The organism is Klebsiella michiganensis (assembly GCF_002925905.1).
Classification (GTDB): Bacteria; Pseudomonadota; Gammaproteobacteria; order Enterobacterales; family Enterobacteriaceae; genus Klebsiella; species Klebsiella michiganensis.
This window is the reverse complement of sequence record NZ_PRDB01000013.1, coordinates 113,567-206,849: the sequence shown is the minus strand read 5'-3', so window position 1 is coordinate 206,849 and position 93,283 is coordinate 113,567. Positions and strand designations below refer to the sequence as shown.

109 protein-coding genes and 2 pseudogenes (1 of these 111 only partly in view) are annotated in these 93,283 nt (G+C 52.4%); 20 read left to right on the top strand and 91 right to left on the bottom strand.

What is annotated here, in order from left to right; translation table 11 throughout:
* From CDA56_RS23185 to CDA56_RS23165, 5 genes are all read right to left on the bottom strand, one after another.
* On the bottom strand, nt 1-493 hold a 493-nt coding region (locus CDA56_RS23185; protein WP_139536106.1), incomplete at its 3' end, for an extracellular solute-binding protein.
* 348 nt (nt 494-841) lie between these two features.
* Nucleotides 842-1,321, bottom strand: coding sequence for a type III secretion system chaperone family protein (locus CDA56_RS23180; RefSeq protein ID WP_004849367.1), 480 nt, complete (start codon nt 1,319-1,321; stop codon nt 842-844).
* 89 nt (nt 1,322-1,410) lie between these two features.
* The gene (gene rimK / locus CDA56_RS23175; protein WP_009653278.1) at nt 1,411-2,313 is read right to left on the bottom strand and encodes a 30S ribosomal protein S6--L-glutamate ligase; all 903 of its coding nucleotides are present in this window, start codon (nt 2,311-2,313) and stop codon (nt 1,411-1,413) included.
* Nucleotides 2,314-2,416: 103 nt separating this feature from the next.
* Entirely contained in the window at nt 2,417-3,139 is a 723-nt protein-coding gene (gene nfsA / locus CDA56_RS23170) for a nitroreductase NfsA (RefSeq protein ID WP_102803350.1), read from the bottom strand.
* Nucleotides 3,123-3,413 (bottom strand): YbjC family protein, encoded by a 291-nt coding sequence (locus CDA56_RS23165; protein ID WP_009653259.1) that lies wholly within the window; start codon nt 3,411-3,413, stop codon nt 3,123-3,125. The genes nfsA and CDA56_RS23165 overlap by 17 nt, the downstream gene beginning before the upstream one ends.
* 204 nt (nt 3,414-3,617) lie before the next feature.
* On the opposite strand from CDA56_RS23165, the gene CDA56_RS23160 reads away from it, so the two are divergent.
* Nucleotides 3,618-3,881: a GrxA family glutaredoxin gene (locus CDA56_RS23160; RefSeq protein WP_004100567.1), complete on the top strand. Its 264-nt coding sequence runs from the start codon at nt 3,618-3,620 to the stop codon at nt 3,879-3,881.
* 6 nt (nt 3,882-3,887) lie between these two features.
* Here CDA56_RS23160 and ybjM read toward each other — a convergent pair whose 3' ends face one another.
* Nucleotides 3,888-4,271 (bottom strand): inner membrane protein YbjM, encoded by a 384-nt coding sequence (gene ybjM / locus CDA56_RS23155; protein ID WP_004849358.1) that lies wholly within the window; start codon nt 4,269-4,271, stop codon nt 3,888-3,890.
* Between the two features lie 267 nt (nt 4,272-4,538).
* On the opposite strand from ybjM, the gene CDA56_RS23150 reads away from it, so the two are divergent.
* Nucleotides 4,539-6,224 carry an aspartate:alanine antiporter gene (locus tag CDA56_RS23150; protein ID WP_004849356.1) on the top strand — a complete coding sequence of 562 codons (1,686 nt, stop codon included), beginning with the start codon at nt 4,539-4,541 and terminating at the stop codon, nt 6,222-6,224.
* A 265-nt stretch (nt 6,225-6,489) separates the two neighbouring features.
* Here CDA56_RS23150 and CDA56_RS23145 read toward each other — a convergent pair whose 3' ends face one another.
* The 27 genes from CDA56_RS23145 to CDA56_RS23010 form a co-directional block, all read right to left on the bottom strand.
* Nucleotides 6,490-7,263 (bottom strand): reverse transcriptase domain-containing protein, encoded by a 774-nt coding sequence (locus CDA56_RS23145; RefSeq protein WP_103814718.1) that lies wholly within the window; start codon nt 7,261-7,263, stop codon nt 6,490-6,492.
* A gap of 447 nt (nt 7,264-7,710) precedes the next feature.
* On the bottom strand, nt 7,711-7,926 hold the full coding sequence (locus CDA56_RS23135) for an ogr/Delta-like zinc finger family protein (RefSeq protein WP_004134616.1): 216 nt from the start codon (nt 7,924-7,926) through the stop codon (nt 7,711-7,713).
* Between the two features lie 76 nt (nt 7,927-8,002).
* Nucleotides 8,003-9,082, bottom strand: a complete 1,080-nt coding sequence (locus tag CDA56_RS23130) for a phage late control D family protein (protein WP_227633037.1) — start codon at nt 9,080-9,082, stop codon at nt 8,003-8,005.
* 5 nt (nt 9,083-9,087) lie between these two features.
* Nucleotides 9,088-9,573 (bottom strand): phage tail protein, encoded by a 486-nt coding sequence (locus CDA56_RS23125; RefSeq protein ID WP_103814712.1) that lies wholly within the window; start codon nt 9,571-9,573, stop codon nt 9,088-9,090.
* On the bottom strand, nt 9,570-12,197 hold the full coding sequence (locus tag CDA56_RS23120; protein ID WP_103814710.1) for a phage tail tape measure protein: 2,628 nt from the start codon (nt 12,195-12,197) through the stop codon (nt 9,570-9,572). The genes CDA56_RS23125 and CDA56_RS23120 overlap by 4 nt, the downstream gene beginning before the upstream one ends.
* Nucleotides 12,190-12,309 (bottom strand): GpE family phage tail protein, encoded by a 120-nt coding sequence (locus CDA56_RS23115; RefSeq protein WP_002896220.1) that lies wholly within the window; start codon nt 12,307-12,309, stop codon nt 12,190-12,192. The genes CDA56_RS23120 and CDA56_RS23115 overlap by 8 nt, the downstream gene beginning before the upstream one ends.
* Nucleotides 12,310-12,323: 14 nt before the next feature.
* Nucleotides 12,324-12,623 (bottom strand): phage tail assembly protein, encoded by a 300-nt coding sequence (locus CDA56_RS23110; RefSeq protein ID WP_103814708.1) that lies wholly within the window; start codon nt 12,621-12,623, stop codon nt 12,324-12,326.
* Nucleotides 12,624-12,675: 52 nt separating this feature from the next.
* Nucleotides 12,676-13,191 carry a phage major tail tube protein gene (locus CDA56_RS23105; protein ID WP_103814706.1) on the bottom strand — a complete coding sequence of 172 codons (516 nt, stop codon included), beginning with the start codon at nt 13,189-13,191 and terminating at the stop codon, nt 12,676-12,678.
* A 9-nt stretch (nt 13,192-13,200) separates the two neighbouring features.
* Nucleotides 13,201-14,373, bottom strand: a complete 1,173-nt coding sequence (locus tag CDA56_RS23100) for a phage tail sheath protein (protein ID WP_064149458.1) — start codon at nt 14,371-14,373, stop codon at nt 13,201-13,203.
* A 149-nt stretch (nt 14,374-14,522) separates the two neighbouring features.
* On the bottom strand, nt 14,523-15,686 hold the full coding sequence (locus CDA56_RS23095; protein WP_103814768.1) for a phage tail protein: 1,164 nt from the start codon (nt 15,684-15,686) through the stop codon (nt 14,523-14,525).
* 31 nt (nt 15,687-15,717) lie between these two features.
* Nucleotides 15,718-17,994, bottom strand: coding sequence for a tail fiber/spike domain-containing protein (locus tag CDA56_RS23090; protein WP_103814704.1), 2,277 nt, complete (start codon nt 17,992-17,994; stop codon nt 15,718-15,720).
* Nucleotides 17,987-18,598: a phage tail protein I gene (locus tag CDA56_RS23085; protein WP_103814702.1), complete on the bottom strand. Its 612-nt coding sequence runs from the start codon at nt 18,596-18,598 to the stop codon at nt 17,987-17,989. The genes CDA56_RS23090 and CDA56_RS23085 overlap by 8 nt, the downstream gene beginning before the upstream one ends.
* Nucleotides 18,591-19,499, bottom strand: a complete 909-nt coding sequence (locus CDA56_RS23080; RefSeq protein WP_103814700.1) for a baseplate assembly protein — start codon at nt 19,497-19,499, stop codon at nt 18,591-18,593. Before CDA56_RS23080 ends, CDA56_RS23085 begins: the two co-directional genes overlap by 8 nt.
* Nucleotides 19,486-19,848 carry a GPW/gp25 family protein gene (locus tag CDA56_RS23075; RefSeq protein WP_004134631.1) on the bottom strand — a complete coding sequence of 121 codons (363 nt, stop codon included), beginning with the start codon at nt 19,846-19,848 and terminating at the stop codon, nt 19,486-19,488. Before CDA56_RS23075 ends, CDA56_RS23080 begins: the two co-directional genes overlap by 14 nt.
* On the bottom strand, nt 19,845-20,417 hold the full coding sequence (locus CDA56_RS23070) for a phage baseplate assembly protein V (RefSeq protein ID WP_004134632.1): 573 nt from the start codon (nt 20,415-20,417) through the stop codon (nt 19,845-19,847). The genes CDA56_RS23075 and CDA56_RS23070 overlap by 4 nt, the downstream gene beginning before the upstream one ends.
* Nucleotides 20,418-20,485: 68 nt before the next feature.
* Complete coding sequence (locus CDA56_RS23065; protein WP_103814698.1) at nt 20,486-20,932, bottom strand: phage virion morphogenesis protein; 447 nt, start codon at nt 20,930-20,932, stop codon at nt 20,486-20,488.
* On the bottom strand, nt 20,925-21,356 hold the full coding sequence (locus tag CDA56_RS23060; protein ID WP_103814696.1) for a phage tail protein: 432 nt from the start codon (nt 21,354-21,356) through the stop codon (nt 20,925-20,927). Before CDA56_RS23060 ends, CDA56_RS23065 begins: the two co-directional genes overlap by 8 nt.
* Nucleotides 21,319-21,564, bottom strand: coding sequence for an Rz1-like lysis system protein LysC (gene lysC, locus CDA56_RS31340; protein ID WP_227633066.1), 246 nt, complete (start codon nt 21,562-21,564; stop codon nt 21,319-21,321). Before lysC ends, CDA56_RS23060 begins: the two co-directional genes overlap by 38 nt.
* Nucleotides 21,452-21,880 carry an Rz-like lysis system protein LysB gene (gene lysB / locus CDA56_RS23050; protein WP_103814693.1) on the bottom strand — a complete coding sequence of 143 codons (429 nt, stop codon included), beginning with the start codon at nt 21,878-21,880 and terminating at the stop codon, nt 21,452-21,454. The genes lysC and lysB overlap by 113 nt, the downstream gene beginning before the upstream one ends.
* Entirely contained in the window at nt 21,877-22,260 is a 384-nt protein-coding gene (locus CDA56_RS23045) for a DNZ54_00345 family protein (protein ID WP_103814691.1), read from the bottom strand. The genes lysB and CDA56_RS23045 overlap by 4 nt, the downstream gene beginning before the upstream one ends.
* 4 nt (nt 22,261-22,264) lie before the next feature.
* A complete protein-coding gene (locus tag CDA56_RS23040) occupies nt 22,265-22,774 on the bottom strand; it encodes a lysozyme (protein WP_103814689.1) in 510 nt (169 codons plus the stop codon).
* A complete protein-coding gene (locus CDA56_RS23035; RefSeq protein WP_004134639.1) occupies nt 22,755-22,970 on the bottom strand; it encodes an HP1 family phage holin in 216 nt (71 codons plus the stop codon). The genes CDA56_RS23040 and CDA56_RS23035 overlap by 20 nt, the downstream gene beginning before the upstream one ends.
* 3 nt (nt 22,971-22,973) lie before the next feature.
* The gene (locus tag CDA56_RS23030) at nt 22,974-23,177 is read right to left on the bottom strand and encodes a tail protein X (protein ID WP_004151001.1); all 204 of its coding nucleotides are present in this window, start codon (nt 23,175-23,177) and stop codon (nt 22,974-22,976) included.
* Nucleotides 23,177-23,641 carry a head completion/stabilization protein gene (locus CDA56_RS23025; protein WP_103814687.1) on the bottom strand — a complete coding sequence of 155 codons (465 nt, stop codon included), beginning with the start codon at nt 23,639-23,641 and terminating at the stop codon, nt 23,177-23,179. Before CDA56_RS23025 ends, CDA56_RS23030 begins: the two co-directional genes overlap by 1 nt.
* Before the next feature lie 95 nt (nt 23,642-23,736).
* Nucleotides 23,737-24,390, bottom strand: coding sequence for a phage terminase small subunit (gene gpM / locus CDA56_RS23020; protein WP_004134644.1), 654 nt, complete (start codon nt 24,388-24,390; stop codon nt 23,737-23,739).
* Nucleotides 24,391-24,393: 3 nt separating this feature from the next.
* Nucleotides 24,394-25,446, bottom strand: coding sequence for a phage major capsid protein, P2 family (locus tag CDA56_RS23015; RefSeq protein ID WP_103814685.1), 1,053 nt, complete (start codon nt 25,444-25,446; stop codon nt 24,394-24,396).
* A 16-nt stretch (nt 25,447-25,462) separates the two neighbouring features.
* The gene (locus CDA56_RS23010) at nt 25,463-26,296 is read right to left on the bottom strand and encodes a GPO family capsid scaffolding protein (RefSeq protein WP_103814682.1); all 834 of its coding nucleotides are present in this window, start codon (nt 26,294-26,296) and stop codon (nt 25,463-25,465) included.
* Between the two features lie 140 nt (nt 26,297-26,436).
* Between CDA56_RS23010 and CDA56_RS23005 the strand changes: the two genes are divergently transcribed.
* Nucleotides 26,437-28,203, top strand: a complete 1,767-nt coding sequence (locus tag CDA56_RS23005; RefSeq protein ID WP_103814679.1) for a terminase ATPase subunit family protein — start codon at nt 26,437-26,439, stop codon at nt 28,201-28,203.
* Nucleotides 28,203-29,243, top strand: coding sequence for a phage portal protein (locus CDA56_RS23000; RefSeq protein ID WP_103814677.1), 1,041 nt, complete (start codon nt 28,203-28,205; stop codon nt 29,241-29,243). Before CDA56_RS23005 ends, CDA56_RS23000 begins: the two co-directional genes overlap by 1 nt.
* Nucleotides 29,244-29,278: 35 nt before the next feature.
* On the opposite strand, the gene CDA56_RS22995 is transcribed toward CDA56_RS23000, so the two are convergent.
* The 9 genes from CDA56_RS22995 to CDA56_RS22935 form a co-directional block, all read right to left on the bottom strand.
* Entirely contained in the window at nt 29,279-30,712 is a 1,434-nt protein-coding gene (locus tag CDA56_RS22995) for an SEFIR domain-containing protein (RefSeq protein WP_103814674.1), read from the bottom strand.
* Between the two features lie 541 nt (nt 30,713-31,253).
* Entirely contained in the window at nt 31,254-32,741 is a 1,488-nt protein-coding gene (gene ltrA, locus CDA56_RS22975; RefSeq protein WP_161952885.1) for a group II intron reverse transcriptase/maturase, read from the bottom strand.
* A gap of 461 nt (nt 32,742-33,202) precedes the next feature.
* Nucleotides 33,203-35,584, bottom strand: coding sequence for a replication endonuclease (locus CDA56_RS22965; RefSeq protein ID WP_103815394.1), 2,382 nt, complete (start codon nt 35,582-35,584; stop codon nt 33,203-33,205).
* 19 nt (nt 35,585-35,603) lie between these two features.
* Nucleotides 35,604-35,831, bottom strand: coding sequence for a TraR/DksA family transcriptional regulator (locus tag CDA56_RS22960; protein ID WP_103815392.1), 228 nt, complete (start codon nt 35,829-35,831; stop codon nt 35,604-35,606).
* Nucleotides 35,831-36,067 (bottom strand): DUF2732 family protein, encoded by a 237-nt coding sequence (locus CDA56_RS22955; protein WP_103815398.1) that lies wholly within the window; start codon nt 36,065-36,067, stop codon nt 35,831-35,833. The genes CDA56_RS22960 and CDA56_RS22955 overlap by 1 nt, the downstream gene beginning before the upstream one ends.
* Before the next feature lie 67 nt (nt 36,068-36,134).
* Nucleotides 36,135-36,476 (bottom strand): DUF5347 domain-containing protein, encoded by a 342-nt coding sequence (locus CDA56_RS22950; protein ID WP_103815390.1) that lies wholly within the window; start codon nt 36,474-36,476, stop codon nt 36,135-36,137.
* Nucleotides 36,440-36,640: a phage filamentation protein Fil family protein gene (locus tag CDA56_RS22945; protein WP_103815388.1), complete on the bottom strand. Its 201-nt coding sequence runs from the start codon at nt 36,638-36,640 to the stop codon at nt 36,440-36,442. The genes CDA56_RS22950 and CDA56_RS22945 overlap by 37 nt, the downstream gene beginning before the upstream one ends.
* Nucleotides 36,641-36,647: 7 nt before the next feature.
* Nucleotides 36,648-37,157 carry a phage regulatory CII family protein gene (locus CDA56_RS22940; protein ID WP_103815386.1) on the bottom strand — a complete coding sequence of 170 codons (510 nt, stop codon included), beginning with the start codon at nt 37,155-37,157 and terminating at the stop codon, nt 36,648-36,650.
* A gap of 32 nt (nt 37,158-37,189) precedes the next feature.
* Nucleotides 37,190-37,411: a MerR family transcriptional regulator gene (locus CDA56_RS22935; protein WP_012016743.1), complete on the bottom strand. Its 222-nt coding sequence runs from the start codon at nt 37,409-37,411 to the stop codon at nt 37,190-37,192.
* A 95-nt stretch (nt 37,412-37,506) separates the two neighbouring features.
* Here CDA56_RS22935 and CDA56_RS22930 point away from each other — a divergent pair, with 95 nt between their 5' ends.
* The 4 genes from CDA56_RS22930 to CDA56_RS22915 all read left to right on the top strand — a co-directional run bounded on the left by CDA56_RS22930 (nt 37,507) and on the right by CDA56_RS22915 (nt 41,893).
* On the top strand, nt 37,507-38,103 hold the full coding sequence (locus CDA56_RS22930; protein ID WP_103815384.1) for a phage repressor protein CI: 597 nt from the start codon (nt 37,507-37,509) through the stop codon (nt 38,101-38,103).
* Nucleotides 38,104-38,123: 20 nt separating this feature from the next.
* Nucleotides 38,124-39,800 (top strand): SNIPE associated domain-containing protein, encoded by a 1,677-nt coding sequence (locus tag CDA56_RS22925; protein ID WP_103815382.1) that lies wholly within the window; start codon nt 38,124-38,126, stop codon nt 39,798-39,800.
* 82 nt (nt 39,801-39,882) lie between these two features.
* Nucleotides 39,883-40,917, top strand: a complete 1,035-nt coding sequence (locus tag CDA56_RS22920) for a phage integrase (protein ID WP_103815380.1) — start codon at nt 39,883-39,885, stop codon at nt 40,915-40,917.
* 115 nt (nt 40,918-41,032) lie between these two features.
* On the top strand, nt 41,033-41,893 hold the full coding sequence (locus CDA56_RS22915) for a pentapeptide repeat-containing protein (RefSeq protein ID WP_103815378.1): 861 nt from the start codon (nt 41,033-41,035) through the stop codon (nt 41,891-41,893).
* 320 nt (nt 41,894-42,213) lie between these two features.
* Here CDA56_RS22915 and CDA56_RS22910 read toward each other — a convergent pair whose 3' ends face one another.
* Complete coding sequence (locus CDA56_RS22910; RefSeq protein WP_048261089.1) at nt 42,214-42,756, bottom strand: TetR/AcrR family transcriptional regulator; 543 nt, start codon at nt 42,754-42,756, stop codon at nt 42,214-42,216.
* Between the two features lie 182 nt (nt 42,757-42,938).
* Here CDA56_RS22910 and CDA56_RS22905 point away from each other — a divergent pair, with 182 nt between their 5' ends.
* Nucleotides 42,939-44,141, top strand: a complete 1,203-nt coding sequence (locus CDA56_RS22905) for an MFS transporter (RefSeq protein WP_025108032.1) — start codon at nt 42,939-42,941, stop codon at nt 44,139-44,141.
* Nucleotides 44,141-44,956 carry a Cof-type HAD-IIB family hydrolase gene (locus tag CDA56_RS22900; protein ID WP_104011431.1) on the top strand — a complete coding sequence of 272 codons (816 nt, stop codon included), beginning with the start codon at nt 44,141-44,143 and terminating at the stop codon, nt 44,954-44,956. The genes CDA56_RS22905 and CDA56_RS22900 overlap by 1 nt, the downstream gene beginning before the upstream one ends.
* A gap of 47 nt (nt 44,957-45,003) precedes the next feature.
* On the opposite strand, the gene CDA56_RS22895 is transcribed toward CDA56_RS22900, so the two are convergent.
* On the bottom strand, nt 45,004-46,239 hold the full coding sequence (locus tag CDA56_RS22895; protein ID WP_032748874.1) for an MFS transporter: 1,236 nt from the start codon (nt 46,237-46,239) through the stop codon (nt 45,004-45,006).
* A gap of 318 nt (nt 46,240-46,557) precedes the next feature.
* On the opposite strand from CDA56_RS22895, the gene ybjG reads away from it, so the two are divergent.
* Both ybjG and deoR read left to right on the top strand, forming a co-directional pair.
* On the top strand, nt 46,558-47,151 hold the full coding sequence (ybjG, locus tag CDA56_RS22890; protein ID WP_103815376.1) for an undecaprenyl-diphosphate phosphatase: 594 nt from the start codon (nt 46,558-46,560) through the stop codon (nt 47,149-47,151).
* A gap of 125 nt (nt 47,152-47,276) precedes the next feature.
* A complete protein-coding gene (gene deoR / locus CDA56_RS22885) occupies nt 47,277-48,035 on the top strand; it encodes a DNA-binding transcriptional repressor DeoR (protein ID WP_004849345.1) in 759 nt (252 codons plus the stop codon).
* Between the two features lie 28 nt (nt 48,036-48,063).
* Here the strand turns inward: deoR and dacC are convergent, their stop codons facing one another.
* A complete protein-coding gene (dacC, locus tag CDA56_RS22880; protein WP_103815374.1) occupies nt 48,064-49,266 on the bottom strand; it encodes a serine-type D-Ala-D-Ala carboxypeptidase in 1,203 nt (400 codons plus the stop codon).
* Nucleotides 49,267-49,947: 681 nt separating this feature from the next.
* On the opposite strand from dacC, the gene CDA56_RS22875 reads away from it, so the two are divergent.
* Complete coding sequence (locus tag CDA56_RS22875) at nt 49,948-50,970, top strand: SDH family Clp fold serine proteinase (protein ID WP_306011284.1); 1,023 nt, start codon at nt 49,948-49,950, stop codon at nt 50,968-50,970.
* A gap of 337 nt (nt 50,971-51,307) precedes the next feature.
* On the opposite strand, the gene CDA56_RS31330 is transcribed toward CDA56_RS22875, so the two are convergent.
* Together CDA56_RS31330 and CDA56_RS22865 are read right to left on the bottom strand one after the other, a co-directional pair.
* Nucleotides 51,308-51,547 carry a hypothetical protein gene (locus CDA56_RS31330; RefSeq protein ID WP_103815396.1) on the bottom strand — a complete coding sequence of 80 codons (240 nt, stop codon included), beginning with the start codon at nt 51,545-51,547 and terminating at the stop codon, nt 51,308-51,310.
* A gap of 86 nt (nt 51,548-51,633) precedes the next feature.
* A pseudogene (locus tag CDA56_RS22865) lies at nt 51,634-51,825 on the bottom strand (helix-turn-helix domain-containing protein); the annotation flags it as partial.
* Nucleotides 51,826-51,906: 81 nt separating this feature from the next.
* Between CDA56_RS22865 and CDA56_RS22860 the strand changes: the two are divergent.
* On the top strand, nt 51,907-52,749 hold the full coding sequence (locus CDA56_RS22860) for a DUF6236 family protein (protein WP_103815368.1): 843 nt from the start codon (nt 51,907-51,909) through the stop codon (nt 52,747-52,749).
* A 287-nt stretch (nt 52,750-53,036) separates the two neighbouring features.
* Here the strand turns inward: CDA56_RS22860 and CDA56_RS30755 are convergent, their stop codons facing one another.
* From CDA56_RS30755 to CDA56_RS22750, 23 genes are all read right to left on the bottom strand, one after another.
* A complete protein-coding gene (locus tag CDA56_RS30755; RefSeq protein WP_139536105.1) occupies nt 53,037-53,225 on the bottom strand; it encodes a hypothetical protein in 189 nt (62 codons plus the stop codon).
* 7 nt (nt 53,226-53,232) lie between these two features.
* A complete protein-coding gene (locus CDA56_RS31325; protein WP_227633050.1) occupies nt 53,233-55,431 on the bottom strand; it encodes a hypothetical protein in 2,199 nt (732 codons plus the stop codon).
* Nucleotides 55,432-55,495: 64 nt separating this feature from the next.
* Entirely contained in the window at nt 55,496-58,579 is a 3,084-nt protein-coding gene (locus CDA56_RS22850; RefSeq protein ID WP_103815367.1) for a host specificity factor TipJ family phage tail protein, read from the bottom strand.
* Nucleotides 58,576-58,956, bottom strand: a complete 381-nt coding sequence (locus CDA56_RS22845) for a hypothetical protein (RefSeq protein ID WP_032750767.1) — start codon at nt 58,954-58,956, stop codon at nt 58,576-58,578. Before CDA56_RS22845 ends, CDA56_RS22850 begins: the two co-directional genes overlap by 4 nt.
* A gap of 9 nt (nt 58,957-58,965) precedes the next feature.
* Nucleotides 58,966-59,451, bottom strand: a complete 486-nt coding sequence (locus CDA56_RS22840; RefSeq protein ID WP_014838151.1) for a DUF1833 family protein — start codon at nt 59,449-59,451, stop codon at nt 58,966-58,968.
* Nucleotides 59,438-59,911 carry a hypothetical protein gene (locus CDA56_RS22835; protein WP_049069906.1) on the bottom strand — a complete coding sequence of 158 codons (474 nt, stop codon included), beginning with the start codon at nt 59,909-59,911 and terminating at the stop codon, nt 59,438-59,440. The genes CDA56_RS22840 and CDA56_RS22835 overlap by 14 nt, the downstream gene beginning before the upstream one ends.
* A 20-nt stretch (nt 59,912-59,931) precedes the next feature.
* The gene (locus CDA56_RS22830) at nt 59,932-63,339 is read right to left on the bottom strand and encodes a phage tail tape measure protein (protein ID WP_103815365.1); all 3,408 of its coding nucleotides are present in this window, start codon (nt 63,337-63,339) and stop codon (nt 59,932-59,934) included.
* 69 nt (nt 63,340-63,408) lie between these two features.
* A complete protein-coding gene (locus CDA56_RS22825) occupies nt 63,409-63,792 on the bottom strand; it encodes a hypothetical protein (RefSeq protein WP_015370209.1) in 384 nt (127 codons plus the stop codon).
* Nucleotides 63,793-63,867: 75 nt separating this feature from the next.
* Entirely contained in the window at nt 63,868-64,173 is a 306-nt protein-coding gene (locus CDA56_RS22820; protein ID WP_103815363.1) for a phage tail assembly protein T, read from the bottom strand.
* 2 nt (nt 64,174-64,175) lie between these two features.
* A complete protein-coding gene (locus CDA56_RS22815) occupies nt 64,176-64,580 on the bottom strand; it encodes a phage tail assembly chaperone (protein ID WP_064411109.1) in 405 nt (134 codons plus the stop codon).
* A 30-nt stretch (nt 64,581-64,610) separates the two neighbouring features.
* Entirely contained in the window at nt 64,611-65,315 is a 705-nt protein-coding gene (locus CDA56_RS22810) for an immunoglobulin domain-containing protein (RefSeq protein ID WP_103815361.1), read from the bottom strand.
* Between the two features lie 56 nt (nt 65,316-65,371).
* The gene (locus CDA56_RS22805; protein ID WP_049105834.1) at nt 65,372-65,719 is read right to left on the bottom strand and encodes a gp17 family tail completion protein; all 348 of its coding nucleotides are present in this window, start codon (nt 65,717-65,719) and stop codon (nt 65,372-65,374) included.
* On the bottom strand, nt 65,716-66,165 hold the full coding sequence (locus CDA56_RS22800; protein WP_103815359.1) for an HK97-gp10 family putative phage morphogenesis protein: 450 nt from the start codon (nt 66,163-66,165) through the stop codon (nt 65,716-65,718). Before CDA56_RS22800 ends, CDA56_RS22805 begins: the two co-directional genes overlap by 4 nt.
* The gene (locus CDA56_RS22795) at nt 66,162-66,500 is read right to left on the bottom strand and encodes a phage head closure protein (RefSeq protein ID WP_103815357.1); all 339 of its coding nucleotides are present in this window, start codon (nt 66,498-66,500) and stop codon (nt 66,162-66,164) included. Before CDA56_RS22795 ends, CDA56_RS22800 begins: the two co-directional genes overlap by 4 nt.
* Before the next feature lie 8 nt (nt 66,501-66,508).
* A complete protein-coding gene (locus CDA56_RS22790; RefSeq protein ID WP_103815355.1) occupies nt 66,509-66,829 on the bottom strand; it encodes a head-tail connector protein in 321 nt (106 codons plus the stop codon).
* Complete coding sequence (locus CDA56_RS22785; RefSeq protein WP_103815353.1) at nt 66,826-67,029, bottom strand: hypothetical protein; 204 nt, start codon at nt 67,027-67,029, stop codon at nt 66,826-66,828. Before CDA56_RS22785 ends, CDA56_RS22790 begins: the two co-directional genes overlap by 4 nt.
* A 38-nt stretch (nt 67,030-67,067) precedes the next feature.
* Nucleotides 67,068-68,276, bottom strand: a complete 1,209-nt coding sequence (locus CDA56_RS22780; protein WP_103815351.1) for a phage major capsid protein — start codon at nt 68,274-68,276, stop codon at nt 67,068-67,070.
* A 14-nt stretch (nt 68,277-68,290) separates the two neighbouring features.
* On the bottom strand, nt 68,291-68,944 hold the full coding sequence (locus CDA56_RS22775; RefSeq protein ID WP_103815349.1) for an HK97 family phage prohead protease: 654 nt from the start codon (nt 68,942-68,944) through the stop codon (nt 68,291-68,293).
* Entirely contained in the window at nt 68,931-70,160 is a 1,230-nt protein-coding gene (locus CDA56_RS22770) for a phage portal protein (RefSeq protein WP_049088851.1), read from the bottom strand. Before CDA56_RS22770 ends, CDA56_RS22775 begins: the two co-directional genes overlap by 14 nt.
* Nucleotides 70,160-70,345, bottom strand: a complete 186-nt coding sequence (locus CDA56_RS22765; protein ID WP_032408651.1) for a hypothetical protein — start codon at nt 70,343-70,345, stop codon at nt 70,160-70,162. Before CDA56_RS22765 ends, CDA56_RS22770 begins: the two co-directional genes overlap by 1 nt.
* Before the next feature lie 10 nt (nt 70,346-70,355).
* Nucleotides 70,356-72,113 carry a terminase large subunit gene (locus CDA56_RS22760; RefSeq protein ID WP_064351954.1) on the bottom strand — a complete coding sequence of 586 codons (1,758 nt, stop codon included), beginning with the start codon at nt 72,111-72,113 and terminating at the stop codon, nt 70,356-70,358.
* Nucleotides 72,113-72,610 (bottom strand): phage terminase small subunit P27 family, encoded by a 498-nt coding sequence (locus tag CDA56_RS22755; RefSeq protein ID WP_032750791.1) that lies wholly within the window; start codon nt 72,608-72,610, stop codon nt 72,113-72,115. The genes CDA56_RS22760 and CDA56_RS22755 overlap by 1 nt, the downstream gene beginning before the upstream one ends.
* Before the next feature lie 156 nt (nt 72,611-72,766).
* Nucleotides 72,767-73,117 (bottom strand): HNH endonuclease, encoded by a 351-nt coding sequence (locus CDA56_RS22750; RefSeq protein WP_025108057.1) that lies wholly within the window; start codon nt 73,115-73,117, stop codon nt 72,767-72,769.
* A gap of 140 nt (nt 73,118-73,257) precedes the next feature.
* On the opposite strand from CDA56_RS22750, the gene CDA56_RS22745 reads away from it, so the two are divergent.
* Nucleotides 73,258-73,542 carry a hypothetical protein gene (locus CDA56_RS22745; RefSeq protein WP_009653814.1) on the top strand — a complete coding sequence of 95 codons (285 nt, stop codon included), beginning with the start codon at nt 73,258-73,260 and terminating at the stop codon, nt 73,540-73,542.
* A 90-nt stretch (nt 73,543-73,632) separates the two neighbouring features.
* Here CDA56_RS22745 and CDA56_RS31320 read toward each other — a convergent pair whose 3' ends face one another.
* The 5 genes from CDA56_RS31320 to CDA56_RS22720 are packed head-to-tail and all read right to left on the bottom strand — an operon-like array spanning nt 73,633 to nt 75,353.
* A complete protein-coding gene (locus CDA56_RS31320) occupies nt 73,633-73,827 on the bottom strand; it encodes a hypothetical protein (RefSeq protein ID WP_103815347.1) in 195 nt (64 codons plus the stop codon).
* A complete protein-coding gene (locus CDA56_RS22735) occupies nt 73,778-74,053 on the bottom strand; it encodes a hypothetical protein (RefSeq protein WP_071199616.1) in 276 nt (91 codons plus the stop codon). The genes CDA56_RS31320 and CDA56_RS22735 overlap by 50 nt, the downstream gene beginning before the upstream one ends.
* 7 nt (nt 74,054-74,060) lie before the next feature.
* A complete protein-coding gene (locus CDA56_RS22730; protein WP_103815345.1) occupies nt 74,061-74,690 on the bottom strand; it encodes a glycoside hydrolase family 19 protein in 630 nt (209 codons plus the stop codon).
* Nucleotides 74,690-74,971 (bottom strand): phage holin family protein, encoded by a 282-nt coding sequence (locus tag CDA56_RS22725; protein WP_017145564.1) that lies wholly within the window; start codon nt 74,969-74,971, stop codon nt 74,690-74,692. The genes CDA56_RS22730 and CDA56_RS22725 overlap by 1 nt, the downstream gene beginning before the upstream one ends.
* Nucleotides 74,958-75,353: a phage holin family protein gene (locus CDA56_RS22720; protein ID WP_004121584.1), complete on the bottom strand. Its 396-nt coding sequence runs from the start codon at nt 75,351-75,353 to the stop codon at nt 74,958-74,960. The genes CDA56_RS22725 and CDA56_RS22720 overlap by 14 nt, the downstream gene beginning before the upstream one ends.
* A gap of 242 nt (nt 75,354-75,595) precedes the next feature.
* Here CDA56_RS22720 and CDA56_RS22715 point away from each other — a divergent pair, with 242 nt between their 5' ends.
* Nucleotides 75,596-76,006 carry a hypothetical protein gene (locus CDA56_RS22715; RefSeq protein WP_042928127.1) on the top strand — a complete coding sequence of 137 codons (411 nt, stop codon included), beginning with the start codon at nt 75,596-75,598 and terminating at the stop codon, nt 76,004-76,006.
* Between the two features lie 657 nt (nt 76,007-76,663).
* Here CDA56_RS22715 and CDA56_RS22710 read toward each other — a convergent pair.
* The 9 genes and pseudogenes from CDA56_RS22710 to CDA56_RS22675 form a co-directional block, all read right to left on the bottom strand.
* Nucleotides 76,664-77,263, bottom strand: coding sequence for a hypothetical protein (locus CDA56_RS22710; RefSeq protein WP_103815343.1), 600 nt, complete (start codon nt 77,261-77,263; stop codon nt 76,664-76,666).
* The gene (locus CDA56_RS22705) at nt 77,260-77,400 is read right to left on the bottom strand and encodes a YlcG family protein (protein ID WP_009653799.1); all 141 of its coding nucleotides are present in this window, start codon (nt 77,398-77,400) and stop codon (nt 77,260-77,262) included. Before CDA56_RS22705 ends, CDA56_RS22710 begins: the two co-directional genes overlap by 4 nt.
* Nucleotides 77,400-78,041 (bottom strand): annotated as a pseudogene (locus CDA56_RS22700) (phage N-6-adenine-methyltransferase); the annotation flags it as partial. The gene CDA56_RS22705 and the pseudogene CDA56_RS22700, both read right to left, overlap by 1 nt.
* The gene (locus CDA56_RS22695; RefSeq protein WP_103815339.1) at nt 78,038-78,631 is read right to left on the bottom strand and encodes a recombination protein NinG; all 594 of its coding nucleotides are present in this window, start codon (nt 78,629-78,631) and stop codon (nt 78,038-78,040) included. The pseudogene CDA56_RS22700 and the gene CDA56_RS22695, both read right to left, overlap by 4 nt.
* A 145-nt stretch (nt 78,632-78,776) precedes the next feature.
* Complete coding sequence (locus CDA56_RS30970) at nt 78,777-78,944, bottom strand: hypothetical protein (RefSeq protein ID WP_155774241.1); 168 nt, start codon at nt 78,942-78,944, stop codon at nt 78,777-78,779.
* Nucleotides 78,945-79,800: 856 nt separating this feature from the next.
* A complete protein-coding gene (locus CDA56_RS22690) occupies nt 79,801-80,058 on the bottom strand; it encodes a DNA polymerase III subunit theta (protein ID WP_103815337.1) in 258 nt (85 codons plus the stop codon).
* A 227-nt stretch (nt 80,059-80,285) separates the two neighbouring features.
* Nucleotides 80,286-80,852, bottom strand: coding sequence for a hypothetical protein (locus CDA56_RS22685; protein WP_103815335.1), 567 nt, complete (start codon nt 80,850-80,852; stop codon nt 80,286-80,288).
* A gap of 24 nt (nt 80,853-80,876) precedes the next feature.
* Nucleotides 80,877-81,125, bottom strand: coding sequence for a hypothetical protein (locus tag CDA56_RS31570; RefSeq protein WP_306821302.1), 249 nt, complete (start codon nt 81,123-81,125; stop codon nt 80,877-80,879).
* A complete protein-coding gene (locus CDA56_RS22675) occupies nt 81,107-82,087 on the bottom strand; it encodes an IS5-like element ISKpn26 family transposase (protein ID WP_000019441.1) in 981 nt (326 codons plus the stop codon). Before CDA56_RS22675 ends, CDA56_RS31570 begins: the two co-directional genes overlap by 19 nt.
* Before the next feature lie 161 nt (nt 82,088-82,248).
* On the opposite strand from CDA56_RS22675, the gene CDA56_RS22670 reads away from it, so the two are divergent.
* Nucleotides 82,249-83,535, top strand: coding sequence for a site-specific integrase (locus tag CDA56_RS22670; RefSeq protein ID WP_103815511.1), 1,287 nt, complete (start codon nt 82,249-82,251; stop codon nt 83,533-83,535).
* A 98-nt stretch (nt 83,536-83,633) separates the two neighbouring features.
* Nucleotides 83,634-84,260, top strand: a complete 627-nt coding sequence (locus CDA56_RS22665) for a glutathione S-transferase family protein (protein WP_032748870.1) — start codon at nt 83,634-83,636, stop codon at nt 84,258-84,260.
* A 2-nt stretch (nt 84,261-84,262) separates the two neighbouring features.
* On the opposite strand, the gene CDA56_RS22660 is transcribed toward CDA56_RS22665, so the two are convergent.
* Together CDA56_RS22660 and bssR are read right to left on the bottom strand one after the other, a co-directional pair.
* Nucleotides 84,263-85,378, bottom strand: a complete 1,116-nt coding sequence (locus tag CDA56_RS22660) for a PQQ-dependent sugar dehydrogenase (protein WP_025108076.1) — start codon at nt 85,376-85,378, stop codon at nt 84,263-84,265.
* A gap of 103 nt (nt 85,379-85,481) precedes the next feature.
* Entirely contained in the window at nt 85,482-85,865 is a 384-nt protein-coding gene (bssR, locus tag CDA56_RS22655; RefSeq protein ID WP_004849210.1) for a biofilm formation regulator BssR, read from the bottom strand.
* Between the two features lie 379 nt (nt 85,866-86,244).
* Between bssR and CDA56_RS22650 the strand changes: the two genes are divergently transcribed.
* Nucleotides 86,245-87,486, top strand: coding sequence for an oligosaccharide MFS transporter (locus tag CDA56_RS22650; protein ID WP_103815519.1), 1,242 nt, complete (start codon nt 86,245-86,247; stop codon nt 87,484-87,486).
* A 33-nt stretch (nt 87,487-87,519) separates the two neighbouring features.
* Here the strand turns inward: CDA56_RS22650 and CDA56_RS22645 are convergent, their stop codons facing one another.
* Complete coding sequence (locus CDA56_RS22645; RefSeq protein ID WP_046877865.1) at nt 87,520-87,999, bottom strand: hypothetical protein; 480 nt, start codon at nt 87,997-87,999, stop codon at nt 87,520-87,522.
* Between the two features lie 296 nt (nt 88,000-88,295).
* On the opposite strand from CDA56_RS22645, the gene rimO reads away from it, so the two are divergent.
* Nucleotides 88,296-89,621 (top strand): 30S ribosomal protein S12 methylthiotransferase RimO, encoded by a 1,326-nt coding sequence (gene rimO / locus CDA56_RS22640; RefSeq protein ID WP_103815513.1) that lies wholly within the window; start codon nt 88,296-88,298, stop codon nt 89,619-89,621.
* A gap of 125 nt (nt 89,622-89,746) precedes the next feature.
* On the opposite strand, the gene gsiD is transcribed toward rimO, so the two are convergent.
* The 4 genes in view from gsiD to gsiA are tightly spaced (at most 52 nt apart) and all read right to left on the bottom strand, a layout consistent with a single transcriptional unit that may run on beyond the window.
* Nucleotides 89,747-90,658: a glutathione ABC transporter permease GsiD gene (gsiD, locus tag CDA56_RS22635; RefSeq protein ID WP_009653837.1), complete on the bottom strand. Its 912-nt coding sequence runs from the start codon at nt 90,656-90,658 to the stop codon at nt 89,747-89,749.
* Nucleotide 90,659: 1 nt separating this feature from the next.
* Nucleotides 90,660-91,580, bottom strand: a complete 921-nt coding sequence (gene gsiC, locus CDA56_RS22630) for a glutathione ABC transporter permease GsiC (protein WP_009653824.1) — start codon at nt 91,578-91,580, stop codon at nt 90,660-90,662.
* Nucleotides 91,581-91,632: 52 nt separating this feature from the next.
* Nucleotides 91,633-93,171 (bottom strand): glutathione ABC transporter substrate-binding protein GsiB, encoded by a 1,539-nt coding sequence (gsiB, locus tag CDA56_RS22625; RefSeq protein WP_004849160.1) that lies wholly within the window; start codon nt 93,169-93,171, stop codon nt 91,633-91,635.
* A gap of 37 nt (nt 93,172-93,208) precedes the next feature.
* Nucleotides 93,209-93,283, bottom strand: the 3' portion of a protein-coding gene (gsiA, locus tag CDA56_RS22620; RefSeq protein ID WP_103815515.1) for a glutathione ABC transporter ATP-binding protein GsiA. The gene runs 1,779 nt beyond the window's last position; the window shows 75 of its 1,854 coding nt (coding positions 1,780-1,854); its start codon lies off the right edge, out of view; the stop codon is at nt 93,209-93,211.

The window sequence follows — 93,283 nt, the reverse complement described above, 5'->3', positions numbered from 1 at the left end:
TCATCACCAGATCCCAGCTGTCCAGCGGCGCATCTTTGCCCAGCACGGCTTTCACTTTATCGATGTTATAGCCTATGCCGGTTGTCGCCCACAGGTACGGGATCGCGTATTTATTGTCGGGGTCGTGCTTCGCGACCAGCTTCAATACTTCCGGGTCGAGATTTTTCCAGTTGGGAAGCTTACTTTTATCCAGCGGCTGGAATACCCCGGCCGCCAGCTGGCGCTCAAGGAAGCTCGCCGACGGCACCACCAGGTCAAAACCGGTGCTGCCCGCCATGAGCTTACCCTCCAGCACTTCGTTGGAGTCAAAGACGTCATACACCACTTTAATACCGGTCTCTTTTTCAAAATTCGCCACCGTATCCGGCGCAATATAATCAGACCAGTTATAAACATGCAGGTTTTTTTGTTCGGCTGCGAGCGAACCGGCAGAAACGGCCATCAGCGCACCCGTAACCAGACCTGTTAACCATTTTTTACCAAAGGCGGTCATATCTCTTATTCCTTCTCAATGCCCGTTAACAAGCGGGCTGAATATACGCACTTGTTCGCATGCAATAATCATGCATATTTTTTCATTGCCTAAGAAAAGGAGAGAGGACCTCTCCCGGAATGGTTGCCCGCAACTGGAAGCAGCGTCAGAATAACTGTAGCCAGAATAAGAGGCTATAGCCCAGGTAAAAAAACGGCTTTTATCAATTTTTTATGCAATAAGGGTCTATGTGATAAGCCGAAAGCGGCGGAATGGCGGTGAAAAATTCTTTTCCGGAAGGTTAATAGCAGAATAAAAGCATGTAATACGCAGCCGCTATGGCAGTGGCTGCGCTATTTTTCGACAGGCTTAGTGAAGAAAATGGTACTGAATATTCTCAGCCACCGGCTCTTCTTCCTCAGACTTATACAGCACCTGATTGGCGCTGGCTTCGAGGATGACCATCGATATCTGTTCTTCGCTCTGGCGGAAAAACCACGCGAACTGATCGATCGTCACGCCGACGCCGACGGTCAAGGCCTGGCACACCACCAGCTTCGGCAGATTATCATCCTGAATATCGAGGAAAGCTTTCACCGTCAACGAACTGGCGTTAATCGCAGAAAGATCGGCGGAGAGCGGCAGCAGCGCGGAGGGTTTCACCTCTGCCAGCGCGGAGAAAAGCACCACGTTATCCACCAGGTCAAGTTTGGCATCAAAAATGCCTTCGAAATTTTGCATATGCGGCAGGTGCAGTGCCTGGCAGGAATCACACTCAAAAAAGCTGATGCCCAATTCGTCGAGCCATTGACGTAACGTATCAAGACCCGGAACGACCAGTGAATCCATATGACCTGTGACCTCTTACTGTGAAAAATGCGACGCCATAGCTTACGCAAAAAAAGCGTCCTGTTCCATGACGGTGTCGTGAAAGGGAATTATCCGCCCATTTTCAGACAAAATCCGGGCGTGGCTTGTCGTTCGATCCAGGCGATCATTTTGCCGGCAATATCGACGCCGGTGGTGGTTTCAATTCCTTCCAGCCCAGGAGAAGCATTGACCTCCATCACCAGAGGACCGCGCGCGGCGCGCAGGATATCAACGCCGGCCACGTCCAGCCCGAGCGTTTGCGCGGCCTTGATGGCCATTTCACGCTCCTGCTCGCTGATATACGCCACCGACGCCACGCCGCCGCGATGCAGGTTAGAGCGAAAATCCCCCTCCTTCGCCCGCCGTTCAATTGCCGCCACCACTTCATTACCCACCACGAGGCAGCGCACGTCCCGCCCCTTCGCCTCGGCGATATACTCCTGCACCAGAATATGCGCATTCAGGCCGCGAAAAGCGTCGATGACGCTCTCTGCCGCCTGGCGCGTTTCGGCCAGCACGACGCCGATGCCCTGGGTACCCTCCACCAGCTTTACCACCAGCGGCGCGCCGCCAACCATGGCAATCAGGTCGCTGGTATCGTCTGGCGAATGGGCAATACCGGTGAGCGGCAGATCGATCCCCTGACGGGCCAGCAGCTGGAGCGAGCGCAGCTTGTCGCGGGCGCGGGTAATCGCCACCGATTCATTCAGCGGATAGCTGCCCAGCAGCTCAAACTGACGCAGCGCCGCGGTACCATAGTAGGTGATTGCCGTGCCAATGCGCGGGATCACGGCGTCAAAATGCGGGAGCTGGCGACCTTTATAGTGAATCGACGAGGCCACCGGGCTGACGTTCATATAACAGGAAAGCGGATCGAGGATTTCCACCTGGTGTCCGCGTTTTTGCGCGGCTTCGCGCAGGCGTCGACATGAATAAAGCGTTCCATCCCGTGATAATATGGCAATTTTCACCCTGCACCTCTGCGAAAAGACCCGCTCTGGCGGGCCTCTGGTAGTCAATTAGCGCTGACCTGCGGAATTTCCTTGCGTCAGACCGAGGGCAGTTTACACGCAATCAGCGCGTAGCCCATCCCTGCTTATGCAGATATTGCAGAATAAACGGACGGCTCTCTTTAACAATAGTCCGACGGATATGGTCGCTCCAGGTATCGCGACGCGTATTGCTGCCGCGAGAGAGATAATACTGCGCTATCTGCTCGTCATATTCCGCAAGCACCGCGTCGTCCACCGACTGATAGTGATTTTCATGCACCAGCATCGCCGACGGCATGCGCGGTTTCACCTCCGGGTTATCGTCCGGCCAGCCAAGGCACAGGCCAAACAGCGGCAGTACGTGCTGCGGGAGCTTCAGCAGCTCGGTCACCGCATCGATATTGTTGCGCAGGCCGCCAATATAGACGCCGCCGAGGCCAAGGGATTCCGCCGCCACCAGCGCATTCTGCGCCAGAATCGCGGTATCGACGCAGCCCAGCAGCAGCTGTTCAGCGAGGCCCAGCTGAGCGTCCGGGCAGATTTGCAGATTGCGATTGAAATCAGCGCAGAATACCCAAAATTCAGCGGCCTGCGCTACGTGCTGCTGGCCGCCGCTCAGCGGGACCAGCTGTTGGCGTATTTCCGGGTCGGTAACGCGAATAATTGAGGAGCATTGTAAAAAACTGGAGCTGGAAGCGCCCTGCGCGCTGGCAATAATCGCGGCGCGCTGTTCGTCGCTTATCGGCGCGTCGGTAAAATGGCGAATAGAACGGTGGCTACGCAGCAGCTCAATGGTCGGCGTCATCTCGTTTTTCTCTGTCAGGCAATGAAGAAGGTGGGGTTTTCGTTTGCGTCAACTGCGGGGCAATCACTTTCGCCACTCGCCACATTAACGCCACGGCGGCCGGAAGCATCAGCAGGATCCCCGCGAAGATCATCAGCAGCGCCGCCGTTGGGCTGGAAAACGGCGCGGGCAGGCTGACGTACTGGTTGAGCGAGAGCCAGGCCAGGGTCAACAGCACCATGCCGATAATCTCGACTACCAGAATGCTTTTTGGTAATGCAGCGGGCGATCGCATAACGCTCCTTCGGTCAAAATCATGCACGCTCCCGGGCAAAAACCGGTCGCGTATCAGGGGAGTATAGCGGTTTCATCAGCAGAATATTTACCAAACATAGCCTTAAGCCATCGAAGCAAAAGGCAGAACCTTCTTTCCCTCCTCGACATAACGCGGCATGATACGCGGCATTCGCCATCCGGCTGAGGTTTAAGGAGAAGGACTATGTTTACGGTAATTTTTGGTCGTCCAGGCTGCCCCTATTGCGTTCGCGCCAAAGAGCTGGCGGAAAAACTGAGCAACGAGCGTGATGATTTTAACTATCGCTATATTGATATTCACGCAGAAGGCATCAGCAAAGCCGACCTGGAAAAAACCGTGGGTAAACCGGTTGAAACCGTACCGCAGATTTTTGTCGATCAGAAGCACATTGGCGGCTGTACTGACTTTGAAGCCTGGGCGAAAGAGAATCTCGGCCTGTTCGCCTGAGACGGCTCACTCCTCTGACGAGTGCCTGCGTCTGGTATCAAGCCAGGCGCAAATAAACAAAAAGCACAGCGCGCCCAGCGCGCACCAGAACACCGCGCTAAACAGCCACGCCAGTTCCTGCCAGAAAGAACGCTCGGTCACAAAGAAAAGCCGCATAACCACCAGACAGACAGGTGCAGCCAGCATCGCGCCGATAAGCGGACGCAGTACCCGCTGCCCGGGAGAGAGGCAGCTTGCCGCCGCACCGGGGAGCAAAAAGAACAGCAGCCCGAGCTCAGGGTGACCGGTAGCCCGAAAGGCGCCTTTCATATGTAACAGTAGTGATAAACAAACCACGATAAATAGAAAGAACCCACAGATAATACCGGCCCAAGCACGCTCAGATTTCACGACATCCTCCTGATTTTGCCTCTAACCAACTTCCACTTCGCCCAGTCAGATAAAGATTCTGGCAATCCATGCCAATAAAAGATCCCGTCAATGTAAACACGATTGTTACTAGCCGCAGCCTCCAGGAAAGATTAAACTGTCGACTATATTTTGCTGGTTATAACGGGATGCCAGAATAGCGTTCGGGACAACGCGAACACTGGACCAACCTTAGACCAAATAACCATTTCCTTCAACAACTTACTAGTAAATGAGAAGTTGGCTTTCGTGAATATAAACGTCGCAGATTTGTTAAACGGGAATTACATCCTGTTATTGTTCGTTGTGCTTGCATTAGGACTCTGCCTCGGGAAACTGCGTCTCGGGTCGGTACAACTTGGTAATTCCATTGGCGTTTTAGTGGTTTCCCTATTATTAGGGCAACAGCATTTCAGTATTAACACTGATGCCCTCAATCTCGGCTTTATGCTGTTTATTTTCTGCGTCGGCGTGGAAGCGGGGCCCAACTTTTTTTCTATTTTTTTTCGCGACGGCAAAAATTACCTGATGCTCGCGCTGGTGATGGTCGGCAGCGCGATGCTGATCGCCATGGGGCTGGGTAAGCTCTTCGGCTGGGATATCGGCCTGACGGCCGGGATGCTCGCCGGCGCCATGACCTCCACGCCCGTGCTGGTGGGCGCCGGGGATACGCTACGGCACTTCGGCATGCCCAGCGACCAGCTCGCCCTCTCGCTCGATCATCTGAGCCTCGGCTATGCGCTGACCTACCTGATTGGCCTGGTCAGCCTGATCGTCGGCGCCCGCTATATGCCGAAGCTGCAGCATCAGGATTTGCAGACCAGCGCCCAGCAAATCGCCCGCGAGCGCGGCCTCGATACCGACTCCCGGCGCAAGGTCTATCTGCCGGTGATCCGCGCCTACCGCGTCGGCCCGGAGCTGGTGGCGTGGGCTGATGGTAAAAACCTGCGCGAGCTGGGCATTTACCGCCAGACCGGCTGCTACATTGAGCGCATCCGCCGCAACGGCATTCTCGCGAACCCGGACGGCGATGCGGTGCTGCAGATGGGCGATGATATCGCCCTGGTGGGTTACCCGGATGCCCATGCCCGCCTCGACCCAAGCTTCCGTAACGGCAAAGAGGTCTTCGACCGCGATCTGCTCGATATGCGCATCGTCACCGAAGAGATCGTGGTCAAAAACCACAATGCCGTCGGCCGTCGCCTGGCGCAGCTGAAGCTGACCGATCACGGCTGCTTCTTAAACCGCGTTATCCGCAGCCAGATCGAAATGCCTATCGACGATAACGTGGTGCTCAACAAGGGCGATGTGCTGCAGGTCAGCGGCGACGCGCGTCGCGTTAAAACCGTCGCGGATCGTATCGGCTTTATCTCCATCCACAGCCAGGTGACCGACCTGCTCGCCTTCTGCGCCTTCTTTATCGTTGGCCTGATGATCGGCATGATCACCTTCCAGTTCAGCTCGTTCAGCTTCGGCATCGGTAACGCCGCCGGTCTGCTGTTTGCCGGCATTATGCTCGGTTTCCTGCGCGCCAACCATCCGACGTTTGGCTACATTCCGCAGGGGGCGCTGAATATGGTGAAGGAGTTCGGCCTGATGGTGTTTATGGCAGGCGTGGGGCTCAGCGCGGGCGCCGGCATAAATAACGGCCTCGGCGCCGTCGGCGGTCAGATGCTGGCGGCGGGCCTCATCGTCAGCCTGGTGCCGGTGGTTATCTGCTTCCTGTTCGGCGCGTACGTGCTGCGCATGAACCGGGCGATGCTCTTCGGCGCCATGATGGGGGCCCGTACCTGCGCGCCGGCGATGGAAATCATCAGCGATACCGCGCGCAGCAATATTCCTGCGCTGGGATACGCGGGGACTTACGCCATCGCTAACGTGTTGTTAACCCTGGCAGGTACGCTGATTGTCATCATCTGGCCGGGGCTACAGTGAATTTTTTAAGAAAAAAAACGCGCATACGCAGAACTTTTTTTGCTGGCATCAGTCATAAGTAGTGCCACTGCTTTTCTTTGATGTCCCCATTTTGTGGAGCCCATCAACCCCGCCACTTAGGTTCAAGGTTGATGGGTTTTTTGTTGCCTGAATTTTACCACCCATAAAATCAATCACTTACATCAGCACTTTTCCATGCATGGCGGCAAAGAGGCGACAGCGATTTCAGTTCTGCTCTTGACCTTCCTGATAGAGAGCAAAACTGTTACAACTTCAACAGTTTCGCTTGTGCAGGATTTACAGTTTCGACGTAGTTTTTGACACCTATTTTATGTGGCTCATAATCACTCGCGTAGAAATCAATGATGAAGTCACTCATTTTCTGTGGGGAAACTTTCATCGTTCCTCTACCCAAACTCAAGTTGAACACGTTAATAAGTACTGATGGTTCCTGAGTTTTAACAAGATTGGGTTGATAGCCCGATTTATCCATTGCAACTAAAATTTCGTCGTAAGCAGTTTGCAGCTGAACCAAATCATTTGAAGATATGATCACATCATCCATGTACACACTGAGCTTCACATTGGGATGTTTGTTCAAGCGCCGCAATAGACTACCTAAATAACTCCTATCCAAACAAAGGGTAGCAAGCATAGGTGATTGGACAAAACCAAAAGGAAGGACGTGCTTATGGGGGCTATGAGACAGGTTTCTCACAGTTGAAAATTTTGAAATTTCTCTCGACTGAGAATAGGTAAAGTAGGCTTTTAAATCACGGGTAACTCGGCTACGGCTAGTAGACTGAAAAAAATTTTTAATATCAACAACAGCAAGAAAATCACTTTTAAGATGTAATCTAGCTGCTTTAAGATGGCCGCCGGTTCTTAAATGATAAAAATAGAGTGGTGGAATCCACTTGTTCCTGATTGCTTGAATTATCCGTTCCCCAAGTTCACTTGCCTCAGCACTTGGGACATAGACCCAAACCCCTGGTCTTATCTCAAATTTGTGATCCCATCTTTGAACTTCTATTTCCATGATTTAAACAGTCGTAGTTGAAGGCCATGTTAAGAACGCTGTAAACCGTACCGACTAACACTACAAATGCAGTTGCGCATTTGAGCATAGCGGTAACAAGTTCCACACGCGCCTTAACTAAGCCAAGTTCGTTGATATCCATAACTTGTTACTCCGTAGAATCCTGACGTCTCTTAGCGCAAGCGCATGGCCTAACTAAATAATAAAACTTCGACAATTTGTAAGCCCAGTAAGCCCAGCAAATCGGCGTCCGGGATGCACAGCACATCGGCATACGGCACGCTAGTCGCAAAGCGACAAACTCCACTTCTACGGATGGGGGACATTTCCCCGCTAACGTCAGGCCGCTATAACTTAACTCTAATCCCCTAAAATGAATAGTTTTTTATAATTCCAGAGGCCAAATCAGCAGAATAGTTTTTTAATTATCTTCATGACCACTTTTTATCAAAAAAAGGATGTCTGCCCAGATTCTGAGGGATGAGGTGGCGCGGAGCTGATTTTCTGCGGGCGGCACACCGAACGAACAAATGTTTCATGCGTAACGAAGGTATGCCCACATTCAAGGTTAGTGCACTGGTTGTATCGCTCCTTCGTCTCATTGGAAACTTGAAAGCTACTGCGAGTATGCGCAGCCTGCCCGCACATTGGACAATTCATCATTTCATTCAGCCCTCACTCTAAATAAGTTCGCAATAATGATACATCCATGTTCTCAATTTGGAACCAACTATTCAATTTAGAACTCATCAATTTTCACCTCAAGGTCTAGGCTAGTCGTAAATCCGCTATCCGGGTTGACAGTGTGTGTTAACGTGGTGATGGTCCAGCTGGCATCATCAATGGGCTGTTTAAAGCCGGTGACCTTCACGGGCATTTCTGTATAGAGATCCGCGCGGCCTTCTGCCAGCTGCAGAGAAAATGACGCCACACCGCGCTGCAGTCGCTCCCAGTTCATTTTTGCAGCCCGTTCAGCATTAGCGCGGTTGGCATAGGTCCGGTTCAGAACCAGTACGTTCTCATCTGTCCCGACCAGGTAATCCCCCTGCTTTGCTTCAGGCTCTTTTGGTTTTGTCGCCTTCCGTCGGCGCTTCACTTTGGTGGTTTCTTTTTTCTCCGGCTCGCGCGTATGCAACCAGTGAGCAATCACCCCGGTATACGCTCCCCTGTCCGCCAGGCTGAACCGATGACTGTCACCGTCCTGGCGGGTAATAGTGATGACCGGCAGCGGTTTACCACTTGCCGTTTTCCCCTGCCCCTGCCGGATAAACAGCAGATTACTGTCCTTCACTGAGGCAATCGCACCGTACTGCCGCGCTAGCTTCATCAAAAAGCTGGCGTCGCTTTCGTTGGTCTGGTCCAGGTGATCCAGTATCTGCGCCGCAATGTCTTTGCCAATGGCAACCTTTAGGCTGTGCCGTGTGGCCATCTCCTTCACCACCTCGCCCACCGTTGTTTTGTGCCAGGACTTTTCACGGCGGACATTCAGCGTCTCCCTGAAATCCGCGCTACGGGCACGGATTGTCAGCCTGTCCGGGCTGCCGCTATGCTCTATCTCGTCAACGGTAAACTTTCCTTTTGAAAACAGCGGCTCGCCTTTCCATCCCAGCGCCAGAGAAATCACCGCGCCACGACGCGGCATCATCACCAGGCCGTCCGCGTCGTCCAGCTCCAGATCGAGCTGGTCAGCTTCAAATCCGCGGTTGTCGGTCAGCGTCATACCCAGCAGGCGCTTATCCAGCGTCTGCGTTGCATCCTTACCCTCAATCACGATGCGAAAGGCCGGTGTCTTACTTCCCAGGTTGAGTAAATCAGTCATCTCACTCACTGCAGTAATCCTCCCACCGTGGTTCTGATATTCCCCACCGCTGCCGCCGCAGAGTCCTGCAGACTGCTAAGCTGGTCATTCAGGCTGCCGAACATCTCGGAGAGTGACTCATCCACCCGTTTAAGCCCCAGCGAAAACTCAATTTTTCTCGCTTCTCCACTGGAGAAAAATTCCGATTTCGTCTGGTTCAGGCTTTCAATCACATACATACCGTAGATAGTCCCGCCGCCCTCGATCAGCGGCCAGGCTTTTCCCTGCTCCGCCATCAGCTCCAGCGCCAGCAGCGACAACCTGCCGCCGGTCACTTCCGGCATGAGGACGCCGGAGAGAGTCAGCTGATCGTTATCTGGCCCCAAAAATTGCGTTGTCGGACGGTGATTGACGCGGTTGTTGGTCACATGTCGCCAGTTCCGCTGATACTGCAGTTGCTGATAGGGAACCGTGCGCAGCTGAAAGACAAACAATCCCAGAACCATCATCATGAATCGTATCCCCCCTGATCGCTGTAGTTGCTACGGGCCTTAGCCCTTATACGGCGCTCGCGCTCATCGAGTTGTCGCGCGACCTCCCGCGCAATATCCTGCGGACTCTGCCCCGGCTGCGCCTGGATAATAATTTGTGCCTGGGTTTCAAACTGGAATACCGGTTGAGTGCCTGCCGTTTTCTCTGCTGCAGGTCGATATGAGGCTGCTGGCAGGCTCATTGGATGAAGCGGAGCGGCTTCTGCAGGCATAGCTCCCCCCATCATTCCGGCGACAACAGACGCCAGCGCTGCCGTCCTCCGGCGGCTGGTCACATAGGCCGGGCCGTTAATCAGCTCCGGGCCATTTTCGCCAGCGATACCTACCTGCCCGCGCGGTACATAGCCGCCACTGTCATACATCCCCGCAAAAAATCCGCCGCTGCTATTTTGCCGGGTGGGGCCAGCCGATTTATCGCCGCCGGTCATCCAGTCAGGAAGGTAGTTCTTCACCGATGCCAGCTTGCTCTTGAGCATCTCCCACTTCTCATTGATACCATTCAGGATACCGTCAATAATCGCCCCGCCCACCGCTTTAAACTTCGCGGGCAGCGCGGCAACATCACTCAGAATTTCATCCCATTTGCTGCTGATGTTCTGCTTTATCACAGCCCATGCCCCTGATACCCCGGATGAGATGGCATTCCACATTGCTTTAAACTTTGGCCCCAGCGTTTCCCAGTTCTGCCAGATGTAGATGGCCCCCATCGCGATAAGGCCAATTATCGCCAGGATGGGGTTAGCCATCATCAACCGGCCCAGCCACAGGATCGCCTGACCTGCCCCGGCAATCACCTGCTTTATCAGGCCAAAAGCACCGGCAAACTTAATCCCAAGGATACCGGCGCTCACCCGTACTACCGCCATCGGCCCCAGAATAGATGCCAGCGCCAGCGACAAAACACCCGCAGCGGTGGCAACGATGGCAAACACTGCCGCAACCTTGAACAGCGCCGCAGTTAATTGAGGATGCCGCTTAACAAAACCATCTAACGCGGACGCCAGATTACCCAGCCAGTCCGCAATATTTTTCAGTACCGGCGCGACGGTTTCACCGATGCTCGCCATTGCATTAGTAAAGGAGCCGCCAGCGGCCTCCCATTTGTTACCCAGGGTATTAAGGGACGCCTCGACGCGCTCACGCAGGGTTGCCTGGTTCTCCAGTTTTGCCACGGTTTCGCGGTAGCCCTCGATACCTTTTGTAGTCATGATGCTCAGCGCTTTTAGCACTTCGTTATCATTACCAAACAGGGCTTTCATCGTCGCAAGCTTTGTTTCTGGATTAAGTTTTTCAAGCTTATCTAACTGTGCGTACATCTTTTCCAGGCCGCCAAATCCGCCTTTCCCGTCGGAAAAATCAAACTTGAAACCTTTCCCTTTAAGGTCATCATTTACGGACTTTATTTTTTTTGCATCCAGCGTGGCCTGAAAAATTTTACGGTAGGCATTACCCGCTGATTCTCCGGCCATCCCCGCCTGATCAGCCATGACCAAAAGAGGGCTGAAGGTTTTCGCAGCATCCAGCCCCCTCTGCTTGATAATCTCCATTGCGCTGCTGATATTTGCAAAACCCTGCAGCATATTACCGGGGTCAACGCCCGCGTAATAACCCCGCTGGATCACATCCATCAGGCTCATCATGTCTTTTTCAGTGGTCTGCGTGGCGTCCTGCAGTTTCGCGGCAAACTCTGCCGCATCCGTCGGGGCCATCTGCAGTTGCACACCGAGGTACGCCGCCGACTCACCCAGCCCGCCCAGGATGACCTGCGCCGACATGCCCTGACGGCGTAACATGGTCATCATATTTTGAAAGTCTGCCGTGGTGCCGGGCAGCCGGTCACCCAGGGCGATCGCCAGCTTGTTCAGCTTCGCAAACCCCGGCGCAACCTTTCCGCCCGGCCCCATCATGGAGCCTGCCAGCTGGTTAGCAGCGTTCTCTGATTCCGAGTAGGCGCGAATGGGGGCCAGCAGCGTTGCGCCCGTTGCCACCCCGGCCGCTATCATCCCGGCACCATTCCCCGCCAGGCTGTTACGCACGTCGCGCATCTTGTCAGCTTTGGCCCTGACTGCATTCAGCTTACGCTGGCGCTCGCCCACGTCCCGCAGCCGTCGTTCCTGCTCTGCCAGCTGCTTGTTATAGCGGTCCGTTTCGCGGGTAATGCGGGCTGTTTCACGGGCACCGCCGCCCGCAGATATGCCGAGGCGGTACAGCTCCGCCCTGGCCGCCGCCATCTGCCGCGTTTCCTGCCCCTGCTTTTGCTCCAGACGTGACACGGCGCGCCATTGCGTTTCAAGCGCCGCCGTCTGCTTTTTCGTGGGGGATTCAAGGGCTGACATTTCGCGGGTCATCATCTGGGCACGCAGCCGCGCCTGGTCCAGTTCGTAACTGGTCCGGCTCAGGCTCTGCGACAGCTGATCGAATGATTTTAACTGGCCCCCCGCATCGTTCAGCCGTTTCAGCTGTTCGCGGGTCTGCCGGACAGCGGAGGCCAGCTCCTTAGAACCAGCCTGCGCAACTTTTAAAGGGCGGGTGAGCTTATCAACCGCATTCAGAACCACCTGCAGACGCAGGTTTTTATCACTCATCGCTGGCCCCGCTTCGCATTATCGCTCTGTGCCGCCACTCCAGCACTTCTGTAAGCGGCATAACGTCAGTGACGGACGGCGGCCAGTGAAAGATCGTGGCGATATCCGCCACCAGGTCATCTACCGTCAGGCTGTCGGCAAATCGGCAAACGCCGACTTCGGCAACAAAAAAAGGACCACCTCGATCGACATCGCGGCCAGGTCTGCCGGGTCGAGGTCCGCCATTTCCTGCGGGGTCAGCGTCGGCGTGGAGATGCGGGGGATCACGGTCATCATAGAGGCCACGTCCATCTCCATTACCGCCTGCAGGCGCGTACCACGCAGTGCGCCGGATTGCGGCTTACGCAGCACAATTTCCGTAATCGTGTTATCACCGCGCGTGATCGGGCTATCCAGCTTCACCGTTGCTTCTGTTTTCTCACTCATGTTCTTTTCCTGTTATGGGGTGGCTGGCGCGGCATCCCGCGCCAGTGCTGCATTAAAGACCGATTGCGTTGCGGTGCTCTTCCATCAGATCAACGCCGTCAACAATTTCAATCATGTTGATCACATCGACCTCATAGAGCACCTCGCCGTTAATGGTCAGCTTCGCGTAACTGTTAACGCTGCTGACTTTGGTGGTATTGCTCTCGCCGGTTTTCCACTCGCCGGAATCCACCTCTTTGTGGCGTCCGCGCACAACCAGCTCAACGGCCTGCACCTCGCCGGTGTCATCGCGCTGGATAGAGCCGGTGAATCGCATCTGCACCCCGTCCACCGTGGCCTTGCCCATCTGTTTGAACAGAAGCGCCTCAGTTCCGCCGATGGTCATTTCCGTATCCAGTGCCCCATCATCCAGCCCCAGATCGATACCGACTGAACCGGGCATACCGCCCCCGCGATAGTTCTCAAGCTTGCGGGTAAATTTCGGTAAGGTGACGGATTCAGCAATGCCCATCCAGCTGTTACCGGCGTTGAAGATGTTCAGGTGTTTTAATTTGCGTGGTAAGGCCATTTGCCCCCCTTATGCGCTTACGCGGGTGGTGAAATCCACCAGGTAACGGTCAGTGATGCGCTGGCGCAGCATCAGGTTTTCCAGCGGCGGCACTGGCGTATAGTCGTAGTCGATCCAGAGCTTCCCGGCCTTCAGGGTGTCTTTGTCGTTAACGCTGTCATCAATCCAGCAATCGCCGCCGATGAGGTAGCCCTGATTCACCAGGCTGCGCATTTTGGCGCGGATGCCTTCGATAATGTCGCGGGCCAGCGACGGGTTAAGCGGCATATCCACCGCCCACATATGGCCCTCCGCCATGGTGTCAGCCAGCACCTGCGCGGTGCGGGTGTAGTTTTCAAACTGGAACAGCGGATCATCACTGAGGCAGCGGGAACCCCAGAAGCGGAAACCATCCTTGCGGATCAACGTGGTGACGTCGTTCTGGTTCAGCAGTCCGGCATCGGTTGCCGGGTCCTGCAGGTCCCAGAAAACATCCGCGGACAAGCCGGTTACGCCATTGACGCCCACGTTAGAAAGGGTTTTGTGCCAGCCGGTCTGCTCGTCGATTTTGGCGCGCAGCCCCAGGGCGCGGGCGGTAGCGTAAGCGGTCGCATCTGCCTGCAGTACCGTGTCAAAGTTGATGAAGTCAGGCCAGATAATCATTCCTTCACGTTGGCTGAAGTTGTCGCGGTAAGTGATCGCCTCTGCCACGGTTTTACAGCCGTAAGCTGACATATACGCAAAGGCCCGCAGGCTCTGCGCCACACTCAGCAGCTCAGTGGACACGGCCTGCGTATCATGCCCCGGTACGCCGAGAATGCGCGGCTTCACGCCCAGCTGCGACTGCGCCGAAAGTAACGCCTTCATGCCGGTTTTCTTACCCTCAGCGGTCACGCCGCCGATGATGTTAGCTGTGGTTTCCGCTTCGGTTTCGCCCTGGGCAACGCGCACCACTACGGTGACGGGTTTTGCCTGGTCTGCGATAGCGTCCAGTGAGCGGGCCAGTGTGCCGGATTCGCCCGCTTTACCGCTGGCGGTCAGCACGTCGGTAAGCAGTACCGGCTTATTGAGCGGGAACATGGAGGCATCGGCATCATCGCCGGTGCACACCATGCCCACGATCGCCGTGCTCACCGTCGTGATAGAGCGGGTGCCGTCGTTAACTTCTACAACGCGCACGCCGTGGTGGTAGTCTTGCGCCATGGAATGAATCTCCTGTTTAGGGGTTCACCCATGGTAGGGAAATCATCCACTGCAAGCCGTTGATGCCCGTTGTACTGTGGTTGATACAACCGCAGGCAGAAAAAAAGCCCCGTTACGGGGCTGATTTGGTCAGTGGTTTTACTGGCGATTCAGGCGACGCGGCTCCAGCACATCAGCAGGGTGTGGGCTTCCACAATATTTAATGTCTGTCCTTCGCCAAGATTGCCCGTTTTACCGCTGAAGGAGTGCGTCTGCGGCGGTATCACCATTTCATGATAGTGATCGTCCACTTCATCTGTTTCGCCGAGATTCGCCGGGTTAAAGCGCTGGCTGATATCACCGCCAATTTCCCACGGATTATCACGGCTGGGAACGCCACCATGTTTGTGCTTTCCGGCCCCTTTGGTTTGCAATTTCTGTTCAGGGTGATCGCCGACGCTGCCCGTGACGTTTATCTGCACGGCAGGCAAATGCCCCTGCTGAAGCGTCACGGTATCACTTCCGCCGGTTTTCCCGACATTTGAGCCATCGGATTTCGCCACGCGAATGGTTTTGTTTTCGCCCGTGTACACCCAGGTTGTCCACGGCCAGCGTATATTCGGATTCAGGGTATTGCTGAAAAATCGAGTGGTGCCGACAGGATTATCCAGCTCCCAGGCGCTCCGGATGGCAACCTGTATCGCCTTGCGTACGGCGGCAGGCGTGGCGGCCATATTCTCACTGTCGCTGTCAGTGGCGTTACTGAGTTGCGTAAAGCCCTTACCCGTAAGGCTTGCATCAGGATGATTCACGGATTTCTCATGGTCGGTAAGCTGGTCGTCCGTGTAGTCCATCGCGGTGTTTTTGGCTTCCAGCACCGACTCTTCAGTCGCAATAATAATCCCCGGGTCGTTTATCAGCGTGACATCCGCCGCGCTGGTGACGGAGACCCATACCCTGATAACACTGAATTTTCCGGCACCGTCATCCAGCTTCGGCTTGTACGTCTCCGGCAGGGAGGCCACGGCCAGACACATTCCCTCTTCATCAAAAAGCGCGGCTTCACGTATCGTATATCCGCCGTTCTCCGGGGGAATTATCATTTCCGCGATGATGATATTTTCATCAGATTCCGCAATTTTGACGCTGTTCAGCCGGGAGCGATAAGTTTCATTCACCAGACCGGTCTGGTTGATATCCGGCACCGGCACCACGCCGTTTCCGTCACCAATGGACATATACGCGAACCCGACCGAAGTGTCATCCAGTGAGGCGGCGGCAAATTTATCCATGCCCTTTTGTGTCAGCAGCGAAAAGTATTTTTTCTGTGCCATCATTACATTCTCTCTGGTTCTTCAGGCAGGGTTAAAGTGAGCCGCCGGAAAGCAGTTGCGTCAGTCGGTCCATCCGCCGCCGCATGCAGGCGGCCTCCAGTACCAGACACTCTTCATAGCGCAGGCTGTAGCATGAGCCTGCCGCAAAAGCCGGCCTGACCAGCGCCGCCGGACGGGCCGGAATATACACGGCGTCCTGATGGTGTGCAGGGGTGACGTACGCCTCCTTGATGACGTTTCCTTCTTCATCTGTGACCGCATCCACATGCCGCTCCGGCATGTCGATTTCCGGCTGATTGACTTCAGGGACCGCCTCGCTGTACACCGCGTCCTGTGCCTCCCATTCGTCATAGCCAATAATGCCGTAATCCATCGCATCCAGACCGGCGGCCTCAAACGCGTCCTGAACACGCTGCGCAATGATACCAAAGTGCCAGCGGGCACCGGACCAGCCCTTATCCGCCACGGCATCGCGCATCTTGTACATCGCAAAGTTGACGGTCTCCCATGCATCCAGCACTGCATCCGGGATATCGACTGACGATACGCTGCCATCTTCGCTGCCGGTTTTGGCGACTTCATCCGAGGTGACTATCGGGGCATTAGCCAGATACGCGTTACGGAAACGACCATTCCCGGCAAAGCCGAGGTCATCCGCAGCATCGGCGTGAGGATAAACGTTCCGGGTGATAACCGCAGCGGCCACCAGGTTCATCGTTGCCAGGGTGGTTGCGTCGCCGCCACTCACCGTAATGGAAGCGTCGGCGGTGCCGGTTCCTTTGCCGCTGGTACGAAATGCAATGGTCTGCGTGCTGGCCGTATTTGCCTTGCCGAACGTCTGGGTGTTCTTCCCGAACGTCATCTGGACGTCGTTATTATCCACGCCGATAAAGTAGGCATTGCTGACGGTGTTGATATTAATGGCCGTTTCCACATTCGAAATCTGCGCACCATAGAGCGCCCCGGCCGCATTGCCCCTGAGATTTATCAGCGTCCCTAATTTAAACGACCCGAGATTAATAAAATCGGCCACCCAGCAGTTAACGTTATATCCCTTGTTATTCACCACACTGTACTCTGCCGCGACGCAGTAATCGGCAAAGCTGTTCGGGTCAAGCTGGGCGTTAATATTCTGCCCCCAGCCTTTGGTATAGGCATTCAGAACCGCCGTGAGCCCCCCCGGAGGCGTCGAGGTTCCCCCGCCGCCGTTGTACAGATACCACCCGGTGACGGTGATAGTTTTGAAATCCGTGCTCCAGCCCGTGACTACACCGGAATACCGGGTTCCGGCGGTATCGATAATCATCCCCCGACGGATAAGCCTTCGCTGGGCTGTGCTGAGGGTTGTCGCAAACGAAATACTGGTTGCGGTGAACGTGGTCCCGGTCAGGGTGGCGAGCGCCGGGGGCATCTTCGCTTCCGCATAAAAAGCAGCGATATCGCGGTCGGGATACGTTGCCAGCCTGGCCGGGGTAGTGATGCCGAGGATTTCCGGGCCATCGGTGCTGTCTTCCCCTACTTTTTGCAGGCGCACGGAGAATCCGCAGGCATTCCCCGCAGAGCCGTGCGGGTACAGGTTATTCTGCCGCCCCGGACGGTATAGCCGCCCGTTCAGATATTTAGGGTTAATGATTTCCGCGCCGTGACTCGCCACCCACGTTACATCCCGGTTGCCGACATCAATATAATCAGACAGTAAATACGTCCCGTCGTTGATATAGACGATGGTCGATTCCGGGCGCGGAATGTTCTCTGATTTTCCCACCCCGGCAATATTTGATGCCGGAGAGGTCAGCGCGGCTTCGGAAAAGGCGGCATCCTCAACCGTCACGCCGTCACCCTTCGCGCCGCACTGTCTGACGGTCATAAAATGCAGTGCCTGCTGAATATTGCCCGACCGCTCATCCGCCGAGATGGAGGCCCCCCGACGCCCGAGGTCGGCACGAATGCCTGCGTCAGAGGTGTACGCCCAGGCACCCGGCCCGACGCCGCCAGTGTTCTCCGGGGTGGATTCTGGCGGTACGGTTTTGGGGAAATCCCCCGTCCAGACCAGGCGCAGATTACCGTAGACAATCTCTTCCCTGGACGATGACAGCTCACCGCCCCGGATAAAATCGGTCTTCGCTTTGATGCTTTCCTGCGCCTCACTGCCCAGGCTGTCCAGCTGGCCTTTCAGAAAGGCCGTGCGGCTGGCAAGCTGGCTGGCCTGAATATTAATTTTACCGTCTTTGCCGCCTTCCACCTTATCGCGGCGGGCAATCAAATCTATTTCATCCACCCATTCAGGGGATTCGTTAATTTTAGTCATCGTCGTCACCTGAAAAGTGATAATTACCGTCGAAATGCGTGATACCCAAATACCGCAAATTTTCCGCCGCGCTGTGCGCTTGCGGGTAAACCGTCACAATATCGCCGGGCAGTAATGCCGCGCCCAGATAAAAGGGACCGTCTGTACGGGTGGAGATCGTGAAAGAGGAAATATGGCGGCTGACGGGTTTAGTCCCCTCCACCACGCGCTCCAGCTCCGTCAGTACTTTGCCCGTCAGCCCGGTTTCGTTAACGTCCACCTCCAGGCGAAACGTGCCGCGCGGGTCGCCGGTATCAAACCACTCCGCCACCTCTGCGGTAAAACCGTGATAACCCACCGCCCGGTGCACTGCCGCAATCGTCCCCTTACGCTGATGCAGCCAGAAGGCGTCTCGAACCACGCGGCGCTTGTCCTGCTCGCTCCAGTCTTCATCCCAGCCATCCACTGAAAACGCCCAGGCCAGATAGGGCAGAAAGGCTGCCGGGCACCGGTCAGGGTCCCATAAGTCCCGCAGTGATACAGGTAATCCCCCTGCGGCGGCGCATACCAGGCTAACGCGATGCTCAAGCGATGATGATCCAGACGGCAGCAGCGGGTTATTCATCCGTTCCCCCGATCACTACCATGACTCCCGTGCAGTTTGCGGCCTGCGTTTTATCCAGTACCACATCTGCGGCCGGTTGAATCAGTTCGACACGCTGCACACCGTTCACATGCAATGCGGCATAAATAGCTGACCGGCGGATATCACGCCCGAGGCGACGCTGCTCGTTGATATATGAAGTCAGCTGTACCTTTGCCGCCGCAAGCACCGGCTCTGTTGCTGGGCCGGGATAAACATAGAGAACCGCTTCCACGGCGTAATCCATAATACGGGCTGACTGTACAGTTACCCTGTCGCCCACCGGCCGCACGTTCTCATCATTGAGGGCATCGCTTACAGTGCGGAGCAAATCCTCATCCGCGATGCCGCTCCCTTCCCTTGACAGAATGGAGATCGTCACCTCTGCCGGAAGAGGGCTAATCGCCGACGCATCAGCCACGCGCCCATCGGCGCTCATGGCATGAAACTCATAAGCCCCCGTTGGCCCGGCAACGCTCATCCCTTCGAATGCTGCGGGAATACGCTGGCGTAAATCGCTGTCGGATTCCATTTCTGCGGCAACAGGCGGGATTTGCGTATCGTCTGCGGGGGTAACAGTCAGGCGCTCGACGTTATTGTTTGCCGCGAGCTGGTCAAGGTCGCCACTGATGGCGTACGCCACCATCACTGCTTGTGCGGCTTCATTAATACGCTGGCGTAGCAACAATTCACGGTACACATTTTCCTGCAGTATTTTCACCACTGGCTCCGATTCAAACATTAAGGTACGGGCCACAGCTTCCTGTTCTTCTGTCGGATAGAGCGCGACAAACTCCGCCTTACGCTCTGTCAGCAGGGTTTCAAAATCCGGCTCATCCACGATCTGCGGCGGCGGCAGCTGGGAAAGATCAATAACGGCCATTGTCTGCTCCTGTCGATACGGAAAGGGATACCGGCACGCCGTCATTGCGCTGGCCTGCCAGCTCAATCACCATTGCGCCATCCATGCTGCTGCTGTTAATCGTGATGGTGTCGAGCTGTAGCCGCGGCTCCCACCGCTGCAACGCGACGTACACCGCCGCCATGATCTGCAGGCGCAGCGCCGGGTTTTGCGGCTGGTCAATCAGCGCTGACAGCAGAGAACCGTATTCCCGGCGGGCAAGGCGGCTGCCCTGCGGCGTCAGCAAAATATCCCGCACGGACTGGCGCAGGTGGTCCGTTTCCGTTATTGCCTTTCCGGTATCGCGATTCATCCCGATATAGAGCGTCAAATTGGATCTCCCGTCGTTCCGCCGCTGTCGCCAGGGTGTTTATGCTTATCGGCTACAATGCCGTTTGACGTCATCGCTCCACCACCGTGGGTCACATCGCCATTCAGGATCACGTTGCTGTTAATGCGGGTCGTGTCGGCCTCGATCACAAACTCCCCTGTTTTGCAGGAAACCAGCTGCGACGACTCAATCAGCACGGCTTTAACGCCCCGGATAATCCAGCGCCCGGTGGCCGGGTCGTATTCGAACCAGCCGCCATCCTCGTATTCGGTCACGTCCGCGTTTTCAGAGTCTGACGGCGGCGGGCACGCGTCGGAGTAGATGGCCGGAAGCGCAAACGCTGTTTCCAGATTGCCGCCCAGGCTGAACAGCACCACCTGTTCCCCCGGCGACGGGCACCACCAGGTGCGAGATTTACCGGCGCGGTAGGTCAGCCAGTTAATCCAGTTGGTTTCTAGGTCGCCTGTTTTCACCCGGCACAGCCAGCCGTCCCGGTCCACCTCGGTCACAATGCCGGTGCGGATCAGATTGGTGATAAGGCGCATGATTTCGGTTAATTGGGTATTCATGAGGGCAAGATTGCCACGCGCGGAGTGAGCGAGGCAGCGCGACGGATTGTGTCGTCCCTGACACAAAATCAGTCAGACAGCCAGCGCAAAAAGGTATCGCGCGTAATGTCCTCCACTTCATCATTGATGCCGAGTAACCGGCGCTGTGAATACTGCACCTCCGGCCCTCTGCGGCTGACACGGTCACGCAGACCGTAATGATGAACGCGGGCAATACGCTGCACCCTGCCCTCAAATTCGACACTGGCAGAGTCCGGGCTGGCAACGGCTTTCAGGTATTTTGCGGTGCGGAGTTTGGCAAACATTTGCCGACGTATGCGGCCAGTTTTCGTGCGTGCCGTTACCCGTCGTGGTTCGTATTCCGTGCCGTCCGGGTTACGCTGCATCCTGATATTTTTCTGCTGGCTGCGGCGCAGCTGCTGCGCCAGCTCCCGCATCATGCGCTTACGCTCGGCAGGCTCAAGACCAGCCAGCAGCGCATCTAACCAGGCGTCAACCTCCTGCAGCTCAGCCACGGTGCACCGCCCACATCTCGTCCGGTTCGTCCGGTTCCGGCACCGCTTCAACGCGGGACAAGTTACCGTCAGCACTGACGATCACGCGCTCTGTCAGCTGCAGGTTCAGGCTGATATCACAGATATCATTGCGCAAGATATCGACCTCAAACGTAAACAGCTTTTCACGGTGTTCCGGGTTATGGATAGCATCAGGCTGATTCTCCATCAGCCAGGCCAGCACAGGAGCCATCAGCAATCCCTGATCGCCGCTGAAATCCACGACCACCACGTTAAGGGTATAGCGATACTCCCAGGACAACGACGCTGCGCCGGTCGCCACCACCGATCCGTTATCCACGAATAAATGCAGTTTGTCCGGGTTGTCCCGGACATACGCCACGGCTTTATTCAGGGCGAGGCGTAGGGACTGAGGTTTGTTCACTGTTTCGCTCCTGGCAGGAAATTATCGTGTCCACCTTGTCAGCACAGACTGACCAGGCCGCCTCAGCGTCATCCAGCGCAGCCAGCAAATCGCCGTTAGTGCTGGCCGCTGACTTTTCCAGGCGGCACTGCGTCACCCTGGGACAACCATTCACGGTAAGCTGCACCTCCGGCGAGGGCCGGTCTTTCGCGCATCCTGATAATGTCAGGAGGCAAAGGAGTACCAGCCCAGCGGCGCAAATCCTCGTTTTCACGTTTTAGCTCCTCAATCCGGCGCTGGCGGCTTCGCAGCAGTGCGTTTGTGCTTTCTGCCGCCGCGTAAAGCCGCGCCTGTTCCCGGTTGTTGGTTTCTGACAGGATGGACAGGGCGATCAGCTGGCTGTTCGTTTTTGCCAGTTTGTCGCCCTTCACTTTCAGGTCGTTGCCTTGCTTATCGATGGTGCGACTGGCCTCATTCAGTCGCCATGACTGCCAGCCCAGCGCCGCCAGTACGAGCGCAAGAATTACCGCCAGCGCGCGCGTCATGCCGTCACCGGCTGCGCATCAACAACCTGTGCACGCAGAACCTTAAGCGCGACCAGCGTCAGCAGATAAAATACCAGGGTGACAACGTGGCCCGTAAAGGCGAGAAAAATCACAAGCAGTGAACGCCTGGCCCATCTGATCACCTGGTTTCCTGGCGTACTGAAAAAGCGGGTCAGAGCCTGCGTTGCCTCTTCCCGATGAATGCCACCCGCATACCACCCAGCCAGGCAAAGCAGCACCGCCACCCAGACCAACAAACAAGCTACCCAGGTCAATCCAGTGACCAGCGCCGAGGCCATGCCGTTTGGGACAAAGAGACTTAAAATCATCAGCGCTGCGTACAGCACCGAAAGCAACCCACTGATAGATTTCTTTTTCATTTCGTTATGCTCCTTTTAAGCACCAGGCCAGCTCACGCCCGCGGCGGTTATCCAGCCCCTGATTAAATATGCCTTTGACATATACCCAACGCGGCAGCTGATAGCAGGCATCGCGCCAGCGCTTCTGATTGATAAACTTCACCATGGTTGAGCTGCAGGCGTTGCCCGTGCCGACGTTGAACGCCAGCGACACCAGGGCGTCATAAACGTACTGCGGCACGTTCACCAGGACACACCGCGCCAGCGCGGTTTCTACCCGTAATACGTTGGTGATGAAGTTCCCCGCCGCCTGCCGCTCTGTGATGGTCTTCCCCGGCACCACACCGGACGTGTTACCGATGCCGTCGGTCCACACGCCAGCGTCGCACTGGTACGGCTGCAGGCGGCATCCCTCGTAATCAGCAATCAGCTTCAGCCCCTCCACTGAGGTGTGGAGCTGCTGGAAATTGGGCAGCGTGGCAGCGATGGCCAGCACTGCACCCACCAGGCAGCGCTTAACGATTGAAGGATTCATATTCCCCCTGAGTTATCTTCCCGCCGCGCAGCAGCTGATAGGTTTTGTGTTTGTAGTACCAGTTGATCGCCAGCATCAGCAGACCAATCAGCACACCGCCCACCGTAGATGCGTCCTTAAGCGATAAATCGCCCATCCACGCCAGCAGTACAGCGATGCAGTACGTAATAAAGGCGCTGATCCGTTCAAGCGTCATAATTCAGTCCCATAACTGGACGGTCTGCACCGTGGTAGTGGTTGCAATATCCGGCAGTTCCACCTGCAGCCCGTGAGGTAAAAAAGGGCCATGCTCAGCCAGCCCCGGATTTGCCTGCAGTACCTGCTCTGTGACGCCCTGCGTGCGCCCGTAATGACGCCAGCAAAGCGCATCCACCGTGTCACCCTGGTACGCACGCACTTTCATCAGATCAGCTCCACAGTACAGTGGGGTGCATCCTGCACCCTACTGATTGCCCAGCGGGCATCACGCCACAGATCGCCGCTGGCTTCCGCCAGCTCATCGCCCCGTTTGACGCCGGATGCCGTGGCGTCATAGTCCTGGTAACGTTCATTCACCTGGGCACGCGCCCAGCAATACACAGCGTTATGGTAGTGGTGGATGCGCTCGCTTTTGCCGTCCAGCACCTCCGCCGGTACGTCTGCCAGGGTCTGGAATCCCAGCAACTGCTGGCGCTTGCGGAATTCGTACAGCTCCGCGTTGACCTCCGACATAGCAGACCGGATAAGCTGCCCGAGACGCGGCGACGTCACCGTGCCATCCGTTCGCATCACGCTGCGAAAATCCGACAAATCCACATCGGGCCAGAATGGGGTGTTTTTGATGACCTCCGCCTGTTCCGGCGCCTGTTCTGGCGCAACAAATCTCATGCGGGTTTTCTCCTGAAAAGGTGGGCGGTGAACGGGATTTTGATAAGGCGCTGCCTGTCGCCATCCCGTGCCGCCCGTGCGCGGGGCACGTTCCGTTAGTGGCTGTTACGCAAATGACGCTCCAGCCGCTCTTTGTCTTTTTTCACACCGCAGCGGGGATCGAGCTGCAGCGCAAACGTGTAGTGGTTCAGGGCTGCGGCGGGGCGGGACTCGCTGATCACGGCGGCGATAGCTTTATGCAGCCGGGCGCGGGACTGGTCCGGCATGTCCAGCGCATCCGTCAGCGAAAGCGCCTGCAGCAGCACGTCAGCAGGGAATTCAGCTTTCATGCGCTGCGCGGCCTCCGCCTGATCTGCCAGCTCCTCAGCAACAACGGTCTGCACGTTGCGGCGGCCCAGCGCCTGCGGCATCACCCACCCATGCTTAAGCGCGTGCGCGGCAATCTGCAGGCCACCGGCAAAATCACCGGCATCGATACGCCAGACCATCAGAAACATCAGCACGTCATCCTGCTGCGCTCCACCGGCTGCCAGTACGCCATCCGCCCAGGCGGTATATTTGGGTAACAGCTCCACCTTGATTTGTGCCTTTTTCACTGTGGACTGCACCCCCTTGAGGCGACGACGGTCTTCTGCCAGCTGCAGTAGCATCAGGTCATACCCCGACGCATGGCGAACACTGCCGCCCTGACGGGCGGCCTGTTCAGCCTGAACGCGCAGGCGGTGCTGCCGTGCGGGACTCAGGCTCATGCGTTACTCCCCTGCTCCGGCACTGAAGTCACCGATGGTGATGTTTTCCACCAGTGCCACGCAGCGGTAATCCTCCACCACATACGCCTCATTGACGGATTCGAAGTTTTCGATGCGATCGCGTTTCGGGTTATCAATGACCGAACGGCGGCGGGTATCTTCCTGCCAGTAGATGGACAGGTTATCCAGACGGGTGATCAGCACGGCATTAGCCGGGAATGACGGGGCGCGGACAGCCTGCAGGCCACCCATGCGTTTCTGGCTGATAATCAGATCAGCGGCCAGTTTTTCGCTGTTTTCCTGCTCCTTATTGACCAGCGGGAAATACTTGTCAGACAGCAGCTCACGACCACAGATCACGACCAGATCAGCATCATCCTGGAAAATCGGGTCAATCAGCTCATTGACGGCATCCATCACCAGCGCATCCAGGTTGGCATATTTACCGCCCTTGCCTACCTTCACCGGGTCTGCGGTGGTGGTGCCATCTTCTGCCGTGGTGCTACCCATAACGCAATCTGCCGCATCTTCGCGGACTTTCTGCAGCCAGCCTTTATTAACGTCCTGCAGCAGCGGGTTATCGACACGGTTTGAGGTTTTGGCACGCTTCACACCGTTGAACCCGATCATGATGCGGTCCAGCGCCTGGCGCTTGACGATGGCGTTACGGATGCGCACCTGGAAATCCTGGAATTTCGCCCACAGGTCAAGTTTTGCGTAGGTCAGCACCGTATCAAAGTTGGTCTGCTCGCACTTGTACTCAACATCAACCATGACCGTCGGATCGGTTGGTTCGCGTTCCTTCGTGGTCGTGTCAGTGGTCCCGGCAATGGTGCTGCCGACGCCCAGACCCAGCAACTGGCCTGACTGCTCAGTCACCCCAATGAGGTTAATCATGGTCAGGAATGCGGCGGACTGCTGGATCTGGTCTTCAAGCGTCTGCTGCACCGATGGCTCCACGGTGAACTTGCTGGACAGTTCTTCAACTTCTACGCCATTCAGGCGCGCCAGCTGCTGCAGGTAGGCGTTAAAGGCAAAACGTGTTTTCTTTTTCATTGGTTCTTATGCTCCATCAGCAATTGGTCAGGGTGCCTGCCGGTGCGTTATCGCCCGGCGCGCGCTGGCGATAATCTTTGCGGCTGTCTTCCTGTTGCAGCTGCTGTTCCAGTTCCGCAAAGGCGGTCTGCTGCTCCTGAAGGGAGGTTTCCAGCGCAGCAAGGCGCTTATCCTGCGCGGACAGGGATTGATCGGTGCGTTCGCTCAGGCGCTGCTGCTCGGTGGCGACCAGCTCAACAGCACGATGCACATCAGAAAAACGCGCATCATCGGTTTGCTCTTTTTTGGTAAACATCGCGGTAACGCGGGCAAAGAGGGAGGGTTTTTCGCCCTGGACCTCTTCCCACTCGATCAGCGTGTCTTCTGCGGCGGTAAAGAGGTTTTCCGGGCTTTGTTTGCGCCCTGCCAGCGGGTTGCTTTTGGCGCTGGCGCTAAACTGCAACATTTCTGTACCCAGGCTTGCCGGGTCGTCAGTCGCTGCCAGGCCAACCAGGTACGCTTTGCCGGTATCAGCAAAACTGGTATTGACCTCCATCGAGGTGAACAGCTTTTGCAGCTTGCGGGTATACGCCACCAGATCATCTGACGGGGTGATCCACGCATACAGGGCCATTTTCCCCTTCAGCGGGCCATCCGCAATTTCTTCGGCCTCCAGCTTATCCACGGTCCCGAAGCGGCGGAATGGACTGTCCGGGGTGTAGCCCTTGATATGTTCCAGATTAATCAGCGCCGTATAGACCTGCGGGTTATAACTGGCCGCCATCTGCTCCAGCCAGGCACGCTCAATGGTGCGCCCGTCGGTTGTTGCCCCTTCCACACCAATGCGGAAGCGTTTTGCTTTAACTGCCATTTGAGCGACTCCATCAAATAACTCAGTGAGGCCTTATGGTTGCTGTGATGGAGGGGGTGAAACAACGCGCAGACCTTGTGCGGTAAACCACACAAAAGCCAGCCGGGGAAAGGCTCCTGTCAAGGCCGTAGTCTTGTGCCATGAACACAACATTGACTCCCGCAGACCTCGATCCCCGTCGGCAGGCACTACTGCTGTATTTTCAGGGATACCGCATAGCCCGCATTGCAGAAATGCTGGGCGAGAAAGCCGCAACCGTTCACAGCTGGAAAAAGCGCGACAAATGGGGCAGCTATGGTCCGCTTGACCAGATGCAGCTCACCACCGCCGCACGGTACTGCCAGCTGATCATGAAGGAGCAAAAAGAAGGGAAGGATTTTAAGGAAATTGACCTGCTGGCGCGCCAGTCCGAGCGCCACGCCCGCATCGGGAAATTTAACAACGGCGGCAACGAGGCCGATTTAAACCCGAACGTGGAAAACCGCAACCGCGGCCCCCGCAAACCCCCTGAAAAAAACCTGTTCAGCGACGAACAGATCGAAAAGCTGGAAGAGATTTTCCGCGCTGGCCTGTTCGAATATCAGCGCCACTGGTGGGAAGCAGGGATAAAGCATCGTATCCGCAACGTGCTGAAGTCCCGCCAAATCGGGGCAACGTATTATTTTGCGCGTGAGGCGCTGATCGATGCCCTGGTGACTGGTCGAAACCAAATTTTCCTGTCGGCCAGTAAAGCCCAGGCGCATGTCTTTAAAGGCTACATCATTGAGTTCGCCAAAGAGGTAGACGTTGAGCTGAAAGGCGATCCGATGGTCCTGCCGAACGGTGCCACGCTGTATTTTCTGGGGACCAATGCCCGCACCGCGCAGAGCTACCACGGCAACCTGTACCTGGATGAATATTTCTGGATACCGAAATTCCAGGAGCTGCGCAAAGTCGCCTCCGGTATGGCGCTGCACAAAAAGTGGCGGCAAACCTATTTTTCTACCCCGTCCAGCCTGATGCACAGCGCCTATCCTTTCTGGTCTGGCGCGCTGTATAACCGTGGTCGCTCAAAAACGGACCGTGTGGATATCGACCTGACCCACTCGGCGCTGGCGGCTGGCCTGCTTTGTGCTGATGGTCAGTTCCGGCAGATTGTGACGGTGGAAGATGCCGTGCGCGGGGGCTGTAACCTGTTCGACCTCGACCAGCTGCGACTGGAATACAGCCCGGACGAATACCAGAACCTGCTGATGTGTGAATTTATTGACGATCTCGCGTCCGTGTTCCCGCTTTCCGACCTGCAGGCCTGCATGGTGGACAGCTGGGAGGTCTGGGAAGATTTTCATGCACTGGCTCTGCGTCCGTTTGGCTGGGGCGAGGTGTGGATCGGATATGACCCGGCGAAAGGCACCCAGAACGGTGACAGCGCCGGGTGCGTCGTTATCGCCCCGCCATCCGTTCCCGGCGGCAAGTTCCGCATACTGGAGCGCCACCAGTGGCGCGGAATGGACTTCCGCGCCCAGGCAGAAGCTATCCGCCAGCTCACTCTGCAGTACAACGTAACCTATATCGGCATTGACTCCACCGGCGTCGGTCACGGCGTCTATGAGAACGTTAAAGGCTTTTTCCCTGCCGTCCGGGAGTTTGTCTATAACCCCAACGTCAAAAACGCCCTGGTGCTCAAGGCATACGACATCATCAGTCACCGCCGCATTGAGTTTGACGCCGGTCATACCGATATCGCGCAGTCATTCATGGCTATCCGACGGGCCACTACCGCCAGCGGAAACCGCCCCACCTACGAAGCCAGCCGCAGCGAAGAAGCCAGCCACGCAGATTTGGCCTGGGCAACGATGCATGCACTATTTAACGAACCGCTGCAGGGCGAAGCCGCCAATACCAGCAACATCGTGGAGATTTTTTGATGGGAAAACGTAAGAACCGCCGCACATCGGCTGCTCACACTGTTCAGCACAGCGGCGGCGGCGCAGCAGCTGAAGCATTCAGCTTCGGCGATCCTATTCCGGTTCTGGACCGCCGCGAACTCCTGGATTATGTGGAATGCGTACAGATGGATCGCTGGTACGAACCGCCGGTAAGCTTTGACGGACTGGCACGCACCTACCGCGCCGCCGTGCATCACAGCTCACCGATTGCCGTTAAGCGTGACATTCTCAGCAGCACATACATCCCGCACCGCCTGCTAAGCCAGCAAGTTTTTACCCGTTTTGTGCAGGATTACCTGGTATTTGGTAATGCTTACCTGGAAAAGCGCACTAACCGGCTCGGTGGCGTGCTGTCACTGGAGCCGACCCTGGCGAAATACACGCGGCGCGGCGTTGATCTCGACACCTACTGGTTCGTGCAATACGGCATGACCTCCCAGCCCTATGAATTTACGCCGGGAAGCATTTTTCATCTGCTGGAGCCGGACATTAACCAGGAAATTTACGGGCTGCCAGGCTATCTTTCGGCCATCCCGTCAACCCTGCTGAATGAGTCCGCAACGCTGTTCCGCCGGAAGTATTATCTGAACGGCAGCCACGCAGGATTTATTATGTACATGACCGACGCGGCACAGAACCAGGAGGACGTGAACAACATCCGCCATGCGATGAAAAGCGCCAAGGGACCGGGCAACTTCCGCAACCTGTTTATGTACTCACCCAACGGAAAAAAGGACGGCATCCAGATCATCCCACTGTCAGAAGTAGCGGCAAAGGATGAGTTTCTGAATATCAAAAATGTGAGCCGTGATGACATGATGGCGGCGCACCGCGTCCCCCCGCAGATGATGGGCATCATCCCCAACAATACCGGCGGATTCGGTGACGTGGAAAAGGCCAGCCGCGTCTTTGTCCGCAACGAACTGATGCCACTGCAGAAGCGACTGCAGGAACTGAATAAATGGCTAGGTGAAGAAGTGATCTGTTTCGAAAAATACACCTTAGATATTGATTTATAAAAAACTAGGCGCTTTAAAAAGCGCCTTTTATTTTTCTAATCAATGCTGTCTAAACGGTTAACATTCATTTGTTCAAGGAAATTTCTATTAAAGCTGAAGTGGTGCCAGTTGCTAGTATTTCGCTTAGCATCACCTTCAGTCAGCTTCTGAACTAAAAGTTCACTATCATTAACCCCAGTGATAGTCGCAATATTTTTAAATCCTCTATGCTGTATTGCCCTTGTAAAAAGAGGATATTTTTCGTAATGCGCAGAATATAGTAATAATTGGGGATACCAATAAACTCCCGGACTAATGAAGGATATCATAAGAGCAACGAGATCAGCCTGTTTCAAATCATCAAAAGACACATCTTCTCTTGTTGCACTTAGTTTAACCAACTCTGCAACGGGTGAATGTAGTCGGTAATTTTCAGGAGCCAATTTACTTTGAAGGAAATCAGAGTTTACAAAAAATTCACTATAGTTAGCAAACTCCGTACCAGGGCTAACTAGATGATCAGGCAAAAGATAGGATGTATGTAGTAAAATATATATCTGCTGAAAAGCTTCAATTTTTATTAATGCTGCCAATATATATAAGAATGTTTCATAAGCAAAAATCTGATGCGAAAGAAACCATAAATCATTCCATGAGTTAATATTTTTTGGCCGACTTCTGATCGCTAGCATTACTTCCATAAACTGCAGTAGTGCTTTAGAGAAATCCTCGTTCTGAGTATCCCCCTCAAGAATAATCCAATCAGTAATGGCGTCCCTCACAGGGATAAGCTCCTTATGAATTTGCAATACTTCTGCTGCAAAATCATCCGTAGTTGGTTTCGTTAATACCTGTAACGATACACAATAACTTCGACATATCTCAAGAAACTGCCTTCTGCACTCCTTTACATTCTGCTTTTGGTTTAATACCGCCGACTTTAACGTTTGAAATTTAGCATGAATTTCATATGTTGGCTTCGATGTATCTTGTTCCAAATAGATAGGCGGCTTGCCCAATGGTGGCTTTGTAAACTCTGGCTTTCCATAGAGCAGCCTAATTAATCGTTCCCAATTATCATTTTCTTTCTCCGGCGTAGAAAAATCAATATAAATTCTGGACTTCAGAAATATAGGAACATAAGGAGCACCACTTTCTTTATACTCAAAAATCAGCGGTATAAATTTGGATTGTGAAACGGATGAATATATTTCCTGAGAAATTATCATAGACTCTACACCGACACCATCCTTTCTAAGGTCAGCTTTTTCAGAATATTTCTTATCACAAATTACTAAGACATGTGTGACGGTTTCATCCTGAACCATACGTTCCATATAATGGTTTTTATCATCCCCTTCTTTCAAATCATAGATATCTATGACAGTTTCAACCCCATCCGCTGCTAATCGTTCAGCCATATCCTTGATATGTTGCTGATGAGTTTTACTAGACCAACTATAGGATATAAATACTTTCGGCTGGATCATCCTCTGACTCCCCTAGATTTGACAATAGATTTATATGATAAATATTTCAACAAGTCTAGGCGTACACCCGTTGCGCGCGCTCGTATCCCCGCCACGCCTGCCCGCTTTGTGTAGTGGTTTTCATGCAGATGCATGACGGGCCGGAAAGCGCGCCAGTTCTGGCGGCCCCGACCCAATGCGATCCTTTTTGGATCATGCGAATCCATGCAACATAGACATGCGCTGATTTCTCAAACCGCAGGGTGCCATATGGGAGGGAGTTTCCCATGGTGCGGAATCACTAATGCGTACTCTCATCCTGCCTTATCCCATATTCATTCAGCCTAGTAACCAGATCGCTTGTCAGCTCCGACAGCCACGAAATCGCAACCTCCTTATCGTCATCGCTACAATCTGAGCTGGCAACCAGCCGGGCCATAAGTTCTATCCGCTGCAGTGCAAGTGATTCCATGAACAAATCGTTCACAACTCCCTCCCAATATTGTCGCGGTAGGGATACCCGTTACCGGGTACCCCCCGCACAGATCCCGGCGTGCGCTATTCACGCACCGGGCTCCTGCCTTGGGTGTCTGGCGGTGAACCGCTCCACAGGCCATGGATGCAGAACCCGAACCTTCGGCAGCCATACGGCTGCCAGTCTGTTTGCTTTCGTCCATGTCGTATCATCCTGCTGGCTCCTGCGCCTCAGCGCCCGTCGCCAGAGGTCTGTTACGTATATCCTGAACTTCCGCATCATGGGATAGTTGCCCGGGACTGAGTGGTAGTTCAGGTATCCCTGAACCACTCTCCTGAGCCATTTTCCCTGTTCGGGGATTGAGTAATGCCAGCGCTTTCGTAGTCCGTCCTTGATCGCTTTCAGTGTCGCCGTCATCCTGTCCCGGCGTGTCTTTCGTATCAGCATGAACCTGCCACTACGATCTTTCCCACTGATATGCGTGAACCCGAGGAAGTTGAACGTTTCTGGTTTACCTTTTCCCCTGCTGGCGCGGTTTTCGGCTGCGAAGCGGCCGAACTCCATCAGTCGGGTTTTCTTCGGATGTACCGTGAGTCCGAACTCCTTCAGTCTGCGCTGCATGGCTATACGAAAGCATTGAGCGTCGATTCGCTTGTCGAACCCGATGACTATGTCATCTGCGTATCTGACCATGACCACATTGCCTGTGGCATGGCGGCGTCGCCACTGATGCGCCCACAGATCGAAGACATAGTGGAGGTAGATGTTTGCCAGCAGCGGCGAGATAACCGCACCCTGTGGGGTGCCTTCCTCCGATGCCCGCCATTCTCCTTCCTCTGAGGTCCCGGCTGTGAGCCACTTTCGTATGAGCCTGATTACCCTCTGGTCGCCGATTCTGTGTTCTATGAACCTGATTAGCCATTCATGGCTTACCTTGTCGAAGAACTGACTGATATCGGCATCCAGTACCCAGTTTACATTGGTCCGAACCAGCCCTGTGGCCAGTGCGTCCAGCGCATTGTGCTGGCTTCGCCCGGGTCTGAACCCGTATGAAAACCCCATAAAGTCATTTTCGTAGACTGCATTCAGGATCTTAACCAGCGCATACTGGACGATTTTGTCCTCCAGTGAGGCGATGCCGAGCGGGCGCTGTTTTCCATCCGCTTTCGGGATGTAGTGCCGCCTGCCGGGCTGAGCCCTGTAACTGCCCTGATGAAGCCTCCGGTGCAGATCTGCTATGTTGACCTTCAGGTTTTCGGCGTAGTCCTTCCACCTGACACCATCAACTCCGGCAGCCGCTTTCCTGCTCAGGGAGAGGAATGCGTTCTCCAGTGCCTCTGCTGTCAGGAGGTGGAACAATGCGGTAAACCGTTCTTTCTTCCGCTGCTTCGCAGCTTCCCGCACGCGTGACAGCCTCTGTGACATACTTTCCCGGCTCTGCGTCCGGCGCATGTGTGGCTGTTCCGCGTTTCCCTTGGCCCCGCTCCTTCGCTCCACTGACTCCGCTCCTTGCGGATTGTTCGCCAGCTTCGCAGCTACTATGAGCAAGTCCGACTTCTCCTCTCCGTACATCACCGGCTTCGGCTCCTCGCCTTCCCGGTGCGGGCCATCTCCGGCACTGGCAGATGGTCAGAGGGGAGATCTCCCGGTTCCCGCGTAAAGATCGTATTGACATGCCAGGGTCTCAGACCCCGCCGGGTCCATATGGCACTCGCAGTAACGCACCCTATGATGTTGCCTTCCGTAAACAGTACAACGTCGGCACCCGGGAATTTAATATACATTTCGTGGCTCAATGGCTGGCCTGTCAACACCCCTGTCAACGCTTCGCCCCATACCTCACGGTATACAACGCATGACTCAGGGACCCTGTGGATTGCTGGTCCTTCAATGGTCGGGGACTTTCACCCCTTGATCTTTACCGGTCTCCCGGCGCACACTGTTTATATATACAGTACATCATATAATTTTAAAGCTGAAATACTTTTTTACTCAGCTAACCCTTTGATTAATCTATAACCTCATTCCTGCATTTTTCAGTACCACTGACGCCATTTGTCATCCTCCTGTAGACGCTGGTTCCGGTAGAACAGGCGCAGCCCGGCCCCAGATGGCAGACTTCCGCCACGCAGAAGCAGATCCACCTCCGTTTCACTCGCGTCAAATCCTCTAGACCGCAGCTCCGCATCAAGCTGCAGTTGTTGGTGTTCCGTAATTTCCTGTTTGTAGCCTTTACGGCGCTTCGGTTTGACCAGCCGCAGCCTTGCTGTCAGCTCACGCAGCTCTTTTTTACTCATGTTTTCGAAGTCCGGTAGCGCTGCAGGTTCTTCGCTGCCCGGTAATTCGCCCCCTGCCTGGTACATTTTTTCAACAGGGGGACAGTTATTGCCACGAGTCCAAGGGGCGCGAGCGCCCTGGTCGGCTGTCGCCTCCTGAACGTCAACGGCCTTACGAACCATTTTCCACTTCATTCCGTGCGTGCAGATCCGGCCCTCAACAATCGGGGACCAGATGCCATAGATACGGATGCCGTGATCGCCGTAGGTGCCAGGCTCATCGTTAAACTCATATGCGGTTCTGATAAGGTGATGTTTGCGGGGAACCATTACGCCGCCCTGTTTCATGATGTAAGTGGCAAAGCAGCCCGCGTCGGCAGCAGCCAGCACGGCATCCAGCCGCGCATTTTCCAGCACAGGCGCACCGACTTTTTTATCACACTGCGCTCTCGCGGCCTGCCCGGCTAGCAAACGCAGTTCGCGGTATGCCTGACGCCCGGGAATACCGAAGAAACGGAACTGTTGAACCCGGTGCAGGGATGCCCAGGCACTGACGTGCTCGGCGCTGTCGCGAAGTGATTTGCCGGTTTCTTTGCTGATCTCTTTTGCCAGTCCACGCCCGTCGATGTTCTTGCTGATGTATTTGGCGATGTAGCTGGTCGGGGTACCTTTACGAGGGTTGATGAGTTCAGACTTGAAGCGCGGGCCAGTATTGTTGCCCAGCTCGTCACGGTCCTCGCGAATGGCAAATTTACGCAGCAGAGCAGTTAGCGTGCGACGGTCTTTTTTGCGCATGAAGCACAGCAGATGCCAGTGCACAGTGCCGTCATGGTGAGGTTCAGCAACGCGGACGCCGTACCAGCGCAGCCCGGCTTTGTGCATGGCTTTGCGGAATGCGGCAAAGGTATCAACCAGGTAGTCACTGCTCTGCCGGACCGTTTCGCTGGTCCACTTCGGATTGGGCCTGCCGTTGTTCAGTGTGGCGTGGAAGCGTGACGGGCAGGTGATGGTATAAAATACGGCGCAGTCGCCGCGCATTTCTGCGATCAGCTCCAGTCCTTTCACACAGGCCATCATTTCATTACGACGATGCGCCGGGTTGCTGCTGCTGGCGTTCACCACGTCCTCCATATCCAGCGTGTCGCCGTCGGCATTGACCAGCTCGTGCGACTGGAAAAACTCCAGCGATTTACGGCGCTGCTCGCGTTTGTGGATCACGGCTTCATAACTGACGTATGGGGACGCTTTCCTGTTGACCAGGCAAACGGCGCGCAGCTGTTCTTCCCGCCACTCACAGCGCATCTGCCACAGCTTGCGATACCACCAGTCTGCACATAGCATACGCGCCAGCGAACCCGGAATAAGGTCATAGGGCACCGGCTTACGACGGCGTTTCTTACGGCGCAACTGTTCAAAGGCAGGTGGAATCACATCAAGGCGCATAGACTCTGCCGCTACTTTTTCCCATGACTGGCGAATTTGTTCAGGCTTGACGTCATCAGTCACTAACAGATCGCTGCAGGCGGCATCGAGACACATACTCATGTGCGCCGCAACCAGCGTGGACAACCGTTTGACCTGCTCCTGATTCATTTCCGGCAGTACCAGCAGCCCCTCCAGCCCTTCGTGGCTTGCCATAAACCTGAACGAGGCAGCCACCTGACTTTCACGCACGCGCTCCAGCCGTTCAAGACACGGTCGGATGGTTTCGCGCAGATAACGGGAATATGCTTTCGGCCTCCCCAACCCCTGGAAGAATTTAATCCTTTCCAGCAGTGGCTTGCTGACGTGGGCAGGTTCGGCGCTGACGTTAGCAAGAATGACTAAATCGGGATTGAAGCGCTGCTGCTCACGGGCCATTTTGACGCGACTGATGAGCTGGTCCTGTTCCATTTCACGCTGAACAGGGTCACGGGATTCATTGAAGAAATAGCGCTCCCAGACCTCATCACTCAGCACCTCACTGCGCAGCTGTTCCTGCTCGTTATCCGCAGCGTAGAGAGTGATCAGGTATGAAAGCGCAGACACCGGCGCAACTTCCGCCGGGTCCAGATAGGGGTTTACTACTTTTTTTGGGGCATTCCATGGGAAAACCCCGGCGGCCTCAGTCGGGCCGCCTTTATCTTTTGTTAATTCAGGCATCACTGACAGGCTCCGAAGCTCACAGCGCCCCTCGGGTGTAGTGCTTCCCTTTCAGTTCTGCGATTTCCTGACACGTCACGCAACACTGCACGCCCGGAATGGCTTGTCTGCGTGCTATTGGAATTGGCGCGTCGCAGTCGATGCAAAGAACGCGGGCAATGCCTGGCTTTCTGACGCGGGCGTTCTGAATATGGCGTTGAAGGTTCTCTTCGACGCGCTGCTGTACCAGATCCATGGAGTCCGCCATCAGTGCCAGTCCCCGCGTGATTCAGCTTCAAAACGGGCGACTTCACGACGCAGCAATTCTGCCGCCTCCACTCCGTTCATTCCCTCTTTGAGGATGTGGATCGCCAGTGCCTCCATGCGTATGGAAACGGCAAAGGCGCAGCTTTTACGCTCATCCAGGCGAGTCTCGTTAAACAGCTGGAATAAACCGGCATCATCCGGTCCGGTTTTGGTGATACGTGTTTCACTATTTCGCATAATCATTTCTCATGAATTTGGGCAAAAGAATGCCCGGCGGGTTTACGCCATTAATTTCTGTTTGGGGTTAATTCGGCATGGTTAGCCGTTTGGGAAATAAGCTCACCACTGCACGAAAATGATTCATTGCTTTTATCAGTTCCCGCGTTTCGTCAGTGGTCAGCTCATTAATGTTGACGCTGTGACGTTCTGCCGGAATTTTTGCCATGAAGAATATAGCGGCCAGTGCCCTCTCGTTCTGTTTGTGGTTAATGTCGCGTGGCTCGCGCATCTCATTAATAAACCGTTCCAGCTCCTGCTCAATATTCAGACCAAACACTTTTGCTCTCAGCTCCGCGATGTGGTTCAGCCCATTCAGGCGCTGACCGGTACTCAGTGGAACAGTCGCTGCAGGACCTTCAATAGCCATGGTTTCCCCTGTTGGATAGTGGACAGTTCGGCTAGAAGTGCATCCTGCGAGCGGCACGGATGCCAGCGCTTACCATCTTTCCCCATGATCCAGCCATGGCCGCAGTGCATTGCCGGGCTTTGCTTAACGAGAAGAGACGCAAATGAGGGTTCATTGTTCAGCATAAACACCTCAGCTCAGCCCAAACGAAGAACCAAGGCCCGTCACGGTATCGACGACACTGGCCATTGCTGGATTAGCCTGTAAACGAGCCTGCAGAGAAATAGCGGTAAGTGCCATTAGACGAGTAACAGAATTGACGCTTTCAACGACCTGGCGGCGGGTGGTCGCATTTAGCTGAACACCAGAAACCGCACTTGCAGCGACACGACCGATCTCGGCGGTGGCTTTCAGGACGTACTGCGGCATTTTCTCCCGTGCGACTTCATTGGTTGGCACACATGGCAGGCAGTGAATCTGAGCCAAGAACCCGTCAACCAGCGTTGAGTCTTCGGTGAGATCGGTCAGCAGCCAAATATCAGGTGCTGTGAGCTGATGCGGCTGCTCAGGGTTAAGCTTATTACGCAGGGTTTGAACGTTCATACCTGCACGTTCTGCCAACTTCGCCATGTTGTGGCGTATAGCGAAAGCCCGGCAAGCTTCATTGAAATAAGGATGTTTTGATATGCGATAGTCAAACATAGTCAGTTGCTCCATGAAGTCTCAAAATGGAACTAGTTGATAGTCACATTGCAATCTGAGAGTGCATCAACGGTTAAAGCGACGATGTTAATCATTACCTTTTCACGCTTCTTATCTTTACGAAGGCGATGACGAGGCAACCGACCATCTGCAAGCATGTCGTTTATGGTGTCAACAGGCAGCCCAGTTAGCTCGCTATAGCGTTCAATTGTGACATGCGGTGTGTTTAGAGTGATTGAAATATTAGGGGTCATGATGCAACATCTCCTATTGGCTTGTGGTGAGCCGTTTGTAATCGTGACAAGTCCCCAAATGGGAACAAAACAGATACTAGGATCGCATAAGAGATATGTCAACATCAAAGTACCCAAATGAGATCAAAATAAATCCCAATCAGGGAGGAAAAGCTGCGATTGAACGATTGGTAGAGGCGTATGGTTTTACAACTCGGCAGGCATTAGCCGATCACCTAGATGTCTCAAAGAGCACTTTGGCTAACAGGTACATGCGGGACACGTTCCCTGCTGACTGGATAATCCAGTGCGCCCTCGAAACTGGTGTATCTCTCAATTGGTTAACCACTGGGCAGGGTCTTAAGCAAAGCTCGAAAACAGCGACTACTGAAGAACTGGCGCAGTTTTCCTTCACTGCTGGCAAAATGGTTGAAGATGGTTCTTGCGTTTTTGACGCATCATTTCTTCCTACCAATCTTTCATCCCCGATTGTTGTTCGTGATGGCCGTACCACATACATCTGTGATCAAAAATTCACGGAAGTATTAGATGGGCATTGGTTGATCAATATCGATGGGACCTATTCCGTTAGACTGATTACGAGACTGCCAAAAGGCATGATTAAAATCTCTACTGCAGAAAATAGTTTTGAGTGTGCTTTTTCAGATATAGAAGTCATTGCATGTATAAGAAGCACAACAGTTACATACTGATTCAGTAAAAGGATTTAAAAATGGATTTGTTTCTTGTTGTAGTTTTGCTGTTAGCCTTACTCGCCCCCATTCTGGCTGTCATTTTGCTCAAGAAGAGCAAACAACATAAGATCGAGATCGAGGCACTTAATCATCAAAAGATAGCTCTTTCGAATGAATTGAGTGAAAGCCAAGAACATTTAGCGAACGCTGTTCGAGAGCACTCAGAACTGGAAGGAAGAGCTGCTCCTTTGTGGCAATATGAAGAACTGCATAGTGCTGTTCTGAATGCAGAAAAGACGATAAAAACAGCAGACTCGATTGCTAAGAGCACAGTAAATGAAGCACAACTTAAAGCCTCCAGCATCGTTTTAGAAGCAAATAATCAAGCCCGACTAACGATAAGTAATGCCAACAACGAAGCAGTTGTAATAACTAAAGATGCTCGCGATGCTCGCTTAAAAGCCAAGGAACGATTGGATAACGCCAATAGTAGGGCCGATGAGCTAATCTCCAATGCTAACGACAATGCAATGAAAATAGTCGCTGATGCAGAGAGCAGAGCAAAAGAAATCGCTGGTTCTGCATATGAAGCGAAAGAATTTGCAGAAACCTACCAAGCTGTAGCCAAGTCAATGAAAAATAAAATTGAAGGTTACGGTGATGAATGGATTGTTCCAAACCGAAGCGTTCTGGATGAACTTGCTGAGAATTATGAATTTACTGATGCAGGCAGAGAACTTCAAAAAGCCAGAGAGTTAACAAAATCTTTAATCAAAACGAGCAAAGCGGCAAGTTGTGACTATGTCGAACCTAATAGACGTAACACTGCAATAAAATTTGTATTAGATGCGTTTAATGGAAAAGTTGATAGTACACTTTCTAAAATCAAACATAACAATTACGGTAAACTTTCCCAGGAAATTAAAGACGCATTTCAACTTGTGAATTATAACGGCTCAGCATTTAGGTCGGCTAAGATAACTGATATATACTTACAAGCCCGACTCAACGAACTGAAATGGGGCGTTGCAGTTAATGAAATTATGCTCGAAGAAAAAGAAGAACAAAGGCGCATCAAAGAGCAGTTACGCGAAGAAGAGAAAGCACGTCGAGAATACGAAAGAGCGATAAAAGAAGCCGAGAAAGAAGAAAAAGCAATTCAGCAGGCTATAGACAAGGCGACTAAAGAGCTAATGCTTGCAGGTGAAGAGCAACGACTCGCTCTTGAGCAGAAACTGGCTGAATTACAAATTAAATTCGAAGAGGCTGAGGCCAAAAACCAACGAGCCATTTCGATGGCTCAACAAACACGCTCAGGCCATGTCTATGTTATTAGTAATATAGGTTCGTTCGGTGAGGATGTGTACAAAATTGGTATGACGCGTCGCCTTGAACCTCTAGACCGTGTTCGTGAACTTGGTGATGCCAGTGTTCCATTCGCCTTTGATGTACATGCAATGATCTACAGTGATGATGCACCATCATTAGAGAATCACTTGCATAAAGTATTTAATGAAAAACAGGTTAACAAGGTCAATTCTCGGAAAGAATTCTTTAATGTCGGCATTAAGGATATTAAATCTACTGTAGCCAATATGAATATCGATGCGCATTGGACGATGTTTGCCGATGCCAAAGAATATAGAGAATCTCTCGCAATTGAGAATGAACGCACAGCAGCGCAGGCTGCAAATGAAGAACTCGTTGTTGCCTGATATATGTGATTTCACATAATCATACATTGACCACTGTTTGTATATACAGTTAAATTTAGCCCTCAGACATGAGGGCTTTTTTATGGCAGTACGAAAACTCGACACAGGAAAATGGATTTGCGAATGCTATCCCGCCGGACGTAGTGGGCGTCGTGTGCGTAAGCAGTTCGCCACCAAAGGCGAAGCGCTGGCTTTTGAGCGTCATACTATGGATGAGGCAGATGCTAAGCCTTGGCTGGGTGAATCGATTGACCGTCGGACTCTGAAAGACGTGGTTGAACTCTGGTTCAAACTGCACGGCAAATCCTTGACCGCGGGTGAGCATGTTTACGACAAGCTGCTCCTTATGGTTGATGCACTCGGAAACCCTCTTGCTACTGATCTCAGCTCTAAGTTGTTCGCGCATTACCGTGACAAACGCCTAACGGGTGAAATCTATTTTAGCGAAAAGTGGAAGAAAGGAGCCAGCCCGGTCACTATCAATCTGGAGCAAAGCTATCTGAGCAGTGTTTTTAGCGAGCTGGCCCGTCTTGGAGAATGGGCTGCGCCAAACCCACTGGAAAGCATGCGCAAGTTCACCATTGCCGAAAAAGAGATGGCATGGCTGACGCATGAACAGATCACAGAGCTACTATACGACTGCCAACGCCAAAGCCCCCTGCTCGCTTTGGTCGTTAAAATCTGCTTGAGTACCGGAGCACGCTGGCGCGAAGCGGTGAACCTCACTCGCTCTCAGGTCACGAAGTACCGAATCACGTTCGTCAGGACCAAAGGCAAAAAGAACCGAAGCATTCCGATTAGCAAAGAGCTTTACGAGGAAATCATTGCCCTAGACGGCTTCAAGTTCTTTACGGATTGCTACTTCCAGTTTTTGTCTGTGATGGACAAAACCTCCATAGTGCTTCCTCGTGGCCAGCTTACCCACGTTCTACGCCATACGTTCGCAGCACACTTTATGATGTCGGGCGGCAATATCCTTGCCCTGCAGAAAATCCTCGGCCATCACGACATTAAAATGACCATGCGCTATGCTCACCTGGCTCCAGACCACCTTGAAACCGCTTTACGCTTCAATCCCTTGGCAACCCTTAAGGCCAATGATGTGCTAATCATATAAAAAAAAGTTCTTGTTGAAATTAATTTTCAATTTAAAAACAAACAACTAACTGTTACATTTACGCTATCAAAATAGTGATCAAACAAAGTTTTAAAAGGAACTGGACCATCAATTTATGAAAAAAGTGCTTACCTACTTTTATGAACATCCCGTGTTCGCTGCATTAAGTACATTCAGTATTTATTTATTGATAGTATTTTTATTAACAACTTTCTTTCCTTGGTTAAGCACTCATATACTACCGAATACCTTTGCCGGCCTTTATAATAAACAATTCTGGGAAGGGGTTTTAGTAAACCTAAACTCATCAGTAGTTGACTTTTTTGTTTTTGGGGTAATCTTATTCTATTTCCACAAAAAGGGAGAGAGCAATTCCATTGTATCTTCGATGCTTGATGAATTAAGTGACATTGCTAAATATGACGACATCCAGCTAAACTTAAGGAAAGTAGGAATATTAAAAAGACTATCATCACTTGGTCATGATATATATACACTACATCGAATCGCAATTGGAGGCGATGGAGTTGAAATTCGTGATGTTAAGATAAGAAAATCGGATCTTACTGCTTTGAATGCGAAAAAAGTATATATAAACACACTTTCTGTAATTGAAACTTCTTTAAGATCGTCAGATTTTTCAGAAAGCAAAATAAGAAACGCAAGGTTTGAGCATTGTAATTTTAGAAATACTAATTTTGAAAGAACGACATCTGTGGGGAATAAATTCAATAACTGTGATTTTAAAAATACAAACTTCAAAAACAGTAACTTTAAAAGTTCAATTTTTGTAGGTTCGAGTTTTGAAGGTGTAAATTTTGAAGGTTGCAATTTAAATCGTACAAACTTAAAAAACGCTACAAATATAGATATAACTGAACTATGTAAGGCGTCCGATCTTCATTATATAATTGCGGAACAAAACATAATTAGTCAAATTAAAATAATGAGGCCAGATGTTAAATTTTCCAAATGATATGAGGAAGTGGGGGAATTGAACCCCGTGGCTGAAGCAAGCTTCAGTTGACCAGCATCTCCTCTGTCTTCTATTTGATGATAAAGCTCTCTCAATGTCAATAATGTTTCGATGATTGAGTAACGGATGAGACATACTTAACAGCTTCAAGAGTTTGTGCTTAACCGCCCATTTGAAAATGGCGACAAAGTGGCGGCAGCGGTTGGCAATACCCCGTAATCGTCACTTCTCACCACCAAACTAACTTATTGATTATCTTGCAAGTTGTTGTTTTTACTAACCCGTTTACATAAATGGGTTTTTTGTTTTCTGCGCCCCGCTCACGCTCCCGCCAGCCGGTCTACCATCAGTCGAATCGCTTCTCTCGATAGCGGCGCTCTGTCAGTCACGAAGTGCAGCGTCATCCCCTCGATAAAGGCGTCAAGCCCGCGGGCCGTGGCCGGTTCAAACCACTGCTCAAGGGTCCGCTGGCTGCGCAGCATCCAGTTCTGCATGACCGCTTTTAAATTCGGCTGGCTGCTGCAAAAAGCATACAGCTGATACATCAGCCCCATATTGCGCGCGGTGGTCACCTGGGCGCTAAAAATCAGCTCCGCAATGGCGTCACAGGCCTCTTCGCGGCTATGCACATCGGCAAAAAACTGCTGATACTGCGCCGACATCTGGCCGGTAAACAGGCTGAACGCCTCTTCGACCAGCGCCTCAATGCCGCTGAAATAGTAGGTCAGCGAGCCCAGCGGCACGCCCGCGCAGGTGGCGATTTTCCGGTGCGTGACCGCGTGGATACCGTGTATCGCGATCGTGTCCAGCGTCGCCTGCAAAATCCGCTCCCGCCGCTGCGGGTCGTTTGGTCGACGGGCCATCCCCTTTTCCTCTTTCATTTAAACAGATACTGAATCCCACGGCGTACGCGTCAAATATGCCTCAGGCTGAATCGAATCATAGAGGTCAATAAAAAAGCATTCCGCGGCAGCCTGCCTGGATGTACAAATGTACACAACCTTGCTACTGTTGTCTGCATCTCTTCACTCTCGGGCATTTACGGATGACAGCGCAAACCTCCCGCAGAGCCCTCCAGCTAAGGCTGTGGGCGCTCTTCATGTTCTTTTTTATCCCCGGATTACTCATGGCCTCATGGGCGACCCGCACGCCGGCGATTCGCGATCTGCTCGCGCTATCGACGGCGGAAATGGGGATTGTATTATTTGGACTATCAATAGGTTCGATGAGCGGCATCCTCTGCTCAGCGTGGCTGGTCAATCGATTCGGCACCCGTAAAGTGATTCGCGCCACCATGTCCTGCGCGGTGGTCGGCATGCTGGTGCTCAGCGCCGCGCTATGGTTTACCTCGGCGGTGCTGTTTGCTATCGGCTTAGCCATCTTCGGCGCCAGCTTTGGCTCCGCGGAAGTGGCCATTAACGTCGAAGGCGCCGCCGTTGAACGTGAGATGAATAAAACCGTCCTGCCGATGATGCATGGTTTCTACAGCTTCGGTACGCTCATCGGCGCCGGGATTGGTATGGCGGTAACCGGCTTCGGCCTGCCCGCCGCGCCGCACATCCTGCTGGCGGCGCTGGTGGCCGTCGCCCCCATTGCTATCGCCATTCGCGCGATCCCTGAAGGCACCGGCAAAAATGCGGCGGAAGCGGCGCGCCATGAAGGCAAAGGCCTGCCGATATGGCGCGATGCCCAGCTGCTGCTGATTGGCGTGATCGTCCTGGCCATGGCCTTTGCTGAAGGCTCCGCCAACGACTGGCTGCCGCTGCTGATGGTTGACGGCCACGGCTTCAGCCCAACCTCCGGCTCGCTGATTTACGCAGGCTTCACCCTCGGCATGACCCTTGGCCGCTTTACCGGCGGCTGGTTTATTGACCGCTACAGCCGGGTGACGGTGGTTCGCGCCAGCGCGGTAATGGGCGCCCTGGGCATTGGCCTGATTATTTTCGTCGATAACCCGTGGGTCGCCGGACTCTCCGTACTATTATGGGGCCTCGGCGCGTCGCTGGGCTTCCCGCTGACCATTTCTGCCGCCAGCGACACCGGCCCCGATGCGCCGAAGCGCGTCAGCGTGGTGGCGATTACCGGCTACCTCGCCTTCCTCGTCGGGCCGCCGCTGCTGGGCTTTCTCGGCGAACACTTCGGCCTGCGCAGCGCCATGATGGTGGTGCTGGCACTCGTGCTGGTCGCGGCCATCGTCGCCCGCGCGGTAGCGAAGCCACAATCTGAACCCGTGATGGAGAACAGTTAATGAGCATCAAAATGATTGCGGTAGACATGGACGGCACCTTTCTGAGCGATGCCAAAACCTATAACCGTCAGCGCTTCCTCGCCCAGTATCAACGGATGCGCGAGCAGGGCATCCGCTTCGTCGTTGCCAGCGGCAACCAGTATTACCAGCTTATCTCCTTCTTCCCCGAAGTGGCCCATGAGATAGCCTTTGTCGCCGAAAACGGCGGCTGGGTGGTCAGCGCCGGCGAGGACGTGTTTAACTGCCGGATGCCGCAGGAGCATTTCAATACTGTTATCGACCATCTCCAGACGCTGACCAACATTGAAATCATCGCCTGCGGTAAGCGCAGCGCTTATACCCTCAACCAGTATAATGATGAGCTGAAAGCGGTCGCGGCGAAGTACTATCATCGCCTCGAACTGGTCGACGATTTTAATCATATTGCTGATGATGAGATTCTGAAATTCGGCCTCAACGTGCCGGACCAGCTGATCCCGCAGATACAGCCGAAGCTGCACGCCGCGCTTGGCGATATGGTGACCGCGGTCGCTACCGGCTACGGCAGCATTGACCTGATTATTCCCGGCGTGCATAAAGCTAACGGACTGCGCATCCTGCAGGAACGCTGGGGGATCGAGAACCATGAAGTGGTGGCGTTTGGCGATAGCGGCAACGATATCGAAATGCTGCAGCAGGCCGGCTTCGGTTTCGCCATGGCCAACGCCGCCGCGCCGGTGAAGGCCGTCGCCGGCTACCGCGCGCCGCACAATAACGAAGAAGGCGTGCTGCATATTATTGATAAAGTGCTTAATCGCGAAGCGCCGTTCGCCTGAGGCCGCGCCTGCTGCGGCGCGTAACGTCGCAGCAGGGCATCTGAAGATTACTGCGGTTCGAGGGAGCTGCCTACGCGTTTATCCTTCAGGAAGTAGACCGTCATCGCCAGCCAGAGCACCCCGCTCAGCAGGTTGAGCAAGCTGAAGAGTCCGCTGCCGCCAGCCTCATAGGCGTGCTTGCTCACTTCGATACCCACGGTAAAGATCAGCATTTGCAGCATCCCCATCGCCGCCGACACCGTTCCCTTGCTCATCTCGCTGGCAAACAGCGTCAGGCGTACCAGCCCGGCGTTAGCGAGCCCAATCCCGAAGGCGTAAACGCTCAGCCCGGCGGTCATCCACAAATACGCGTGGGTTGACGCCACCGTCGCGACGGCGGAGATCAGCAGGCCGATCATAATTGGCCAGCCGCCGAGAATAATCAGCGAACGCACCGTCTTGCGGGAAGTCTGGCGCGCCAGCACCAGGTTACCGGCAATCAGCGCGCCAAATATCGGCACCTGCAGCAGACCATACTCGTAGCTGGTCGCCTGCTCGCCGCTGATGATGATCACCGGCGATTGGGCAATCCACGCCAGCAGCGGCAGGCTGACAAAGCCGGTGGCCAGCGCGCCGGCGACAAAGCGCAGGTTTTTCAGCACCTCACGATAATCACGCCCCAGCTCTTTAACCGATAGCTTCTCGCCCATGCGGGTGGCGGTTTCCGGCATCGCCTTCTGTAGCCCAAAAAAGGCGATAGCGGCCAGCACGGCAAACAGGACAAACATCATCTCCCACGGCAGGAGATGAACCCAGGCCGCGCCCACCAGCGGCCCAAGCAGCGGCGCAATCAGCGCGACGTTGGCCATCAGCGCCGTGATCTTGATGCACACCGCCTCTTCAAAAGACTCCTGTATCGCCGCATAGCCAACCGCGCCGATAAAGCACAGGCTGATGCCCTGCAAAAAGCGCAGCAGCGTGAACTGCTCAATCGTCTGCGCCAGCAGCGTCGCCAGGCAGGTCACGATAAACCATACCACCCCGGTCAGCATGACCGGACGGCGGCCGATGCGATCCGAAAGCGGCCCCAGCAGCCACTGCAAAAACATACCGCCGGCCAGATAGGCGGTCATTGAGGTCGGAACCCACTCATTGCCCACGCCAAACTCTTCCACCACCGAGAGCATTCCCGGCTGGATCATGTCATTGCCGATATAGGTGGCGAATTCGTATAACACCAGGCACAGCGGAAAGAGCAGCGCCTGACGTCCGAGGCGTTTGCCTGAAAGCGAAGAATTGTGCATGAAATCTCTTATTTAAATAAAACCGCGCAAAGTTTAATGAAAGTCGTGCCGGGGAGATAGTGAATTGTGAGCGATGAAGAGAAATATCGCCACGCAGAGACCGCGTCGCCATCACCGAATGAAAATCCCACTGTATATATTTCGTTTATGTTTCAATTAGATTACAGGCTATATACTCCTTTACTCAGTCTGTTAACGAAGCCACATACGCACTTTCATTCATAACAAACTGATAATTAAGACAATACTGCTTTACCTTATCGCCACCGTTTTTTAAGGTGGGCGGCTTGTTGCTAACGGACCCAAGAGCCTGGATGTATGCTGGAAAATATTAACTACTCGCTGTTTGCATTCCTCAATGCCACCCCCGCGTCGCCGTGGTGGGCAATTGAAATCGCGACGTTTATCGCCAAAGACCTGATTATTATTGTGCCATTATTGGTATTCGCCTTATGGCTTTGGGGGCCAAACCAGCGTCAGCTAGTATTTAAGGTGATGATGGCGCTCGCGATTAGCCTCACGCTTTCATGGATATTCGGCGTGTTTTTTCCGCATGAACGTCCGTTTGCCGCCGGTGTGGGCTATAACTTCCTGCATCATTCACCCAATAACTCCTTCCCAAGCAATCACGGTACTATCTGCTTTACCTTTGCGCTGGCCTTTATGTTCTGGCACCGCCTGTGGTCGGGCGCGCTGCTTATCGCCGTTGCCTGCGCGATTGCCTGGGCCCGGGTCTATCTCGGCGTTCACTGGCCGATGGACATGCTGGGCGGGCTTCTCACCGCGATGCTCGCCTGCCTTAGCGCCCAACTGCTGTGGCAAAGCGGCGGAAAAACCCTCTATCAGCATCTGCAGCGGCTGTACCGCCTGTTCTTTTCGCTGCCGATTCGCAAAGGCTGGGTGCGCGAATAGACGTTCCTGACCAGCCGGTAAAGTTGCGGCAGCGCCCGATTCCTGCGCGTGACTAAGCCTCTTCCGGCAGGTAAAATCGCCGCTGACGCCCTGTCAATGCAGGGCGCTTTCAGCTTAGAGGGAATATGGAAACTCGTCGTGACGAACGCATCAGCCAGCTTATTCAGGCACTCAAGCGCAGTGATAAACTCCATCTAAAAGAAGCGGCCACCCTGCTTGGCGTGTCAGAGATGACCATTCGTCGCGACCTCAACGGCCACAGCGGCCCGGTCGTGTTGCTGGGCGGCTATATCGTTCTGGAGCCGCGCAGCGCAACGCACTATCTGCTGAGCGATCAGAAAACGCGCCTTGTGGATGAAAAGCGCCGCGCAGCCCGCCATGCGGCAAAGCTGCTTGAGCCCCACCAGATGGCCTTTTTTGACTGCGGGACCACCACGCCGTGGATCATCGACGCCATCGATAGCGCCCTGCCCTTTACCGGCGTCTGCTATTCGCTCAATACCTTTCTTTCCTTACAGGAAAAGCCCCAGTGCCGCGCGATTTTGTGCGGCGGCGAGTTCCACGCCAGCAACGCCATTTTTAAACCGCTAAGCCTGCAGGATACGCTGAGCCACCTGTGCCCGGACATCGCGTTTTATTCCGCCGCGGGCGTCGATTGCGAGCAGGGCGCGACCTGTTTTAACCTGGAAGAGCTGCCGGTCAAACACTGGGCGATGAAAAGCGCTCGCTACCACGTGCTGGTTGTCGATCACAGTAAATTCGGCAAAGTCCGGCCGGCGCGGATGGGGGATTTATCGCAGTTTGACGTAATAGCCAGCGACGTCTGTCCGGATGACGATCTGCTCGCGCTGGCGAAGGAAAAACAAATTTCACTGCTTTACTAACCGCGCCCCGCAGGGCGCGGCCTGCATTTTAAGAGAACCAACCTCCGAACCAGCCGTGCAGTTTCATCAGCACGAAATCGATCATCCGGCTAAAGAAACCGCCTTCGTTTACCGCTTCCATCACAATCAGCGGCCGCTGCTCAATGGTTTTATCATTCAGTCTAAAGTCGATGGTGCCGACAACCTGCCCTTTGGTCAGCGGCGCGGTCAGCTGCGTATCGTTCAGGGTGTAGCTGGCCTTGAGGTTTTTCAGCTGGCCTTTCGGCAGCGTGATGGAACCCGCCTCGCCCGCCCCCAGCTTCGCTTCACTGCTATCGCCAAACCAGACGCGCTGGGTAATGAAAGTGGCATCGGGTTTAATCGGCGTCACGGTTTCATAGAAGCGGAATCCCCAGGTCAGCAGTTTTTCTGATTCGTTAAAACGGATACGGTCAGTTTTGGTGCCGAGCACGACGGCAATCAGGCGCATATCGTTTTGCGTCGCGGAAGAAACCAGATTGTAGCCCGCCCCGGCGGTGGTCCCGGTTTTCACCCCGTCAGCGTTGAGGTTCGTGCTCCACAGCAGGCGGTTGCGGTTCGGCTGGCGGATTTTGTTGAAGGTGAACTCTTTTTCTTTATGGATCGCATACTCTTCCGGCACGTCATGGATCATCGCTTTGGTGAGCAGCGCCATATCGCGGGCGGTACTGAACTGGCCCGGCGCGTCCAGACCGTGCACGGTCATAAAGGTGGTATTGGTCAGGCCCATTTTCTGCGCATAGCCGTTCATCAGGCTGACAAACGCGTCCTGGCTGCCCGCCACGTAGTCGGCTATCGCGATGCTGGCGTCGTTGCCGGACTGAATGATGACGCCCTTGTTAAGATCTTCTACCGACACCTGCATCCCCGGCTTGAGGAACATCACCGAAGAGCCGCGCAGCGCCGGGTTACCGGTGGCCCACGCATCGCGTCCGATGGTCACCATATCTGTAGACTTAATCTTACCCGCCTTTAACGCCTGGCCGACAACGTAGCTGGTCATGATTTTGGTCAGGCTCGCCGGGTCGAGTTTTTCGTCGGCATTACCTTCGCTGAGCACTTTGCCGCTGGCATAGTCCATCAGGATCCAGGCTCGCGCGTCAATGGATGGCGCATCGGGGAGTTGTTCCGCAGCCTGCACCGCAGGCGCAACGAGAAGTAAAAGCGCGCAGCCTGCCGCGAGGCCGCGAAGGGAAAAAGCATCATGCGTCATAAGAGCCACCCAAGTATCCTTTCCAAACAAAAATATGCCGCCACACTCGTTCCGCGCCGCAGCAGCCGGTGAGTAAAGCGTACAAATGACCTTAAAGAAACAGCGAGTTGGTAAAGTTTTTAAAGTTTACGCAATAACCTCGTCCGGTGCTGCAAACAGCGCAATTTTTTTGATCGCGGTTGCCTAAATATTAACTTTATTATGGCATGCAAAAAAATAGTTTAGCAAATTCAATGATCTGAAATACTTTCAATGATATAGCGCGGTTGACTTCGGGACAAATGCGGACAAATGCGGACATTTGATTGCCCCAAACCGTGCCCCAAACGCCATTTTGCCCCAAAATCTGCCCCATTTTTACTCCCTTCAAACAGGGCTATCACCCTGCCTCATATCGTTGATCACGTGCGTTGCAACTCCGAGCACTTCGACATCATCCAGCGCCTCACCTTCTACGCCCTCCCCCTCGATAGCCTCACCGTCTCTGGTAATGAAAGCCCTTAGTCACAACCTATGTCGATTTGCTCTTTCATTTTTCATAAAACACTGATCTTTTATCAGGATGTTACAAAATATTTTTAGGGGATATATTGTGTGGACTTAATTTAACCACTTTAGGTCAAGGGTTCGATGCTCCTTGGCTGATGCGTCTGGGTTCATGATCTAAATGTTTTATTACTAATAATAAAAGGACTAAAGATGTTTACAGACAGACAGTCGCTATATCGTGATCTCGAAAGGGAGCGCGGGTCGAAAGTTATCACTTATGTAACCGGTGACAGACCTGGCATGGAAACGAAAATCCACTCTGAAGTTTATGATTTCTTTGTGAATCATCTAGATGAAATTGGCGTAACCCCCAAAATATCTTTACTTCTTTACACTAAAGGCGGGGAAACTCTTACGGCATGGAGCTTAGTTAACCTGCTAAGGCAATTTTGTGACGAGCTCGAGGTGATTATACCCTCAAAATGTCTTAGCGCTGGAACGATTATGGCTCTTGGGGCCAACAAAATAATCATGACTAAACAGGCCACGCTTGGCCCAATAGACCCCAGTCTAACATCACCTCTAAACCCTATTGCGACAATTAATGGGCAGGAAAGTATTTCACCGGTAAGCGTTGAAGATATTAAAGCATATCTTGCTCTGGCAAAGGATGAGTTAGGTATTCAAAACCCAGAGGACTCCATTAACATACTTCTTAAGTTGAGCGAAAAGGTACACCCTTTAGTTCTGGGGAGTGTATACAGAGCGCAGACCCAAATCCAGATGCTAGCCAGAAGGCTTCTGACACACCAAGTATCTGAATCAGATAAAATTGAACGGATTGTGAGCTTCCTTTGCTCTGATTCTGGCAGCCATGACTATACTATCAGCCGGAGAGAAGCCACAAATGATCTTGGGCTGACAATAGAAAAACCTTCCGAAACACTTTATGGGTTGATTAATTCAATCTATCTTGATATTAAGAGCGAATTGGAACTAGGCAAGCCTTTTGATGTCAATACCACTCTTGGCTCTGTTCCTCAGCAACAATACACTGCTGTCAGAGCCTTAGTAGAATCAACCGAGACATGTTCTTATCAGATGCGAACTCAAGGGCTGCTGCAGAGGGTCCAGGTATCACCACCGCCCATGCAACAGTTTGCTATCAACAATACAGTTAATTACGAGGGATGGAAACGTCATGACGAACCTTAATGTGAAAAATTTTGAAGAAAAGAGCATACAACAATCACTTAACAGCAGCTCAGCGCCTAAAGCTGCTGATTCTTCAGCAAAAGTAACGGTAAGTTACCTACAGAATAACTTTAATAAGTTTGCTGGTTACTCGCTGAGCCCTTCTTCAAGCGCATCCTAGTATAAAACCCGCCAATTAAGGCGGGTTCTTATTTTTATTTGGAAAACTCGGAGTTATCGACACACCCAGAATGGCGTAGCCGGAGTCTGTTTTTACAGCCCGAGAGTTGCCATCCATGCGGCACAGTTTCGTGACGTTGAGAGTGTCCATAATCAGCTGCTGGCGACGAAAACCCCATCATAGCCCCCTCCCCATATTGCGGAGTATCCACAGCCGATTCTCAGTGTGCTCCGGCGTTTTGTCAGCAAAGCACGACTGATAGCGCTCTATCCAGCGGTTAGCCTCGGAGTAGGAAAAGTGGATGCCACGGCACACAAGCGAGGAAACGAAATCCCTGGTGTAAAGGTATTGATAGCCTTTCGAGTTTCGAAGGATCGACTCACGAAAGGCGTTGTTGATGTCTGATTGTCGAAGCATGATCGTCCCTCGCATAAACACTGCTTATACATACAGTAATTTAATCGCGAATTTTGTTCAATGCAGGTTTCATCTATCGATCTTTATCACTGAGGTAACGCTTTGCTTTTTGTGGGGATGCCGACTGGAAGATATTTGTAAATGCTTTTGAGTCCCACACCAACAACATCAGCTACCTGCTGCCGGGTTGCACCGTTCTTCAGCATCCGGCGGCACCGCTCCACAACTTCAGTGGTCATTACCCGGCGGCGGCCACCGATGCGCCCCTGCTCTCTCGCTATTGATTAATTAACTTTATTCACTTATATAATATCAAACATATTAGTTGCCATTTGTACAAACACTTGAGAGGAAATAAAATGCAAAATAAGATTGTTTTGTTCCCTAACGGCATGATTACTAACGATAAAATTCAATCATTTAGTGGAAAAGAACCTGATGAGGTAACACGTTGCATACTTTATTGGGATAAAATTGTAATTATTGATAATCTGTTCATTAGCATGGAAGTTCTCGATCAAACACTAGAAAAATCTCTTGCAAGCGCCGGTATCATTGAAAAACACATAGTCCAAATACCATCAATAAACGGCGCGCTGGCACCAGCACTTCATAAGTCGTACACTGACAAAATATTCGATCTATTAAATAATAAAAATAATAACTATGCCACATATGGGATGGAAAACTTTCTAAAAGGAGGTGATACAAGCACTATTCAAAACGCTGGGGAGATAATAACCCTAACGAATGCCCTTCCTTTACCAGATAAAAAAACCCCTGTAGATAAAATTTTAAATTTTAGAGAAAAAAGGAAGGGTGAGTTACGCAACCTTATGATTCACATGAACTCTTTAGAGATTAGAGTTGCCTCTGCCGAAAATCAAGATTTTGAATTAAAAAAATCAATAAATGAAATTGACAGTGCTTGCGCCACCATAGCAAGGCTTTTTAATGAAAGCAAGATTAAATTCATCCCATCCAACATTGATTATAATTTAAATATGAAGGAAATTTTCAAGGTTGCATCTATGTACTATGCAGGGGCTTCTGTAGTAATGCCTCAAACCGCTGCTCAGATAGTTGGAGTGACAGCAGGAATCCTAAGTGTATTTTCTGTTAAAGACTCAATAAAAATAAACAGAATAGACAGTGGAAACCCATTTAATTACGTGGGTTATTTAAGCAAGGAATTTAAATAAGTGCTCTGTAAAATAATTTTGGGCATGCCACTTATTCATTTAAATTTAATTCGTCCTAGTTCGCACTTAAACCCAAGTATGAACATCATAAGGCCACTAACGTAAACGAACATATCAGGAAACAGATAATGAATATCGACTCCGATAAGCAAAACAATACCTAAATTTTTTGCTCGTTTACCACTCCACTCCCAGTTTATTGTCATCTCAACCCCTAGTATCAAGATTTAACTATAGTCAGAACTTACCACCTGCAGCTAAGCCCGCCATTGCTTGCGGGCTATAATCTAATCATCATCCACCGTTACCAGAGTGTATTCGGTCGCAAAATACCGTGATTCGGAACCGTCAGATAATATACCGTTAACAAACAGGCATCCTGTCACAGGGTCTTTTTCTGGCGTGCTTGTCACAGTAAATTCATCACCTTCCGGAAGGGAAATAACATTCCCTTCAATTAACTCTTTGAATAACATAAAGACCTCACATTACGGCAGACAGGGCCATGACATAAAATGTCGCAGCGCTGTTATGGTTTGTCAGTATCAGGTTTGAACCTGATTTCGTGATATATACCTTACCGTCACCAGGCGTGCCTGCACCTGTTGCGAATATTCCTCCCAGACTCTGCTCAAGCGCTACTGTTGAAAAGTTCGCATCAACAAAGATTTTTGCCGCTGCAAATCCCAGCGCAGAAGAGGCCCTGATGAGCAGCGTCGTTGCCCCGGAAATGATGTCGAGCGAGCCCGCAGCGCCGGCGGAGATGGTGACGTTTGCGCTTTTGAAACCACCCGCCCCCAGGCCGCTGGAGCCCGGATTCACCAGACTATATCTGGCTGTCGCTGCTGACATAGTGGCAGCAAGTGTACCGCTATCTACCAGGGAGTTATCGCGGACCTTATAACTCGTTATGCTCCCCCTAATCCCGTACTGCCTTGAGCCGGAGAACGAGTTGTCATTACAGGCAACGTCATTGTTACATCCCAGAATGTTGATAAAAGCCAGCCCGTCATCAATCGCGCCTGCCGAGTGAAGTTTGCAGTTCCGCACCACGTTATCGCCGCCAGACAGGACGATGAAATCGCCAGTTCCATCTGTTGGCGCAGCCCCGGCGGTCGATGCCCTCAGAATTGCTCTTGCAACCAACCCGTCAACAGTACAGCTCCACGTCCCCTTCATATAATCCGGGCCGCAGGCATACGCAGTGCCGCCTCTGGATATCCAGCTGTTACCTGTGACCATCGTTTTTACGAATTTGCCAACAGGATTAGAAATTAACAGATGCCCAGAGTTGCCTTCGTGATAGATATACCAGCCACGCGGGGCAAGGCCGCCACTGTTAAACTGCGGTGTGTTAAATACCACCCCAAACGATTCGTATGATTCGGTTCGAGTGAATGAAATGTGGGGAATGTCATTTCTGGCCCAGGTTTCTTCAGTATCGGTAAAAGACATGCCCGCAGCGCCAACGATAGTTGAAGTGGTTGAGCCACCTTCAAGTTTCATGGTGGTAAAGAAAATATGCCGACATCCTGGCTCAAGCTGCAGCGGCTTAGGGCATTCTTCAATATGTAATTTATTAAAACGGATAGCGTTGCACCCGTCAGTACCATCACCCATACTCATATTAAGCGCCGGTGCAATATTGGCTAAGTCAGTGATGTTTCCTACTTTCATCATTCTGAGCTTATCAATATCTGAGTCCCATACCTCCTTCAGGACCAGACCCGGACCATTCAGCATGCGCATTTCTACATTTTCAATTTTAATGTATGAGGCATACTCAATATTAATACCGCCGACACCGGCAGGAACCGGGAATACTGTTTCCCGGAATGCACATCCAATACGCAGGTTTTTTATTGTGGCGTTATATAACCGTTTTGAACTACTGGTTGCATAGGGTTCGGTGCCCGTCGTGGTAAAGCAAAATTTAGCGCCCGGCTTTGGTATAATAAAAGTACCATTCTCCTGACCATCATATGTTATGCCGGTATACAGTGGCACATCACCCTGCATATAAGCGCCGAAACCATACCGTACAACGTAATATTTAGTATCCCCCGTCACATAAGCGCTGTCCGCGAGAGTTTTTGCGACTGCTGCTGCTTTCAAAACTGATAGTGTAGAGTCTGTTGTGCCGGTTAAATCTGGCTCAAAACCATCAACACTCACATAGCGTATAGCCTCGCTAACTGTGCCACCTAATGCCGCTCTGACTTTTTCAGGAGCAACTATAGGATCACCTTCGCCTGAACCCAGGTTTGAGCGAAGAGCCGCATCACCAATATTCGACCATTTCCCCGTTGGGTTTTCAGCCGACCACACTCCACCATCATTCTCTGGAGAATCTCCGGTAATGACGTGCTCAAGCTCTCCAAGGTATTTGTACCAGGAGCCATTGTAGTAAACGATTTGCTGGCGATTATCGACCGTGAGGCCAGTCGCCCAGTTTCCCAGCTCCTGCCAGCCAATGGCACCTACCGCCTGTTCTCCACGTCCCGTGATATACGTGATGAAGCGATTGAAGATCATCTCCATACCGTACCAGGTGCGGCGAAGTACAGCGAAACGATCCGGCAATGACTCTGATTCGCGGCCATTGACTAACTTATCCAGATTGGTTGCGTTCTTCAGCAATATCTGTGGTGATGTCGAGCCAAGCTTTTCGTTGTCGGCCATACATTGTGCTCCAAAAATGAAAAACCCGCCGAATGAGGCGGGTGAATGGGTGCTTTTTAAAAAGTTAAGCGACGTCGCCGGGGTAGGTAGCGTCGTCGTAGCTGTAGAAAATTTCTTTGTATTCCGGGGCGGTGACCTGGCAGGTGCAGTCATCAGACGGGACTATTTCCTGAACGATACCGTGCCGGGCCCCCTTCTCACTGTCACAAAATAACAGGCGCGGTAATTCAACATCCGGGTCATCCATTGTCCAGTCTTCCGGGTGTAGGTCGTCGTTGTACGGTATAGTAAGGGTGAAGTCATCGACACGTGTCGGCGTTAGCAAACGAGTCGACGGCCGTCCTCCCTGAAACTGAATCCAGCAGCGCGGATTAACATAGCTCCAGTCAAGAAGTTCAGTGACTGTTAACGTGATAACTTCATCATCGAATGTCACGCCTTCTATCAGACAGCTGATTGTTTTACCCGTCGGAATATCATCAGAAAGAATGATGTGATCACCAAACTGGTAACACCAGCCAAGAAGCTCAGTTGTGCATTCATAGGTCCTGCGCTGATGCAGATATTTCATGAGCCTGCGCATGCCTATTCGGTATGCACGATCTGCTGTCATTACAATGCCCAGTGAGTACGACTCCACTTTGCGAGGCACAGGATTATCAGTCGTCCGGCACTGAACGATCTCTTCTGCCCAGGTAACCGGATTAATATATGTGACGTCAACACCGTCATAATCATCATCAGAAGGGGCCCTGAATGAGGTCTTCATTTCCTCTACCGTATCCTGGGGGGTAATGATCCCGGTCCAGCTTTTGATACCTTCTCGCCCGGCAGATAAGAGCCCGTCTGACAGCAAAAAGTAACTCATGCCTGCTTCGGTGATTTTGTCGAAAATATCTTTCGCTGAAGCACTGTCGCTACTTGCCTCATAGTCAAAATATTCCCCCCTTGGCGTCCACCAGGCAGTTTCAAGAGCATTTATCGCAGAGGTGTCAATCTGGTTTGCATTAAAACCAAGACTGCCTGCTACATGACGAAATGCGCCGCTAATGGTTCTGTTTCCCCCTCCGTCATATTCGCGGGTAGCGACCACGCTGACGCGCCTGTCAGACTGTGCCGCCAGCTTCCCCCCGGTTTCAACGGTAATTGCCCAGGTTGTTACACCTGAGTAGGATACGGGTCTTGCCAGAAGCCTCCCTCTTAAAGCCTGCCAGTACATATTGTCGCGCGCGTTATTGCTGCCCTGTTCGTTCCGGCGACGGCACCGCACTTCGACCAGGCCGGGAGAGTCGAGCGAAAATCTTTCTGTGTACCCCAGCCCATTAATGTTTTTGAGTGCGTATTCGCCCTGCTTGCTGATCCACCCGGAGCCGGTGCCATAAACCCGATACTGAATCTCCCACTCAACATGCCGGATGCGTTTCTTGCCCTTGTTATCAAAACCGCAGATGCCGTTAGGAAAGGAGAAATTCACCTCAAAGGCGTCCACAACTTCATTTTCAGGGCAGGCAAGAAACGGTCCCAGCCAGCTCAGCGTGTCATTAAGCCCCGTGGCTTCATAGTCAATCATCGTTCTGCCGGAGAACCCTGGCCATGAAGCATCAATGGCACCATCAACAAGGCGTGCAACCGTTGCCGTTGTTCCGTCAGTAGTTACAATCTGGTACTCACTGCCACGATGAGACAGGGAAAGGCGCTGCGTTCCCTCCGGCATCCCTGAGAAAGGGGTACCCGTCGAACTGTTATAGGCCAGCGTGACATTTGCGGTGATAGCGGCGCTGCCGCCGGTTGATTCACTGCCTGCGGTATAAACAGGCGCATCGCCAAAGACCGCTACCGGGAGCGATGATGATGAGATTTCTCCACCCGCAAACGGGCTCGCCTCTTCAGTGATTAGTACGATTCCGCCATTATCCTGCGCCACCAGGCCGGAGCCGGTCAGTCCCTCAGTAATTGCAGCCAGAAGGCCGGACATATTCACATAATCAGCAACAAGAGAGACGGTATAAGTTGTTCCGTGCCAGGTCACCGTAAACGTTGTGCTGCCCAGCGAGAAATCGTAAGTTGTCGGTGCCGCGCTGGACTGAATTTTAGCCGCACTGCCGCCCTCTCCCGGTATGGCATCCTGTCCCGGCGTACAGGCTGCAATAAAGAGATCGTAATCAACACTGTTAAAACTCAACGTTACTGGCATCCCAACCACCGGCGCGATTTCAGTCAGTAGTTTGCTGGCAAATACGCTGTAACCTGATGAGGTGGAGATAAGGAAGTTGGTGGGGGCTTTAATCTCAACGATAGTTCCTGCGACCCAACTTGCAGGCAGAGAGTTATCATCCTCGTCGTCATCGTCACCATCATCCGTGTCCAGCCCTGTGAACGTTACGGATGCACCAGAAACAGTCATGCTGTCAGCAATAATATCGTCGGAATCAGGCGACGTCTGGGCCATATCCAGCCCTGTTCCGCTTGATGTTCCGCCTACCTCTGTCGAGTTGAACCAGTTTTCACTTCGCGGATCAGAAGATACGTCCTCTCCTGGCTGGTACACCTTATCGCTGAAACCATTACCCAGCGAGGCTGCCGGGGTTTCTCCAATTCGTTTATCTCCTCCCGTAAACGAAAACCTCCCCTGCCCGACACAGAGAAACATTTCGACCGTCATTCGCGTTGGATCATCGGGGTCAAAACGGGTAACCGGCTGCACCAGATAATCAGGATAGATACGGCATCGACCAAACACCTCACGTATCGGGTCTCCAAGTTTCGCCGTGTTAGCTTTTGCCGGGTTTAGCTCCAGCGAACGACCGCTACCCGATGAATAACCACCGAGGTCGACTTTCGGCCCGAAGAACAACGAGTAGACAGCACTGGCAGCTGATATTGCAACAGAAACCCAGACGGCAATTTCCAGCCCGGTTCCATAGGGAACAGGATAAATTCTGACATCACTGTCCGGGCTCAACTGGCAAAGCGGCCACTCATCGGGAGGAAGTGTGCGACCATTTAATTCAACGGCAACTGGGTGCGATCTGTCCTGGCTGTACCCTGGAACATTTCTGAACATCCATTGATGCAGCGTAATATTACCGTGCTCATGAGTTTCAAGCGGTTCTCCGGGGAGCCGGGAAGGGTAAATCCTTATCGTCATTGCCAGAACTCCACACGGTTAAACCGACGAACAAATCGCGGAAGAGGTAGAAAGGTGACATTGGTTCCCGGATTACATTCTGCAACCTGCAACTGGCCATCCAGTAAAACTACGATACCAACATGCGTCACGGTTGATCCTGAATAACAAGCTACCCCGGCCCCGACACAAGGCTCACAGCGTGTGAGAGATTTCATAAACTTCCTGGCCTCACGATCGAGCCCTCCCTCATCTTTCGTCACGCCGGAAAAATCCGGCCATAACGGGAGAAGGAGATCGCCGCGGATTTCATTGATGATGCCGAAACAGTCGAGCTCAGGATAAACTCGCCCGCCCTTCAGCCATTTGACCGAAAGGTATTTATCAGAATGGAACATGTGAATACCTCAGGAAGACATGTAACGAAGACCAGGATGTTCAGCCAGGTTATAACGATTACGCGGCCAGGCCGTTTTAAGGATGTTCATATATCCGGCAGTTACCTGCACCGCAGTTGCCGTCCACGATCCGGATTTCACATCAAGGGTGTAAGGCGATGCCGCAGGTGCAGATAAATCAGAGGAGATATACCGCCGAAAAGTCAGTGTTGCCGATTTCATTTCGTCCAGAATTCTGTCAATCGCATCAGATACCACACCGTCAACATTACTGATGGCAAATTTCAGGTCTTGTGTGCCATCGGCATTCCTTGCAGGTAACGCAATATCGATAGCGCATCCCTCAAAAGTTGCCTGCTGCCCGTCTTCTAATGTGACAGTGATATTGTCCCACCCACGGGTAAGCCAGTAGTTCTGATCACCTGCCGTGATCTGCAACGTGTCGTGAATGACTTCAGAGCCGCTACTGGCATAAAGTTGCTCAAGAATCGTCATGCTCTGGCCACTCCTTATTCAGTGCAATATCGAGCAATGACTGGCCAGCGAGCCATTCCGGATAATTGCCCCACCCGGCAGGCGGTAACGGACGTTCCCATAACTCCAGCGTTGCGCTGTACTGCCAGTATTTCGGTGCGACAAGTGTCGGACCTTCGTAAATATCAATAAACCTGGCTTTATAGGGCTTTACCCCGATCGGGGTCTGGAGCCTCAGATAGAACCAGGACTGTCCGTCTTTCAGTGCGTCCCGGAAAAAGGCCTCAAACACCTGCGCCAGCGCATCAGTCTGAAAAATCCATTTCACTGATGCCTGAGTGGGTGTTGAGGTGTATCGCCGCCGCTGCCTTGCGCGACCGGACGTCATTTCCGTTCGCAGTAAAGGTGATATGGGCTTAAAACCGTACCCGTCCATAAGTGGCATGGGCAGGTACTCATCCGGATAGATAATATCCGCCATTAACTTTCCCTCCGGGCAGTCTATCTTGGTTTTTTGGGCTGTAGATTGGAGTAGATGGCGCGTCCGAATTTCTTCTGGGGGTTATTTACTTCAGCAGTGAGTGTGTTGATGATGCGTCGTTCCAGTGCAGCATTCCTTCGATCTACTGCCAGCATTGTTGCGTCGTCAGGTTGCCCGCTAAACGTGCTACGGGCATCAACACTGACCGCGATTCGTGGTTGCGCCTCAATCTGCCTTGCCGCATCCTGGACTGCCGGTGACTCACGACCAACCGCACGAACCCCCAGCGAACCATCAGCGCCACGGGTCAGGGGCATAATTGCTTCCGGACCAGCTTCACCAAACACGCCCGCACCTTTCGCAAAGGCAAAATACTGCGGAGTGCTGTAAACGCCGCCGCTGTATGCAGAAAGTGACGGAGAATCGTAGACGCCACCGAGGGCATTAAAGGCAAAAGACGATCCGAAGCTTTGCAGCGCAGTTCCACTGCTTGCAGCTCCACTTGCTCCACCAAAAAGACTACCGAACATCCCACCAGCACCACCGCCGAACGACGCCATAATCGCTTTGGTGATTAACGCCTGCGTTGCCATCTGGAGCAGTGTCTTAATCACCGTTTCGCCCAGAGAGCTGAAGATATTCGACATCCCATCTTTGAACGAAGTCGCACCAGTCAGGACACTGGTCAGGTTGTTGGAAATGGTGTTCGTGGTGTTATTGAGAATCTCGCTGGTCGCTGATGCTGCCATTGAACTGAGGTCAGCAGCCTGATCGGCGTAGTTCATCAGTGAATCGCTGATCCCAGCCCGCCAGTCTGACTGCTGTTCATCGGTTTTCTTGTAGTAGTCCTCCTGAATCTGGAGCCGTTCAGTAAGCGCCGCCTGTAGCGCTTCCGTTTGCTGTTTATACAGGTCCTCAGAAATCTGACCTTTGCTGAAATCCCGCTGCAGGTCCCGCTGCTGTTTGAGAAAATCAGTGCGAATATCCGCCATTTCCTTCATGCGGTCGCGGGCCTTATCCCCCATACCGGCACCAAGAAAATCAATATCCCCCCGATCACGCGCAGCAGCGTTGCTGTCAGCGAGCCCCTCACGGAACGTTTTTAACTGTTCAGCAATGTTTTTCTGATCGATAAGCGCAGCATTGTGCAGAAGGGTTTCTTTTTTAGCTTGATCGAGTGAGGCTAGTTCCCCCTGAACTATCTGATATTTTATTTTTGCCAGTTCATTGCTTTGTCCGGCGAGTGCAATCTGTTCTTCTTGTTGTTTAACAATGCGGGTATATGCATCTTCATTTTTTTCTACCTCTGACTTTCCGCGAGGTTTTTTTTGCGATTCGTTAAGTTTAAAGTCTGTAGCAGCATTACCTTGAATAGCTGCGATCTGCTCATCCTGCCCCGGTAAAATATTACCTTTATTATCAGTTCTAACCGCTCCCTGTTTGATGGCATCCTGAAGCGCTTTAAGCTTGGCCCGCTCAACACCTTCTTTTTGAGAGAGGGCTATGCTCTCCTTCTGTTGCTTTATAAAACTATCGTAAGCTGTGTTGGTTTGAACTGCTGGGGGCTGGCCGCTCCCAGAGCGTTTTTTTAATTCGTCCATGAATTGAATGGTAACTGATAGCGAAGTTGCCATTGCTTCATTAATATTCAGCGCACCAATTATCGAGTTTTTTATTTTGTCAAAAGCAACTGCCGACGCCTGAACTTTTGAGGCTAACTCTGTTTGTAAATTATTTTGTGCATCTACAGCATTGTTTAATTGAGATGTAGTATCAGCAATATCTCGGGATATTTTGTTATATTCCCGCTGATATTTAGCAGCGTTCTGTACGTAACCATTATTTTGATCATTCTGAACGCCCATTTGTCGAGCGAGAGACGTATATTTCTGAACTTCAGCTGCTGCCTCGGCTTGAGCATCCCTCAAGTCCTCCAGCTTATCTTTGAGCGCGTCAATGGATTCACCAGAATCGGCAATAGAACCTCTGATTTGAATTTCGCTCATGGCTTTCGCTTTTTCCACCACCTCATCAAGGGTGGAGGCATACTGTATCGCAGACTGACGCGCCTGTTCCTGATTCTGATACCATGTATACCAGGCGCCTGCCCCCAGCATCAAAATCCCTGGAATGCCACCAAATAAGGATGATACGCCAGCCCATGCCGTTCTTGTAACAGAGGTTAGCGCATTCAGCCTCTGGTTTGCCATTGATAGCTCATTAACGGTCGCGGTCTCGGCTTTGTTAGCCTTTACCATATCCATTGAGTTTTTGGCCAGAAGTGTTCTGATAGTCGCACGTTGTTTTTCAGTCTGCGCCAATTCTAATTGAGCCACGAGCGATCGTTGATTTGAAAGGAGAAGTGATTTTTCTGATTCGATCTGTGTAAGTGAAGCATTTGCCCCCTCAATTTTGGCCGCTGTACTCGAAATTTCTGCACCTCTGGCCCGTATAAGCTCTTCGGTGTGCGACTTTAATTGCAACGTCCAGTTACCAAGAAAACGGGTAACTCCAATCGCCGTTAATGCCCCTGCTGCCATTGCTACTGTATCAATGTTCTCTGCCAGGGAGTCAAGCCCACCAGCAAGCGCTGCAGAGGCACCATAAGCATCGTTTGTACCGCCAACCCAAGCAAGAAAAGCATTTTCAACCTTTTGAGTTGAGCCTGAAACCGTTTTTGGCATTGATTCAAATTCAGCCTGCATCACTCGCAACTGAGCGGTAATGGCCGGAACCACTTTATCTATTGTCAACAGTCCGTTATCAGCCATCGCCTTGAGGTCTTTGCGGGCAACGCCCATACCTGCCGCTAAAGCACGGATGATTCGATCACCGTTTTCGTTAACAGAGTTGAACTCCTCTCCACGCAACACTCCCTGAGCTAACGCCTGGCTGAACTGCGTGATAACAGAACTAGCCTCTGACGTGCTGGCCCCAGATAATTTAAGGCCCGTGCTGATAGCCTCGGTTACTTTCAGTACATCGCCAGAGGAATAACCAAACTCACGCATTGATGCTGCCGATCGAGCAAATAAACCTGCGTTATCACTGAACGCTGTCCCTGTTTTCTGGCTGATATCCATAAGTAATCGTTGGGAATTGGAGAAATCATCGGTTGATGTTGATGCCTGTTTTAAACGTGCATTCACAGAACTCCACTCATCAGCAAGGGCAATTAGGTGCCCAGTCGCAAAAACTCCGGCAAACGCACCAGCCATACCCATAGCTGCGTTTTTAGTTTCTGACAATTGTGCAGATACTTCGGCTAGTGCCTGTCTTGTCTCGCGTGCAGAAACAGCCGCCTGCCGCCCCCCCATTTGCATTGTCTTATAATAATCGGACCCCATGCGAGAGGCGCGAGCGATCTCGGTCTGAAAGGACTGAGAATTAGCTGAAACTTTTATAATTAATTCGCGAAGGGTTGCCATTGCTATTCCTCTAACAACAAAAAGCCCCGCTTGTGCGAGGCTCTTAATTTAATTCATTAGTTTAATCAATCACTCATCCTGACCGCATATCTTATAATAAAAATCCAAATCAGAACCAATGAGGGCTTTGTATATCTTCTTATCATCAATAGTATAGCTTACACCTTTAGAGAAAAAACCTTTCGATTTCATTGTTAAAGCCAACTGAAACTTTGAATAACCAGCATAAGCACCGTAACTATTTTTTGAATTTATTTCACCACAAACAAATCCGCCAACCAGCCCATCTTTTTCACCTGCTTTTACAAACCTTAGATAGCGAAACTTTGCACTATCTGGATCTTTCATGTCAGCAGCAACTTCCTTTTTAGCAATATCTATTGCTTTTTCTTCGCCGGGCTTACATCCGGCCAGCACTAAAATGGATAATGCCAAAACTATTAATTTTTTCACACAGCGCCCCTGTTGGTAAAGATATGAGTAAATCCTACCATTGGTTAAGAAAGACTTCAGCTATCGTTGTTTAATTCAAGCTGAAGCCGCGAGCAAAGCGGCTTCTAAGCCTGCAAAGGGATCGCCGCTGTCGCTTGCCTCGCCCTCTTCTCCGCTCCACTGAATCTGTGCGTCTTCAATGGTGACTTTACCGCCCTGTGCCCCGTACATCGCTGAAACCAGCTGAGCATTGAGAATATCGCCACGGATATCACCGATCGGGCTGATACGGTCGTATTCAGCCCACATCCTGAATTCGCCGACCGTCATGGTTTGTCGCAGTTCGCCCAGCGTGCGGCCCATCCGGAGCGCCAGCGCCATCAGGAACTGCATGCCAGGCATTTTTACTTTGCTTTGGCGTCATCCGCATCACGAATGAGATCAAGTGCCTGTTTCAACAACCGGGAATGGACAGGGCCATAAATTGCTTCAACCTGTTCGGTATCATCGACGGTGAAAACGTACTGCAGGTCGGTATCCAGCAGAATATCAATGAAGAGTGTGACATCTGCCCGCATCGTGCGGAACGCACGTTCTGAAGGGGTCAGTTCTGGCACCTCTGGCGCTTCCTGCCCTTCCGGTGGTTTTGGTTGTTCCGGGCTGGCAATCCCCTGCCAGCGAATCCAGGCTTCAGCCGATGGTTCACGAATGATAACTTTGGCGTTTTCCCACTCCGGAACGGTGACTTCTTTTTTACGGAAACCCGCCATCGGGGCCAGCGCCAGCGCTTTAAGATTCTGTTTTGACATTAAGTTTATCGCCGGTTTCCCGGCGCTCCATTAACTGATGGTGACGGTGTGGTCAGCAGAGGTGATAACGGTGCCATCGGCATCTGTAACCACGCAGGAATAAACCCCGGCGTCACCTGATACTGCGCTGGACTTATTAAACGTTGCGCTGGTCTGCCCGCTGACGGTTGACGAACCTTTTTTCCAGACGTAGGTATAAGGGGCTGTGCCGCCCTGGACGACCACCCCCATAGTCAGGGCGCTTCCGGCCGCTACCGTTTGCGATGCAGGAAGGTCTGTCGCGAAAGACAGGATGCCAGGGGCATTAATATTGGTTGGCTTGCCTTTCAGACGCAGCGAGAACGTTGCGGCTACCACACCATTTGCTTGAGAATCCCAGGTGTGCTGACGCACCTCATTGCGCATCAGGAATCCATTACCAGACGGGAAAATAACCTTAAATCCATAAACGCCGTCGTTATCGTATGCCGCACGAAGTGCATCCTGCGCCGGGTTGCGGTAGAAGTTACCGGAAAGTGACATTTCCGACGGTGCCGGAAGCCCGTTGATATTTTCTGTTTCGTCAGAGCATAGCGTCGTCACATCAATATCGTTTTTCTGACCGGCGGTAAAGCTGGCCTGTTTGATAGTGCAACTCAGGTTTAACCACGTCGCCGTGTCCAGTTCTGCCGCAGTGACCGGCACTGATGTAATCATTACTACCGTTTTTTGGGCGCGTTCAAATAGTGCTGACATTGCAGCCTCCATAAATGAAAAAACCGCCAGCGGCGGTCAGATTGGATTGGTTCCAGTCAGGCAATGACCGTTATTTCGAGCGTTGCCCGATGCAAGTGGGTTGTAGTGTCGTAGCCGGGGATTTTGGTTACTTCGGTAGGTGAAAGCACTTCCAGCCGGGAAAGGGCCTCAAGCCGCAACGCCCTGGCCTCATCGTTAGTTTCTGCCCACACGTCTACCTGAATGTGCAGCGTCGATTCGGCCTGCCCACAGAACACATCCCCGGCAACATCTGTCGGTATCGAGAAAATGATGTAAGGAGCGGCCACCGCGGGTAAATCGTCGCTGCCAAGCGGCACCACATACGGATAAACCCGCCCGTCTGCCAGCGGAGCAAGCAAAGCGTAGATATCATCCTCTGTCATTTCGCCAGCACCTCATCGATCGCCTTGTTCATTCGGTTTATTGCTGCCTGTGCAGCTTCTTCCTGCCGGGTATCAAACGCGGGACGTACAAAGGGATGTGCCGGAGCCGTAGCAGTCCCAAGTTCGACAAAGCGCCAGTAAAAAGCATTCCGCTTGTTGCTGGCCTTCATGGTGTTGTCGCTGTTCCCTGTTCGCGGATTAACACCACGAATATGCACCCCCGAGGAAATCTCACCGCGACGGCGGCTTTTTTGGGTAACGACAACAACATTTTTCTTCACCTTCCCGGTTTTCTCAGGAGCCCTGTCAATCACTTCCTGCCGGAGGACTTCAGCCCCGGCGCGGGTTGAATCCCGGAGGACTTTATTGTTTTCAGCTTTACTGAGGGTTTGCAGGTCTCGGGCGATATCCTGCAAACCGGAAAAATCCAGATTCACATCAATCATTTTTCGGTCCCCTGTTTGCAGAGAATTTCCAGCCGGGTACCTTTGATATCCGGAACCGGAGGCCCGGTAACGTTAAGAACTGCGCCTTTAAACGGGCCGGTCAGTACCTTCAATCGGGATGTGGCTGAAATATCCCTGCGAAAACGCACCCAGACCCGGATTGTCGCATCAGCATGCTCTACGCCAGCGGCTAACAGCTCCCGACCGCTTATCCCCTTAACCTCGGCCCAGATAGTTTTCCCATCTTCCCATTTTTCAACCGGCTGACCGGAAGGTGTTCTGGAGGTTGTGAAGTTCTGAATGGTGACCCGGTGCCGTAATCGTCCAGCCTGCATATCACCTCCTACGTGCCTGGTACTTTGCGGTGCTGTTCCAAAATTGCTTTGACGCCGAACGGGATAGTATTAACGCTGTCGCCGCTCACAGGTTCCCTGTTTTCATACCAGTGCGACACCAGGAGCATCAGGGCCAGTTTGATATCATCTTCTATCACCAGTCCATCAGGATCGTCGTCTGGAACAGCGTTATCATAAAGACGGCAATTAGTCATTTTTTCCGCATGCTTCAGAGAGGCGTTGAGGTAGAGCGTTAACATCACATCCTCTGTGTCATCATCGCTGTCGATACGGCACTGGTAACGAAGCTCTTCTACAGAGGGCTTCATTTTCCTTCACCCCGCTTATTGCTGGTTTTAGGCTTAACTGGTGTTTCAATTTCCGGTTGTTCAGTGCCGTCGAGAATCCCCATCTGGGCAGCAACCTCAAGAGCACGTTCAGGAAGTGATCCCGCCTCATACTCACCGGCTGGAATGTTTCTTACCTGAATGCCATCAGGTGACCATTTCAGGTCTTTTTTCAGCAGCATAATGACCTCCATAAGAATGGGGCCGAAGCCCCATCAGATTATGCGCCAGCACCGATCTGCAGCAGTTTGATGGCCTGAGAATCGGCCAGCATTCCGCCGGTACGTTTGGTGGTGTAGAAACCAACGAATGGTTTGTTGGTGTACGGGTCGCGGAGGATGCGGGTACCAATGCGATCAACGATGGTATAGCCACGTTTAAAGTTACCGAACGCAATGGCTTTCGCATCTGCTGCGATATCAGGCATTTGCTCATTCTCAGCAACACCATAACCTGCCAGAGAGGAGGGTTGGCCCAGCTCAAGGCCCGGACGCCAGAGATAGTTACCCTCAGAGTCCTTCAGAATGCGAACGGCAAACAGGCTGTTGTTGTTCATCATGAACTTAGCACCGTTGCGGTGTACCTTGCGCAGGGTGTAGACCAGTTTGATAATCGCATCGGCAGTCACACCAGCCGCCGCACCGGAAAGAATGTGCTGCAGCGTGCCAAAGGCACGGGTTTTATCGTCCTCCAGAGTGGAGGCGTAGGCCAAGAAGCCTTTCGGTTTTTTCGTACCGTTACCGCTGGTAAAAGCGATTTCTTCCTGTTCGGAGAACTCAACCGCCAGTTCGCTGTTGATCCAGTCCTCTACATTGAAGAAGGCATCATCCAGCATCGTCTGGGTTGCCTGAGGGTTTCCGTAGATTTCACCCATGAACGGTTCAATCTGACCGAGTTTAGATGCAGCAGTCTCAGGGCGGGCATCAGTTTCACCGACCCAGCCGGAAGCGGTGCCGCCAAGGTTAACCAGTTTTTTATAGTTGGCACCACCAACGGTGATGGTTGTCGCCTCCTGGCGCATCACTACCTCATCTTTCAGAAGATTTAGAATGGTGCGATCCAGTTCTTCGGGGACGGCATAACCGCCATCTTCATCCACGCCTACCTGCAGGGCTTTACGCTCCAGATCGCGCAGTCCGTCATCCTTACCCTTGCGCATAAAGTCGATGAAAGCGGTTTTATGCTCGGTTGCGGCCTTGCTTTGAGTGCCACCAGCGGGACGCTTAAGCTGTTTAAGCTCATCTTCCAGCGCGGTTTTCAGCTGATCCAGCTCGGTCAGCTTACCGTTTAGTGTTTCAACTTCTCCGGCCAGCTTGCCTTTTTCGGATTCGATAGCGTCAATGCGCTTATCATTTTTCGCTTTAAAATCATCGAATTTTTGCTGCAAATCCTGCGCGACCTGCTCAACGTCTTTAATTTCGACTGCCATAATTCAACTCCTGATTAAAATTTGATGTTTTTCAGTGCATCCAGTGCGGCATCCACACCATCAGCGTCACGCTGAGAGAGGTTGCCATAGCCCCCGGCCATGAATGCTTTGGCCTGGGTGCGGGAGAGCCCAACATCGCGCAGGACCCGTTCAATACTTTTCTGGGAAGGTGTTTCACCACGGGCAAACGCGCTCTTAACATCGCTTACCCGCGCCTCGTCATTCGATGGAAACGTTACGGGGCTGACCTCCCAAAGGTCGATCTCCTTGAGAAGAAACACGCCTTTCTCGCGGTCGTATTCCCAGTCTTTGAGCATGTAACCAATAGAAAGGCCGGTTAAAGAACCGGCCTTCATGTGGGCATGCGCTCGCTTTGAAAGAGGATCATCGTCAATTAGTAATCGGCCTTTGACATATAAGCCAACCTCATCCTCTTTCATTTCGGTATAAACCCCGATAGGTTCATCCATCTGGTGCTGCCAGAGCATAGCTGGGAGCGCGCTTTTCTCCCGCCATGACTGAAGTGATTTACTGAATGCGCCGGGAACAACTACATCGTCGTAACTGTCCTTAACGCCAAACACAGAGCCGTAGCCTTCAAACTCCCCGCTGTCGCTGACAGACTTTAGCTTCAGCGGAATATCCAACCGCTGTTTAGTCATCGGCATCATGTTGTTCCTCGGTTGTTTTGCTCTTATTGCTGTCAGACGGCTTGGTCGTCATATTCATCGGCGTCAGATAAATGTCACCGCCAGAGCGTGGGTTCATATCTTCCAGTTCACGGCAGTCGTTTGGTGAGTAAATGCCCCAGTTAATACCGGTCGAATACGATTCGAACCTTGATTTCATATCCCCGCGTAGCAACGCACCGGCATTGAATTTGGCATAGTAGGTGCCCTGTTTCGATTCCTTCACCAGCCCTACGTTAATTCGCTGCTCGATGCGGGTCATGTAAGGGACAAGGGAATAATTAATAAAGCCGATGCCAAGGTTTTCGATATTGCTGAAGGTCGCGCGATCGGTGTTCTGTACCATGTGCATCGGCACCCTGAACAGTCGGCAAATCTCCTCCAGCTGGAATTTTCTGGTCTCAAGAAACTGACTGTCCTCGGCATTGAGCGCCATCGACTTCCAGTCGAGACCCATTTCGAGAATCATCGGACGATGCGCATTGCTGAGCCCAAGGTGACGATCCTCAAAATCTTTCTTCAACCTGTCATAGGCTGCATCAGTCAACGTTTGCTCAGTACGAAGGACCCCGGAAGTGACAGCACCGTTTGAGAACAATCGAGCGCCGTGTTCTTCAGTCGCCATACCCAGAGAAATGGCCTCTCTTGCGTATGCGATTGGGTTCAGGCCCACCAGCCCGTCAAATGTCAGCGTCCTGACGTGCCAGATATCATCCTGCCCCAGCACATCCGTCGATCCATCAGGGAAAGTGACCTGATACACCGGTTGCCACTGGCTGTTTAGCTTCGGGTCTACACAACCGGGATCAATAGGCAGGAGTTCAACCACTTCCCCCAGGGCTTTAACCTTATAAGCGTAAAAATTACCGCGCAGGCAAAGACAGACAATGACCAACTCCCAGAACTCCTGAGGGGTCATATAGTCGTTTGGCTTCATCGTCAGTAATTTGTGCAGCCTTTCAGATGTCGCTTTTTGCTTACTGTTGCCAGTGACCTTGTACAGGTTGCAGGGAAGCATTCCCATTGACTCAGCCAGCACCCTTATGCAGCCAAACACCGCTGTGAGACGCATCGCTTTCTGGCTGCTGACGCGCTTTCCAGTGTAGGTGTCGTAAGTCATCCCTACGGCTTCCGCTAACTCTGCAGGTGTGGTCACCGGAGTATTAGATTTTTGAAACAATCCGGGAAAGAACATCAATCACCGCCTTCGTTTTGAACATTACGTGGCGCGGACAAATATTTTGATACAGCCCATGACCAGAAAAGACACAGAACACCAGCAGTAATAAATCCTGCGGGCGGGAATACCAGCCATGCACCATATGAAAACAAAGCAGCACCGATCACCCCGATCAGCGGGGCAAGAATCATCAGGATCATAAGTGCCTCTTTAAAGTGAACGGACGCCGTAACTTTCCAGGTGGTCAGAAAGGCTTACCTCAGGTTCCCCGCCATTAACCAGCATTCGACTCATTGCGGTAAACAGCGCAGCGGGACCGTCAATTTTGGCCTCAGGCGTGGATTTGTTAGGGAAAATGTTGTCATTTTTATCCGGCTTAACGGTGACGTTTGACATCATCCAGTTCATTACCGGGTGATTGCTGTGGTGGAAACGCCCTCCGTAGACCAGCGATTCAACCTCTTTCATGGATTCAGAAAAGTTTCTGACGGTTTGAGGGACCTCCACCAGCGGTACGCCTTCTTCTGCCAGCGCCAGGCTGAACTGCGTTGCGCTCCACGGGTCGAATCCAGTTTCTTTCAGGTTCTCGCCGTTAATCCATTCCAGAAAATCCGCTTTAATCTGGGCATGATCGATAACGTCACCATCGGTAAGCTCAAGTTTTCCTAGCTCGGCCCATTTGCGATACATCTGCGCCATCTGCGCAGAACATTTTTCCAGCCGTCCTTCAGGTAGCCAGAATTTAAAGTCAGCATGGGCGTGTCCGTTATCAGCACGCCAGAGCTTTACAGCTGCGCAAATATCAATTTTATGAGCCAGGTCAACGCCAGCCCACATGGGGTAGGTTTTAAGCTCATGCCGGGGAGCGATATACTCGCATTTCTCCCACTTCATCATGTCCATCCAGGCAGACTCAGCCGTTACCCAGATATTCATATGTTTGGTGAAAAAGTTAACCCTTGCGGAAACCTGCTCTTTCGCTTTCTTAGCCAGGCGTCGAAGGTCATCCCAGCGCTTGCAGATACCCAGTCCGGGATTTGCCTTCTGCCATACCGTTTCATCAAACGGATCATCATCCTTATCGAGGGTAAAGATTATGGCAAAATAGGTGTCATCCTTTACCGCGCCTTCCACGTCGCTGTTGTAGCCACGTAATACTTTGATGGCATAATCACGCTGTTCGTAACAAATACCCTCTTTGTTGAAACCGGCTGTAGTGATGCCAAACAGCAAAGATTGCAGGCGTGCCCCCGTTGCAGTCTCCAGAACGTCCCATACATCACGCGTTTTATGCGCATGCAGCTCGTCAATAATGGCGCAATGAATATTCAGACCGTCAAGGTTATTTGCATCGGAAGAAAGCGGCTCAAATTTGGAGGCGGTTTGCTCCTGGTAAATAGCGAGTTTATTGAACTCAAACAGTTTGCCCAGCGTTGGCCTGGCCTTTTTGACCATGTTTTTTGCATCTTCAAACACGATCCGTGCCTGGTCTCTCGTCGTCGCAGCGGAATAGACCTCTGCACCACCCTCGCTGTCAGCGCCGGTCATATACAGGCCAACGCCAGAAGACAAAGTTGACTTGGCGTTTTTGCGGGCCACTTCGTTATAGGCTGTCCGGAAGCGGCGAACCATTACCGGCCTTCCGCTGCCGTCATTGCGCAGCACTATTTCGCCAGTTTCTTCATTCACCAGCGGAATAACAAAACCGAAGATGTTTATCAGAATGAAAATATGCCAGTCCATTAATTCAATCGGCTGACCAGCAAGAGCCCCTTTAACGTGAGGCACAAACTTGTAAAAATTAAGAATATGCTGCGCACGCGGTTCGCTGAAGTAAACGCCACGTTCCTCGCCGAATTTCAGATCATCAAGGAAGCGCTGGCAAGCGAGGCGAACAAATTCGCAGGCAATGATATTTCCCGCCACGACACGCTCTGCGTAGCGTATGCCATCTGCAACTTTAGCCATTAGTCTCTCGAATTAAGGAATTTGCTGATCAGGTCATCGTCAGGTGTCGTTTCTCGGTTGACTTTCGACCGGCTTGAAGGGGTCATGCCGAATTCGCCCAGCATTGCACGCATACGTTTCCATGCATCCGCTTTCATCATTGCCGCCGGGTGTGGCTTAATCATTCTGATTTCACGTTCCTTCCCTTCATCAGGATCATCCTCGCTGTAAACCGCGTAGGTATATCCCTCACGATCAAGGGTCTCACAGTGATGGCGGTATTCCGTATAGGCTTCAACGAGCAATTCCAGCGCCCGAGCGTCAAGCTGGGACATAACGCCGATAGCGTCCAGTTCCTCAGCCATCCTCTTAAACCAGTACTTCCCCTGCTTGTCGAAATGCTTCGGTGTTGGGGGTACCCCTTTGGGTGGCTCTGGTTCGTTTTTGTTGATCGCTCGTTTAGATGGGTTACCCCTCACCAAACGTAGATGTGTCGGGGTTTTCGGCGGTCCAGACATAATCGAAAACTCCTATTAATCATCGGATGGGGGACCCCAAAAAAAAGTTTCTAACCTGCGGCGGTGTGAAAAAAGGCTAGGCGGCGGTCCTTTTGGCCTTTGCCGTCAGGGATTTGACCCGCCCCCTCCCTGTTGTCATCCAAATGGGAATTGATATCATTTGAAACGTTCACGCCCGGTTTTCGTTCTGTGACAGGGCCAGCACAGGCTTTCAAGATTCGAATCATCATCGGTACCCCCATGAGCCTTAGCCTTGATATGGTCAACGGTCTTAGCTGCTACCGCACGACCGTTGCGCAGACAGTTCTGGCAAAGGTGATTGTCACGCTTAAGGATGCGGGCTCGCTTAATATCCCACTGGCTGCCATAGCCTCGCTCATGCCTGCTCTTGCCCTGCTGATGCTGTTGCCAGCCTTCATTGCGATGCTTCTCGCAGTAGCCTGAGCGGTCGGTTGTTGTGCCTGCGCATCCACGCTTACGGCATGCTCGGGGTATTAACGCTGGCATTGGTTACTCCTGAGCATTCGAGGTGCAATAAAAAGCCCCGCTATTGCGAGGCATCACGATTAAAGGCTGCTACAGGGTGGCGGACAACATTTCTCCTCTATACTGTTAAATCGTCGAACTCAACAGAACAGGTAGAAAATATGATCGATCATTACTACGTAACTCACGCTCAAATCCTGGCGCTGAGAAACGTTGTTGCTTTTATCGTGCAAACGATGCCCGAAGAACAAAAAGAAAATGCCCTTCAGGTTTTGAGAAAATTTGCTGAAATAGAATTAATGGATGGTATCGACGCGCCGCCTACGAGTGATATCACCCCGAAAACAGTTGAGAAGTTAAATAAAGCCTACAAGGCAATCTTCAATGACATTATCGATCTTTCAACGCCTGGCAGGGAATCTGCTTCAGCAAGCTACCTGCAATAGCTCTCGCCCTTATCTCCATGATGGCCAGAACGTTCTTGTCTGGCCCTTTCTCAAGTTTGCTCAGTCGAAATTCAATATTCTTTGCCTTAATCATCGCGTAACCCTGCCGGTTGGTTGCGGGCAGTTGGCCTGCACGGATTTGTTGTGCGCCAGAATGTCGCGCTTCGTCTGACTGTCGAGAACATCGATATCGTGGTCTGTGAGATAGATAATTTTCACCCACAGACAACCTGTATCAACTACCACCGGGGCGGGTAAATCTTTCGCGCAGCTCCCGATCAACATCGTCATCAGGCATATGGCTAACAGTCTGCTGTACATCACTGGCCCCTTTCGTAACTTCCGCCTTACGTTCTGCCGCGGCAATGCTGGCCGCAGCGTTCTCTTCGATACGCTGCTGCTCTGCTTTGGCTTCTGCCTTGCTGGTTCCGCGTGAATGGCCTAACCCAAATGCGCCAGCGATAACGGCCAGTAACGCAGTTGCCAGACCAATAATCATTTCAATGCCCATAGCGACCTCACATCAGTACTGATTTAGCCTGGTTAAACAGCGCTCGGCGTTTATCCAGACCGTTGCGGCCACCGTTAATAAGCAGGGTTACGCGCTCAACATCACCGGAATGAAGAAGGCAACCGTGGGAAACATAAAACCATGCGGCTGAACGAGCGGCATAATCATCTCGCTCCAGCAGCTCAGGCTGGGTAACAAGGTCAAGCTTCAGCGCCTGTCCGCAGCTGCGATAGTTGCTCAAGCCCGTAACTTGTTTCAGTCCGCGACCGCGATATTTCCAGCCATCACCGGCAACCTGATTACCGAGATTCTTTTTTCCCCACTCGCCCCCATACACCAGATTCGCGATTGCTCGCTGATTAGCTGGTTGTGTTGCCGTTCTGCCGAGTGCGGCGGCCTGCTGGGCGGTGATACGGTGTTTACCGAACGTAGGCACAAGGCTATCTGCTGCATAGTTCAGATTTTCCACCAGCCGGGTAAAGCCTCCTGACTCGTGCCCCATCTGGGCAATGAACATCGCCTGGTCGAGTGGAGCAGTGATGCCGAATTCTTTCATCGCAGCATCAATATGCGGAAACCAGCGCGCAGCTAACCCGGCGCTGATACCAGCCGCCTTCTGGAATTGTGATTTATTCATCAGTGCCTCAGTGCATCAACCAGTCGCGCCACATTCCCCCTGAACCAGAGAACCGCGCCGCAGATAAGAATGTTAGCCAGCACCACCAGCCAGTGGGATGACTCGTACAGGCCAAACAGGAAACGGAAAGGGATGCTGGCGTAAACCAGCACAGTGAAGTAAGCCATCAGCGATATCATGGGGCGGTGTCTTGACCCGTCGCGCCGGTAGAACATCAACGCAACAACAATTACAGCGCATATCACCGCATTGATGATTGCGCTCGGATCACTTGTTACCATTGCTTGTCCCTCCTCCACGTAAGCGAGAGAGAATCCCAAACAGGCTACCCAGGTCCTGACTGTTTACGAACGTCAGCAACTTAATGGCTATGGCTGCCACGATTACCGCTCCGAGTGCATCAAGCGGCCTGTCGTTGTAACCAGTCCACTTTGAGAAGTACGACCCCAGCAGAGGAGCACCAATCACACCGAATATGAATGAAGTGATAAAATAGCCCACCAGCTTTATGCGGCTAATATTCACCGCCGTTGCGACATAGAACACCGCACCAGCAAACGCACCAAATACCACGCCGTAATCAATACCAGTTGCAAGGCCGAATAGGCTGGCGCCGAACAGTCCACCAGCTGCTATCGTTGTGGCAGAAACAGGATCGGACATTTAGCCCCCTCTATTGCTGTGGATCCTCTCAGAACGAGGGGAAAATAGGATGGCCGCCAGGTGACAGCCACCAAAAATTACTGTAAAAATATCAGGGTTCACCACCCTCTCAGACGGATTTATTCTTCTTGTTCAGTCTCGTCCGCGTACGAAGCCAAGGATGTATCCAAGACCAAAACAAGAAAAACCGAATCCCACCACGGGTAATACTGAATAAACAAAATCAGGCATAGGGAAATCTCATGGAAATTATTTCAGTAATCGGAGTGATACTGACACTGCTAGGGCTCTTTATTCCGTCACTAATCAGTAACCATTCGTCACGTAAGGCAGAGTTCAGGAAGCATTCCGCACCACTGCGGGGAAAGTTGCTAAGCGAAATTGAGGCTATTGAAGGAGGCTCTTATCCATTCAGGCTTATCAGCGATGCTGATTTCAACCAGTTGCTACCTTACGCCCCGAGGCGCAGGAAAAACGCTCTCCTTGATGCTTACACCAGTTATCTCGACGCTCATACGATGGCCACCACGAAGCACTGGCACGATGAACATCCATCCGATGGAATGCTATTTTTCCCGACGGGTTTCTCAGTCACTAATTCAGATGAGGTACTGAAGAAAATGCAACCTCTGAAAAAAGAACTCAGCAGATAGTCCTTTAGGATGGCCGCCAGATGGATTAACGACAAAGCACAGAGTGAATGATGCTCTGGTGGCACAAATCACAAGGCCACGCAAATGCATGGCCTTGTGATTTGAATCCGTTATTTACAAAAAGTAGTCAAGACAGTATCTTTCAACTTCCGGACAAAAAAACATATACCGGGACAAAATCTAAATGTAACTGCCTTGCCTGCATGAAACCATGCGGGCTTTTTTTTTGCCCAAAGAAAAAGCCCACCGAAGTGGGCCTTACAGCTATCATCATTTTTTATTAGGTGTGGTGCCGGGTGCCTCCCGGTAAGTCGCCGCCAGTCCACAGACGACTCGCAATGCGCAAAAAAACATATCAGACTGGCAATGCCCCTCCGCATAGGGGGATTCACCACACCAAAAATTTAACATCTGATGAAACTCGTTTCAATGCTCTACGACGATGTGACAGGGGTACTGATGCAATGCATCTCGCGAATACCCCTGTCGTATCGCCGGAAAGCAAAAACCCCGCATTGGCGGGGTTTTCGTTATATTCAAATTGTCGCTTCTCATCGCTGCCATCGTGGCGCAGCTCTGCCAAGCATGAATGGATTATCTAAATTTTTGGGTGAAAATCAATTATAAAATGAACCTTGAGCACAAAAAGCAAAAAACCTAACTCCTCAGGTTTTTGCGTGCAGATAGAAATGCCCTTCCCTGAAATATCTTAAGGCACCATTTCACGCGCTCTCTTGCCTGGTCTGCCGTCAGCCATGGGGCTATCTTCTGAAGCTCCCTGGTAATATCAGATATTTTTTTTCTCGTCGTGTAATAGCTCAGCCCAACAATATAAACAGGGTCGTTAACATCAAAGGCATCGAGCACACATTTCTCCACAAAATCAGCATCATCATCACTGATAGCGCTGTCTATGACGTTAGTCTCTGGCTTTGGCCATAAAATTATCTGTGCCCTCTTCAGGGCATTAGGCCCGCGAAACCCCTCACTCCTTGCCTGTTCAAGCGCAGCAGTGAAACGCTCAAGTGCTTTGTCTGACCATCTGACCCCTTTGACGGCCCACCAGCACGAATGCGTTGTAGGCTTGCGGGGGAAAGTGGCTCCTCGGAGGCTTTCCCCCCAAACAGTGAGCAGGGATTTAATCCAGGCAGACTGAATGCCGGTAAGTAATTCGGGGCGTCCGAGGTATCGTTTATGCGTGGCAACCGCGACTTCTGACATAGCGGCATTTTGTCTACGGCGTTGCATTGGAGTCATGCTGTCTCTCCCCGGATCTGACAGGTGCGTATAAAGTTTTTGAGGATGCGGTAGTCAACTAATACAGTGCCGCGATGACGGCAAAGACGAAGCTTTTTCCAGCGGTAGCGGATCCGCTCGATTGCGTCACGGCTCATGCGGTCACCTTCTTATCAATGGCAAACTGCGCCAGCGCCATAAACGCGTGGCCTTTCGCTTCCAGTTCGGTGCGGTTGATGTAGCTGAATTTCTCGCCTCGCCAGGTCTTATCAAATACAGCTATGGCACCAGCAAAAAACGCGCTGGTCGGCCTTTGTTTGTCGTTGGCGGGTTTAAACCAGACAGGCAGATCGAAACCAATTCGCCCGCGGATAAAGCAAACATGATCCGCATCTTCTGGCCACCATGTTTCGCTCGTTGCGGATTTGACCAGGAACACATAGCGGCCGCCCTTCTCTCGTTGCGCTGCTGCGTAGTTCATGATGTGAGTCATGCCAGTGATGGCTTGCTTTTCGTGGTATTGAGAACGGCTGTAAGGGGGGTTGCCAAATGCAGCGCCACCAATTGAGTCCAGCATTTCCGACCAGTCCTGTGTCAGCGCATTATCTTCTGCGGTGTACCAGACAGGACATTTTGCATTGCTGTCATCAGCGAACAGGTCCAGCATCAACGGGCCAAACATCGCGTTGATACCCCGGAAAAGCGGATCCGGCGTTCGCCACTGGTCACCAACCTCTTTTAAGTAATGGGATGGTGCGTTGCGTAGGGTTGAGAGGGATTCGCAGTAAGGATTAGTCATGCGGCCTCCTGCGCTTTTTTCAGTACGCGTAAGTCGGCGTAAGCCTGCAGGCGGATGGCTTCCAGCTCTTCGATGGTCCAGCGGTGAATCCGGTTGTCGTTATCAAGCCCCTGAACTGCGGCTTCACCGATTTTTTCCACCAGCCCGACCCGGTAAGGTTTGATATTCCCGGACTTTCCGACATTGCAGTCATCACACTGCAGGTTGATGTTGATGCGGGTAAACCGCAGATGAGAGGCTTTAGCAACGGTTCTGTAATGCCCCGCATGCCAGACTTTGGCGTCCTGAGTACCGCAGGAAATACACCCCTCCCCATTAACGAGGGCCATTTCACGGCAAAGGGTATTAACCACGCGCTCGGTGACTTCCAGCCAGTGGCTGAGAGGTTTTTCAGCCGTCGTTGGTTGAGGGCGGATATGGTGAACGGGTTTATTTTTTAACCTGTTTTGTGCCTTAACCTTTTGTTTCTCGCGCTGATGCGCTAGGTACTGGCTCTTATGCTCTTCGCAACACCAGTAAACATTTGGATAGGTAAAGTTAAACCAGGCACCGCAGCCGGGTGCTTTACATCTGCGACGAGGGTCTCTCATATCGCACCGCCTGGGTGCGAAAGACAAACGGAAACACCGCGCACTGAGGCACGGCGTAAAATGGCGTTGATGCGTTTTTGCGTCATCACTTTACTCCGGTGATGGCGCGATAGGTTCGGTGTTCAGCCGAGGTGATTAGTATAAATCACTTTTTCTTCTTCCGGAAGAATACTTTACACTCCTCGTGAGATTCCTTTGTGATTACAATCTCTCCTTCATTAAGCGGGGTTACAACATAAACTCCACCAGAAAGGTGGTTGACAACATACGTACCCAAAACGTCCATTGCTTCATTCATTTCTTTCTTATTCATCAGTCCGCACCTTGTGAATATTTCATAAATCGTAGATTTTTCTTTTCCTGTACAGGGATGGCTAAAAATGAACTCGCGACGCTCTGGAATACAATGACATATTTAGATCGTCCATCAAGACCCTATTTTTACAGACAAAATAGAATGGCAATGAAAATACAAAGAGCAATAAATTCAATGCATTATAGAAAACCACTAAATATAAAAAAGTCATTCACATTTTTTCTCTGGTGCAACCCCCTATTTCACTCAGTTAGAAGAATTCAACCAATTTCAGAATTTAGTTAATTACATGTAAAATGAGGTAGCAGAAAACACTAGCGCGACAAAGAATGCACATTTTGTGTAGTGTGCAACCCCCTATTTACCAGGCTATAAAAGGAAACATTCATCGGTGGACGGCAACCGCGAGATCGGTTAAGTCAGAAGAGTTACTGTTTGGTGTTCTACATCAACCATTTCGATGCTGCGCAGATCAGACGCACATGGAAAATGTATGTTCAAAAAAAAACCCTCTCCGTAGAGAAGGTTTTTCAATTTTTAGCTCGGAAGACAGATTTGACAACGCAGTAGGCAAGTCCACAAACCTGGGACATCGTACATCCAGCGAAAATCTTCAAGACTTCGTCAGATAAACTCAATAACCCAAGCCCAACGCAGACAAATACTGCATTTACAGCAACAACCTGAATAATCAACAAGATCAGCAAAGTTATTGCATACAAATCTTTGATCCAAGTGTTTTTAACTTTGTGCGCCATGTGTCCCCACTTGGCGCCGGATAACAGTTGTCAGTTGCTCAGGCTGACAAGGGAATTATGACGGGCTAAATTCCAAATTGCAAAACGAGCATAGGCTATTTTTTCTCGTTCTGGCTGGCCATTTCGATGTAGCGCGGATCGGATGCGCGGGGGAGTTGAATGCTCTGTTCGCGATAGTAGCGGACGCGCTCCATGAAATACTCGCGCAGGTGTTCAGGCTGCTCTCTGGCGACCACTTCTGCGACTACCGGCATGTTCAGGCGCTCTTTGTAAGCGACTCCGGAGGCAGCCAGGTCGACGCTTACTTTGTCTCGATCTTCTTGTGATTTAGCTGCGATGTTAAAATCATTCATTACCTACCTCGTAATCATTCAGGAGGCGCCCCAGCACAACCCCGGACTTGTGTACTGCCGAGAAACGAAATCCGTAGCTAATCTGGGTTAAAATTGGGCCGCTGAATAACATGTTTCCTGCATATGAAACATCCATCATACCACCCATAGTTAAATTGCAAACAAAACTCACCAGCCTTAATATTAAACCAAAAGCCAAATTTAATTATAACGATTCATTATAGCAGCTATAAACTCAAGATAACAAAGTCACGCCCCAATAACACATCAACCATTACCGACCAATGATTGCAAATAAATACAGCCAAAGCAATCAGGCATATTACAAAGACAGCAATGCATAACCACTTCATCGAAAAGTATAATAGCTCACCTCTTTTCACTCGGTTCCATTCCTTTTTTAATACATTATGGCTTGCCATAGTGAAGTTATTGATATCATCTTTTAATTCAGATGAAGGTGTTCCAGAAGTCACTTTAATATTAAGTGATTTAATGGCTTCTCTTAGCGTTATCTCTTCTGTTGAAGGGTTACTATGATTGAGCCTGAGATAAATTTCTGATTGAATTACTGTAATTCCTCTGTATGCAGATTTACGATCTTCATCTGAAGCTATCGAGTCTTTTTTCAATACCTCATAATATCCAAGTAAGTTTGAAAGAGCTTGCCTTAATTCAGAGATCCATGCCTGACGGAACTCAGATGTTTTTAGTTCCTTAGTAATCACAAGGCTAATCATTGCGCCGATTGCGGCTAAAAATGCTATAATTACTGCAATGATAGATTCATTCACTTTTCTTACCCTTAAATAATATGCCTAAAGGTTCCTGAAATCAGATTTCCTAATCTTTCTCGATGTGACAATAAAGATAGACTTTAAGGCCAAATCTAGTATGTTAGGGAAGGTGCGAATAAGCAGGTCATTTCTTCCCAAGCTGACTCGCTGATTAAAATTTCGCGGATCTGGGCCGATTTTTTTCCCGCAAACACATCGAATCAGCCTATTTAGGCTATTTTTTCCACCATTTCTGGCGTTATTTCCGGTTTTTACTGAGATCTCTCCCACTGACGTATCATTTGGTCCACCCGAAACAGGTTGGCCAGGGTGAATAACATCGCCAGTTGGTTATCGTTTTTCAGCAGCCCCTTGTATCTGGCTTTCACGAAGCCGAACTGCCGCTTGATGATGCGAAACGGGTGCTCCACCTTGGCACGGATGCTGGCTTTCATGTATTCGATGTTGATGGCCGTTTTGTTCTTGCGCGGATGCTGCTTCAAGGTTTTTACCTTGCCGGGACGCTCGGCGATCAGCCAGTCCACATCCACCTCGGCCAGCTCCTCGCGCTGTGGCGCTCCTTGGTAGCCGGCATCGGCTGAGACAAATTGCTCCTCTCCATGAAGCAGATTACCCAGCTGATTGAGGTCATGCTCGTTGGCCGCGGTGGTGACTAGGCTGTGGGTCAGGCCACTCTTGGCATCGACACCAATGTGGGCCTTCATGCCAAAGTGCCACTGATTGCCTTTCTTGGTCTGATGCATCTCCGGATCGCGTTGCTGCTCTTTGTTCTTGGTAGAGCTGGGTGCCTCAATGATGGTGGCATCCACCAAAGTGCCTTGGGTCATCATGACGCCTGCTTCGGCCAGCCAGCGATTGATGGTCTTGAACAATTGACGGGCCAGTTGATGCTGCTCGAGCAGGTGGCGGAAATTCATGATGGTGGTGCGATCCGGCAGGGCGCTATCCAGGGATAATCGGGCAAACAGGCGCATGGAGGCGATTTCGTACAGGGCATCTTCCATGGCACCGTCGCTCAGGTTGTACCAATGCTGCATGCAGTGAATACGCAGCATGGTCTCCAGCGGATAGGGCCGTCGGCCATTGCCCGCCTTGGGATAAAACGGCTCGATGACAGCGGTCATATTCTGCCATGGCAGAATCTGCTCCATGCGGGAGAGGAAAATCTCTTTTCGGGTCTGACGGCGCTTAGTGCTGAATTCACTATCGGCGAAGGTGAGTTGATGGCTCATGATGTCCCTCTGGGATGCGCTCCGGATGAATATGATGATCTCATATCAGGAACTTGTTCGCACCTTCCTAAGAAGCACCCACCAGATCCAAAAGCTTCAGAAGGAAGGGTAACGCTTCTCTACAACTACACCAGGATTAATAGGCTTGTCGGGGAAACATAATGAATATGCCTGCTGGCGTAGAGCTGCATGGGAAAGTAATAAGAATTAGCTTTCTATATCGCGGCATACGTTGCCGCGAGGTTTTGCGAGGCTGGACTGTATCAAATAGCAATATAAAAAAAGCTGGCAATCTCCGTGCTTTAATTATGAGTGAGATTCAGCAAGGTAAATTTGACTATGCAGAGCACTTCCCTGAATCAAAGGCGCTTAAAAAATTCACTACAACACAAAAAATTAAAACCTTCGGTGAATTGTGCAAAGTTTATCTTAATGCCAAAAAGCTTGAGGTGTCAGCTGCGTCATACAGAGGCGCAGAATCACGCATAGCAACACTTTGCGCTATCGTCGGAAGTAATACGCATATTACGGATATTCAACATACCGATCTGTTGAATTACAGGAACGCGCTCTTAACTGGTAACACCTTTAGCGATCATGCTCCTTGGCTTAAAAGAAAAGGCCGAGCTGTATCCACGGTCAACGGCCTGATGAACAACCTGACTGCGCTGCTCAAACTGGCGAACCTGAGTGGCTTTATCGAGCATACCCCTCACGAAGGTATAAAGATGCTTAAGCGCTCCAGGAGAGATCCGGATCCGCTTCTCCAGAGTGAGTACGAAGGTTTTATAAAAGCGTTATCTCCTCGGTATGCTTTGCTCTGGACTACAGCTATCTTTACAGGTCTTCGGCATGGAGAGCTTACAGCTTTAGCCTGGGAGGATGTGGACCTTGATAAGGGTGAGCTTCACGTCAGGCGTAACCAGACGAATGAGGGCCTGTTTGTGCCACCCAAAACCGAAGCGGGGATCAGAACTGTAACCCTACTTGAACCTGCGCTGAATGCTCTACGCGAACAATTCAAGCTAACTGGCGCATTAAGCAAAACCGAAATCACTTTCCATCACCGCGAACATGGTTTAACTGAACAACAAAAACTGCGGTTCGTGTTTATCCCGCCCAAAAACTGGCGCGGGGAAACGAAGTATTACGGTTCTCAGTCTCTGGGGTATAGTTGGGAGGCGGGATTAAAGAAGGCGGGAATCAGGAGCAGACGCCCTTACCAGTCGCGCCACACGTTCGCATGCTGGCTATTAACGGCCGGTGCTAACCCGTCGTTTATCGCCGGACAGATGGGTCACGAGAACGCGAAGATGGTTTATGAGATTTACTCGAAGTGGATCGGAGAGATGGACCGTAACCAGGTGGAAATGCTGAATAGTAGTTTTTCTAACGTTCTGTCCCAAGGGTGCCCCAAACGCAAGGTAGTGGGTATAAAAAGCGTTTAATTTCAGCAAAATAAAATCACTTGCCGGAATATTAACTTTATTCCAACATGAATGCTCACTACGCCGCAACGGCGGCGAAATAAAAAGCAGGAGCGGATATGATTACGCTGTGGGGCAGAAATAACTCGACCAATGTGAAGAAAGTGCGCTGGGTGCTGGAAGAACTCGACCTCCCGTATCAGCAAATTCTGGCAGGCCTGGAGTTCGGTCTGAATCACGATCCGGCCTATCTGGCCATGAATCCCAATGGGCTGGTACCGCTATTGAAAGATGAGACGACCGATATCGTGCTCTGGGAATCAAACACCATTATCCGCTATCTGGCCGCGCAGTATGGTCAGGATCGCCTGTGGGTGGAGTCGCCCGCCGAACGCGCTCAGGGAGAGAAATGGATGGACTGGGCCAACGGTTCGCTCTCGCCGGCCCATCGGCCGATTTTAATGGGGCTGGTGAGAACCCCGCCGGAAAAACGCGACCCCGCCGCGATTGAAGCCGGTATTGCCACCTGCGAGACCCTGTTCGCCATTCTCGATGACGAACTGTCGCGCCATCAGTGGCTATCAGGCGACGCCTTCGGCCTCGGCGATATCGCCGTCGCGCCGTTCATTTATAACCTGCTGGAGACCGTGAAAACCTGGCAACCGCGCCCGCACCTGCAGCGCTGGTATCAGCAGATTAACCAGCGCCAGGCCTGGCGCAACGTGGTGATGATCCCGGTCACCTGATATTAGCCCGCCGGGCTCACCCTCAGCAGCTCGCCGTTGGATTCGTCGGTTAAGACATACAGATAGCCATCGGGTCCAACGCGCACATCGCGGATACGTTTACCGCGATCGCCCAGAATCCGCTCCTGTTCCGTCACCTTATTGCCGTCAACCTTGAGGACAATCAGCGACGTATCCTTCAGCGCGCCGATAAATAGCCTGTGCTGCCACTGCGGGAAGGTCGGCGCGTTGTAAAACGCCATACCGCTCACCGCTGGCGACTTCGCCCAGACAAACAGCGGCGCTTCGGTTCCCTCCAGCGTTTTGCCTTTGGCCTCCGGGATCGGCAGGCCGCTATAGTTAATGCCGTGCGTCGCCAGCGGCCAGCCGTAGTTTTTCCCTTTTTGCACCAGGTTGATCTCATCCCCGCCGCGCGGGCCGTGTTCATTTAACCACAGCGTATCGCTCCACGGGTTCATCGCCATCCCCTGGGGGTTGCGAATACCGTAAGACCAGATTTCCGGCCTGACGCCAGCCTGACCGACAAAAGGATTATCGTCCGGGACCTTGCCATCAGCCGTTAGCCGCACCACTTTTCCCTGCAGCTTATCGAGATCCTGAGCGGTCGAACGCTGGTTATTCTCCCCGAGACCGATAAACAAATAACCGCGGCCGTCGAACACCAGCCGCCCGCCAAAATGGTTGCCGGTTGAGAGCTTCGGCTGCTGGCGGAAAACCACCTGGAAGTTTTCCAGGCGCTGAAGATCCTCGCTCAGTCGGCCGTAGCCTACGGCGGTCCCGGCCTTGTCGTCACTCCCGCCTTCGGCGTAGCTTAGCCAGACCCGGCGCGACTGGGCGAAATCCGGGGCCAGCGCCACGTCAAGCAGCCCCCCCTGCCCGTTGGCCCAGACCTGCGGTACGCCCGAAATCGCAGGCGCGAGGCCTTTTTCCCGCTGCCACAGCCGGAGCTCGCCGCCGCGCAGGGTCATCAGAATGCCCCGATCGTCCGGAAGAAAGGCCAGCGCCCACGGGTGTTCAAGCTGGTTCTGCAGCACCTCTACGCGCTCCCGGGCGGCAAGGGCAGCCGCAGGCAGCAACAGTGCGGTAAGGGCTATCATCAGGGTAATGGTCTGGCGCATGGCATACTCCTTTTGTCAGCAATGCGATAAGGGTAGCCAGCGTGGGAAAACGGGAAGGGATTTTTACATAACATTAATCGGGGGGAGCAGGCTCCCCCCGATTTCAGGCATGAGTAATGGGCTTGGAATCATTCAATTTATGAATATTTAGCCGCAATACCGCCAGGCAGCTTTCCAGCTTATCTACGTCGACAGCGATGTAGGACGGGCAATCATGATGTCCGCTCAGCAGGCACACCGCCGCGGAAGCGACGGCTTCGCCCGCCAGCCGCAGGGCATCCTTTTCCTCCGGCGCAACGACGTGCTGCAGGCGCGGCGCGTGTTGACGCATTTCATGGCACAGTTCAAACAAGTTATCCCGTAGATGGTCGTTTTCGCTGACTGACATATAGCCTTTTGCTTTACGCAGCTGTAAATAAGCATCGAGATCAATGTTGGCATTAATCAGCTTATTCATCAGGTTACGATATAGTCTGTCAACGCTCATCGCGGTTCCTCCTCTGTCGTCCTTTACCACAATCATAATATGGTCATTTTTTGTACAAAACGATGAGGCAGATCAATAATTCTCAGATCATTAACATCCTTTACAATGTTACAACGAAGCTTAAAATCCCCACCTGCGACATCATCTCATGAAAGCCAAAAATGTTATACGTTCTCATAAAAGTAAAAATTCCAACCCTGGGATATAAAATCATTTATTGCAGTAATGATCACAAATTAGCGCAATTCACGTTGCCAGAAAATGCCGCCGGGTGTCATATCATCAAATAAAATGTATTACGTATAACATCCAATAAGAACGGCAGGCATATCGATCCTGTTTGTAACCTTTATCTCTATCGCTTGAAGGAACTGAAATGATGACGCCCGGCAAAAGAAACTATATCTTGTTGAGTCTTTTCGATTTCCTCTATCTCTTCGCCTGGTCCTCGACCATGGCGTTCTTTGTGATCTGGACGACTCAGCACCTCGGGATTAGCGCAACGAAAACCGGCCTGCTCTACTCGGTCAACGCCTTTATTGCCCTGCTGATGCAGCCCTTCTTCGGCTTTATTTCCGATAAGTTCGGCCTGAAAAAGCGGCTGATCTGGATCCTGGTCGCCATGCTGCTACCGGTAGGCCCGTTCTTTATTTATTTGTACGCGCCGCTGCTGGTGCACAGCTTCTGGTTGGGTGCGCTGCTTGGCGGAGTATACCTGGGAATAATTTTTAACTCCGGCTGCGGGGTGATTGATTCGTATATTGATAAAATTTCGCGGCGCTACCAGTTCGAATATGGCCGGGTAAGAATGTGGGGATCGTTAGGCTGGGCCGCCGCCGCGTGGATTGTCGGCAAGTATATCGACAGCAATCCGAACCTCGCCTTCTGGCTGGCGAGTATCGCCATTGTGATTGCCGCGCTCTGTTTTATGCTGACCAAAATCGAACTGACCGAAGCGGAAATGCAGAAAACCAGCGCGCTGAAAGTTTCGCATGCCCTGGAGCTGGCGAAGAACGGCCAGTTCTGGATGCTGCTGGTCTTTACCCTGTTCGTCACGCAAATCTACGACACCTACGATCAGCAGTTTGCCCAGTACTTTTCCCTGCAGTTCCCGACGCCGGAAGAAGGCAATCGCTGGTACGGCATTTTGGCCTCCATTCAGGTATGCGGCGAGACGCTGTTTTTATGCCTGATGCCGTGGTTCGTGAACCGCACCGGCGCGAAATGGGCGCTGATCATCGCCGGACTGATCATGTCGGTGCGTATCGTCGGCTCCGCGATTCCGCTGGGCCCGGTGTGGATCGGCGCGGTCAAAATGATGCATGCGCTGGAAAAACCGCTGATTCTGGTGTCGGTGTTTAAATTTATCGCCGCCAACTTCGACAACAAGCTCTCCTCGACGGTCTACCTGCTGGTGCTGTTCGTCGCCTCCATCGCCACCGCGATTTACTCGCCGCTGGCCGGGTATTTGTACGACACCATCGGCTTCGCGCATACCTATTATATTCTGGGCGGCATCGCCGGGCTGTTTACGCTGATCTCGGTATTTACGCTGCGCGATAATAGAGAACCGACCGAGCCGGGGGCTGCGCCAGGCGCTGGCGTTGCGCAAAGCCATTAATCAAAACTCGCCCGGAAGCCTCTTTCGGGCAAATTAGCGGAAGCTCCACTGCACGCTCATCACAAATATGGCCGGGACGATAATGCCCGTTTCCACGCCGAAATAATCGGTAAAATTGTACTGCAGGCCATGATAAATATAGGGAGAGAAACCGACGCCGGTGATTTTCTTCGCCGTTCGATAGGTGCCTGAATCCCCGCAATCGCGAAAGGCTTTAAAGAAAAACTCGCCGGTATAGGCATAGACGCCCTTGAACGTCCAGCCGCTTGCCCCCGCGTACCAGTCTCTCCTCGCTCCTAAAGAGAGGCAGCGGTCGGCAAAGCTATTCTTCATGGTGCCGGCCAACAGGCTGTACTTTGAATCCGCTGACAGCTTGCGCTCAACGGAAAAAAATTGGTTATTGAATTTTTCGTTATATTGACCATGATTGCCGGTCATGTGATAAACAAAGGAACCGGTATTGACCGAATATAACGCCATCTCGTTGGCATAAACGGGCGTCGCGCCAGTCATGGCCAGCGCGCAGACGAAACCACCCAACTTTTTAAACATGGGAAACCTGATAAAAATAAAGACTGAAAGCAGCGGCTATTTTACCGCTTCAGGTTAAACCAGATCTAAACCGACTTCCCCGGGTTGCAAGATAAAAGGTGAATAACTCCCTTATTTTGATTAACAATCTGGATAATCATCCCGATAAAAAGAAACACGGACATCGCCAGGCTAACAAGAAAAGGAGTATAAACTTTCCGCCGATCTCTGTAGAATCCCTGCCCTGACCATCCCAATAATTGAACACTTTTTAAGCTATGAGCAATGTCACCCCTCAGCCGAAGATCGGCTTTGTCTCTCTGGGCTGCCCGAAAAACCTCGTGGACTCAGAACGTATCCTGACTGAACTGCGTACCGAAGGATATGACGTGGTTCCCTCCTACGATAACGCTGATATGGTTATCGTTAACACCTGCGGCTTTATCGATAGCGCCGTGCAGGAGTCGCTGGAAGCGATTGGCGAAGCGTTGAAAGAAAACGGCAAAGTGATCGTCACCGGCTGCCTGGGCGCAAAAGAAGATCAGATCCGCGAAGTGCATCCGAAGGTGCTGGAAATTACCGGCCCGCACAGCTATGAACAGGTGCTGGAACACGTCCACCACTACGCGCCGAAGCCTAAACACAACCCGTTCCTCAGCCTGGTGCCGGAACAGGGCGTGAAGCTGACGCCGCGTCATTACGCTTACTTAAAAATTTCCGAAGGCTGCAACCATCGCTGCACCTTCTGCATCATCCCGTCAATGCGCGGCGATCTGGTCAGCCGTCCGATTGGCGAAGTGCTGGCGGAAGCCAAACGCCTGGCCGACGCCGGCGTCAAAGAGCTGCTGGTGATCTCTCAGGACACCTCCGCCTACGGCGTTGATGTCAAACATCGCAGCGGTTTCCACAACGGTATGCCGGTCAAAACCAGTATGGTTAGCCTGTGCGAAGAGCTGGCGAAGCTCGGTATCTGGGTGCGCCTGCACTACGTCTATCCGTACCCGCACGTCGATGATGTGATCCCGCTGATGGCGGAAGGCAAAATTCTGCCCTACCTCGATATTCCGCTGCAGCACGCCAGCCCGCGTATTCTCAAGATGATGAAGCGTCCGGGCTCCGCCGACCGCCAGCTGGCGCGCATCAAGCAGTGGCGCGAAGTCTGCCCGGAACTCACCCTGCGCTCGACCTTTATCGTCGGCTTCCCGGGTGAAACGGAAGACGATTTCCAGATGCTGCTCGACTTCCTGAAAGAAGCTCGCCTCGACCGCGTCGGCTGCTTCAAGTACAGCCCGGTGGAAGGCGCGACCGCCAACGAGCTGGCGGATCAGGTGCCGGAAGAGGTGAAAGAAGAGCGCTGGAACCGCTTTATGCAGCTGCAGCAGCAGATCTCCGCCGAGCGCCTGCAGGAGAAAGTCGGTCGTGAAATTATGGTGCTGATCGACGAAGTGGATGAAGAAGGGGCAATTGGCCGCAGCATGGCCGATGCGCCGGAAATCGACGGCGCGGTCTACCTGAACGGTGAGAGTAAAGTCAAACCGGGCGACATTGTGCGGGTGAAAGCCGAACACGCCGACGAATACGATCTGTGGGGCAGCCGGGTTTAATTCCGCCCGCTTAACCTATCCCGGATGGCGGCGCTCGCGCGCCTTATCCGGGCGACAAAACCGCACAGGATTAACGTGCGGTGTGCTTTCCCGGACACCTGTCCGGGCTGCACAATCCTCGAACGCTACCCTTTTATCCTCGGATCCAGCGCATCGCGCAGGCCGTCACCCAGCAGGTTAAACGCCAGCACCGTCAGAAAAATCGCGATTGCCGGGAACAGCGCCACGTGCGGCGCCATCACCATATCCGCCCGCGCCTCGTTGAGCATCGCCCCCCACTCCGGCGTCGGCGGCTGCGCGCCAAGCCCCAGAAATGACAGGCTGGCAGCGGAGATAATCGACACCCCGATACGCATCGTAAAGTAGACCACAATCGATGATACCGTTCCGGGCAATATATGATTAAACAGGATGGTAGCATCGCTGGCGCCGATGCTGCGCGCCGACTCAATAAAGGTCTGCTGCTTAAGCACCAGGGTATTGCCGCGCACCAGACGCGCAAAGGCCGGGATCGAAAAGATCGCCACCGCGATGATGACGTTCGACATCCCGCTCCCCATTACCGCCACGACCGCAATTGCCAGCAAAATCCCCGGGAAAGCGAACAGCACGTCGCAGATACGCATAATGATGCGATCCCACCAGCCTTCGTAATACCCGGCCAGTAGCCCAAGTACGGTGCCGATGGCCGCGCCGATGAATACCGCCAGTACCCCGGCGGCCAGCGAGATCTGCGCGCCGACCAGCACCCGACTAAAGATATCCCGCCCCAGCGAATCAACGCCGAACCAGTGCATCATTGACGGTCCGTCGTTGAGCCGGTCGTAATCAAAATAGTTTTCCGCGTCGAACGGCGCAATCCACGGCGCCACAATCGCCACCGCAATCAGCAGCAGAACAAATACCCCCGCTCCCATCGCCACCGGCTGACCGCGAAACCGCCGCCAGAACTCGTGCCACGGGGTACGTATCTGCCCGGGTTTAATCCCCGGCATCGCGTTGATAGCCGCTTGTCTTCTCCAGTTGAGCAATCGCACCTTACTTGTACCTGATAGCCGGATTAATGGCGGCATACAGCACGTCCACCACTAAATTAATAAGAATAAACTCCAGCGAAAACAGGAGAACTTCCGCCTGAATCACCGGATAGTCGCGCATCTCCACCGAGTCCACCAGCAGACGCCCGAGGCCTGGCCAGTTAAAGACCTTCTCCACCACGATTGAACCGCCGAGCAAAAAGCCGAACTGCAGCCCCATCATGGTCACCACCGGGATCATCGCGTTGCGCAGGCCGTGCTTGAGCACCACCAGCGTTTCGCTGACGCCTTTTGCCCGCGCGGTACGCATGTAATCTTCATGCAGGACATCGACGAACGAGGCGCGGGTAAAGCGCGCCATCACCGCCGCCACCGCCGCGCCCAGGGTCAGCGAAGGCAGAATATAGTGGCGCCAGCTGTCGGCACCCACCGTCGGCAGCCAGCCCAGCTCAACGGAAAAGACCTGCATCAGCAGCATGCCGAGCGCGAACGCCGGGAACGAGATGCCGGTTACCGCCAGCGCCATTCCCAGGCGATCCGGCCAGCGGTTGCGCCAGACTGCCGCCACGATCCCCGCCGCCATACCGAAGATCACCGCCCAGCTCATGCTGGCGAGCGTTAACCAGAACGTGGGCATGAAACGGCTGGCGATTTCGCTGCTTACCGGGCGACGCGAGGCCATCGAGGTACCGAAATCCCCCTGCACAATATTGCTGATATAGTGCCAGAACTGCACGTGCAGCGGCCGATCGAGCCCCAGCTGCTGGCGCACCATTCCCACCACCTGAGCATCGGCTTCCGGCCCGGCAATCAGCCGCGCCGGGTCCCCGGGCAGCATATGCACGAACAGAAACACCAGCACCGCCACAATCAGCAGCGTGGGGATCAGCCCCAGCAGGCGTTTAATCACATAATTGAGCATGCTTCTCCTTGCGCGAAGTCCCCGCAGCCTGCGCCCGGGGACCCGCAGCTATCTACTTAAGATCCGCCTGTTCAAAGCTAAATCCGGTATCCGGCTGGATATAGAATCCGGTCAGATTTTTACTGTGCGCCGAGACCAGTTTCTCTACCACCAGCGGCACCCACGGCGACTCTTTCCAGATGGTATCCTGCGCGTCTTTATACAGCCGCGTTTTTTCCTGCGCATCGGTGGTTTTCAGCGCGTCGTTGAGGTCTTTATCCACCTGGGGATTGCTATAGAAAGCCGTATTGAACAAGGTCGGCGGCCAGTTCTGCGACGCGAACAGCGGCGACAGCGCCCAGTCCGCTTCTCCGGTCGACGCCGACCAGCCGGTATAGAACATGCGTACGCCGCTCTCTTTCTGCCCCTTACCTTCCACTTCCGCCGCGCGCTGGCCCGCATCCATCGCCGTCAGTTGCGCCTTAATGCCCACCTGCGCCAGCTGCTGCTGGGTAAATTGCAGCACTTTCTGCGCCGTGCTGTGGTTGTGCGACGACCACAGCGTGGTGCTAAATCCATTCGGATAGCCCGCCTCTTTCAGCAGCTCGCGGGCCTTCGCCGGATCGTACGGCCAGGCGCTGTAGCTTTCAGCGTAGGCAATTGACGGCGGCACCACGCCGGTCGCCGGGGTGGCATAGCCCGCAAAGGCGACTTTTACCAGCGCCTGACGGTTAATGGCGTAGTTAATCGCCTCGCGCACTTTGGGGTTATCAAACGGCTTCTGCGTCACGTTCATGCTGATATAGCGCTGCATGATCGACGGGCTGGCCACCAGCTCCAGCTTGCTGTTTTTCGCCAGCAGCGGCGCCTGCTCGTAAGGGATCGGGAACGCAAACTGCGCTTCGCCGGTCTGCAGCATCGCCGCGCGGGTATTGTTATCCACGACCGGACGCCAGGTGATGGAGTCCAGCTTCGGCAGCCCCGGCTGCCAGTAACCGGCGAACTTCTTCACTTTAACGAAGTCGGTCTGATTCCAGGTGTCGAGCTGGTACGGGCCGGTGCCAACCGGATGGAAACCAATCTCTTTACCATATTTCTTCAGCGCCGCCGGAGAAATCATCGCCGTCGCCGGGTGGGCCAGGATATTGATAAACGCCGAGAAAGGCTGTTTGAGAGTAATTTTCACCGTTGTCGGGTCAACCGCCTCGGTGCTGGCGATATTTTTATACAGGTTATAGCGTTTGAGATGATTTTCCGGATTGCTGGCGCGATCGAGGTTCGCTTTAACCGCTTCGGCATTGAACTCGGTTCCGTCCTGGAACTTCACCCCCGGATGCAGCTTAATGGTATACACCAGGCCGTCCGGGGAAACGGTATAGCTTTCCGCCAGCACGTTTTGCAATTTCATCTCTTTATCAAGGCCGAACAGCCCCTGATAGAAGGACTTCGCGACGGCCTGCGACAGCGTGTCGTTAGCATCATACGGGTCGAGGGTCGTAAAGTTAGAGCCGACCGCCACCACCACATCTTTTGCGGCAAAGGCCGGAGCCGCTGTCAGCGCCGAAGCGACGCCCAGCGCCAACAGCCATTTGCCTGAAACGCGTTGAGTCATGTTGTTCTCCTGAAATGCTGCATTATTGGTGTCGTTGTTAGCGCGCCAGCACGTCGGCGGCGGGCTCTCTGGCGACAAAGTGCCCCGGTCCCACCTGCTGTAACGGCGTACT

What these genes read in the sequence shown, in the direction of transcription:
- CDA56_RS22780 (WP_103815351.1), bottom strand. Translation starts at nt 68,276, where the DNA reads ATGGCAGTCGAAATTAAAGACGTTGAGCAGGTCGCGCAGGATTTGCAG.
- gsiC (WP_009653824.1), bottom strand. Translation starts at nt 91,580, where the DNA reads ATGCTCAATTATGTGATTAAACGCCTGCTGGGGCTGATCCCCACGCTG.
- CDA56_RS22750 (WP_025108057.1), bottom strand. Translation starts at nt 73,117, where the DNA reads ATGCCAGCGTTAATACCCCGAGCATGCCGTAAGCGTGGATGCGCAGGC.
- CDA56_RS23105 (WP_103814706.1), bottom strand. Translation starts at nt 13,191, where the DNA reads ATGGCCTTACCACGCAAATTAAAACACCTGAACATCTTCAACGCCGGT.
- CDA56_RS22660 (WP_025108076.1), bottom strand. Translation starts at nt 85,378, where the DNA reads ATGCGCCAGACCATTACCCTGATGATAGCCCTTACCGCACTGTTGCTG.
- CDA56_RS22905 (WP_025108032.1), top strand. Translation starts at nt 42,939, where the DNA reads ATGACAGCGCAAACCTCCCGCAGAGCCCTCCAGCTAAGGCTGTGGGCG.
- CDA56_RS22725 (WP_017145564.1), bottom strand. Translation starts at nt 74,971, where the DNA reads ATGGTAACAAGTGATCCGAGCGCAATCATCAATGCGGTGATATGCGCT.
- CDA56_RS22770 (WP_049088851.1), bottom strand. Translation starts at nt 70,160, where the DNA reads ATGTTCTTTCCCGGATTGTTTCAAAAATCTAATACTCCGGTGACCACA.
- CDA56_RS22810 (WP_103815361.1), bottom strand. Translation starts at nt 65,315, where the DNA reads ATGTCAGCACTATTTGAACGCGCCCAAAAAACGGTAGTAATGATTACA.
- CDA56_RS22995 (WP_103814674.1), bottom strand. Translation starts at nt 30,712, where the DNA reads ATGATCCAGCCGAAAGTATTTATATCCTATAGTTGGTCTAGTAAAACT.
- CDA56_RS22945 (WP_103815388.1), bottom strand. Translation starts at nt 36,640, where the DNA reads ATGCTGAACAATGAACCCTCATTTGCGTCTCTTCTCGTTAAGCAAAGC.
- CDA56_RS22935 (WP_012016743.1), bottom strand. Translation starts at nt 37,411, where the DNA reads ATGACCCCTAATATTTCAATCACTCTAAACACACCGCATGTCACAATT.
- CDA56_RS23120 (WP_103814710.1), bottom strand. Translation starts at nt 12,197, where the DNA reads ATGAGTGATAAAAACCTGCGTCTGCAGGTGGTTCTGAATGCGGTTGAT.
- CDA56_RS22920 (WP_103815380.1), top strand. Translation starts at nt 39,883, where the DNA reads ATGGCAGTACGAAAACTCGACACAGGAAAATGGATTTGCGAATGCTAT.
- CDA56_RS22955 (WP_103815398.1), bottom strand. Translation starts at nt 36,067, where the DNA reads ATGCGAAATAGTGAAACACGTATCACCAAAACCGGACCGGATGATGCC.
- CDA56_RS22715 (WP_042928127.1), top strand. Translation starts at nt 75,596, where the DNA reads ATGGAAATTATTTCAGTAATCGGAGTGATACTGACACTGCTAGGGCTC.
- lysB (WP_103814693.1), bottom strand. Translation starts at nt 21,880, where the DNA reads ATGACGCGCGCGCTGGCGGTAATTCTTGCGCTCGTACTGGCGGCGCTG.
- CDA56_RS23135 (WP_004134616.1), bottom strand. Translation starts at nt 7,926, where the DNA reads ATGATGAATTGTCCAATGTGCGGGCAGGCTGCGCATACTCGCAGTAGC.
- CDA56_RS22860 (WP_103815368.1), top strand. Translation starts at nt 51,907, where the DNA reads ATGCAAAATAAGATTGTTTTGTTCCCTAACGGCATGATTACTAACGAT.
- dacC (WP_103815374.1), bottom strand. Translation starts at nt 49,266, where the DNA reads ATGACGCATGATGCTTTTTCCCTTCGCGGCCTCGCGGCAGGCTGCGCG.
- CDA56_RS22910 (WP_048261089.1), bottom strand. Translation starts at nt 42,756, where the DNA reads ATGGCCCGTCGACCAAACGACCCGCAGCGGCGGGAGCGGATTTTGCAG.
- CDA56_RS23095 (WP_103814768.1), bottom strand. Translation starts at nt 15,686, where the DNA reads ATGGCACAGAAAAAATACTTTTCGCTGCTGACACAAAAGGGCATGGAT.
- CDA56_RS30970 (WP_155774241.1), bottom strand. Translation starts at nt 78,944, where the DNA reads ATGAATAAGAAAGAAATGAATGAAGCAATGGACGTTTTGGGTACGTAT.
- CDA56_RS22675 (WP_000019441.1), bottom strand. Translation starts at nt 82,087, where the DNA reads ATGAGCCATCAACTCACCTTCGCCGATAGTGAATTCAGCACTAAGCGC.
- CDA56_RS22775 (WP_103815349.1), bottom strand. Translation starts at nt 68,944, where the DNA reads ATGCCGATGACTAAACAGCGGTTGGATATTCCGCTGAAGCTAAAGTCT.
- nfsA (WP_102803350.1), bottom strand. Translation starts at nt 3,139, where the DNA reads ATGACGCCGACCATTGAGCTGCTGCGTAGCCACCGTTCTATTCGCCAT.
- CDA56_RS22895 (WP_032748874.1), bottom strand. Translation starts at nt 46,239, where the DNA reads ATGCACAATTCTTCGCTTTCAGGCAAACGCCTCGGACGTCAGGCGCTG.
- CDA56_RS22670 (WP_103815511.1), top strand. Translation starts at nt 82,249, where the DNA reads ATGAATATGCCTGCTGGCGTAGAGCTGCATGGGAAAGTAATAAGAATT.
- CDA56_RS22800 (WP_103815359.1), bottom strand. Translation starts at nt 66,165, where the DNA reads ATGATTGATGTGAATCTGGATTTTTCCGGTTTGCAGGATATCGCCCGA.
- bssR (WP_004849210.1), bottom strand. Translation starts at nt 85,865, where the DNA reads ATGAGCGTTGACAGACTATATCGTAACCTGATGAATAAGCTGATTAAT.
- CDA56_RS23125 (WP_103814712.1), bottom strand. Translation starts at nt 9,573, where the DNA reads ATGATGATGGTTCTGGGATTGTTTGTCTTTCAGCTGCGCACGGTTCCC.
- CDA56_RS22950 (WP_103815390.1), bottom strand. Translation starts at nt 36,476, where the DNA reads ATGGCTATTGAAGGTCCTGCAGCGACTGTTCCACTGAGTACCGGTCAG.
- CDA56_RS22805 (WP_049105834.1), bottom strand. Translation starts at nt 65,719, where the DNA reads ATGACAGAGGATGATATCTACGCTTTGCTTGCTCCGCTGGCAGACGGG.
- CDA56_RS23010 (WP_103814682.1), bottom strand. Translation starts at nt 26,296, where the DNA reads ATGGCAGTTAAAGCAAAACGCTTCCGCATTGGTGTGGAAGGGGCAACA.
- CDA56_RS22835 (WP_049069906.1), bottom strand. Translation starts at nt 59,911, where the DNA reads ATGGCGGATATTATCTATCCGGATGAGTACCTGCCCATGCCACTTATG.
- CDA56_RS23090 (WP_103814704.1), bottom strand. Translation starts at nt 17,994, where the DNA reads ATGACTAAAATTAACGAATCCCCTGAATGGGTGGATGAAATAGATTTG.
- gsiB (WP_004849160.1), bottom strand. Translation starts at nt 93,171, where the DNA reads ATGACTCAACGCGTTTCAGGCAAATGGCTGTTGGCGCTGGGCGTCGCT.
- CDA56_RS23110 (WP_103814708.1), bottom strand. Translation starts at nt 12,623, where the DNA reads ATGAGTGAGAAAACAGAAGCAACGGTGAAGCTGGATAGCCCGATCACG.
- CDA56_RS23180 (WP_004849367.1), bottom strand. Translation starts at nt 1,321, where the DNA reads ATGGATTCACTGGTCGTTCCGGGTCTTGATACGTTACGTCAATGGCTC.
- CDA56_RS23045 (WP_103814691.1), bottom strand. Translation starts at nt 22,260, where the DNA reads ATGAAAAAGAAATCTATCAGTGGGTTGCTTTCGGTGCTGTACGCAGCG.
- CDA56_RS23015 (WP_103814685.1), bottom strand. Translation starts at nt 25,446, where the DNA reads ATGAAAAAGAAAACACGTTTTGCCTTTAACGCCTACCTGCAGCAGCTG.
- CDA56_RS22940 (WP_103815386.1), bottom strand. Translation starts at nt 37,157, where the DNA reads ATGTTTGACTATCGCATATCAAAACATCCTTATTTCAATGAAGCTTGC.
- CDA56_RS22845 (WP_032750767.1), bottom strand. Translation starts at nt 58,956, where the DNA reads ATGTTCCATTCTGATAAATACCTTTCGGTCAAATGGCTGAAGGGCGGG.
- CDA56_RS22785 (WP_103815353.1), bottom strand. Translation starts at nt 67,029, where the DNA reads ATGCTGCTGAAAAAAGACCTGAAATGGTCACCTGATGGCATTCAGGTA.
- CDA56_RS22730 (WP_103815345.1), bottom strand. Translation starts at nt 74,690, where the DNA reads ATGAATAAATCACAATTCCAGAAGGCGGCTGGTATCAGCGCCGGGTTA.
- CDA56_RS22925 (WP_103815382.1), top strand. Translation starts at nt 38,124, where the DNA reads ATGGATTTGTTTCTTGTTGTAGTTTTGCTGTTAGCCTTACTCGCCCCC.
- CDA56_RS23100 (WP_064149458.1), bottom strand. Translation starts at nt 14,373, where the DNA reads ATGGCGCAAGACTACCACCACGGCGTGCGCGTTGTAGAAGTTAACGAC.
- CDA56_RS22795 (WP_103815357.1), bottom strand. Translation starts at nt 66,500, where the DNA reads ATGCAGGCTGGACGATTACGGCACCGGGTCACCATTCAGAACTTCACA.
- gpM (WP_004134644.1), bottom strand. Translation starts at nt 24,390, where the DNA reads ATGAGCCTGAGTCCCGCACGGCAGCACCGCCTGCGCGTTCAGGCTGAA.
- CDA56_RS22720 (WP_004121584.1), bottom strand. Translation starts at nt 75,353, where the DNA reads ATGTCCGATCCTGTTTCTGCCACAACGATAGCAGCTGGTGGACTGTTC.
- rimO (WP_103815513.1), top strand. Translation starts at nt 88,296, where the DNA reads ATGAGCAATGTCACCCCTCAGCCGAAGATCGGCTTTGTCTCTCTGGGC.
- CDA56_RS22840 (WP_014838151.1), bottom strand. Translation starts at nt 59,451, where the DNA reads ATGACGATTCTTGAGCAACTTTATGCCAGTAGCGGCTCTGAAGTCATT.
- CDA56_RS23145 (WP_103814718.1), bottom strand. Translation starts at nt 7,263, where the DNA reads ATGGAAATAGAAGTTCAAAGATGGGATCACAAATTTGAGATAAGACCA.
- CDA56_RS23040 (WP_103814689.1), bottom strand. Translation starts at nt 22,774, where the DNA reads ATGAATCCTTCAATCGTTAAGCGCTGCCTGGTGGGTGCAGTGCTGGCC.
- deoR (WP_004849345.1), top strand. Translation starts at nt 47,277, where the DNA reads ATGGAAACTCGTCGTGACGAACGCATCAGCCAGCTTATTCAGGCACTC.
- CDA56_RS22790 (WP_103815355.1), bottom strand. Translation starts at nt 66,829, where the DNA reads ATGAAGCCCTCTGTAGAAGAGCTTCGTTACCAGTGCCGTATCGACAGC.
- CDA56_RS23130 (WP_227633037.1), bottom strand. Translation starts at nt 9,082, where the DNA reads ATGACTGATTTACTCAACCTGGGAAGTAAGACACCGGCCTTTCGCATC.
- CDA56_RS22960 (WP_103815392.1), bottom strand. Translation starts at nt 35,831, where the DNA reads ATGGCGGACTCCATGGATCTGGTACAGCAGCGCGTCGAAGAGAACCTT.
- CDA56_RS22965 (WP_103815394.1), bottom strand. Translation starts at nt 35,584, where the DNA reads ATGCCTGAATTAACAAAAGATAAAGGCGGCCCGACTGAGGCCGCCGGG.
- CDA56_RS22820 (WP_103815363.1), bottom strand. Translation starts at nt 64,173, where the DNA reads ATGCCTGGCATGCAGTTCCTGATGGCGCTGGCGCTCCGGATGGGCCGC.
- CDA56_RS22695 (WP_103815339.1), bottom strand. Translation starts at nt 78,631, where the DNA reads ATGAGAGACCCTCGTCGCAGATGTAAAGCACCCGGCTGCGGTGCCTGG.
- CDA56_RS22915 (WP_103815378.1), top strand. Translation starts at nt 41,033, where the DNA reads ATGAAAAAAGTGCTTACCTACTTTTATGAACATCCCGTGTTCGCTGCA.
- CDA56_RS22650 (WP_103815519.1), top strand. Translation starts at nt 86,245, where the DNA reads ATGACGCCCGGCAAAAGAAACTATATCTTGTTGAGTCTTTTCGATTTC.
- ybjG (WP_103815376.1), top strand. Translation starts at nt 46,558, where the DNA reads ATGCTGGAAAATATTAACTACTCGCTGTTTGCATTCCTCAATGCCACC.
- CDA56_RS22690 (WP_103815337.1), bottom strand. Translation starts at nt 80,058, where the DNA reads ATGAATGATTTTAACATCGCAGCTAAATCACAAGAAGATCGAGACAAA.
- CDA56_RS22765 (WP_032408651.1), bottom strand. Translation starts at nt 70,345, where the DNA reads ATGATCCTGATGATTCTTGCCCCGCTGATCGGGGTGATCGGTGCTGCT.
- CDA56_RS22900 (WP_104011431.1), top strand. Translation starts at nt 44,141, where the DNA reads ATGAGCATCAAAATGATTGCGGTAGACATGGACGGCACCTTTCTGAGC.
- CDA56_RS31325 (WP_227633050.1), bottom strand. Translation starts at nt 55,431, where the DNA reads ATGGCCGACAACGAAAAGCTTGGCTCGACATCACCACAGATATTGCTG.
- CDA56_RS22760 (WP_064351954.1), bottom strand. Translation starts at nt 72,113, where the DNA reads ATGGCTAAAGTTGCAGATGGCATACGCTACGCAGAGCGTGTCGTGGCG.
- CDA56_RS22850 (WP_103815367.1), bottom strand. Translation starts at nt 58,579, where the DNA reads ATGACGATAAGGATTTACCCTTCCCGGCTCCCCGGAGAACCGCTTGAA.
- CDA56_RS23085 (WP_103814702.1), bottom strand. Translation starts at nt 18,598, where the DNA reads ATGAATAACCCGCTGCTGCCGTCTGGATCATCATCGCTTGAGCATCGC.
- CDA56_RS23005 (WP_103814679.1), top strand. Translation starts at nt 26,437, where the DNA reads ATGAACACAACATTGACTCCCGCAGACCTCGATCCCCGTCGGCAGGCA.
- CDA56_RS23030 (WP_004151001.1), bottom strand. Translation starts at nt 23,177, where the DNA reads ATGAAAGTGCGTGCGTACCAGGGTGACACGGTGGATGCGCTTTGCTGG.
- CDA56_RS22705 (WP_009653799.1), bottom strand. Translation starts at nt 77,400, where the DNA reads ATGAGCCGTGACGCAATCGAGCGGATCCGCTACCGCTGGAAAAAGCTT.
- CDA56_RS23080 (WP_103814700.1), bottom strand. Translation starts at nt 19,499, where the DNA reads ATGGCCGTTATTGATCTTTCCCAGCTGCCGCCGCCGCAGATCGTGGAT.
- CDA56_RS22735 (WP_071199616.1), bottom strand. Translation starts at nt 74,053, where the DNA reads ATGGGCATTGAAATGATTATTGGTCTGGCAACTGCGTTACTGGCCGTT.
- CDA56_RS31320 (WP_103815347.1), bottom strand. Translation starts at nt 73,827, where the DNA reads ATGTTGATCGGGAGCTGCGCGAAAGATTTACCCGCCCCGGTGGTAGTT.
- CDA56_RS22830 (WP_103815365.1), bottom strand. Translation starts at nt 63,339, where the DNA reads ATGGCAACCCTTCGCGAATTAATTATAAAAGTTTCAGCTAATTCTCAG.
- CDA56_RS22645 (WP_046877865.1), bottom strand. Translation starts at nt 87,999, where the DNA reads ATGACTGGCGCGACGCCCGTTTATGCCAACGAGATGGCGTTATATTCG.
- CDA56_RS23035 (WP_004134639.1), bottom strand. Translation starts at nt 22,970, where the DNA reads ATGACGCTTGAACGGATCAGCGCCTTTATTACGTACTGCATCGCTGTA.
- CDA56_RS30755 (WP_139536105.1), bottom strand. Translation starts at nt 53,225, where the DNA reads ATGTTATTCAAAGAGTTAATTGAAGGGAATGTTATTTCCCTTCCGGAA.
- CDA56_RS22755 (WP_032750791.1), bottom strand. Translation starts at nt 72,610, where the DNA reads ATGTCTGGACCGCCGAAAACCCCGACACATCTACGTTTGGTGAGGGGT.
- CDA56_RS22745 (WP_009653814.1), top strand. Translation starts at nt 73,258, where the DNA reads ATGATCGATCATTACTACGTAACTCACGCTCAAATCCTGGCGCTGAGA.
- CDA56_RS22930 (WP_103815384.1), top strand. Translation starts at nt 37,507, where the DNA reads ATGTCAACATCAAAGTACCCAAATGAGATCAAAATAAATCCCAATCAG.
- CDA56_RS23160 (WP_004100567.1), top strand. Translation starts at nt 3,618, where the DNA reads ATGTTTACGGTAATTTTTGGTCGTCCAGGCTGCCCCTATTGCGTTCGC.
- CDA56_RS22665 (WP_032748870.1), top strand. Translation starts at nt 83,634, where the DNA reads ATGATTACGCTGTGGGGCAGAAATAACTCGACCAATGTGAAGAAAGTG.
- CDA56_RS22710 (WP_103815343.1), bottom strand. Translation starts at nt 77,263, where the DNA reads ATGACTCCAATGCAACGCCGTAGACAAAATGCCGCTATGTCAGAAGTC.
- CDA56_RS23025 (WP_103814687.1), bottom strand. Translation starts at nt 23,641, where the DNA reads ATGAGATTTGTTGCGCCAGAACAGGCGCCGGAACAGGCGGAGGTCATC.
- CDA56_RS23070 (WP_004134632.1), bottom strand. Translation starts at nt 20,417, where the DNA reads ATGAATACCCAATTAACCGAAATCATGCGCCTTATCACCAATCTGATC.
- CDA56_RS23165 (WP_009653259.1), bottom strand. Translation starts at nt 3,413, where the DNA reads ATGCGATCGCCCGCTGCATTACCAAAAAGCATTCTGGTAGTCGAGATT.
- CDA56_RS22815 (WP_064411109.1), bottom strand. Translation starts at nt 64,580, where the DNA reads ATGTCAAAACAGAATCTTAAAGCGCTGGCGCTGGCCCCGATGGCGGGT.
- CDA56_RS23000 (WP_103814677.1), top strand. Translation starts at nt 28,203, where the DNA reads ATGGGAAAACGTAAGAACCGCCGCACATCGGCTGCTCACACTGTTCAG.
- CDA56_RS31330 (WP_103815396.1), bottom strand. Translation starts at nt 51,547, where the DNA reads ATGCTTCGACAATCAGACATCAACAACGCCTTTCGTGAGTCGATCCTT.